The following is a 115,343-nucleotide window of genomic DNA, read 5'->3' on the forward strand; positions in this document are numbered from 1 at the left end:
ATGTGGTGCGCGAAGTGCCTCTAAGCGAGTTTCCAAGTTATGTCGCGCGTGAAGAGCGCGCCGTATGGGTCGAGCGAATCGACCTCTACTTCGATTCGCCGCTTGCTCGCGTAGGCGTGACACTCGTGGACACCCCTGGCTCAAACTCGATTCACGCGCGCCATACCGACCTCGCGTTTCAATTTATGCGGGACGCAGATGCGACCGTGTTTGTCACGTATTACAACCACGCATTTGCAAAACCTGACCGCACCTTTTTGCGACAACTCGGGATGGTGAAAGACGCGCTTGACACGGATGCGATGATTTTTGTCATCAACGCGGCTGACCTTGCGGCGACATCTGATGAAACGGAGCACGTCGCGTCCTATGTGCGCCAAGAACTGAAGAAACTCGGCGTGCGCGAGCCTCACATCTACCCACTTTCAAGCCAACTCGCCATGTTTGCGTCCATGATCCGCAGCAACACGTTTCCAGAAGAAGCGGTCGTGGCGCTTCGTCAGCGGCTTCATTTGGCGGAGGATGAAGCCCTCCCGGCGGTTGAACAGATAGAGGCGCGCTCTGGCATGGGGCCGTTTTACGAGGCGCTCGAAGCGCTGGCGGTGCTGCGTTTGCGCGATGAGTCACGGGCGCGCGCACGGTCTGAACTCACGCGCGCTATGCAGCGTCTCACAGCGGGGGTTGCGGCACTGGAAGAGCAAATTCAGAAGGGTGACGCGTATCAGCGCATGCGCATGGACGAGAGTCGGGAATTTGTCGCGCAGATGGATGACGATCTGGCGATTGAGGCGCAACGCCTAAAGGCAGAAGGTGACGAGCTTTTTCATCACGCTTTGCAGCGCATCCGTTTTGCGCTGCCGGAACTGGGGGCAGTGGCGTTTCACGCCTCAACGCGGTGAAACGGTTCGCGCGATGAGGCTGATCGGGCGTACCGCGAATGGCGCAGTGACGTGGCGGAGCGCGCGACTCAAGAGGCGCGCGCGACTTCCATTCGGCTTTTGCGCATGGTAGAGCAGGGGAGGTTGCGGCGGATTCAGGCAAACCTTGATTTCTGCGCGCGCGTAGGTCTTGTGGAGCAGAGTCCGCGCAGCGAAGCGCTTGCCTACCCTACGCCGGCGGCGCTTACGCTCTTTCGCTCTCCTGACATCGAGCGGGCAGTGCAGCGCGCGGTACGCGATGTGCAGGCATTTGTTGAAGGGCAAGGGAGAGACCAACTAGCGCCAATTCTTGAGGCGCACGCGACAGAATCTGTCGATAGGTACTTTCAGTCGATCTTACGCGCCTTCATCGATACGTACAACGAGCATGCGTTGGCGCAACTTGACACCTATCGCCAAGTTGTGAAACAAGCCGAAGCGCCCGTTCGCCATGACGAGTTGAGACAGCGGCTCGCGCTTTTGCTCGCGGCGCGCGCGGCGTGGCCGGATGAATAAGAATTTTTGGAGGAGTTAGTATGAATGAATCGCGCATCACGCTCGTTGTTCGCTCGACGGAGATTGATATCAATGGCCACGTCAACAATGCGAAGTATCTGGAATACCTCGAATGGGGGCGGGAAGACTTTTACGAGCGCGCCAAGCTTGATTACGACACGCTTATAAAGCTTGGCGTGTTTACCGTTTCGGCCAACATCTCAATTAATTATCGACGCGAGGCAAAACAAAATGATGTACTCACCGTGATTACCAGACCCGGACAACCGGGGAACAAAAGTTTCGTTTTTCATCAGACCATCTTGCGCGAAGCGGATGACACGCTGATTGCGGATGCGTCTGTGACGCTTGTGACGGTGGATGCAAAGACGCGTAAAAGCACACCGCTTCCGGCGAAACTGCGCAGTGTGCTCCAGAGTGAATAAAAACGAAAAGAGCAGAGGGAAGGCGTTTTTGATGATTGATTCACCCTATGAGAAGATCGGCGGGGAAGAGACGATCGGGCGATTGGTGGACGCTTTTTATGCGCGCGTCATGAAGCACGAGGACTTGATTCCCATTTTCCCGAGTGACATTTTGCCAGTACGCGACAAACAGTTCCTCTTTTTAACGCAATTCTTGGGCGGACCGCCTCTCTATTCAAACGCGTACGGTCACCCGATGCTGCGTGCGCGCCACATGCCGCATGAGATCACGCCAAAACGCGCCGCCGCGTGGCTGTCATGTATGAGAGAGGCAATGGATGAGATTGGTCTGGCGGGCGAGATGCGCAGCTTCATTGAGGAGCGCTTGACCATGACGGCGCAGCACATGGTCAACCGATCGGATGATGAGGCCAAAAGGACAGTCTAGCGTACGGCGTTTGGCGTTTACAACCGTGAGGAGTGAGTGACGATTCTTGAACAAGTAACGTTTGATTTGGACGGAACGCTTGCCGATGCGCCGTTTGAGCGGTTGGTTCTTCCACATGTCTATCGGGAGATGGAGCGACTGGGTATCGCGACGCCGCAAGAGCGGCTCTTTCAGGAGCAATTGCGGCGTTTTGATGAAGAGCGGCGGGTCGACGCGTTTCACTGGGACGATCTCGTGCTACAGGTTTTGCGCGCAGAGGGGGTACAAGCGTCGATTGTGATGGCCGATCTTATAGAGCGTGAAGATGTCGCCAAAGCGCTGCGCGAAGAAAAATTGTTTCCAGACGTGATCGCGGGACTGCGCGCGATTCGCGCACTCGGGTTTGGCATCTCTGTATTGACGAATGGGCATGCACGCTACCAGCGTGCGGTTTTTGCCAAAATGGGCGTTGACACACTGTTTGATGTCATTGTCGGCCCAGATGTTTTAGGCATCTCGAAGCCAAACCCTGCGGTTTTTACGCACGAGAGCCTGAAACTGCCCGTGCGCATGCACGTCGGGGATTTGTTGACGCAAGATGTGGCGGTAGCGAAGGGTGCAGGAATACGCGGTGTCATGGTGGCGCGACCGCGGCAAACGGTGGATGGGTTTGAGCGTTTGCGCGCGTACTCGCCTGCAGAGCGCCCACGCGCGGCGCTTGCGTCAGGTTTGCTTTTGCAGCAATACGAAAAGGAGCATCGCTATCTTGCCCGCCCGCTGCCGCCTGCTCCGCTCACGTCAGAGAGCGATGCGTTTCCAGACGCGATCGTATTTTCAATCGAAGAATTGCCCGACCTTTTGCGCACACCATGAGCAAAGAGATGAAAGCGCGCCAGGCGTACCCGGTCGTACTGTTCATTTTTTTTACGACATCCCTTGTCGAGTCGTTGGTGGTTTCTCATTTAAACGCATTTCTTCCGGTCTATCTCCATCAGGATCTTTCCGTTTCGCAAAAAAACGTCCCGATTTTTCTGGCGCTCTCGACTGCCATCGAGTTTGTACTCGGGCTTCCGCTCGTTCCCTTCTGGGGTGTGTGGGCAGACAAATTCAGCCGCAAGTGGGTGATTGCGCGCAGTGCCTACGTCGAGGCGCTCGTGTTTTTTATGATCGGTGCCTCACACTCGGTTGTGATGTTTGTCATCTCACTGCTTTTTGTCGGGTTCCAACTGGGGAACACAGGCGTCATGCTCTCATCGATTCGCGATGTGGCGCCCGCCAAGCGCACAGGATTCGCCATCGCGATTTTCGGCTTGGCAAGTCCGCTCGGCTTCGCGCTCGGACCACTCATGGGGAGCTTTCTCGTAGAGCATACGGGACTTGGGTTGCACGGCTTATTCCTGCTTGACGGCGTCTTGTCTGCTGGCAGTGGCGTTCTCGTCTCTGTGTTGTTTCGCGAAGTGCGACCCGCAGCGCCGCCCGAAGGGCGCACACTTGATCTCGCGCTGCGCGCTGTTCGCCGCGTCTTTACGTCGCCGCGGATAGGGAAATTGTTCCTCATTTTTGGCTTGGTCATCCTGGGGCGGCAGATGGTCTCACCGTTCATTCCACTATTAGTCATTCACCTGCACCCGCTCAGTTACGGACAACTCAGCGCCATCGGACTCGTGACCGGAACCTCCGCGCTCGCGGGCGCCGCGATCTCGCCTCTGGCTGGCATCCTCGGTGATCGCATCGGGTTTCGCCGCGTCTTGTTTGTCTCCGTAATCGTCATGGCTGCGAGTTTTTTTGCGATGGCGATCGCCCCAAGTGTTCTCGCGCTAGCCGGTTTAAGTCTGCTCTTTTCTGCCGCCAACAGCATCAACTTTGCGATGATCTTTTCCATGTTGGCAACGACACTGCGCGATGACGAGCGAACGCCTGCGCTCAATCTGGTGTACGTCCCGCTCTACATCTCCGGGATCATCGGTCCCATCATCGCGGGCGGCTTCGCGCGCGTCGATTTCCCGCTGGTGTTCATCGCAGCCGGTGTCATGGCGCTGATCGGGGCATGGGTGGTCTACCAAACGCGCGCTCGCACAGCGGTTACGACTCTCTAGTCTCGCGCGACAGCGCGTCGCCGAGTTCTGCCGAGCGCTCTGTCGCGCGTTTGATCGCGCTGCGCACGGCGTCTGTAAAGGAGTACGCGTCGAGCACTGCGAGACCGGCCATCGTCGTGCCGTTGGGCGATGTCACTTGTTTTCGCAGCGTCGCCGGCGGCGCCACGCGTTCACGCAGCATCTGGGCTGCGCCAAACAGTGTCTCGACGACGAGTTCTGTCGCCGTGTGCGGGTCGAGTCCGACGTCAATGCCGCCTTGTGTCATCGCCTCGGCAAGATAGTATACATACGCAGGGCCGCTGCCAGACAGGCCAGTCACCGCGTTAAGAAGCGACTCTTCGAGCGGATACGCGCGCCCCAAAGCGCCGAGCAGTGTGCGCACCACCGCCTCATCTTCTGGCGTGCACGCGTGGTTCAGCGCGTAGCCGGTCGCTGAACACAAGACGATGCTCGACGTGTTTGGCATCGCGCGCACGATGCGCTTGCGGGGCTCCTCATAACCGCTTTTCGATTGCGAAAGCGCCCCCTCGATCGTTGCGATATCGATGCCCGCAGCGATGGAGACGTACAGCGCGTCGCGCGGCGCAAACGGTGCGATGTAAGCGAGTGCGGTTGGCACATCGCGCGGTTTGGTGCAGATCAAAATGACGTCGACATGCGCAAACGCATCTGTTGCGAGCGCGTACGTATTTACGCCATAGCGTGTCTGAAGCTCCGCAAGGCGAACGTGATTTCCGCGGTTTGTCACGTGGATTTGCTCAGGTTTGGCGACGCCTGTGGAGGTGAGCCCGCGGATCAGCGCCTCTGCGATGGCTCCTGCGCCGAGAAACCCGAGGTGCAGCGTCCCTAGCGCTTTCATATGGTTCACCCCTCATAGAAAATTTTGAATCAGCGCGCCCCGTGCGGTGTACGCTGCGCCTTCATATGCACATGCGCACCCATCGTCGTCGGTGGAAGAATGCGCGCAACGGCGGTACTGCCTGTCTGTTCAAACGCATTCACCATCGCCTGCGCAACGGCTTGGGCAGGGGCGCCTGCCTCGACGACTGCGAGCAGCGTGGGACCGGCACCACTCAACACCGTGCCGATCGCGCCTGCGCGCTGTGACGCAGCGTACACCGCGTCAAACCCGGGAATCAGGTGTTTGCGCGCGTCCTGGTGCAGGCGATCGGCGAGTGATCGCCGCAAGAGTGGCAGATTACCTGTGGTGAGTGCCGCTGTCAGGAAACTCGCGTGTGCTACGTTAAAGATGGCGTCGGCGCGCGCGACGTGATCGCCAAGTACGCCCCGCGCGGTCTCGGTGAGCAGTGGGAATTTCGGCGTTACGGCGACAAACGTGAGATTGTCGCGAATCGGCAGGTTGACGTGTGTCACGACATGATCTTCGAGATACGCAAGCACCGCACCACCTAAAAAGGCGGGAGCGACGTTGTCTGGGTGGCCCTCATCCTCGACGGCGATGCGCAGAATTTGCGCGCTTGTAAAAGGGGAATCAAGAAAGTGATTCGCGGCGAGCAAGCCACCGACGAGTGCCGCTGCGCTTGAACCAAGCCCTGCTGCGACGGGAATGTGATTGACCATGCGCAGGTGAACGCCGTGAAACGGCTCCCCCGCGCGTTCGTACATCATCTTCATGCAGCGAATGACCAGATTCGTGTCATCGCGCGGCAGCGTGTCGGCGCCAACGCCGTCAATCTCAATCTGCAGATCGTCGGCGGGTGTCGCGTGAATCTCATTCCACAGATCGAGTGCGATGCCCATACAGTCAAATCCGGGACCGAGGTTTGCGCTCGTCGCAGGCACATAGATGCTGACGTTCACGATTTTCCCTCCGCAATGGCACGCCATACGGCAGCGCGTGACGCTTCCACCGCGCGCGCACTCACACTGTGAGAGGAGACGGCCGTGTCGGGGTCTTTTAGGCCATTGCCAGTGAGGACACAGACGATCTTGTCATCAGGTGAAAATGGGTGTTGTGCGGCATGCTTGAGAATCCCTGCGATCGGCGCTGCAGAGGCGGGTTCTGCAAACACACCCTCGCGCTGTGCAAGCAGTTTGTACGCTTCAAGAATTTCTTCATCTGTTACGGCCGCAATCGCGCCGCGACTTTCGGAAAGTGCATTTTTAGCGAGTTGCCAACTGGCCGGATTGCCGATGCGAATCGCAGTCGCAATCGTATCGGGCTTTGCGACGATCTGTCCATTTACAATCGGTGCCGCGCCCGCCGCCTGAAAGCCGAGCATGCGCGGCACCCCAGACTGCCGCGTTTGATTCCACTCTGCGAAGCCCATGTGATACGCCGAGATGTTGCCCGCGTTGCCGACTGGAATCGCCAGGTATTCAGGCGCCTGCCCGAGCGCTTCGACAATCTCGAAAGCGGCTGTTTTTTGCCCTTGCAAGCGGTATGGATTGACAGAGTTGACGAGGGTAATCGGCTCGTGCGCCGCGACGTCGCGCACAATGGTGAGCGCCTCGTCAAAGTTTCCCTCGATGCTGATCACCTCGGCGCCATAGGCGAGCGCTTGTGCGAGTTTGCCGAGCGCCACATAGCCGGCGGGGATGATCACGACACAGCGCAGGCCTGCGCGCGCCGCGTATGCCGCCGCCGCCGCCGACGTGTTGCCAGTGGATGCGCAGATGATCGCGTGACTGCCTTCTTCGACCGCCTTGGCAACCGCCATGACCATGCCGCGGTCTTTAAACGAGCCTGTTGGATTTGCACCTTCATATTTGAGATAGACATGCGCCTGTACGCGCTGTGAAAGATAAGGCGCCGGGATGAGCGGCGTGTCGCCTTCGCAAAGACTTAGCGGGGGTGTCTTTTCAGTCACAGGAAGATCCTTTTTAAAGCGGGCGAGAATGCCAGTGCGATGGTGAGTCTTTGCGATCAGATTCACGCTTCGGCACTCCTTTCAACAGGCATGATGCAGTGCAGGGTTGAAACTGCGGGGTGCGCTTCGAGCTGTCTTAATGCAGCGTGTAGATGCTTTGCGTGGACATCATGTGTGACAATGACGATCTCCGCGTTGTGTGCTGCGACACGTTTTTGAAGAACGGTCTCCATGCTGACGCCGTGATCGCCAAAAATGCCCGCAATTTTTGCAAATACGCCAGGTTGGTCGTTTGCTGAGAGGCGAATGTAGTGGCTCGCCGCCTCTGCACGTTGTTGGTCGACCGGTTTGTGTGGTCGAGGATGCGGCACGTAGCCGCCGTTTTGCGGCTGGCGCATCGCTTTGAGTACTTCGATGGCATCGCCGACGACGGCGCTCGCTGTGGGCAGCGCGCCAGCTCCCCTCCCGAAAAACATCAGGTCACCTGCCGCGTCGCCACGCACAAACAGCGCATTGTACGAACCGGAGACGTGCGCCAATGGGTGACTTTTCGGGATCAGTGTCGGTCGCACATGCAGGGTTAGCGCTCCGTCGCGCTCTGTGCCAACGGCGAGCAGTTTGATCACGGCACCCAATTCATGCGCGTAAGCGATGTCGCGCGCGGTGATCTTGCGAATCCCCGTGACTTCGACATCGCTCAAGCTGACCCGGGTATAAAACGCAATCGATGCGAGAATGGTCAGTTTGCGCGCTGCGTCCAGCCCATCGACATCGCTGCTCGGATCGCTTTCTGCATAGCCGAGGTCTTGCGCCTCTTGCAGCACATCCGAAAAATCGGCACCCGTCTCTGTCATTTGAGAGAGAATGTAGTTAGTCGTCCCATTGACGATCCCTTTGAGATCGGAGATCGCGTTTGCCGTCAAGCTTTCCTGGAGCGGTCGAATCAGCGGAATTGCACCGCCAACGGCTGCCTCATAGAGCACCGTGACGCCTGCCGCGTCGGCCGCCGCCAGAATTTCCTCACCACAGAGTGCGATCAAATCTTTATTGGCTGTGATGACGTGTTTTCCGCGCGCAATCGCCGCCAGAATAAACGTACGCGCAGGTTCGATGCCGCCGATGGTTTCGATGATGATGCGAATCGATTCATCGCCGAGCACGGTGTCGGGATCGTCCGTCAGCACATCCTCTGCAAAGGAGACGGTGCGCTCTTTGAGCACATCGCGCACAAGCACGCGCGCAATCACAGGTTCCCAACCGGTCAGACTCTGAAGGCGTTGTTTTCTCCTGCGCATCAGTTCGATAACGCCGCCGCCGACGGTTCCACACCCTAACAAGCCGATTCGCTGTTCCATGACTCGTCTTCCTTTCACGCGCTCAATGTTGGTAGTCGTTGTGTAGTGTTATTTCTGTTACGAGCCCTGCCCGACCATGACGACCTGGTTTACGCCTTCGACTTCGCGAAGGATCTGCAGGAGGTCGTCGAGCGTTGCATCGAGCGTGTGTGTATCCACGGAGAGAATGACTGTTGCAATGCCCTGGAGTGGCAGGGACTGATTGATCGTCAAAATGTTGCCGTGACTCGATGCGACCGTGTTGAGGACCGTCGAGAGTACGCCTGGCTTGTGTTCAAGCGTCAGGGCAATTGTGACAATCTGTCCACTCATCGCTTCGGAAAACGGTCGCACCGCATCTTTGTATTTGTAGTATGCGCTGCGCGAGAGCCCGATCGCGCGCACCGCTTCGAGGACGCTCATGTCGCGCCGCCGCGTCAAGAGTTCGGTCACCAGCGTCGTTTTTTGAATAACTTCTGGCAAGTTTGAGCGGCGAATTAAAAAATAGGGATCTTCTGACATGGTGACCCTCCTGCGTCCACAATTCATGAACAAATGTCCTATATGTACGGACAATATACGATAAATCGTGAGTGTTCCGCAAGTCTGTTCACATTGTGCACACAAAGATCCGCGAAATTGAGCAGAAAAAGGTGTTTTGCCAGGCGTTCTTACCTTGACCGTTGCCGCCTCTGTACCGTACAATAAGTTAAATTTTTAACATTGTGCGTCAGGAGGATGTCTAGGGTTCCGCCTTTGGGGTCAGGACCGAGCGACATCGCACTCATTTTAATTAGGGTGTACACCTTGGGGATAAAAACCCCGCGGCAGGTTCTGACTCGCGATCGTCTCTTTGACGTTCGCGGGTTCCTGTCGCGGGGTTTTTCGTTCTTAATTAGGGACGCAACATTCATAAGTAAGGGATGGGACCGGATGGATGCCGATCGAAAAATCTACCTAAACGGCCAACTCGTGCCAAAAGAACAGGCGGTCGTTTCCGTCTATGATCACGGTTTTCTTTATGGAGACGGGATCTTTGAGGGGATTCGCATTTATGACGGTGTCATTTTTCGACTGGATGAACACCTGGAAAGACTCTATGATTCGGCGAAGTCGATCCTCCTTGACGTCCCCTTAACGTTTGAAGAAATGGCGAGCGCAGTGCTAGACACGGTGCGCGCAAATGGCCTGCAAAACGGCTACATTCGATTGGTCATCTCGCGCGGACCAGGAGACCTCGGGCTTGACCCGCGGAGCTGCCCGCGCGCAAACATCGTCATCATTGCGGATACGATTCAACTCTTCCCGCAAAAATATTATGAAGAAGGTCTGAAAATTGTTACGGTGCCGACGCGCCGGAACCCGGTTGGAGCGCTCAACCCACAGATTAAGTCGCTGAACTATCTCAACAGCGTTCTCGTCAAGATTGAGGCGGCAAACGCTGGATGTCTCGAGGCGCTCACGGTCAATGCGGAAGGGTATGTTTGTGAAGGGTCGGGCGACAACGTGTTTATCGTAAAGAAAGGGCGCGTCTACACGCCCCCAATCTATCTGGGCGCGCTCGACGGCATCACGCGTCGCTCGATCATCGATCTGTGCGCAAAGCTGTCTATTCCATTGCAAGAGACGCCGTTTACGCGTCACGATGTGTTTGTGGCGGATGAGGTGTTCTTGACAGGGACGGCTGCGGAATTGATTCCGGTCGTCGAAGTGGATCGCCGGACGATTGGAAGCGGCGTGCCGGGTGAAGTCACAAAGCGACTGCACCGCGCGTTTCACGAGTTAGTCCGCATAGACGGTCGACGACTTTAAGTGTGCGATCTTTCATATGCATCAGGCGTAGAGAAAAAGAGATTGTGTCAAGAGAGAGTGTAACGTGAGAGGAAAGGGAGGAAACCCAGTGAGCGCGAGCCAGACGTTTGAGACGATTCAAGCGCATCCGGAAAAACGGAAAATGCCTAAAGTCTCACTCGGCGCTGAACTGTTGTGCGACCTGCTGATTCAAGCGGGTGTCGACACAATCTTTGGCTATCCGGGTGGTGCAGTGTTACCGATCTACGACGCACTTTTTGACGCACCGCTCCGACATATTCTGACGCGCCACGAACAGGGCGCCATCCACGCGGCGCAAGGGTTTTCTCGCGCGACCGGGCGACCGGGCGTAGTGCTTGCGACGTCGGGGCCGGGCGCCACTAACCTTGTCACCGGGATCACCGACGCGTTTATGGATTCGACGCCGGTGATCATTTTGACAGGCCAAGTGGCCTCGGAGAAAATTGGCAGCGACGCGTTTCAAGAGGCAGATATCATCGGAATCACCTTGCCGATTACGAAACACAATTATCAGGTGAGAAACATCGCAGACCTCCCGCAGGTCATCGCTGACGCGTTTCACATCGCGACTACCGGGCGACCGGGTCCGGTCTTGATCGATCTCCCAAAGGACATGATGTCAGGTCCCGCGCAGCGATGCCAAATGCCAGAGCCAGCGCCGCGCGGCTATCGTGTCCCAAAGGCGCCAGATCCTGTGGTGCTCGAGCAAGTTGCGGCAGAGATCAAGCGGGCAAAACGTCCGCTGCTTTATATCGGCGGCGGGATTATCAGTTCGAAGTCCTCGGAAGATCTGCGCGAATTCGCACGGAGGAATCAAATCCCGGTAACGTCGACGCTCCTCGGGCTTGGCGCTTATCCGGCAGGGGATGACCTGTTCGTTGGAATGCTTGGCATGCACGGCATCTATGCCGCGAATCGGGCGATCACAGAGTGCGATGTTTTGATCGCGCTCGGGGTGCGCTTTGACGATCGCGTGACGGGTAAGCTTGAACGCTTTTCTCCCCACTCAAAGAAGATTCACGTTGACATCGACCCAGCAGAAATCAATAAGAATGTACCTGTCATGTGGCCAGTGGTGGCGGATGTCGGCATGACGCTGCGCGGGCTCTTGGCGCTTGACTGCGTCCCGGATGCTGAGGCGTGGCGGCGGCAGATTGCCGGATGGCATGAGGAGTGGCCGCTGTCCTATCGCCCGGCGCAGGATGGACTAAAACCTCAGCGTGTCGTTGAGTTATTGGCAGAAGCGACAAAAGGGCAAGCCATCGTGACGACAGAAGTTGGGCAGCACCAAATGTGGGCGGCGCTTTTTTACCCATTCACGCGACCGCGCCAATGGATCACGTCAGGCGGTCTCGGCACGATGGGCTTTGGATTTCCCGCGGCGATGGGTGCGCAAGTTGCAATGCCGGAGCAAACGGTCGTATGTATCGCCGGCGATGCGAGTTTCCAAATGAACGTGCAAGAATTGCAAACGATCGTTGAGAACAAGTTGCCGGTTAAAGTGGCAATTCTAAACAACGGATTTCTCGGCATGGTGCGCCAGTGGCAGCAGTTTTTTCACGAGCGTCGCTATGCAGAGAGTCGCATTGGGTCTCCTGATTATGTGAAACTCGCTGATGCGTATGGCGCACTCGGATTGCGCGCGGCAAACGCGCACGAGGCTGAGGCAATCATTGAACAGGCGTTACGCCACGATGGGCCGGTGATCATGGAGTTTCTCGTTCACGAAGAGGAGAACGTGTTCCCGATGGTTCCTCCTGGTGCAGGGACGGATCAGATGACACTGGAATGGGAGGAGGCGTGATGATGGAGCGAATCCTCAGTGTGATTGTCAATGATCGCCCCGGTGTCCTCGCGCGCGTTGCCGGCCTTTTTTCCAGACGCGGTTTTAACATTGAAAGCATCACCGTCGGGTCGGCTGAAGAGCCGACCTATAGTCGCATGACGATTGTAAGCCACGGCGATGACGCGATGGCTCAGCAGATGGTCGTTCAATTGATGAAACTGGTGGATGTGATCGATGTGCACGACATCTCGCGCGAGAAGGTAGTTTCACGCGAACTCGCGCTCATCAAGGTGCGAATCGCCAAGGAGACGCGCATGGAAATTTCTCATATCCTCGAACCGTTTCGCGTTTCGATTGTCGATGTGGGTCACACGTCCATGAGCGTTGAAGTGACAGGAGACACGGAGAAGGTAGATGCGCTTATTGGTCTCCTTTCACCCTATGGCGTGCTTGCAATCGCGCGCACAGGTGTGACGGCGCTCGTGCGTTCAGGGATCTCCGAGGCGGACTCTTATGACGAACGGCAAACGGCATGGCCGATGTAGTGATGCAGAGAAAAATGAAATTATGGGAGAGATCATTTATGCAAATGTTTTATGAAAATGACGCAAACCTTCACATCCTCGCGGAAAAAACGGTCGCCGTGGTCGGCTATGGAAGTCAGGGCCACGCGCAAGCGCAAAATTTGCGCGATAGCGGTGTGCGCGTGATCATTGCGCAGCGCAACGGCAAGTCGGCGGATAAAGCGCGTGAAGACGGCTTCACGGTTGTCAGCGTGGCAGAAGCTGCACAGACTGCCGATATTTTGCAAATCCTTCTGCCAGACGAATCGCAGGCGCGCGTATATAAGGAAGAAATTGAGCCGTATCTGCGCAGCGGGCAGACACTTATGTTTTCACACGGTTTTAATATCCACTTTCAACAAATTAAACCACCCACCTTTGTCGATGTCGTGCTAGCGGCGCCTAAAGGGCCGGGACATCTCGTTCGCCGCGTCTATGAGGGCGGCGCGGGCGTTCCAGCATTGATCGCAGTGGCTCAGGATGCATCGGGACACGCGCGGGAAACGGCGCTCGCCTATGCGAAAGGGATCGGCGCGACGCGCGCGGGCGTTCTTGAAACTACCTTTAAAGAAGAGACGGAGACCGATCTGTTCGGCGAGCAGGCCGTGCTTTGCGGCGGTGTGAGCGCGCTTGTCAAAGCAGGCTTTGAGACGCTTGTCGATGCGGGGTATCAACCGGAAATTGCATTTTTTGAATGCTGCCACGAACTCAAGCTCATTGTCGATCTCATCTATGAAGGTGGGCTTGAGCGCATGCACGACTCGATTAGCGACACGGCAGAGTATGGCGATTATACCGCAGGACCAAAAATTGTCACAGATGAGACAAGGCGCGCGATGAAAGCGATTCTAAAAGACATACAGACGGGTGTCTTCGCACGCAACTGGATTCTTGAAAACCAAGCTGGACGACCCTCCTTCTCAGCGATGCGCCGCATCGACGCGGAACATCCCTTGGAGCAGGTTGGAAAAGAACTCCGCGGCATGATGAGTTTTATTGCGAAATAAACAAATAAAATGTGTAGCTGTGTAGAATCGACAAGCGCGTGTCACCCGCACGGTGTGGGTACGCGCGCTTGCGAACCATATGAAAGGAGTGAGTCACGATGAGGCGGATCCGCATTTTTGACACCACATTGCGCGATGGAGAGCAATCCCCGGGTGTGACGCTGACCCCGGCAGAAAAGTTGGAGATTGCGAGGCAACTGGTTCGACTTCGAGTCGACGTGATCGAAGCGGGCTATCCGGCCGCATCACCTGGTGACTTTTCCTCCGTTGAAGCGATTTCTCGCGTCGCCAAAGGGGTTACTGTCTGTGGACTTGCGCGCGCGGTGCAAAGCGATATTCAAACAGCCTATGACGCGATTAAAGAGGCAGATGACCCGCGCATTCACTTGTTTTTAGCTACATCGAATATACACATGGAAAAAAAATTGCGCTTGACGCGCGCACAAGTTGAAGAGCAAGTGGATCGTATGGTTCGCTTCGCGGCAACGCTTACGCCAAACGTACAGTTTTCACCGGAAGACGGCGGCCGTACAGATCTTGATTTTCTTGTGCGCATCGTCGAGATTGCCATTCGCGCCGGCGCCAAGGTGATCAACATCCCCGACACGGTTGGCTTCTTGTTGCCATCGGAGTATGCCATGCGCATGAAGCATGTGCGCGATCACGTGGAGTTTGGTGATGTGCAGCTCTCCGCGCACTGTCACGACGATCTTGGACTCGCAGTCGCCAATTCTCTCGCTGCCATCTCAGCGGGTGTCGATCAAGTGGAGGGAACGATCAACGGAATCGGGGAGCGCGCTGGCAATGCATCTTTGGAAGAGATTGCAGTCGCTCTGTCGCTTCGCGCAGAGCAGTTTGGCGCGTCGACAAATATCGATCTCTCGCAAATCGTTCGCACATCGCGTCTTGTCAGTCGCTTGACTGGGATGGTTGTCCCGCCTAACAAAGCCGTGGTGGGCGCAAACGCGTTTGCACACGAATCGGGTATTCATCAAGACGGGGTCATCAAAGAGCGTACGACGTATGAAATTATTGATCCATCCTCCGTGGGTCTCACGGAGAATCGTTCGCTCGTTCTCGGGAAGCATTCTGGGCGTCACGCATTTCGCAAGAACCTCGAAGAAATGGGATATGTGCTCGCCGATGGAGACCTCGCAGAAGTCTTTAAGCGTTTCAAGGCGTTGTGTGACCGCAAAAAAATTGTGACAGAAGAGGACATTCTTGCGCTCGTTGATGAGCGTTACCACGAGGATGTCGTAGGGCCGTACGCGCTTGACTATCTTCACGTTTCTACGGGCAATTTTGCGCTCGCGACAGCGACGGTTCGCGTGACGGGACCAGACGGCGTGAAGGAGGAGGCAGCGGTCGGGAACGGTGGCGTCGAGGCGATTTACAATGCGCTTGATCGCGTGACCGGTGAGCAACTGGAACTCAAGTCGTATCAGATTCTATCGGTGACACCAGGACAGGATGCGCTCGGTGAGGTGCGCGTGCAGATTGCGGCGGGCGTCCATCGCGTCGCTGGTCGCTATGTGGCGAGCGACGTGTTAGAGGCATCCGCGCGCGCGTATCTGGATGCGATCAATCGTTTGATTTATGTGCGCGGCGCTAAAATGACTGTGCAGAACTGATTCTTTATCGTTTTACAGGTTGAAATGGAGGGTTTTCCTTGGCAAAACGTGTGGCACTCTTGCCGGGCGATGGGATCGGACCGGACGTTGTCGCATCGGCAGTCCGGGTGCTTCGGCAGGTCTTTTCTGACCGCCCAGAGGCACTCTCGTTTCAGTACCATCTCCTTGGCGGTTCGGCGATCGATGAGACGGGCCAGCCTTTTCCAGAAGAGACGCGCGCGGCGGTGCTCGCCTCTGACGCGGTTTTGTTGGGAGCTGTCGGCGGACCAAAGTGGGACAAAGGGCCAGGTCACTTGCGCCCTGAAGCGGGACTTCTCGCGCTGCGCAAGACGCTTGGCGTCTACGCGAATATGCGCCCTGTGCGCGCGTACGAAAGACTGCTCGACGCGTCACCTCTACGCCTTGATGTGGCAAAAGGGGTTGATCTCCTCATCATCAGAGAGTTGACTGGCGGAATCTATTTTGGCGAACGGGAGCGCGGGGATACGGCGCTCGAGGGGCGTTTTGCCAAAGACACGATGTATTACACAGAGATGGAGATTCGGCGTGTTGTAAAAAAGGGGTTTGAGGCGGCGCGCGATCGCAAAGGCCATCTCACCTCGGTAGACAAGGCGAATGTGCTCGACAGCTCGCGCCTCTGGCGCGAGGTGGTCGATGACATGAAAAAGGATTTCCCAGATGTTACGGTGGAGCACGTGCTCGTTGATTCCTGCGCGATGCACCTTGTCACAAGGCCGGAGCGTTTTGATGTCATTGTCACAGAGAACCTGTTTGGGGATATCCTGAGTGACGAAGCGGCCGTTTTGACTGGATCGATTGGTGTGCTTCCGTCTGCAAGCCTCGGCGATGGGCCAGGGCTGTACGAGCCAATTCACGGTTCAGCGCCTGACATCGCGGGAAAGGGGATCGCGAACCCACTCGGCACGATTCTTTCGGCTGCAATGATGCTGCGTCATTCGCTCGCAGAGCCTGAGCGCGCGGAGCGCATGGAGGCGGCGGTTTCGCGTGTCATCGATGCGGGACTGCGCACGGCCGATCTGGCGCGCGGGCAAGCATCCGTTTCAACGAATGCAATGACCGATGCGGTGATTGCGGCGCTGCTTTAGGAATGATGAGTTAAAACGAGTAAAGTGGATGAATTCTGTCAAGCCTATGAATCAGGCGTGGTATACTGATTCGTAGGCTTACGTTCTGTTTTTATGCGCGTGCGACGTGGCTCGAGGAGGAAGATTTACGATGGACAAGCCAGTCATCGTTCAGATGGATGGATCAATCTTATTGGATGTGCATCATTCTGACGCAGATGCGGCGAGGCAATGTCTCGTTCCTTTTGCAGAGCTAGAAAAGAGCCCAGATCATTTTCACACGTATCGCGTTACTGCGCTATCTCTCTGGAATGCGGCGTCGGCGGGCCACCGCTCAGCAGAAATTGTGGAGAATCTGCGCTCGATCAGCCGCTACGATGTACCGCCGCCGATTATTCGTTTCATCACAGAGACAATGGATCGCTACGGCATCCTCGAACTTCATCGCGGTGAAAACGGATTGACCCTCTTCAGCCATGACCCGCTTGCGCTTCTCGAAGTGACTCAACATCGCTCCATCGCGCCGTTTGTGCGCCGAAATGTCTCCGCTTCTGCGGTTGAGATTCCACTGCTCGCGCGTGGAACAATTAAGGTGGCGCTGACGAAACTCGGCTATCCTGTTCGGGATCTGGCTGGCTATGCCGAAGGGCAACCTCTGCAATTCTCGCTGCGCGAGTTTTTGGGTGAGGGAGTTCCGTTTACGCTGCGCGACTATCAGGAACAGGCGGCAGAGTCGTTTCACGAAGGCGGCAATCTGTCAGGCGGATCGGGCGTTCTGACGCTGCCGTGCGGCGCTGGAAAAACGATTATTGGCCTGCGCGCAATGGAACTTCTGCAAACTTCGACGCTCATTCTTGCGGCGAACGTGACGGCAGCCAGGCAGTGGATTCACGAGTGTATCGACAAGACGACGCTCACGCCAGACCAAGTCGCCGAGTACAGTGGAGAGAGTAAAATGACGGCGCCTGTCACCGTGGCAACCTATCAGATTCTCAGCTACCGTCCTCGTGGGAAGGATGATTTTCCCCATTTATCACTTTTATCCTCACATAACTGGGGTCTCATTATTTACGATGAGGTCCATCTTCTTCCGGCGCCCGTATTTCGCATTACAGCAGAGATTCAGGCGCGCCGCCGACTGGGACTCACCGCGACACTTGTGCGCGAAGATGGGAAGGAAGAAGAGGTCTTCTCGCTTATCGGCCCCAAAAAGTTTGACGCACCGTGGAAAGAGCTCGAGGCGCAGGGGTATATCGCGACGGCGATGTGCACGGAGGTGCGTGTCGGGTTGAACGATGAGGAGCGCCGTCACTACGCGGTCTCTGAACTCCGCGAGAAGGCGCGAATTGCGGCTGAGGCGAAGGAGAAGGAAGACGCGGTGCTGCGGCTTGTCGCGCGACATCCACAAGACATGATTCTCATCATCGGACAGTACATTGATCAACTCAAGCGGATCGCGGAGAAACTAAGCGCTCCTTTGATTACAGGAAGTACAAAATCGCGTGAGCGGGATGAACTCTACCAGGCGTTTCGCATTGGCGAATTGCGCGTTCTTGTCGTCTCGAAGGTTGCCAATTTCTCAATTGACCTCCCCGACGCTTCTGTCGCGATTCAGATTTCCGGCGCGTTTGGGTCACGCCAGGAAGAGGCGCAACGCCTTGGACGGATTATGCGCCCAAAGGCGGACGGAATGACCGCCCACTTTTATTCGGTGGTGACACGGGAAACGAAGGATCAGGAGTTTGCGCTCGGTCGTCAGCGTTTCTTAACAGAGCAAGGCTATCAGTATGACATTGTCGATCTCGCGGATCTTGAAGAGGTGTACGCATAAGTGAGACTTGATTACTATCTGGCGAATTTGACCAAGCAAAAGCTCCTCGTCATTGCTGAATATCTCGGGCAAGTGGTTGACGGGCCCAAAGAGAAAGTGGCTCAAAGTGTCATTCAGTCGCTCGTTCATGGATCGGGGTATACGCAACTTTTCCATATGCTTACAGATCACGACAAACGAATCTTGCGGATCGCATTTGTCGAAATGATCGGGGACGGATTTGTCGTGTCCATCTCGAAATCGAGGCTACTTCACTTAATTGAAGAGTCGTACGATGGAATGCCGGATGTAATCCCATCGATCAATCACCTCGCAGATCTAACCATGCTGATTCCTACACAGATTTGGTATCTCGGTGATGGATTTGAAATGCCGAGGGAGTGCTTCGATCTTTTAAAAATGATCTATAAAGATGAAGTGGCGCGGCTGATTCCGTGTGTGCCAAAAGAGCATGTTACGGTGGAGCGCTCGCTCGGCTCGATGTTTGCAAACGACATGATCAGACTGATGACATACATAAGCACACACAGCGTATCCGCAACCAAAAATGATGTGGTTTATAAGCGTGAATTGCAGCGAATCAAACTGCTCTTTCGCACACTACACTATCAAAAAGAAGAAGTTGAGGAGGGCCCTTGGGCGGGCTTCCCTGAAGTCGTATACCTTGCGTTTCAGATCCTGAAGGATCTGTCTGTGATCACCATTGGAAACGGTTCGGTGCATCCTCAAGGAAAATTGATGCGCGAGGTATTGACGCAGCCGTTTGATGAATTGCAACAGCAAATCGGAGAGACACTTTTTTCCAACCTATTATCTCCCCGTATGCAATCCCATTTTCACGTCCTGTTATTTGAGATGATCATGTCAGCGAATGAAGAATCATGGTATGCCATCTATCACGGTATCTCGTCATGGCTCGAATTGCCTGACGGAAAGCGTTGCGCTGCGCACAATACAGCCGCGCGCCTGATCAGTGTGCTGGCGCTGATTGGACAGGTGGATTTTGGTTTCGATCGGAAGTATGGCCTGGTGTATAAGCGATGCCGCCCAATCACCGCGCGCCAAGGCAGAATCTCTGTGCAACCGAATCTCGACATCCTCGTTCCTGATGATGTTCATCCGATGCTGCACTTTTTTGTTGGTCAGTTTGCAACGCTTAAACGCGCGGATGAGATGTCTCTTTATACGATGGATCGTGAGTCGGTTTTGCAACTCTGCGATCACGGCTGGCGTGAGGCGGATTTGAATGATGCGCTTGATAAGTACTCTTCTGTTGCCATCGGGTCGTCGATTAAAAGATCGATTCGCGATTGGATGATTGCGTATAGTCGCGCGGTGATCTGGGATGCGATGTTTGTGCGCTTCGAGCAGGAAGAGGTGTATCAGGCGTTTCTCGCAGACCCGCGAAGCAAAAAGTGTACGGTTGAGGCATTCGACCAGGTGGTTGTCACGATGCGCAGTGCAGAAAAAGTGGTGCGCGAGATCTTGAGTGACCTTGGAGCGCCTGCTCCGCTTGAGGTGCGTAGTGTAACAGAGGATGTTCCGACGACGAAGGCGAAGCGGGGGGCGCCGAATAAAGCGAATACGCAGGCGCTGCGCATTCTGCAAAGTCGGGAGCTTATTCACTTGATCGACGATGCCCTTAGCATACACTCCACATTGTGACACTTTGACGGATTGACGAGAGGGACGAAGAAAAACCGTACCATTCGCCCTATTTCCTTTTCCGTGTAAAAACGACCGTTCTCTCACATAGTAAGGATGTCCCTTCTGGTTCAACCACGTCCAGGGAACATGAGTGGAGAGAAGATGTGATAGAGTGCAGATGAAAAAGAGAATTCTTCCAATGGTTATAAGGCTTGGTATTGTGGGAATGTTGATTGCACTATGTGACGCGCCACTCGGTCAAACGGCAGAGGCGTTTCAGTGGTTTCCGAAGAAACAGGTAGCCAAACCCAATCTGCTGCCAACTCGACTTCATAAAACGGTTGTGGTTGATCCTGGTCACGGTGGCATTGATGGAGGTACGTCGCGAGGGGGATTGCTTGAGAAGACCATTACGTTGGAAATTGCCAAAAACCTCGCGCTTGAGCTTGATCGCGCCGGGTTTGACGTGACAATGACGCGCAGGACGGATATCGATTGTTCCGGTCTGTTTCCATCCCCGCTGTCAGGCAGGCACCGCAGAGATCTGCAAAACCGTCTGGATTTGCTGCGCAAGGCGCGCGCAGTGGGCTTTTTAAGCATCCATGTGAACAGCTCAGCCAACCCGAGTGATCGCGGACCGCTTGTTTTCTACACGGTCCACTCAGAGGCGAGTCAACAGCTTGCGAGTCTTGTTCAGGCGAAACTAAACGCGTTGGCAGATACGACACAGCGACCGATTGGGCGCAAAAACCTGTTCGTGATTCGGCATGCGCCGTGTCCTGCCATTCTCGCAGAGGTGGGTTATGTGACGAACGACCGCGATGCGATCAAATTGCGGCAACCCATGTATCTAAAACAAGTGGCGCATGCGATTGCCGTTGGCGCAATTCCATTTTTACGTCAACAGTCGACACCAAACGCAGTTGTTGGCAATCCGAATGATGATTGGGTACCGCCTGCACTGTCTCCCGCTGTGGTACAATCAGGAAGTTCAAACATGGCACAATCACGGTGAGATGCAGGGGGCTGGCATGAGAGAGACTGAATGGAATGAGACACAATTAGAGGAAGCGCTTGAGTCGGCCGTAAATCACATCGTACGACTCGTATCGATTCCGAGCCCGACGGGATTCACGGACCAGGCCATTCACTACTGCGCAGAGCGCTTCGGGATGCTCGGTGTGTCCTATAAGCGCACCTATAAAGGCGGCTTGCAGATTTTAATTCCGGGAAAATCACAAAAAACGCGCGTGTTGGCGGCTCACGTGGATACGCTAGGAGGCATGGTCAGAGAAATTACTGACCAGGGATATTTGCGTCTCTCCGCGCTTGGTGGATATGCGTTTCAAACGGTGGAGGGCGTCTATTGCAAAATTCACACCTTGGACGGTGCCGTTTACACAGGTACGCTCGTGGCGCGACACGCGTCAACGCATGTGTATAAAGAGGTGGAAGAGCGCACACCAGACACGGTCGTGCTTCGCCTAGATGAAAAGGTTCAATCAAAAGTGGATGTGGAAGCGCTCGGCATTGCGGTGGGTGATTTTGTTTCGTACGATCCGCGTGTCGTTGTCACGACGTCCGGCTATCTCAAATCACGTCACCTCGACGACAAGGCTTCGGTCGGCATCCTCCTTTCCCTTGTAGAACGTACTCTGGCAAATTCGATAGAATTGCCTTATTCGTTGTGTCTCCTGATCAGCACGGACGAAGAGATCGGTTACGGCGGAAATTCAAACATCCCTGAAGAGGCGTTTGAGTACGTGGCGGTTGACATGGGCGCCATTGGAGAAGGATTAACGACCACGGAACACGTCGTTTCGATCTGTGCAAAGGATTCGAGCGGTCCATACGATTACCAACTGCGTAAAAAATTGACACACCTCGCAAAAACGCATCAGATTCCTCACGCAGTGGATCTTTATCCGTACTATAGTTCGGATGCGAGTGCGGCACGCCGCGCTGGGTATGATCTCGCAACGGGTCTCATTGGTCCTGGAATTGACAGTTCGCACGCCTATGAACGAACACATCGCGACGCGATCTCCGCAACACTTCGACTTTTATGGCAATACATACAGAGCGTATAAGATCATCGCAATGTGCAGGAGAGTTCTGGTTAGAATGTACGGTTAAATAAAATAAGCGAGACGCTGTCGCAAGCGACAGCGTCAGGGTTATATGAGCACCAATAGAACAGGAAAAGATAAGAGCGAAAATCATGAGTGCACTCATAAGAACGAGATCAATGTAACAAAATCTACATCGTTAGTCAAGGTTCGACACAGCTTGTCCAAAAAAAACTGCGGAGCTGAGTCCTCTCCGCAAAGCGACAATCAAGGGCGCGGAATGGAGTACTCATCGTGATCAAGCGACGCATTCTCATCGCGCTCGGGCGTTTCAATGCTCAATACGATATTTTTATGGGTGCCATACTCGTTTGTACGCAGTTCTTCACGGATGAAGTTTCCGCGGTGAAGGAGATCGATCACTTGGCTCGCCGTATTGCTTGGAATGCTTAAATAGTCAGCGAGTCCATCGCGCAACCATTTCGGTCCGAGATTTTTGGTGCGGTTTGCCGGTTGTGCATGCCACTCTGAAATATATTGAATCGCATCTTGAATAAAATCAGACGGATTTTTGGGACTGACATCCACGTGAAGAAATTCCAACAGATCGTAACTCTGATGCGCAAATTTGCGAATGTCCGTATGCTTTGCAATCGCGTCTTCCACGTAAAACAATTCAACGTGCTTACCGCGATATAGCATTCTGCTCATAATCGGGATCATGTCACTATCCGCTGTTACAAAGACATAACAGGAAATATTTGAATCCGAATACGAAGTTTCCATTGCATCAATCGACAATTCGATATCGGACGCATTCTTTGCTTTGTCTTCATTTTTCCCGTTCGCGTAAACGTGTCGTATCTGCACACGCTTCTTTTGCAGACTCGTCAGGTTGGCCGCGACCTGTTCAAAGTCTGCGTACGCTTTGAACATGCGAATGTTGTTTTTGTCGTATTTTTCCCAGAGTCGGTCAAACAAGTTGCGCTGGGGGTCCTCGTGATCAGGGTCGTGACGATAGCGATTCATCAGTGTCCAATAAACGTTATCGTAATCGACGAATACGGCGACATTCTGCATCGCATGGTCATCTGAACGGGTTTGTATGGCGCGCTCTACCGCACCCGCAATTGCAATTCCCAATTTGTTCATTACGGTGTCTTCCGAAAAAGAGATTGGGTCAGTCTCCAATTTCTTTCGGTGTGGCACCTGTGCCGCACGTGACTCACTCATGTGTTGCCTCCTATCGATAACACGCACGATCTCCATCGCACTGTATCTACATGTTCTCCTCGAGAGCCGAATTTCCTTCCGAGGGCCAGTGAAAATTACCTATTTTCGTGGATCCATCTACTCTTATGATATGCGCAAGATGCTGGCGAAAGGTTACAGCTGTTATACTGGTTTTTTCAAAAATCGCTGCAAAAAGACGAGTGAGAGAGCACCGACGGGAATCGGTAAATAAAAAGAGATGAAGCGATACATCAGAGTGCCTGCAATCGCCATCGATAAAGGGACGCCGTAGCTGTGAACGACAGTTGCGAGCACAGCCTCCACGACGCCAATTGTCGTCGGCGCCAGTGACACGAGTACCAAAAGGGACGTGATCGAGTACGAGAGCACAGCGAGCCAAAGTGAAATTGGGACGTGAATCGCCTGAAATGCGGTGTACACCATGACCATCCGAACGACATAAACGAGAAAAAGGTATACACAGGCGAACAAAAATGGGATGGGATGGTGCTGCATCCGTTTCCATTCTTCTCGAAGAATCGTTAAAGTATGCGAAGCCCGCTTGCTTTTCTGCCCAAAACGCGAAATCAGAAAGTAAAGAAGCAAAACGCCAAGACTCACAGCTACCGCGATAAGCAGTCCCACTCTAATGAGGTTTGCTTCCTGCCCGTTCGTTGCAAACGCGGCAAACAGACAAAGAAGCAGCAATGGGACGAGTGAAACGTAGCTGAGCGCGAGTGACCACAGATTGGTCGCCGTCGTTTCTTTTAAGCCATACCCTAAACGATTTCCCCAGAAAATGAAAGCGGCAGTCCCTGATGCGCCAGACAAAGGCAAGACAGCGTTATACATGGTTTGCAATGTATAGAGCACAGTGAGCAAAAGGAGCGGAACCTTTCGCTGCATGGTTGCAAAAAGCACGCGGCCGGATGCCCCTTGTAGCAGAAAGAACAGCAGTTGAAGGGCGAGTAGCGCTGCGACCCCCCAGGCGTTTGCGTGAAGCAGATAGGGCCAAGAACGCGCCAACTCTCCGCGCTCTTTGTCGATCAGGTAGACGATCAGACCAGCCGTCGCGAAAAGCAAAAAAATCGACCATGCGCGTGAGAAACGCTTTCTCAATCCTCATGCAACCTTTCTCACGTTCCGTGCGCTGCGTCTTTCATCGTTTCTGCCAGATATTGTACCACATACCTTGGCATTACAGTGTGATACTACAGCAAATAGAGACGTGTTTGTCCATCATAAATCGGAAGAGGGCATTTGCACTTGTCTGAAACAGCAACCGTCATCCACGAATTGCCAGGACGCATTCGGGTGCGCGTCAAATGGATTCACGTTCGGCAAAATGAGCAGGCGACCGTATTGCGTGCGCTGCGCGAATTGCCAGGCATGGTGCGCTTGGAATTAAACACGTTGACAGGAAACCTGTTGATCTTGTTTCAGCAAGGGGAAAATCGTCAAGATCACGTTGTGAAGTCGATACTGTCAACCATCGAAGACACCTTGCGCACAACAGAAAATTCGCACGCCGACACTTCGAAAGAAATGTCTGGCGGGACGGTGACCTTACCCTTTAAATATGCGCAAACGGCTGCTGCACATCTGAGCGTGGACAGGGGTTGCGCAGAGCGAGGATGTGGACTGTCTACTCAAGAGGCGAAAGAGCGTTTGCGCCAGTATGGGGAAAATCGCTTGCCACTTTTGCGTGATACACCGTGGTGGAAGCATGTCCTAAAGCAAGGTCAGGATGGCATGACGCTTTTGCTGCTCGGGTTGGCGGGTCTATCCTTTGTCTCAAAGCGTACCGCAGAGGGTAGCGCCCTTCTCATTGTCATCATGGTCAACAGCGTCGTCACAGTCCTTCAGCAACATCGTTCAGGGCGCGACAAGCGAACGCTTGCCGCAATGACAGACGGAGATGCAATCGTGTTTCGCGATGGACGACGCGAGCATCTTGCTAAAGAACTGCTCGTACCAGGGGATCTCGTTTGGCTGGAAGAAGGGATACAGGTGCCTGCGGATGGCGAACTGATCGAATCGCATCACCTCGCGTGTGATGAATCCCTTTTAACAGGGGAGCCCCTTGCGATCGAAAAAAATGCTGCCGCGCTCAGTGCTAAAACGACGGTGCGTGAACAAAATCCTGACGGCGTGACGTCTGCGTCAGGCGTTGTGATGGGCAGCTTTGTCGTGCGCGGAAACGGTGTCATGCTCGTCACACAGACTGGTTCTGAGACGGTCATGGGAAAGATTGCAAAAGGACTTGTAGAGCCAACGCTGGTTGAAACGCCGCTTCAGCGCAGTGTGTCCCGGTTTTCGCGCGCGGTGGTCACTACGATAGGGCTTTCCACTGCGCTTTTGATTCTCGTTGGGATCTTGCGCAAAGAGCGTGTGGGACCACTGCTCCTCTCAGCGCTAAGCATCGGGGCGTCCGCGATTCCGGAGGGTCTTCCTGTGTTGATTGGCATCGCCTTGACGGCGGGCGTTCGCCGCATGCAGGCGCGCAAGGCGCTTGTACAAAAGCCGTCGGCGCTCGAAACACTCGGGCGCAGCACGGTGATCTGCTCTGACAAAACGGGAACACTAACCAAAAATGAGATGACCGTGCGCGTGCTGTTTGACGGCACGCATGTCAGGGTGCTTCCTGATTTGGATGTTCTGTCGACAAGCGATATGGATCAACCGCTTCGCGCGTCAGGCCACGTGGTCAATCTGCTCACAAAGGCGGTTTTATGCAGTAACGCAGAGTGGGTGGAGGCCGAGCGCGATGGAAAGACAGAGTGGACACTGCGCGGCGATGCCACCGAAGGGGCGCTTCTTGCGGCCGCCTGCAGAGCGGGAATCGCTCTGCGGGAAATTCGCGCAAAGTATGCGCGCCTAGATGAGCGCCCCTTTGAGTCGGAGCGCCAGCGTATGAGTGTCATCTGCCAAGGCTTCTCAGGTAGTGAACTGATCGTAAAGGGAGCGATCGAACCCATATTTGCGCGTTGTGCGTTCTATCAGTCAGAAGACGGGCTCTGTGAATTGGATGACGCGAATCGCGCGCGCATTCTTGCCATCGCGAACGATTTTTCTCGGGAGGCATACCGAGTGATCTGCCTTGCGTATCGCCCGCTCCCGCACGACGTTCCGGCGCGCGCGGTGGATGAGAACGAAGAGAATCTCATCTTTCTCGGGCTCGTAGGCATGGAAGATCCGCCGCGTGAACATGTAGAACAAGGCATCCGCGCATGTCGCGATGCAGGGATTCGCGTCTTAATGATGACCGGGGATCACCCGGAAACGGCGCGCGCGACCGCGCGCAAAATCGGACTTTCGACGTCACAAGCGGAGCGTGTGCTTGTGGGGAGTGAACTCACGGAATACTCGGATGAGGCGTTGCAGCGCGTGTGCCTTGATGTATCGATTTTTGCGCGCGTCACACCACAAGATAAACTGCGCATCGTCGCGGCGCTCAAAGCGACCGGCCATGTCGTCGTGATGACCGGGGATGGGGTCAATGACGCGCTGGCGATTCGTCACGCAGACGTCGGTATTGCCATGGGACAGAGTGGGACGGCGCTTGCGCGCGAGGCGAGTTCGATCACCTTGGTCGACGACGATTTTAACGCGATCATTCGCGCGGTCGATGAGGGACGGGGGATTCTCGGTAATATCCGCCGGGCGCTTGGATACCTGCTCTCTGGAAATCTGGGAGAAATCTTGTTCAGTCTACTCTCCGTTCTCTTCGGGTTACCGCTTCCCTTTGTTCCGATTCAGATTTTGCTGATCAATCTGCTGACCGACGCGGCGCCGACACTCACGCTGCTTGTGCGCCCCAAACGACACGCGGGCATGTTGCGCGTTCGCGAGGCGGATTTGAATGACCGCAACTTTCTCACGCAACTCGTTGTACGCGCACTCTCAATCGGTTTCTCAACGTTTTTGCTCTATCGCTCGCTGCTACTGCGTGTCGCACCGCGCATTGCGCAATCGGCTTCGCTCACTACGCTGGTGCTTGTCCAGTGGTTTCAAGTCGAAAGTTGGCACCACGACGGCGCCGCACCGCAGCGCATCCTTCCACGTCAACGATCCATGCAAGGTGTTCTTGCTGTCAGCTTTGCCGCGCTCATCGGAGCGCTTTATATTCCGCCGCTTGCAGCGCTTACCGGGCTTCAGCCGCTTTCGCTCGGCATCTTCTTTGCGGCTGTTACAACAGCGTACGCCGCCCAACTACTTCATGGAGGGATCATGCAATGCCTGAGACACTTGAAAATAAGCTCCACGCCATCTCTGCAGCACTAAAGGATGCGATTGAAACGAGCGTTGATGCGTTTCAAAGCGGTGTCGATAAAAAGGAAATAGGTCAGTTGTGGAGTGGCATGCTCAGTCAGTTCATGGAGGATATGCGCAATAAAAGTCGGAGTACCGGGGAAAACTTGCTGGCATGGGTTCGCATGCCGCGCATCTAGCGGATTGCCTCTGAAAGGTTGAGAGAAATGAACAGACTGCTGTGGGTGGGGCTTTTAAGTTTGGTGATCGCCTCGCGAGCAAAGGACGAGCGCAATTTTCGTTCGCAGGTGGTGCGCACCGTCGTGAATGGCATGCGCGCTGCAGATCTCGCCAAAGTGTCTGTCGCACGCTTTAAAGAGGTGGGCGAAGACCTATTAGCGGACGTTCGCTATCAGTATGAACAGCGCACGCGAAAAGCGGCTGATTCTTTACAAGAGTTGCCAAGCCCATCTGACTTTCGTATGATGGACGCGACAATCGAGAGACAGGAGAGCCGCCGACATGCGAATACGAATGTGGATGCCAGCGACTGGAATTCTGTTGCTCTCCCTCGCGTCTTGGTACGCGAGTGTAAAGGCGTGGAGTCCGCCACTGACGTTTCTACTTTGCGCGCTTACGATCATCGCACTCGCGCGACGCATCGGGTCATCCACTGAGCATCTCGCGCGGCACCTTGGCTCGACGCTTGGAGCGTTGCTGTCCGCCACATTTGGAAACAGCGTTGAACTGATTCTGTCTATCGCGGCGCTGCGTGCAGGACTCTATCGCGTCGTTCAGGCGAGCATCGTGGGCAGTGTCCTCGCTAATCTTCTGCTGACACTCGGTGTCTGCATGATGATCGGCGGCGTCACACAGAAGGTGCAGGTGTTCAGCCGCGCTCGCGCAGGGTTGAACAGTGTGATGCTTTTTATTGCCGTATTCGGTCTCTCCATGACGAGTCTATACCAATATTCAGGTACGCACGCAGGCCACGCCAAAGCGCTTGGCGTCAGCATTTCCATCGTGTTTTTACTGATCTATGCGCTCGGATTTGTGTTTTCCTTCTTCACACATCGGAGTTTCCTGGTGCCCGCCGAGTCACTCGGTGGGCAAGAGCGTCAACCGGGGTCACTCTTTCCACACATGGTTGAATTGATTGTCGCTACGATCCTAGTTTCGATTGTCAGTGAGGGGATTGTCGGTTCAATCGTACCGCTCTCCGCGCGGTTTGGGATCTCGGAGCCGTTTGTTGGCATGATCCTCTTACCACTGATCGGAATCGCACCTGAATTTTTCTCCGCAATATTACTTGCACGGCGTGGGAATTTGGATGGAAGCATGGAGATTGGACTCGGATCAAGTTTGCAAATCGCGCTCTTTGTGGCACCCGCACTCGTGCTTACGGATACGGCGATGCGCGGGAAATTTACACTTGTTTTTACGCCTGTGGAGGTACTCGTACTCTTTTTGTCGACCCTTTTGGTGAGTCTTGTCTCACTTGACGGGGAGACCCACTGGTACGAGGGAATGATGGTGACGGCCGCTTACGTCATGCTGGGATTGCTCTTTTTCTTTCAGTGAAATGGACAGCGTGGATCAACAGGGGGTGTGGGTGTGTACAAAAAAATCACTCGCCACACGGTGTGGATGCTACTATTTGCCCCGCTCGCGCTTCTTCTCATGATTCTTTTTTATCGCTCTGGAAGCTGGACAATCCTTCCTACATACCTGGAAAAATTGGGACATGCCGGAATCGTTTTAAGCTACCTGTTGGTGGTGCTTCAGACGGTGGTCCCGTTTGTCCCCTTTGCCATTCTAGCGGGTATGAATGCGACTGCGCACGGATTCTTCACAGGCTATCTGGCGACACTTTTCGGGAGTTTCACAGGCGCACTCCTTCTTTATGGCTTGAGCAAAAGTGTGCTGAGACCGCTTTTCAGCCGCTATTTAAGACGTTTTTTTGCGCGCCACCAAAAATTGCAAACTGCCGTATCCCGGATCGAACAGGCAACGCCGTGGTCCACCTTTTTTACCGTTTTGGGTTTGCGCTTACAGTTCTGGCTTCCGGCATCGCTCATCGATGTTTCTGCAGGGATTTCTTCCGTGTCCTTTGTACCCTTTCTTTTTGGTACACTCATCGGACAGGCGATCATGGTTCTACTCGAGAGTTATGTGGGGCATCGCGTGCTACATTTCCAAGCTCACATGGCTGAACTCGCAGGAATCTGCGTGATAGGGGGGGCCATTTTGGCGACAAATTTCATTTTGGCAAAACGGAGAAGGCGAAAGCTGAACTCATGATGCACGCGCTGTATTCCTTTTTTGCCATCCTTCTCACCGATTTGGTTCTTTCGGGAGACAATGCGTTTGTGATCGCGATGGCGACACTCCATCTCGCCCCAAGCGCGCGAAAGCGCGCGATGCTTTACGGTGCGGCAGTCACGATTTTGCTCAGGGTGTTACTCACGCTCGTCCTCGGACGCGCGCTCACGTGGCCGTACTTACAGACGATTGGTGGCTTGCTTTTGCTCTACGTCGCCTATTCCGTCTTGTTTCATAAGGATTTAAAAGTAGCGTCTGACGAGCAAACAAAGCGCGGCGTTCTGTCAACGGTCGCAACCATTCTAATCGCCGATCTCACAATGAGTGCAGATAATGTGGTGGCGGTGGCGGGAATTGCGCAGGGCAATGCAGTGATGACGGCGCTCGGTCTTTTAGTGAGTATTTCTCTTTTGATGTTTGCCAGTTCTTTGATTGCCAGGCTGATGGCGCGTTTGGCGATTCTGCGATGGATTGGGGCAGGCGTTCTCGCGTGCACGGCGGGCGTGATGTTTCACAGTGATCCAGGGATCGCTCACTTTTTTGGGGCGCGGTCGATCTACGCGCCGATTTTCGGATTTGTACTTGGATCTGTACTCTATGTCGCGTCGCGCAAATGCAACGTCAGCTTTTGAGCAAACGCGATCTGCCAAAAATCCGCTTTCTTTTTTAACAGATGATCTACATCGTCAGGTGAGAGTCCGCTCACAACGAGTGTGACCTCGCGGGAGGTGCGCTTGATCTCGTGAAGGACGGCCGTCCCGAGATGTGATCTGTCGAGACCGTCGGCGACGCGCAGGCATGCGCAACAGGCGAGCAGGTCGCGCGCTCTGCCAATTTTGTCGATCCAAGAAGGTTTAACGCTGCGCCTGTGATAGAAACACAATGTTGCGACATCCTCTTTGAGTGTCGCATCCCACGTGGCCGTCTCGCGCGCGTGTCGGACGATGTAGCGGGAGTGCTTGTGATGGTTTCGCGAATTTATGGAATGCCCCACATCATGGAGATAGCCAGCCAATTCGAGTGTTAATTGGGCGGCTTGCTGCGCCGCTTCGCCACGCATGCCGAGATAGAGCGTTTGCGCGAACGAGGCGACGCGCATGCAGTGCGCGCGATCGGTTTGAAAATGGTTCATCGCGCGCAGCGCGTCATGTTTGTATTTTGCGAGTGACAGAGCGACCGAAGTGGGATCTTTCATTTGCGAATCAGGCGTGAGACGTGCGTGCGCAGGGTCTCCTGCACCTCTTCAATCGCGCGTGTGCCGTCAAGTGTAACAAAATGATAGTCTTCTGCCAGTTCTTCAAACTGCTGTGCGCAAAGAGACTGATAGCGATGAAAGCTTTCAAACATGTCCGTCGACAAAGAGAGGTCCATGCCAGATTCCCAGTAATCGAGAACGCCGCGTTTTTGAAAATGGCGATGCAGCAACACTTCGGGTGTCATATGCAAATAAAACGTGAGATCCGGAATGCGCGCAAAGCCAAACAGCTCTTCTAGCCAGTCAGGATCGGCGCCACGCACGGCGTCGCGAACCATCAGCGTAAATATGTAACGATCCGCAAGCACGATAAATCCTGCCCGAAGCGCCGGAATGATCTTGTTTTCCAATTGATCTGCAAAATCGGTCGCGTAAAGCAGGCTGAGTGTCGTCTTGCCAAGGACATTGCCCTCTTTTGCTTGATCGATAACACCGCTGACGAGGGTGGAACGCTTGATCCCTGTGTCCATGACCGCGTGTCCTTCATACTCGAGCCACTGTTTTAATAAAAATGCCTGGGTCGATCGCCCTGAACAGTCGGCGCCTTCGATCACAATCAGCTTTCCGGCGTACGTCTCATCCTTCAGATAGGGGAGACCTGCGCCGTAGTAGGTTTTCTTCGACTCATCCATCACCGTAGCGCTCCTCTCGTCTTTGCTTATCGCGTGGTTAAATGATAGGGAAGTTCATAATCCGTCAGATGCTTCTCGACGATCTCGCGCACGATGCGCTGTTGTTCTTCAATCGGTTTTGTCGCGTCGACGACCGTAAAATGCTCCTCATCGATCATCGCGTCATAGTGATCCTTGATTTTTCCCTGAAACAACTTGAAGCTCTCGATGGGGTCGGTCGAGAGACCGAGATCGAGACCCGCCTCATGGTATTTTAACTGTGGACGCCCACTCAAGATGCGATCGAGCGAAACGGCGAGCGGTGTCTGGAAATAAAAGCTGACCGTTGGTTTGACCGCGAATCCATACATGTTCTTTACCCAGTCCGGGTCACACCCGCGCGCCATGTCACGCGCATACGCGGTGTATACATAGCGGTCAGCAAGGACGATGTAACCTGCGCGCAAATAGGGTAGCATCATCTTTTCATAACGGTCGGCAAAATCGCACGCGTGAATCAGACTGAACGTCGTTGGCGTCAACAAATTCTTTTTCTTCGCCTTTTTATTCGCCGATTTGATGAGTTCACTGGAATTCCACTCTGTAAAAAAGACAGGGTATCCGCGGTCTTCGAGCCAACGTTTCAACAAGTAAATTTGCGTGCTTTTTCCTGAGCCGTCGTTTCCTTCTACAATAAAAAGTCTCCCCGGATAATGCATGCTGCGGCCGAGTCCACGTGCTTTTTTTAGTCGCATATCGTTACGGTGCTCCTTTTTCTGATGAGATGGAAAGCGGGAATCCAAACGCTTTGCGAAAGAGTGGAAGCAAATCATTTGCCGCCTGATACTCAAGATCGCCTTCGTCCGCGTGCACGTAAAGGACAGCCTGTTTCTTTTCGGTCTTCAGTCGAACCGCCGAAACGCGCTTTTCGTGGCGGCGATCAAGCGCTTCGGCAAGGCGGACAATCACGCCGATTTTTGTGATTTCTGTAAGATCGTCTTCACTGAGCAAAGTGCGAAACGGCGCACACTGCTTCCGTGTCCTGTTGCGTCCCTTGTAGGAGGCGGCTGCCGCGACCATCAACAGTTCGCGATGCGTAAGTCCATAAAGGGTGCCGTTTAAGATCAAATAAAAGGTGTGGCGGTCAAAATCATAATAGTGAATGTGAATCCCGACACGATGGAGCATAGCGGCCGCATAGAGCAGGTGGAGCCGCGCAGGATCAAGATCACCTCGCTCGCAAAGCGGCGTTGCAATGGCGAGTGCCAAGTGTGTCACGGTTTTTGCGTGATCGATTGGAACGCGACAGCGTTCGAGCAGATTGTGGACGCTTGTCTCAAGAACGCCTTCGGTAAGCAGACCGTTGTCAGTGCCTAAGACGCGTGTAAAAAATGTCCCGTCGCGCAGCCCGCGGCCGCTGATGCGCAGCACGGAGGACGCGGTATAGCGCATGAGGCTGAGGAGAATCATACCGCCGGGAACGATCAGATCGGCGCGGTCTTTAGAGAGTCCCTCCACCTTTTTGCGCCGGGCGAGCGGTATGTCACCCAGGTAGGCAACCGTTTCCTCGACATCTGTTTGCTGCATGAAATAATTATGCGTAAGCGCGAGGGGGTAGCCGCTGAGTCCTTGGTGGACGCGCGCAATCGTGCGGATGGTGCCGCCGATCCCGATCAGTTCCATGTTCTTCGCCTGCGTGAGTAGTTCCACCTGCGGGAAAAGGGTTTGGATGCGCTGCATCATTTGCTCGCGAGACAGTTGACCTAGATCGCGATTCGCGGTGACTGCGCCAATGGGAAAGGAGTGTGACGCGATAGCCGCTCCGCTCCTGACAAGGGTGACTTCGGTGCTGCCGCCGCCAATGTCGACGAGCAGCGCATCACAAAGCTTCATGGTGTTGGCCACCGCGCTAAAACCGAGCGCGGCTTCTTCGACGCCAGGGATGACTTCGACGTGAATCCCGGTCTCGCGCTCAATGCGCTCGACGATCTCTGCGCGGTTCTTGGCTGCACGTAAAGCGGCGGTTCCCACGGCTTCGATGCGTGTGGCGTGGTGGGCGCGGCAAAGTCCGATGAAACCTTGTAGTTTCTCGATCAGGTCGCGAATGGCATCCTCTGCGATCGCTCCATCACGCTTGATCTGTTGGCTGAGTCGCGGAGATGCCTTCTGTTCATCAAGCACGTAATAGGCGCCACTTTGCAAGGAAGCAATGATCGAGAGACGCATGGAGTTTGAACCGATATCAATGATCCCGGTAACGTTCACAGATGCACTCCTTGCATAGAGAGATTTCAAAGGGATTTCACGGATCAACCCGTGCGTGCGCGCGAGGCGCACATGGCGGTTCGTGTAACGCAGAGCGTTCGTGTAACGCAGAGCGTTCGTGTAACGCAGAGCGTTCGTGTAACGCAGAGCGTTCGTGTAACGCAGAGCGTTCGTGACACGCGGCACACGTTTTCTGTAGTATAGAGTTTGTCCTCGTGAAGAGCAAAACGGGTGACGATTGGGAAAGAAAAAAAGCAGGTGAGATTGTGACGAAACGGTTTACCATCGATGATGTTGCGGGGATGTTTCAGGTGCGCAAAGAAGACGTGCGGGTGGCACTCGTTCGTCTCCAAGAAATGCGTTCGCTGTCCGCTGAAACCTTTTTTTATGCGGGAGAGGCTGCGCGGATTGCGCCGTCTGATCTTGATCGCATTCGGCGAGAACTCGGTGCATTAAAAGAGGCGCCCATAAAAGACGAAACCGCGTCCCAGCGGGGGACGCGGCGTATCATTCGAAAAACCGTGCGGCTTGCCGCAGAGGAAGATTCACCCCCCGACGCCTGAGAGAATTGCGGAGACGTCGCTCGCATTGCCGAGCCCCAATTGCCAGATTGCGACACCGCCGTATCCGGCAGCGGTTGTCATGGCGGCGCGTTCGCGCAGAGAGCTTGTCGTCTCAAGCCACATCCACTGGGTTTGCGCGCCGACGTGAAACGTGTCGACGGTAAGCCCTGATGTCGGGTCATTTCGCAGCGATGCGGGGTGACTGTTTTTTATGCTCGCTTCCTGCGACAGGGAGAGCGCTGTGGAAGAAAAATTGCCAGGACTGCCAGACCACAGCCTCGTATAAAACGGGATGCCCGCGAGAATCTTTGCCTTTGGCACACCCCCTTGTGCGGTTTTTTGAAGTTCTTGCATCATCCAGGGGATGCCTGCCACTGGTCCTGAAAATGGGTCACCCGCGTAGTATTGATCGTAGGTCATCACGACCAAGTTGTCGGCGATGGCGGCGAGGGCTGGACGGTTGTAGACGAGGCCCCAGTTCGGGTCGCTTGAAGGAACGGACACGTCAACACTGATCGTTTTTCCCATGGCGTGAAGGAGTGTCGCCAGATTTTTTGTCAATTGGGTGAGGCGTGGCGAATCAGATGGAATCATATCCTCAAAGTCGAGGTTGATGCCATCCACGTGGTCTCGGGCGACGTCAGCGAGGATGGTCGAGAGGAAATTCGCCTGTGCGGTCGGACTCTCAAGAAGTGCTGTGGTACGCGCCGGATTGAAACCTGAATCGACAATTGGCCATACCTGTTCTCCGTGCGCGTGCGCAATCTGCACCGCTTGGGCCGAGAGTTGGTCAGAGACTGTGCCGTTTTGTGAAGTTACATTATAAACCATCGGCGCATAGACGGAGATCGGATAACCGGCGCTTCCGGTGTCTGTCAGTGCATACGGATCGTCGAAACCGAGCACAATTTCTCCATTGATTTTATTCACAGGCTGTATGATTCCGGTTTTGACGGTAAATAAACGGGCGTCAGAAAGCGGAGCCGTGACCGTCTGACCCGCGTTTTGAAACGAAAAGGTTTGCGCGGTCGTCGCTGTGACACTCACGAGCGTATTGGTTTGTATGGCCGGCGCGTTTTGTAAACGACTCGTGATGAGCGCGTATGTAACGTTTGGCGGCGCATCTGGCGCGACGGTTGCTTTTTGCATCTGGCGGGCTGTCGTGTCAATCGTGCGCGTGGGAAGCGCACGGGCGCTTTCAATGAATGAATACGCGCGTGTAGAGGTAGAGACGGCGAGCAGCAGAGTAAGGGTGATCACACCCGATAGGCGATAGATGAGCTTATCGTTCATAGTGTCTCCCTTTTTCGTCTATGAAGGAATGCGCATAATCTCGCAGAAATCCTTTCGTTGCTAGTGTACGAGCCAATGGAAGACGTGCCAACACGCAAGATCTGGAAACGGTGCGCTAGACATGGCGGATCGCGAGCGTGTACGATAGACGCATGGCGATAAAGGGGTGATGATCGATGGTGACCGAAGAAGCGATCTATGAGCAATTAAAAGATGTGCTCGACCCGGAGATCCAGATCGATGTGGTCAATCTGGGCATGATCTATGGCGTAAAGATTGAAGAAGAGAAGGTCACAGTAAGAATGACCCTGACGACGATGGGGTGTCCTGCAATGGAAGAACTGCAGGGGGATGTCGTGCGTAAAGTAAAGGAGCTCGGTGTTCCTGAAGTTGAGATCGATTTGACGTTTGATCCACCGTGGAACAAGGACATGATGTCGGATGAAGCGAAAACGGTGATGCGGTACCTTTTCTAGACGCACCGCTCAAAAGCCCTGCCACACGGATTGCGTGGCAGGGCTTTTTGACAATTTCTAGACATTCGATGCAGGTGTGCGTTTGCCAGCTTTCAGAGGAGACTGTGATCTTGCAATTTTGTGTGGGTGTGATAGCATAAACATGACTAAATTAGTCGACTTTAAACAAGATATCGCGTCGCAATGGTTGCGTGTACAGGGGGATGGTTACATGGCTTCAGTGCCTGAGTTGAAAATTAATGAATTGCGCGCCTCAGTAGAGGGCAAAGAGATTTTGAAAGGGGTCAATCTCACGGTGCGCGGTGGCGAAGTCCACGCGATCATGGGCCCAAACGGTACGGGAAAAAGTACGCTTGCTTCTTCTTTGATGGGGCATCCAAAATACGAAGTGACGAGCGGCACGGTCTCATTAGATGGCGAAGATCTGCTTGAGATGAGCGTTGATGAGCGCGCGCGAAATGGCCTGTTTCTCGCGATGCAGTATCCCAGCGAGATTGCGGGTGTGAGCAACGCAAACTTTATGCGCATGGCGCTAAATGCCAAACGTGGAGAGGGTAACGAGATACCCGTTCTCAAGTTTCATCGCGAACTGCAAAATAAAATGAAATCGCTCAGCATCGATACAGCATTTGCCGAACGCTATCTCAATGAAGGTTTCTCAGGCGGCGAGAAAAAGCGCAATGAGATTCTTCAGATGTCCGTTCTTGAACCGCGGATCGCGATTCTTGACGAGATCGACTCAGGGCTTGACATCGATGCACTGCGCATCGTCGCAGACGGTGTAAACGCCTTGCGCGGACCTGCATTTGGCCTTTTGATCATCACGCACTACCAACGTCTTTTACAGTACATCGTGCCGGATCACGTGCATGTCATGATGCAGGGGCGCATTGTTCGCTCCGGAACGCGCGAACTTGCGGAAGAACTCGAGGCGCGCGGCTACGACTGGCTTAAAGATGAACTGGGCATCGAAGATGAGACCGAATCGGTGAATGTGTAAGGGGTGAGCGAGATGAAGGATACGTTATCGCAGAGCGCACGCGCAGAGGCGATTTTTCAGACGGCGCGGGATGCGTCTGAGTCGGAAGGAATCGCTCGCTTTCGCGCAAACGCTTTTGCGCAGTACGAGACGCTCCCGGTACCAACGTTTGAGCGAAGCAATTTGGTACACCGTTCACTTAGCGCATTTCGCGTCGAGTCAGCGCCTGCGCCAGGTGCGTGGGAAGCGCTCGTCGCAGAGATGATCGGCGCGGGTGACGAACACCCACTGATCGTGTTGGTGGATGGGCATGTCGCAAAAACGCGCGGCCTCACGTCCTCTGGTGTGATTGTGACCGATTTGAAGACGGCGCTTATGGAGCATACGGCGCTTGTCGAGCGGTATCTCGGAACGGTCGTTTCCATGGATGAGAATCAGTTGATCGCATTGAACACAGCGCTTTTTCGAAACGGCGCGTTCGTTTATCTCCCGAGAAACGCAGTGCTAGCTCAACCGATTCAGTTGATCGCGGTGACGACGCAAGGGGGATACGGCACCTTTCCTCGAAACTTGATCATTGCGGAAGAGCAGAGTCAGGTGACGTTTCTAGACGCATATCTGACGGAGGCGGACATTTCAGAAGACCTTCACGTCGGTGTCACTGAAGTGGTGGCAAAACAAGGCGCCTCGGTGCGCGTGGGTACGATTCACGAGTTTTCAAAGGATACAACAGGGATCGTGTTGCGGCGCGCGAGTGTTGCGCGAAGCGCAAATGTCCAGTGGGTGCTCGGCGAGATTGGCGACGGGTACTCAGTCGTCGAATTTGGTTCGCGCCTGGTTGGTGAAGGAAGTTCGAGCACGAGCCACGCGATTGCGCTTGGCAGCGGTCGCTCACACATGGACATCACATCGAAAATGGTGCATATCGGGAAGTTTAGTGAGAGCGATACGACAGCGCGCGGTGTGATGCAAGATCAGGCGAATGCGGTATATCGGGGCGTTACACAAATTCTCAAAGGGGCGAGCGGAGCAAACGGACAGCAGGCAGAAAAACTGTTGATGCTTTCGCCAGAGAGCCGAGCGGACGCGATTCCTATGCTCCTGATTGACGAGAACGATGTGAAGTGTGGGCATGCCGCGTCCGTCGGGCAAATCAATGAAGATCAACTGTTCTACTTGATGTCGCGCGGACTGAGTGAAGCGACCGCCAAGCGCATGATTGTGTGGGGGTTTATTGATCCGGTTCTTGCCGAACTTCCGCTGGACGGTGTGCGGCGCGCGGTCGAATCTGTCCTGGAGAGGAAGCTTGTCTGAGATGGATCTTTCGATGATTCGCAAGGATTTTCCAATCTTGAAGGAGTCCATCAACGGGAAACCGCTGGTGTATCTGGACAGCGCGGCGACTTCACAAAAACCGCGTCAGGTGATCGACGCGATGAAAACGTATTACGAGACAAGCAACGCGAATGTGCACCGCGGCGTGCATACGCTTGGCTCGCGCGCAACGGATGCGTATGAGGCCGCGCGCAGCAATGTGGCAAAGTTTATAAATGCGAAGCGCGACGAGCAGATCGTGTTTACGCGCGGCACGACGGAGAGCCTGAACATGGTGGCGCACGGTTACGCTAGACCGCGCCTGAAGCCGGGTGACGAGATTATCATCACGCCGATGGAACATCACAGCAACTTGATCCCTTGGCAACAGGTGGCCAAGGCGACCGGGGCGACGCTCACGTATCTTCCGCTTCAGACGGATGGCACGATTGAACTTGGCGATGTGGAAAAGGCGATCACGGCGCGCACAAAGATCGTCGCGATGGTGCACGTGTCAAACGTGCTTGGCACGATCAATCCGATCGGAGAGATCGCAAAAATTGCCCATCGCCACGGCGCGATTCTCGTCGTGGACGGCGCACAAAGCGTACCGCACATGCCGGTCGACGTACAGGCGCTCGACTGTGATTTTCTCGCGTTTTCAGGTCACAAGATGATGGGGCCGACAGGAATTGGCGTGCTCTATGGAAAACGCGAAGTGTTAGAGCAGATGGAGCCGATTCACTTTGGCGGTGAAATGATTGAGGTCGTCGAATTGTACGAGTCGACCTTTAAGGAAGTGCCCTATCGCTTTGAAGGGGGGACGCCGATCATCGCGGGTGCGGTGGGGCTCTCTGCGGCGATTGATTATTTGAAGGAGATCGGGCTTTCGGCCATCCATGAGCGGGATGTCGCGCTCACGTCGTATGCATACGATCGGTTACGGGAGATGGAAGAGATCGAGGTGTATGGCCCGGCGGGTGAGCGGGGGGCGCTCGTCACGTTCAATCTGCGGGGTGTGCATCCGCACGATCTTTCGACGGCGCTTGACGCGGAGGGCGTCGCGATCCGCGCTGGTCACCACTGTGCGCAACCACTCATGCGCTGGCTCAAACAGTCGGCGACAGCGAGGGTAAGCTTTTACGTGTATAACACAGAGCAGGATATCGACGTATTGATGAGCGCCCTAACGATGGCAAAGGAGTTTTTCAGTCATGCAATTGGATGAACTGTATCGGCAGGTCATCATGGACCACTACATGCATCCGCGCAATAAGGGTTCGATGGAAGGTGACGTCATCTCGATCGATCTAAAAAATCCAACCTGTGGCGACGAGATTACGCTTCAGCTTCAAGTGAAGGATGGCGTCGTTGAAGACGTGCGTTTCTCGGGTACGGGGTGCTCGATCAGCATGGCGTCCGCATCGATGATGACAGAGGCTGTCAAAGGTAAATCGCTTCCTGAGGCACTCGCCCTTTCAACTGAGTTTCGCAAGTTAATGAAGGGCCAGGAAGTTGACGAGGATTTGCTCGGCGATTTGGAATCCCTCGGCGGCGTCTCTAAGTTTCCGGCGCGCATCAAATGTGCCACGCTTTCCTGGAATGCGCTTGAGCGCAGTGCGTCCTCTCTCGCAGAATAAGCGAAAATCCGAATACGTGACGAACTAACTGATGAAGTGCAAGTAAGGAGTTTCACACTAGGAGGGGTTACGATGAGTCAGAAGGTGCCGGAGCTCTCTGAGTACCAATACGGTTTTATCGATAAGGATGTTTCGGTCGTCCGTTTTAACAAGGGGCTTAGCAAGAAAGTGGTCGAAGAAATTTCGTCGATGAAGAACGAACCGGGGTGGATGACCGATTTTCGGTTGCGTTCTCTTGAGATTTTTAACAATAAGCCGATGCCCAACTGGGGTGGAGATCTCGGGTCGCTTGATTTTGACGAGATCACGTACTATGTGAAGCCGTCCGAACGTCAAGGAAAAACGTGGGAGGAAGTCCCTGAAGAGATCAAGAACACGTTTGATCGCTTGGGAATTCCTGAGGCGGAGCGCAAGTTTTTAGCGGGCGTCTCAGCGCAGTACGAGTCAGAAGTTGTGTATCACTCGATGCAAAAGGAACTCTCTGATCTGGGAGTCATTTTCACGGATACCGACTCGGCGCTGCGCGATCATCCGGAAATTTTCAAATCCTACTTCGGCACGATCATCCCACCGGAGGATAACAAGTTTGCGGCGCTCAACTCGGCGGTCTGGAGTGGTGGTAGTTTCATCTATATTCCAAAAGGTGTGCGCTGTGAGGTTCCACTTCAAGCGTATTTCCGCATCAACTCCGAGAATATGGGACAGTTTGAGCGGACGTTGATCATTGCGGATGACGACAGTTTTGTGCACTACGTCGAGGGGTGCACCGCGCCGATTTACAGCACGAACTCGTTGCATAGCGCAGTCGTTGAAATTATTGTGAAAGATCGCGCGCGGGCGCGCTACACGACGATTCAAAACTGGGCGCCGAACATCTACAATCTCGTCACGAAGCGGGCGGTCGCGTATGAAGACGCGACGATGGAGTGGATTGACGGAAATATCGGATCGAAACTGACGATGAAGTACCCGGCAATCTACATGCTCGGGCCGCGCGCCAAAGGGACGGTGCTCTCGATTGCGGTGGCAGGCGCCGGGCAGCATCAGGATGCAGGGGCGAAGGTTGTTCACGCCGCGCCTGACTGCACGTCGACAATCATCTCAAAATCGATCAGCAAGCACGGTGGAAAGACAACGTACCGCGGTTTGGCACACTTTTCTCCGGATGCTGACCGATCCAAATCAAATATTAAGTGTGATACGCTGATTCTTGACAAGGAGTCGACGTCTGACACGATTCCATACAACGAGATTTTGAATGAGTCAGTAACGCTTGAACATGAAGCAACCGTCTCCCGTGTCAGTGAGGAACAACTCTTTTATTTGAGAAGTCGGGGAATTCCAGAAGAAGAGGCAACGCGGATGATCGTCATGGGCTTTATTGAACCGTTTACGAAGGAACTGCCGATGGAGTACGCGGTGGAGATGAATCGTCTCATTAAATTTGAGATGGAAGGTTCGATCGGTTAATGCGTACAGTGACAGTCAAACCGCTTGAAGAGCTTGAGGTAGGAACGTTCTGCAAAGTGACGGTGGATCAAAAGGATATCCTTTTGGTGCGTCTTGAGGATGGCGTATTCGCAACGAGTGACGTGTGCACACATGCGCTTGTCAATTTGAGTGGCGGATGGCTTGAGGGAAACGTCATCTGTTGCCCAAAACACGGAGGGAAGTTCGATGCAAGGACGGGAAAGGCGCTCGCTTTCCCTGCAATTACGGGACTCAAGACGTATCGGACATCCGTCGTGGACGGACAGATTGTGCTTGAGGTTTAATGGGTTGTCCGTTTTTTGATTGACGACATCTCTGGTCATGCAGAAACACACCCATGGAGCGAGGAGTGAACGGTGTGAAAGTGTCCATGAGAACAGAATACGGATTGCGCGCGATCGTGACACTTTGCGATATGTCGGACCGTTCGGGGCGCGCTGTGCCGCTTCGCGAGATTGCATCGTTTGAAGAGATTCCCGAGGCGTTTCTTGATCAGATATTCGGAACGCTTCGTAAGGAAGGCATCGTTCAAAGCGTGCGTGGTGCGTCAGGCGGTTATCGATTGGCAAAGCCGGCAGAGGAGATCTCGATGGGGCAGCTCATCCAAATTCTTGAAGGCAACCTTGCCCCTATGGCGTGTGTGGGAGATGTCGATGCAGTCGCAGAAGAGTTCTGCGTGAAAGCGTCGCGCTGCCATACGCGAAGCGTGTGGCTTCGTCTCTACGAGTCGATTTCTATGGCGTTAAACAAGATCTCACTTGCTGAAATCGTGCGGCTTGAGTCGGTTCCGGCCGAGTATTCAAATCGGATGAGTGTCGAAAGCCCCGCCGCCACAGACGCGTTATCGGCGTCGCATTGATTCACGTATCCCAAACTCGCCAATGTTCCCTCGTAGTACAGTTCACACGCGCGCGCTGATACACACTGGGACACCTGTGCAGATCTGTATAAACCGCCCTAAAGGGCGGTTTATTATACGATTGTGTGTGCGTGTATTACGGACACATGGATAACCCTCGTATACAGTTACAATCTTTTTACATATATTTTTCATTCGCTTTAAGTCAAGGGTGTGTTAGCGTAATATTCAAGAAGCGACATGATATTCACGGTCATTCGTACATTTAGCGCTGTTTTTCACGAAGGCATTGACTTTTTGAGGCAAGTCTCCTATATGTATCTTGTAGTGTTTGTTAAGTCTTTGTGTCTTTGGTGTGGAGAATTTGTAAGGATATTGGCCGAATTTTCCAAGTGTTCCTTGCTCGCCTCTCTGCCAGTATGTATGCACCATAAATGTCAAATTGCAGGGGGTGCCCCGTGTCGACGCCATTGCTTGAAGTTCGCAATCTGAAAACACATTTTATCAGTCGAACGAGTCGCGTCCGAGCGGTCGACGGTGTCGACTTTTCGGTCGAGCGAGGCAAGGTCTTGGGAATTGTTGGAGAGTCAGGCAGCGGTAAAAGCATGACTTCCTTATCGATCATGCGCCTCGTGCCTGGACCTCAAGGGCAAATTGTCGACGGAGAAATTCTCTTAGACGGGAAAAACCTTTTAAAACTCACTGAACGGGAAATGACGAATATTCGCGGCAATCAAATCGGAATGATCTTCCAAGAACCGATGACAGCACTCAACCCCGTGTTAAAAATCGGCGAACAAATTGGAGAGGTCTTGACGCGGCATCGCGGGATGAATAAAGCCGAAGCGAAAAAGCATGCGGTGGAGCTTTTGAAAAATGTCGGATTCCCGCGCGCCGAACAGATTGTCAATGAGTATCCTCACCAGTTATCGGGCGGAATGAGACAACGCGCGATGATCGCGATGGCGATGGCGTGCCAGCCGACGCTGTTGATCGCCGACGAACCGACGACAGCGCTTGATGTGACGATTCAGGCGCAGGTGCTCGACCTGATGCGCGAACTTAAAAATCGCACAGGCACGGCAATTATCTTGATTACGCACGATCTCGGCGTCATCGCTGAGATGGCGGACGATATGGTTGTGATGTATGGCGGTCAGGTTGTGGAGTCGGGATCTGCGGATTCTGTGTTTGAAGAGCCACTGCACCCCTATACGCGCGCGCTGCTTGAGTCAATCCCTGTAATTGACGAAGAGCGGGAGCGGTTGACGGCGATTCCGGGAACCGTGCCGAGTGCGGCGAACTTCCCCGAGGGCTGTCGCTTCGCAGATCGCTGTTCGCTCGTAGAGTCGTCGTGTCGCGAGAAGATGCCAGAGCTGCGCGAGTTGCGCAAAGGGCACAGCGTGCGTTGCACGCTCGCGGTATAGCGCGGCCTGTGGTGGTGCGCGAGTGAGACGATTGTGTGGAAAGCCATGTCGCCTTGCGATACGCGCATAGCGGCAGGAAATTAGGGGAGAGGGGGAATCCGTGTGAGTGTTGCAGAACGGCAGATGGACGCGAACCACACACCTCAGAGCGACATTCTTTTAGAACTCACAGGTGTGAAAAAGTATTTTCCGATTACGGGTGGCGTGCTGCGCCGAACGATTGGCGCGGTCAAAGCGGTTGACGATATTTCATTTACGCTGCGCAAGGGTGAAACGTTGGGTCTTGTCGGTGAGTCTGGTTGCGGCAAATCAACGACAGGCCGTGTGATCATGAAGATCTTGGATCCTACGGCGGGTACCATTCGTTTTGACGGCCGCGATATCACGAAATTGTCTGGGCGCGCTTTGCGCGAAATGCGCCAGGATTTCCAGATGGTGTTTCAGGATCCTTATTCATCACTCAATCCGCGGATGAGCGTCGGCGCGCTGGTTGCTGAACCGCTGATTGTCAACAAGAAGGGGACGCGCGAACAGATTCGCGATGAAGTGGAGCGATTGCTTCAAGTTGTCGGACTTTCTCCGGAGGCGCGATTGCGTTTTCCTCACGAATTTTCTGGTGGTCAACGGCAACGGATTGCGATCGCGAGAGCGCTCGCCCTGAAGCCCAAGTTGATTGTCGCTGATGAAGCTGTTTCTGCACTTGACGTTTCGATTCAAGCGCAGATCTTAAACCTGTTGGCTGACCTCCGCAAGGAGTTTGGACTCTCTTATGTGTTTATCTCTCACAACCTCGCTGTCGTGAAACACGTCAGCGATCGCGTGGGGGTGATGTACCTCGGACGGATGGTGGAACTCGCTGACAAGGCGAAACTCTACAGTCAACCGCTCCACCCGTACACGCAGGCGCTGCTCTCTGCGGCGCCCGAACCGAAGCGAAACGTAACCCGTGATCGCATCGTGCTCGCAGGAGATGTTCCGAGTCCTGCCAATCCACCCTCGGGTTGCGCGTTTCACACGCGCTGTCCCAAGGTGATGGATGTGTGCAAGAGTCAGCGACCTGAGCTTACCGCATACGGAGATGGCCAGCTTGTGGCGTGCCACCTCTACGCGTAAGACGCAGGGCAAAATGCTTCACGCCGCAGAGGCGCATATGAAAAGGGGGTAACACAAATGAATAAACGCACAGCCATGTTTTCGGCTGCAGCAGTTGTAACACTTTCCGGACTCTTGGCAGGGCTCGCAGGTACCGGCGCATTCGCCGCGACAAAACCTGTCGCAAAACACGCAGCGAAGCATGCAGCAATCCCGAACGGCGGAACGCTCGTGCAGACCGTGCCTTCTTCGTTTGGCGTAAACTTTATCCCACTTTTGGACTCTTCCGCGTATAACCAGAATGTGACAGGACTCATGTTCGATCCGATCTTGACGATCAATGCGAACAACCAATTGATCGGCGATATTGTGCAAAAATGGTGGTTCTCGAAGAACTTAAAGACCACGTACTTTAAGATTAATCCTAACGCCAAATGGTCAAACGGAATCCACGTCACATCAAAAGACGTCGAACTTGGCGTTGACTGGCTCGCCTCGCAGTCTTACAACAATAAAGACAACGGCGCTTATAACTACATCGTGAGCAGCATCGTTGGCGCACAAAAACCGCTGCCTGACGGCACGACGCCTAGTGGATTCAAGATCATCAGTCCGACGGAGTTTTCAATCACACAAACGACGGTCGATCCGACAAACTTGGGCTCCAATCTCCAATTCATCACACCACTCCCGACATTTATTCTCGGCAAGATACCGATGTCGAAATGGTCGACGTCTGCATTCAACAAGCAGCCGACGATTGGCGATGGACCGTTTACGATCACGCAGATCGTGCCAAACCAATCGGTGACGATGAAGGCCAACCCTTACTACGTGTTTGGCAAACCGCATATCGCCTTCAACATTTGGAAAGTCGTTTCTCCTGACGTTGTGAGCGGCGACCTCGTATCTGGTCAAGTATCGATTGCAGCAGTCCATGCAACAGACTTTAATAAATTGAAGAATGCACCTGGGCTCGCGACGAACGTGACGCCGCAAAACAGCTATGACTTCCTTGGCTGGCGCTTGAACAACGCGGTGTATGGAAAAGAGTTCAGCAATGTGAAATTCCGTCAGGCTGTCGAGTATGCGCTGAACCGTCCGGCACTCGTTCAGGCGCTCGACAAGGGTTACGCTACCGTTGTCAACGGTCCTTTCCCATCCGCGAACAGCTATGCGGATAAAGCACTCGCAAACTCCTATAAGTACAACCCAACGCTTGCAAACAAACTCCTGAATGAGGCAGGCTTCAAGATCGGCAAGAACGGTTGGAGAACGACCCCGGGCGGCCGCCCATTTACGCCGACGCTGACGTACGCGTCTGGAGATTCGTTGCTTCAAACGCAGGCAGAGTTCATGAAGCAATTCATGAATGCGGTGCACATCAACCTGAAGCTGAATGCGCCGATCTCCTTTGAGCAACAGCTTAACGAATTGAATAACGATACAAATGGCAAGCAGCCGATTCAAGGCTTCCTTGAAGCCTGGAACTTGGGAAGCGGTCCCCAAGATCCGCGTGGTTTGTGGCTCTCAAACGCCACGTTTAACACGACGACCCAAGACTGGACACAGCCGGTGAGCGTGCTAAAACAAAACGACAAGCTTCTCGCAGAGCAGGCGAGTGCCGCCGCGTACAATCCGGCGTATCGCCAACGCGTGCTCAACCAATGGCAACAGCTTTGGAACACGCAGTTGCCGACAAATAACACGATCTCTGACGACCTGCTGACAGTGTATAGCAACAAATTGCACGGCGTTGTCTTCTCGCCATACGGCACACTCTTCATCTACAAGTGGTATCTGACGAAGTAAACACCTAGAGAATCCACGATGAAAGGGGTAGCCCAGGCTGCCCCTTTCGCTAAATGAGGAGGTTGAAAAGCCGTCATGGCGTCTTACATTGTACGGCGGTTGTTAGGTCTTATTCCGACACTCTTCGTCATCACGGTGATTGTCTTTTTGCTTATGCACGCGATGCCTGGCAACGCGTTTATGGCGCTCGTCTACAATCCAAAGGTGAAAGACCCGGCTGCGCTAATCGCTAGATTGGAAGCGCAAAACGGATTGAATCAACCGCTCTATATTCAGTACTTTGACTGGTTGCGTAACGTTTTTCAAGGAAACCTTGGCATGTCACAGAGTCTGAATGAACCGGTATCGCAAGCGATTGGTCAAGCACTTCCGAATACATTGCTACTCGCTGTCACTGCGGAGGTTATTATCCTTCTTGTTTCGATTCCAATTGGTGTTCTTCAGGCTAACCGCGCAAACAAAGGGTTTGATATCACAACCTCGTTTATTGCAGTGCTGTTTTATTCAATTCCTGGATTTGTTTTCGCATTAATCCTCTTGCTCTTTTTTTCTTTTAAATGGAATATACTCCCTTCGACAGGTACGGTGACGCCAGGGGTGTCGTATTCGGGCTCTCTAGGTGATCACATTATTCACTTGGTACTTCCGGCGATGGCGCTCGCCCTTCCTTCGCTCGCCTATTACACACGATTGACGCGCGGGAACACGCTCCAGGTGATCGTCGCAGATTTTGTTCGAACGGCCAAAGCAAAAGGTTTGCGCACGCCGCGCATTCTTTTCCGTCACGTGTTGCGAAACGCAATTATACCTCTTGTCACGCAGTTTGGGTTTGACATTGGGGGGCTGTTTGGCGGGGCGATTATTCTCGAAGAAATTTTTACGTGGCCAGGAATGGGTGAATTATCGATCAATGCGACACTTAGCCATGATTACCCGTTGATTCTTGGTTCCACGCTTGTTTTTGCGGTAACCGTTCTTATTGGGAATCTGATCGCTGATATTCTACTCGCTGTTTCTGACCCGAGAATTCGCTACGATTGAGGAGGTGAGCCAGTGGCTACACAAATTGTGCAACATGCCGTGAAGAAACCAGAGCGAAAGGTAACGGTTGGTAAATCTCCGACAAGGCTTGCGTTTGAGCGATTTTTTCGAAACCCACTCGCAGTCGCGGGAGTAATTGTTCTTTCACTCATCATCTTGGTCACCATCTTTGCGCCGTTTTTGACAAAGTTCTCACCGAGTACGGCGGACATCATGAACACTGACTCGCCTCCTACCGCGCTCCACCCGCTGGGCACGGACGCATCAGGCTTTGACAATTTGGCGAGGGTGCTCTATGGCGGAAGGGTTGATCTCACTGTCGCATTCGCGGCGGCGTTCATGTCCATGTTTTTGGGTACGCTTTATGGAGGAATCTCTGGTTTTTTTGGTGGGTGGGTTGACAACATCATGATGCGTTTCGTCGACATCATGCTTAATTTTCCGTTTTTGATACTCGTTCTTGCGCTCGAATCGATCTTCAGCGTGCAAGGTGTATGGATTCTTGTCTTTGTTGTCGGAGTGACGGCGTGGCCGGGGCCAGCCCGTTTGATGCGTGGTATGTTTCTTCAATTGCGCGAACAGGACTATGTGATCGGTGCGCGGACGATTGGTTGCAGTTCTTGGCGGATCATTTTTCGGCACATGCTGCCAAACACACTCAGCTTTTTGATCGTCCTCGTCAGTTTTTCCGTCGCGAGCTACGTCGGTCTTGAAGCTGCTCTCTCCTTTCTTGGGTTAGGCGTTCCTTTATCTGTTCCTTCTTGGGGAGGTATGCTTAACGCCTCGACTGGATACATTCAGTTGACAACGGAGCCGTATGCTTGGGGTCCTCCAATGGCAATGATTGTACTGACGATCTTGTCGGTTAACTTTATCGGAGACGGTTTGCGTGACGCGTTTGATCCACAGTCAAAAGCGTGATTGATTCACCGTCGTTACGTAATGATCTTTGAACATGACCCTGTGATCTTTGTTGATCGCCGGGTTTTTACTATGGATGCGGTGAGATCCTCTAAACCCGCCATGAACCCGTTGACAAGAGGGGAACGCCTATCTACAATAATGAATGAATACTCATTCGAAATGAGCTGGCTGAATGCGGGGTGGAAGGGATCGCGCAACGGAAAGATGGAGCGAAGTATCAGACCATCCTTGCGGCTGCTGTGGAAGTGATGTCGGAATCCGGTTATCACGGTGCACAAGTGGCGCGCATCGCGCGCGTGGCGGGGGTTGCGGATGGAACGGTCTATCTCTATTTTAAGAACAAAGAGGACATTCTCGTCTCCATCTTGCGTGAGACGATTGGGGAGATTGTCACGCTCTCCACACTTCTTGAAGGTGACCATCCGGAGCCGCTTAAGGCGCTGCATAAGCTGATCGAGGCGCACTTTCAAACGCTCGGGCAAAACCCGGCGCTCGCGTCTGTGCTGCAGGTCCACATCCGCCAGGCAGACCCGGCAATTCGTGCCCAGGTCGCGGAGATCATGAGACCGTATCAGCAAACAGTCGCGCGCATTGTTGAGATGGGTGTTGTACGCGGTGAAATGCGCAGTAAGCTCGATCTGCGAATTGCGCGGCGCATGATCTTTGGAACGATTGACGAGACCGTCAATGCATGGATTTTTACTGGTGCAAAGTATGATTTGACAGCGTTGATTGATCCTGTTTTTGATGTTCTCATGACTGGACTTACGGGTAGGAATGATTACGATCGAGAAGGTAAGGAGTGATCGCTTGTGAATGTGATCGTATGCATGAAACAGACGTTTGACACAGAGGCAAAAATTACCCTCACGGATGGAAAGATTAACGAAGAGGGCGTGCAGTGGATTATCAATCCATATGACGAGTACGCGATCGAGGAAGCGTTAAAAATCAAAGAGGCAACGGAGGGAACGGTAACGGTCGTCACGATCGGTCCCGCGCGCGTTGAAGAGGCGGTGCGGACTGCGCTGGCGATGGGTGCGGATGACGCTGTGATTGTTGATGACCCAGCCGCGTTTGGCGATGAATTTACGGCGGCTGAGGTGTTGGCGGCAGTGATTCGCACGCGCACCTATGATGTCATTCTCGCGGGCAATCAGGCGGTGGACGACGGTTCGTCGCAAGTGGCAGTAAGGCTTGCGCAGCTTCTCGATGTGCCCCATGTCTCGACGATTACCAAACTCACGTTTGATGGCGCAGTCGCCGTCGCAGAGCGCGACGCAGAGGGTGACACAGAAGTTGTAGAGGTCAAACTCCCTGCACTCTTTACGGCACAGCAGGGGCTCAACGAGCCGCGCTATCCGTCGCTCCTGGGAATTCGAAAAGCGAGCAAGAAACCTGTAGAGCACGTGACGGTTGCAGGGATCGGTCTCGCTGAGAATGCGATTGCGAAGCGTGTGGCTGTGACAGAGACGTTTATCCCAGCGCAAAAAGGGGCTGGCCGCATTTTGACGGGTGATACTCCGGAGCGCGTCCGCGAATTGGTGCGAGAGCTTAGACAAACAAGCAAAGTGATTTGATGCGTTGCGCGCTTTGATTTCGCGTGTTTTTTGTAGCGGGACGAAGGACGAAGGACGGAGAGAGGATGACCGTGAATGCAAGACGTATTAGTCGTCGCTGATTTGCGTGGCAGTACATTGCGAAATGTTTCACTAGAGGCGCTCTATGGCGCAGGAGTCATTGCACAAGGCGGGCGCGTCACCGCGCTGCTTGCCGGGCATGGTGTTGTCGATCTTGCTGAAGTGCTCTTATCGCATGGCGCGAATGATGTGCTTGTCGTCGATGATGAACGCCTGCGCACTTATCAACCAGAGTTTTATCGCAAGGCTGTGCAAGCGGCCATCGAAGCGATAAAACCATCAACGGTTCTGTTTGCCCACTCTGCCATCGGTCGCGATCTCGCACCAGCGATCGCTGCGCACTACAAGGCGGGACAGGTGTCTGACGTGATTGGCATTGAGCTTCAGGGCAATCAGGTGATTTACACAAGACCAGTGTATGCGGGAAAAGCGTTTACGAAAAACGGAATTTCCGGCGATTTGGCGATCGTAACCATCCGGCCTAATAACCTACCGGTTTCTGAGGCGACGCAAGCGAGTGGTACCGCGAAAAATCTTGACGTATCCTTTGTCGACGATTTGCGGTCGACGATCAAGGACGTAGTGAAAAAAGTGAGCGGCGGGGTTGATCTGACAGAAGCCAAAATCATCGTTTCGGGAGGACGAGGCGTCAAAAGTGCAGAAGGGTTTGAACCCTTGCGCGAACTGGCGAGTGTTCTCGGCGCGGCGGTTGGCGCATCGCGGGGAGCGTGTGACGCGGGATACTGTGACTATTCCATGCAGATTGGGCAGACCGGAAAAGTGGTGACACCGGATCTCTATATCGCGTGTGGGATCTCTGGCGCGATCCAACATCTCGCTGGCATGTCAAACGCAAAGGTCATCGTCGCAATCAACAAAGATCCGGAGGCGCCGATCTTCAAAGTGGCAGACTACGGAATTGTCGGCGATCTCTTTGATGTGGTGCCGGCACTTACACAGGAGCTTCGAGCATTCCTAGGGTGATTGTTCGCAACCAACTGCAAGACATTCTTCTTCGTACCCTGCATGCATCGCGCGTGCAGGGCTTTTAGATGTGGTGAGAAGGACTTACTGCAGAAAGAAAGACATCGCTTTTTGGGTGGAAATGCGCACAAAAGAGGGGGCGTGCGCCCGTACGCAAGAGATTTGTCCTGCATCTATTAGGAGTGTAGTAAACACCAAACTCCAGGAGGGAATTTACCGTGGGTGTTTTCGGCGGATACACGCGCTGGGCTGTCGTATTTCTCATCATCTTTGTGCTGTTCTTCTTGCTTGTGCCGGGTTATACGACACAGTGCACGACCGTTCCGGTGTATTGATCAAGAGGCAGAGGGTGTCTGCGTTGCACCCTCTGCCATTTTTGTAAGAATCGTCGCATGGCTGTGAAGACTATGATTTTATAGCTTAAAACGATACAATGAGAGGTGAAGATACATTGAGGTGTGGGGGAATTGTGTGTGGGATTTTCATCGTATCTTTATCAACGGCCTGATATGGAGGAAACGAAACACCTTTTTGAGGAGCGCCTGGAGACTTTCAGGGCGTGTAACAGTGTCGTAGAGGCGCGCACTGCAATCGCTGCGATAAACGCAATACGCGATGCATTTGATTCGATGGGAAATCTTGTTTACATACGGCACAGCACAGATACGAACAGCGAGTTCTACCGTGATGAACAACGTTTTTTTGATGAATTCGGCCCTGTCATGCAGTCGCTTACGACCGCCTTTTACGATGCGCTTCTCACATCGCCGCATCGCGCAGAGCTTGAAAAAGAGATTGGTGAACGCGTCTTTAGGCTCGCGGAGCTTCAGCGCAAAACGTTTTCGCCAGAGGTTCTCGAAGATCTGCAAAAAGAGAATGAGCTAACGACAAAATACCAAGAGATCGTGGCTTCTGCCAAAATTGCGTTCGACGGCAAGGAACTAAACCTCGCGCAGTTTGGTCCTTACACCGAATCTCCGGATCGGGATTTGCGCAAAGCGGCGAGTGAGGCGCGGTTTGCGTTCATGGCTTTGCACGAAGAAGAATTCGACAGCATCTATGACCAACTCGTAAAATTGCGACACGGCATTGCAGTAAAACTCGGATTTCCAAGTTTTACGGAGCTGTCCTATGCGCGATTGAATCGCACAGACTATTCACAGGAGGATGTCAAAAGGTTTCGCGATCAAGTTCACCGTGAGATTGTTCCGATTGTTGAGGGGCTCACAGAGCGAAAAAAGGCTCGTTTACATCTCGATAAGCTCTACTATTACGATGGCGCATTTTCGTTTGCGACGGGAAACCCAACGCCAAAGGGATCGCCTGAGGAGTTGGTGGCTTACGCGAAACGGATGTATGCGGAACAATCGGATGTAACTAAATCCTTTTTTGACTTCATGATCGAGAATGACTTGATGGATCTTGTGACAGGCCCTGGTAAAGCGGCTGGCGGATACTGTACATACATTCCGCAGTATGGCTCGCCGTTTATTTTCGCGAATTTCAACGGAACCTCTGGAGATGTAGACGTTTTGACTCATGAAGCGGGGCACGCGCTTCAGGTGTTCCTGAGCCGAGAACAAGTGATGCCTGAGTATTATTGGCCAACGTTTGAAGCGGCCGAGATCTTTTCGATGAGTATGGAATTCTTTGCGTGGCCGTGGATGGATCTTTTCTTTAAGGAGGATACTGACAAGTACAAGTTTGACCATCTGAGTGGGGCACTCTCCTTCTTGCCTTACGGGGTTGCAGTCGATGAGTTTCAACACTTTATCTACGCCAATGTTGACGCCACACCCGCAGAACGCAAGTCGGCGTGGCGGGCGGTTGAACGAAAATACTTGCCATCGCGGGATTATGCGGGAAACGAATACCTGGAGCGAGGCGGATTCTGGCATATCCAGTCACATATTTTTGGAACACCGTTTTACTACATTGACTATACGCTTGCGCAAGTTTGCGCGTTTCAGTATTGGCAACGCTCCCTCGACGAACGGGATGCGGCGTTTGCGGATTATCTCGCGATCGCGCGTAAAGGTGGCAGCGCGTCCTTCACTGAACTTGTGCACGCTGGAAACTTGACGTCGCCGTTTGCGACTGGCTGTCTCGAAGAGGTGTCAGGTGCTGTGCGCGTGTGGCTCGATCGGATTGATGATTCGGCGTTCTAAGCATGGTAAGAGGGCAGGAGGTAGTGTTTTACGTGATGGATCTGAACAAGGTTGTTGCACATCTTGACCCGATGTGCGGTAACCTCGTCTTTTTACATATGGAAGTGAATCCCGGAGCATACATCCGAAATGCGGCTGTAAAACTGGAACGCTATCACGTGCGGGGGGATGGCGTTTATCGTGTGTATTTGGAGTTTGCCGACCGTCAGGGCATACTGCACATGGATGACGTGACGGAGGCGCGCGTGGAGGAAGGTCGCGTTCTTTTTGTGGGGTATGACGAGAGGGAGCGGCTCGCGCGCACACTTGTCATCAGCTTGCAACCGCTCTCTATGGGACAAAACGGCGAGAGGGAGGGCGCGTGACGTGAACCGTGAAAAGGTCATCGCAGTATTTGCTCACCCGGATGATGAGACATTTATCTGTGGCGGGATTCTCGCGCGCTATGCAGCCCTTGGCGCGGATGTCACGCTCGTTTGTGCGACGCTTGGCGAGATGGGGCGGCGCATGGGCGTACCGCCCATCGGTGATCGCGAGTCGATCGGGGCAATTCGTCAGCGTGAACTGGAAGAAGCGGCGCGTGCACTTAACCTGTCGCGTGTAAAACTACTTGGTTATCGCGACAAGACGCTTGAGATCATCCCGCGCACGGAACTCGTCTCAAGGCTTGATGCGATTTTTGAAGAGATAGAGCCGACGGTCGTCCTCACGTTTCACCCGGAACGCGGCGGGCATAATGATCACTGTGCGATTGGGGAAGCGGCGACAGAAGCGGCAGAGCGCTGGTTTCAAAAGAACGCTTCACTTGCACTCTATTACATCACATTTGCAAATGGCGAGAAGCGCCAGGAAACGTTTCGCGCCATGCAGTTAAATCATGAAGCGCACGACGTCAGTGCTTACCTGCAGCAAAAACTGGAAGCGTTTCGCGCACATCGGACACAATCTGGTCTTCATCGCGCACTGTGGGGTTCAGCAAAACAGGCGAAACAATCCCTGTCTGCAACGGAATTTGTGTGGCGGGTGTCGTTTTCGCCACACTCGAAAGTGTGAACGGAGTTTCATTCGCGCGCTGATCGGATTTGCTTTTTGCAGTGCCCTTCTTTGCAAAAACGACCGTGCGCAACAGGAAGAAGGTGACGCTTGACGCGACGAGCATGGCGAATCCTTTGCCAATGTTCGTGGCGAAAAGCGGTTTAAAGCCCATCTGAAGCGCAATCGAAGTCATTTGGTTTAAAACCAGATCGTTTAACGCGATATTGATAAGCGCCTGCAAAATGAACAGTACGCGTTGGCGCACGTGACCAGTGGCTTCGCGGCGAAAGGTGATACGCGTGTTAAAGAGGTAACTGTTTGCGATCGCCGCGATCACGCTAAGCGTGTTGTCAAGCGTGAGCGTCCATCCGCTCGCGTGTGGAGATAACAGCAAGAGCCCGTTGAGAACTGCGATATCGACAAAGACGCTAGAAACGCCTACCAGGAGAAAATTTGCGTACTGGTTTGTCACTCGACGCATACAGGCTCACCCCCCATGCGACGCTCTGGTCGCGCCCGTTTCCATTTGGCGAGCCGGATGGCCGCGTCATACGTACGAATCAATTCATCCGTTGCATGATCCCAGTTCCAGCGTTGTGCCCGCAAAACGCCAAACGCTGTCATCTCGGTGAGACGATCTACGTCCTGTGAAAGCGCGCGCACCTGCGCGATAAAAGTGGATGGATCGGCACCGTCAAACCACGTCCCGTTTCGCTCTCCTTTGAGCAGTTCAAGTGTTGGTTCGCTCTTTACCGCAAGCACCGGTAGACCGCTTGCCATCGCCTCCATCACGACGAGCCCAAGCGTCTCTGTGACCGACGGAAAGACGAACAGATCCGCGCTGGCATACGCTTCTGCAAGATCGCGGCCGTAAAGCGGACCCGCGAACGTCACATTCGCTGACGCGTAATCGACGGTGAGTTCGGCGCGCGCCGGTCCGTCTCCAACGAGAATCAAATGCGCCTCCGGCAAGAGTTTCATCGGCTCAAGGATTGTGCGCAAATCTTTTTCGTGAGCAATTCGTCCGACATAAAGCAGCGTAAATCGGTCATCTCGCAAAGACCATGCACGCTTTTTTTCCGGTGTGTCCTGTGGCTGAAACGCCGCGTGGTCAAGACCGCGCGGCCAGTACCGCATCCGGCGAAAGCCATGTTCACGGAGTTCGCGCACCATCGCATGCGACGTCGCGAGTGAGACGTCCGCGAGGTTGTGCAGATTGCGCAAATAAAACCAACTGACCGGCCCGAGAAACGGCACATTGTAGCGTTTGGCATAGACAGCAAGGTGTGTGTGATAGGACGCGACGAGCGGGATGTGACAGCGCTTGGCGATCAGCACCGCACCCATGCCGAGCACGATCGGACCTGCCGCGTGAATCACGTCAGGCTTTGCGTCGAGCAACGGTTTGACGAGCGCCGGAAGTGGCCAGGCAAAGCGTTTTTCAGGGTAAAAGGGGTAGGGGAAACCGGGCAAACTCGTGACTTCTACTCCGGAGAACGAGGACACACTTCCGGCCGGAGCAAACACGCGCACTTCATGCCCTTTTTGGGTGAGGTTGCGAATGGTGTGCGTGAGACGCGTTACGATTCCGTCTGTAGCCGGAAGAAACGTTTCTGTCACGAGTGCGATTCTCATCGGGATGCCCTCCTCAAAACGTTGCGACACCCGCCCGTTTGCGATTCAATCTCGCGTTAACGCCACGTGATGGTCGGCAATAATGCACTAGCGCGAATTCGGTCTTGATAGCGATATGCCTCTTGTAACATTTCTGTAATCATTGTATCCGATAACAGATGCGGTTCCAAGCCCAAATCGATCAATTTTGTATGTTTTGCATGATAGTAGTGCGACTGTTTTTCAACGCGCGGGTTTTCAAGGTGCGCGATTTTTGTATTAAAACCTAGGGATTGTGCGACTGCTTCCACACGCTTTGCCAATTCGAGCACAGAAAACTGTTCCGTAAATTGGTTAAAAACGCGAAACTCACCCTGATCTGCCGGGTGCAACGCGGCAAGCTCAATACAGCGGACCGTGTCACGGATCTCGAGAAAGCCGCGCGTTTGACCGCCTTCACCGTACACTGTCAGATCGTGGCCAATGACCGCTTGGGCACAAAAACGGTTCAACACGGTGCCAAACACGTGGTCGTAATCAAGCCGATTGACAAAAAGTGGATTTTGCCTTGTCTCATCCGTCTGGTAGCCATAAACGACGCCTTGATTGAGATCCGTTGCGCGCAGCCCCCACGCTTTGCATGCGAACATGATGTTGTGGCTGTCGTGCACCTTGCTCAAGTGGTACATCGAAAACGGCTGCTTTGGATAAGGCAGCACATCCGTGCGACCGTTGTGTTCGACACGCAGATACCCTTCTTCAATGTCGATATTCGGCGTTCCGTATTCCCCCATGGTGCCCAATTTAATCAAATGTGCATCTGGACAGATCGCTTTGATGCCGTAGAGCAGATTCAGTGTGCCAACAACATTGTTGACCTGTGTGTAGACGGCGTGTTCGCGATCCATCATCGAGTAAGGTGCCGAGCGTTGTTCGGCATAGTGAACGATCGCATCAGGTTGAAACGAGCGCAGCGCACCCTCTACGACATCGTAGTCCTGAAGATCCCCGATCAGCGTGTTGATTGACCAAGAGGTTGTTTCGCGAACGCTGCGAACGCGTTCTTCAAGGCTTGCAATCGGTGTGAGCGATTGCGTATTCAACTCGTCGTCATAGGTGCGACGAACGAGATTGTCCACAATTAAAATTTCGTGCCCGCGCGCGGCGAGATGCAGACTCGTGGGCCAGCCGCAAAAGCCATCGCCGCCTGCGATCATGATTTTCACAGTTCCACCTCGTTTTTAAAATAACGGATTAGGATTAAAAAACGCTTAAGATTTCGTGCATCCAGTGTACTATTGTACTTCAAACTTGGGATCGGATGCGAACCTTGTTTTGTGAATGAAGACGAATTCATGCTGGTCGCATAGAATCTGGTTTGCATTAAGGCTATAATGACGTAGTGCCTTTTCAATTATGGACATGACGTAGGTCTCTCAGCAGGACAAGTGGCATGTCGTTTGGAGGAAGATATGGGCGTTACGATGGATCAATTGGTTTCTCTTGCAAAGCGTCGAGGATTTATTTTCCCGGGTTCTGATATTTATGGCGGACTTGCCAACACATGGGACTATGGGCCACTCGGCTCTCTCTTAAAAGGAAATATAAAGCGCGCATGGCAATACTACTTTATTCAGCAAAATTCGTATAACGTCTTGATTGACGCGGCCATTCTGATGAATCGCCAAGTGTGGGTTGCGTCGGGGCATGTGGGGAATTTTAACGATCCGATGATCGACTGCCGCGCGTGCAAAGCGAGGCATCGCGCAGACAAGCTGATTGAAGACGAACTGGCAAAGCGCGGCGAGGATCGCTTGGTTGACGGGCTGCCCTTTGCGGAGATGGAGCGGTTGCTTCAGGCGTATGATATTCGCTGCAAGGATTGCGGCGCAAAAGATTTCACGCCGATTCGCCAGTTCAACATGATGTTCAAAACGCATCAAGGCGTTACGGACGACTCGAGCAGTGAGATTTATTTGCGGCCGGAGACTGCACAAGGCATCTTTGTGAACATGAAGCATGTACAGCGCACCATGCGCAAAAAACTGCCATTTGGCATCGGTCAGATCGGAAAGAGCTTTCGCAATGAGATCACGCCCGGAAACTTTACGTTTCGGACGCGCGAGTTTGAACAGATGGAACTGGAATTTTTTTGTGAACCGGGAACGGATGAACCGTGGTTTGCGCACTGGCGTACCTTCTGCTACCAATTTGTGGAGGCTCTAGGTGTTTCTAAAGAGAATATCCGCTTTCGCGACCATCAAAAAGAGCAACTGTCCCACTACAGCAAAGCGACGACTGACGTTGAGTATCAGTACCCGTTTGGTTGGGGTGAACTCCTAGGCGTGGCGAATCGCACCGACTACGACCTCCGCCAGCATGAGACGTATTCGCACGAAGACTTCACGGTGCGCGAAGAGGGAAAAGAGCCTTTCATACCGTACTGCATTGAGCCATCGATCGGTGCAGACCGTTTAACGCTTGCTGTCTTGCTTGACGCATATGAAGAGCAAACGCTTGAAGACGGGGATGTGCGCACCGTTCTTCATTTTCACCCAGCGCTTGCGCCGTTTCAGGCGGCCGTCTTTCCACTCTCAAAGAAACTTTGCGATCAGGGGCAAGCGGTTTTTGACAAACTTTCTGCCGAATTTATGGTGGATTATGACGATTCAGGCTCTATTGGGAAACGCTATCGCCGTCACGATGAGATCGGGACACCGTATTGTGTCACCGTTGACTTTCAGACGGAAGAAGATGGGTGTGTCACCATTCGCGATCGCGACACCATGACGCAGGAACGGGTTTCGATTGCCGAACTCTCGTCGTGGCTGCGTGCAAAAATCGCCTTCACTCCTTTGCGCTGAAATGGGGCTCACAGGCAGGCTTGGAACTGGCTTGTATGAGGACACACATTGTGGGTGGGGCGTTTGGCAACCTCCGCTTCACCCGAGTAGGAGGGAAATACCGTGCTTCTTGATGCGTATATTGCGCTGCTTATCGCGTCAGCGATTGGCGCCATACTCTTTGTGGGCTATACGTTTCGCGTAAAGATTGTCTACCCGATTCGCATCGTGCAACTGCATGTCCTGACTACGATCATCGCGATGGTTCTCTTCACCATGGCAACGTGGGATAAGGTGACACTCAGTGGATATTTTGCGCACGCAACGTTTGGACTCTGGTTTCTTATCATTTCTTATCTTATTGGGTTGCTTACACTCGTTCTCGGGTTTGCGTTTTATTGGCAGTTTGACGCAAAGCTGCGCGTACTACGCTTGCGATTTATTGCGATTCATCTCACACTTGCCGGGATCAGTTTTATATTTTTTACGTCGGCCGTCATCCTCTATCAATTTCCAGTTCACTACGAATCGAATCAAGTCATCGGCTCGCGCAGCGGTGCGTGGTACATCCTTCACCGCAATGAAATCTTGCGGCAGAAGTACGATCTAACGCATCAAAAGACGTAGTGGGCGACAGGGATGAGGTGCACTCATCCCTGCCAATGCTCGCGTGTCAATCGTTGCTCTGATCAAGCGCGTTCCACTCGATCAAAGTTCGTCATAAAGCGCCTCTTTAAAATCGTTCAGACTTTGCTCGCGATGCGCATTGCGCGTCTCAAGATCCGCGCGAACGTTGCTTGAGAGTGGTTGCGTAGCCAGTACTTCTTCCGTGCGCTTGTGATTTTCTTCCGTATTGTGAATGTGATCGCGTATTTCTTCAACGGCTTGATTGCGTTCTCGATTGGTAGGCATAAAAAGACCCCTCTCATCCGTACCATGATGGTTGCACCGTTAACATGCGTCATGGCATTCGGAGTTATCCACGCGAAAGAACGGAGGGGTGAAGATGTGGTATGTTCGTGAGTCCTTCACAAAACTCGTCTATCCGTTTCTTTTGACATCGTCCGAAGAGAGCGGGTTTCTGGAAATTTGTGACGCGATCAATCGCACGGCGGCGGAGACAGAGTCTCCGTTTTGGCGTGAGGTCGCGATTCGCGATGATGAGCTTGACAACGTCATCCCTTACGTGAAGCGATACGTAAAGAGGCCAGAGAATCAGCGGCGCTTTTCGGTTCGTGAAGCGTGGATGACATCACTTCAGGCGATGCGCACGTCGCGCATGAAAGAGGATGATCCAGCGTTTCGCTTTCGCGCGATTGATCTGCATGTCTTTTTTAATGGTGTCGGTTTTCTCGTCTTTGAGATTGAACCGGTCTACGATGACGCTTTACTGACCATCGAGTGGGTGCAAAACGTCAACGCAGATCTCGCCTCGCTCACGCGCGGACGGCCGCTTTTGCGCGTGAGCACGCCGCACAGTGAGCGTGAAAGTTCCCACGACGATCCGTACGCTGGATCAATCTATGTTCCGCGCACGTTTACGATGCGCACCCTCGTAAGCCGACTGCTCGATCCTCTGATGAGCGCGTGCAGGAGTGTAAAAATTGATCCGATGGTTGACACGTTCCTATTAGCGTATGGTGCGGTGCAACTGACGCTTGAGGATGATGTGCCAGATCCTGACGCGGCGTTTCAGAGTTTTGCCGCACAGCATCTGACCGTTTTGCGAAAAACGCTGTCCGCTCAAAACAGCAACCACTTTTCTCAGCAGATTTTTGGCGACCCTGAGCATAATTACATGCCTTACCACAACGTGATTCACACGCAGTCCCTCGAAGGTGGATTTGTCATTGCATACGACAACGGCGCGAGCCATTTTCAGGGGCGACCGTCGGCGGCGATGGCATCCTTTCGCAAGCATTATTTCTTAATGATGCTCCTTGCGCTCCATCAGCGGATGAGTATTTTACGCTATGCGACAGGTGCCGCAGACGCGGCGCTTTTATCGGAGCGCGCGCAAAAGTTGCGCGCCTTGCGCGAACAGATCTACGATTTTACATCACGCTGCTACTTTTCTCAGGCATCCATCAGTGAAGAGCGCGACCAACTCTATCGACGCTGGCAACGGGCGTTTAACATCTCTCAGATGTACGACGAGTTAATTGAGGAAATTCACGATATTGACGACTACCTCGCGGGGGTTGAACGGGAGCGGGAACTCGCCACAAAAGCACAAGAACTGCGCCAAGATGCACAGCGAACCAAGCTCGTCACGTATGTCAGTTTTATTCTTCTTCCTGTTTCTATCCTCGTCAATCTCATTCAGGCAATTCCCGTGATTCAGACATGGTGGATGCACGGATTTCTGTCTTTTCGCATGGGTGCGTTCTTTGCGCTCACGTTCGTTGTGTTTATTTTTATTATCATTCTGATCATCTCTCGTTTTGCGCGAAATCATCAAGAAAGAAGGTGACGGCGTGGCAGTTCATGAACAACCGCCTCCCTCGATGAAACGTACCGTCTTTGCGGTAGCGATAACACTGCTCTTCTGGTCATCCGCATTCGCCGGAATTCGCATCGGCCTTGAAGGTGGATACGGCGCAGGCGGGCTTGTGCTTCTGAGATTTCTGTCTGCCTCCCTCGTCTTTTTGGTTTACGCGATCGTGCGACGTGTGGCCATTCCTTCAAAAAGGGACATGGTAAGGCTCGCGCTGCTCGGAATCTCGGGCATTACGATCTATCACATTGCGCTCACCTTTGGTGAAGAGTGGGTCAGTGCCGGGACGGCCAGTCTGATTATCGCGGCTGCACCCATTTTTACGGCGCTCGTCTCGCTCGTGGCGCTGCGCGAACGTCTGAATGCGCTCGGGTGGGGAGGGCTCGCGCTTGGGTTTCTCGGAGTCGCGATCATCACGCTAGGTCCCCAGTCGTCTTCTCACTACCTGCGCGGCACGCTGCTTATCCTTGTCTCTGCAGTGTCTACCGCGTTCTACTTTGTCTATCAACAACCGCTTCTCATGCGATATGGCGCGATCGACGTGACCGCGTATGTTACGTGGTTTGGCACTGTGCCGATGCTCTGGTTTACAAAAAGTTTATTTTTGCAAATGCCACACGCCAGTCTCACGGCGACGATCGCGGTGATTTATATTGGTGTATTCCCGGCCGCGATCGCGTATGTCGCGTGGGCGGTGGCGCTCTCTTTAGGGCGTGCGTCTGGCGTGTCTTCGGCGCTCTACTTAAACCCCATTCTCGCCATGATCGTCGCGTGGTTTCTGTTGCGTGAGGTTCCAAAGTGGCAGGCTGTGCTCGGTGGCGCAGTGGCAATTCTCGGCGTGATTGTCGTCAATCGCTCGAATACGCTTTCGCGCAAACGAAAGACGGCAATCGCGACGGAAGAAGGGAGAAATTCGACTACTTAATTTGTCTTGAGTGGGATTGTCACCGCGCGGCGTGTAGGGTATACTTGCCATAATTCATGAGAGTGTTGGCGATGATGGGAACGAGTAGTCTGGAAGAGCGAACAGAGAGCGGGACGCAAGGGTGCGAGTCCTGAACGAACTCACCAGATGAAGATCCTCCTTGAGCTGTTGCGTGAACCTTTTTGCAGTAGCGCGACCGGAACCCTACCGTTAAAAAGGGGGGATGTGATCAAAGAAACGGATCACCCGGTGGTAGAGCGAAGAAGTCTTTCGTCCGGTATGGATGAAGGGCTATTTGTGTTTTTAAAAGAGATAAGAACTTCGGTTCAAAAGAGAGAAATAAGGGAGAAGGAGTGGGGACGACATGAACCGTGTGTACGTCTATGACACAACGCTGCGCGACGGCGCTCAGACAGAAGGCGTGAGTTTTTCCGTTGCCGACAAGCTTGATGTGGTTACGCGCCTCGATCAGTTAGGCGTCGATTACATCGAGGGTGGATGGCCTGGATCAAACGCCAAGGATCTCGAATTCTTTTATCGCTTAAAATCACTTCCGCTTCGACACAGCCGAGTCGTCGCGTTTACGAGCACGCGCCGCAAGGGGCAAAAGATTGAGCAGGATGAACCGATGAAGATGGTGTTGGGGACGGATCTAGCGCACTGCGCAGTCGTAGGGAAAACGTGGGATTTCCACGTTGAGAAGGCGCTGCAAACGGATCTTTTAGAGAATCTGGCGATGATTCGTGATACGGTGAGATTTCTGAAGGATCGAGATATTGAAGTTTTATTTGACGCGGAACACTTTTTTGACGGTTACAGTAACAACTCGGTCTACGCATTGGAGGCGCTTTATACGGCAAAAAACGCCGGGGCGGACTGGCTGATCTTATGCGATACAAATGGCGGAGCGCTGCCGAGCGCAATTGCGCGCGCGGTGGCTGATGTTCGGGCAAATGGGTTGGGACCTGTGGGAATTCACGCGCACAATGACGGGGGGCTGGCGATTGCAAACACCCTCTTTGCCGTCGATGCTGGCGCTACGCAGGTTCAGGTGACGGTGAATGGACTCGGTGAACGCTGTGGGAATGCCGATATGTGCTCCGTGGTGCCGAATCTTGTTCACAAAATGAAGCACGTCTGCACCATGGGAGAGCAGGGATTGCGTGATCTGAAATCCATCTCAGAACATCTTTACACGTTGACGGGAATCAAGCCGCAAGCGCATCAACCGTATGTTGGCCGAAGCGCGTTCGCGCATAAAGCGGGCATCCACGTGAGTGCGGTGATGCGCGATCCAAAACTCTACGAACATCTCGCGCCTGATGCAGTTGGGAATGAGCGACGCGTTCTCGTGTCTGAGCTGTCTGGCGCGAGCAATATCGCCTTTTACCTGGAGAGCAGAGGGGTTCAGGCAACGCCTGCACAAATTCAGGAGATTCTGGGCCAGGTGAAATTGGCAGAGCAGAAAGGCTATGTATTGGAACACGCGCCAGAGACGCTTGAGTGGATTGTTTCACGCGCTCTTTTTGACAACAAGGGAAGAGCTGCCCTTCACGCGAGCGCGGAATGCCACAGTGTTGAACACGGAATGGAGTGTCACTGGCAGTGGCTGGATAAGGAAGAGGGTCGTCACGAGACGCCTGGTGTCGGCGTTGGGCGAACAGAGACAGAGGCACTTTTTTCTGCGGCGGGGTTTGCGGCGCAGGGCGTCGTGTTAATCAATGCGATCACGACGGAGATCATCCACAGCGATCAAAGCGCGCGCTGTCGCGTCCGTGTGGAGTTTGAAGCACTTGGCCGCTACGGCTGCTTCATGGGCGTCGGGTATGATTCGCTCTCAGCGAGTGTGGATGCGCTAACCCAAATGGCGGAACTCTTCCATTTTCGACAAGCTGACAAAACGGCTGAAACAGCGGTTTAGTGACATTCGCGCAAAAGAGGGTTCGCTCACGTGAAAGCCCCTTGCGCGATGAGGCAAGGGGCTTTTGTGGGAGCGCCCGTGATGAGACGCGTAAATAGGATGTGCCGCAAAGTTTCTTATGCTTTTTCAAAACCGATGTCTGCATAGGGGTGAGCGACCCAGCCTGCGGGATCGATGAAAAGGCGAACGGCGACGACCGCCCGCTCATCGGTCAGTGTAAAAAAGTGCGGGTTGTGCTCGGGGACTGAAATCACGTCACCCGCGCGTAGGTTAACGTCAAAATAGCCGACTTCCGCGGAACCTTTAATAATGAAAATTCCACTGCCCGCAGCGATGGCGCGCACTTCATCTTCGGTGTGTGTGTGAACTTGTTCAAACTTTTTCAAAAGATCTTCAAGCCCCGGCGTTTGATTGGAGAGGGCAATGACATCCCATTTTACATACCCACGCTCCTTGGCGAGTTTTTCGATTTGCGGCGCGAGCGCTGTCAGAATCTCCTCTTTTTCTGTGTCGCCAAGTGAAAATGAGTTTGACTGCTCAGGTGTCAGAGCAAAGAGATCCCATTGTTCGTAATAGACGCCCTGGTTTGCTAAAAACGCGCGCACAGCCTCATCATCGGTGATCCACTCATCTGTGTTTCGCACACGGATTGTTGCCATCTTGCCACTCCTTCGGGTGAACGTATTTACGCTACGCACAGGATAACGGCGCGCTGATTGTCCTATTTTAGGAGAGTTGAAACGCTTTGTCTATGGATGGTGGTTTGACACGCCGCTTTACCGGTCGGTATAGTGTTCAGAGGTTTAAAAAAGGACGGATCGCGTGATGGAACAGCAGAATGATGTAATCGCACGCTATGCGCTGATTGATCGTGAAAAAAACCTGTCTGCACGCGCGGAGGGGATCGCAGTCGGGCTAACGGTAGGCTCCTGGACGGATTTGCCGCGAGCGACGCAAGAGCGTGTGGAGCCATTTCGAGGGCGCATTGAAGAGATTAGGACACTTGATGTCATCGATGAAAATCGTGTGCGAGCAGAGATTGCGATCCGCTATCCAATGATCAATCTGACGGATCAGATCGCGGCGCTCTTGACCACAGTCTTTGGTAAACTGTCAATGGACGGTGAGATTCGCCTTGTCGATCTCACACTGCCAAGCGCCTATCAGGCGAAGTTTCAAGGCGCGAAATTCGGTGTGCGCGGATTGCGTGAACGACTCTCGGTCTATGATCGCCCGCTTGTGATGAGTATCTTCAAAACGTGTGTTGGACAGACGCTCGATGAGTTGGCGTTTCACTTTCGCGAACAGGCGCAAGGCGGCGTCGATCTGATCAAGGATGACGAGATTTTCTTTCACGAGGCTGTGCCACCACAGGTTCGCGTCAAACGTTATCGTGAAGAGGGATTGCGACTGGAACAAGAGACAGGTCGGCGACCGCGCTATGCGGTGAATTTGACGGGTCCTGTCTTTCAACTCAAGGAACGGGCAAAACGACTGCAAGAGGTGGGCGCAGATCTCTTTTTATTTAACGTGTTTGCGTACGGGCTTGATGTTTTGCGTGAACTCACATCAGACAGTGACATTCAGGTTCCGTTTATGGCGCATCCAGCGCTCGCAGGCGCCTTCTATGCAAGCGCACATCACGGGATCGCCGCGCATGTGCTGCTCGGCGACCTGTTGCGGTTGGCAGGCGCTGACATCGCCATTTTCCCGTCGCCGTTCGGATCAGTTCGGCTCGCGCGCGAGGAGAGCGCTTTGCTTACCGAGCGGTTGCGTGCGCCTGGTCCCTTCGCGCCGTTGATGCCTGCACCTTCTGCCGGAATTCACCCAGGAATGGTACCGCTATTGGTTGCGGAGTACGGTGAGGATGTGATTGTCAATGCGGGGGGCGGAATTCACGGTCATCCGCGGGGGGCGGCAGCTGGTGGCAAAGCGATTTATCAGGCGCTCGACGCGGTTCGCAGTGGAGTGCCGCTAAACGTTGCGGCAGAGACTCACATGGAACTCTACGAGGCGCTTGTGAAGTGGGGGGCGGCGCGTGTCTAACCCGGTCGGACTCTCCATTTTCTGTGACTTTGACGGCACGATTGCGACTGAAGACATGATCTCGGCGATTGTTACCTACGCGCTAAAGGATGCGGCGCAGCCCCTTTTTGAACGCATTCTAACGCGCGAGTGCTCGATTCGCGAAGGCGTCAGCGCACTGTTCGCGATGATTCCTTCTTCGCGGTACGGTGAGCTCGTTTCGTTTGCGCGCGAGCGCGTCACGATTCGACCGGGATTTGGCGAGTTTGTCGCGTACTGCCAGGAGAATCAAATACCTCTGCGCATCGTGAGTGGGGGCTTTGACTTTTTTGTGAAGCCAGCGCTTGCTTCTTTTGCCGGAATTGACGCAATCTATGCCAACACGCTTGACACGTCAGGGCCGTACTTGCGCGCGGTTTGGCCGTACCCATGTGACGAACACTGTGCAGGGGATTGTGGACTCTGTAAACCTTCCATCAAACGATTGCACGAGGCAAAGCGCGTGGTAGTCATTGGCGATGGAATCACGGATGTGCGCATCGCTTTGCAGGCGGATCTCGTCATTGCGCGCGATGCGCTGCTTTCGTATGGGGTGGAGCACGGGCTGCCTGTCGCTAGATTTGAGGACTTTATGGATGTTATCGCGATTTTAAGGCGTGAGGAAAAGGAGTTGAGCGCGTGTCTGAAGCTGTAAAAGATTTGGTTGAGGTTGCGCAGCGGTTAGGTGGATACGGCTATTTCCCGGCTACCAGCGGAAATTTGTCGATCCGCGAATCGGGCGAAACCTTACGCATGCGCGTCAGCGTCTCTGGTATCGACAAGACGCGCCTCACAGAGGGTGATCTGCTTTTGGTGGATGAGCATCTGCAGTCCACAGAACAGGCTGCGCGCAAGCCGTCTGCCGAGGCCATCGTCCACGTAAAGCTGTATCAAAAGTCGGACGCGATGTGCATCCTTCACGTGCATACGATCTCAAACAATCTCATCACACTGCGCTATGATGCGCGCGGTAGCATTCCGCTTTCTGGAAATGAACTCTTAAAAGCGCTTGGCCACTGGGAAGAAGATGCGCGCGTCAATGTTCCTCTCGTTGAGAATTACAGTGACTTGACGAAACTCGCCACTGCGGTTGCTGCGGCGTATGATCCGGCGGTGCCTGGAGTGCTCGTGAAACAGCATGGCATCTACGTACTCGGTCGAAGCGTCGCTGAGGCGCTCCGCCATTTAGAGGCGTTTGAATTTCTTTTCTCACTCACCTTGCAGCGCGCAGCGCTCACTCCGCTTGCAACAGCGGAGTGAGCGGATCTTTTTGCAGGATATAAAGGCGATGGAGCGCGCGTGTACAGGCGACATAAAGCAGTTTTGCGTGAAGGGAAGAGCGCGCGTCATACGAGTGTTCACTCGGATTGAGGACGATCACCGCGTCAAACTCCAGCCCTTTGCTCATATAAATCGGCATGAGGTGGAGTCCGCCTTCGTAGTGCTCAGTTTTCTCTGACAAAAGGGGAAGCGTATATGCCGCATCCTTTTGCAAACGATCCTGCAGCGCGCTGCACGCCGCGATTGTCTTTTCGACCACGGCAATTTGTTTATACCCCTCGCTTTGTATGCGCGAAATGAGTTCGATCAGCGCCCCCACCTCATGCGTTTCATCCGTCTGAAGAATCTCCGGTTCGACGCCGTGGCGAAGCACCGGTTTTGCGAGTGGAATTCCCGGCGTTTGGTAACGCTGCAGCGCTCGATTGGCAAACGTGACGATCTCCACCGTGGAGCGATAGCTCTGTTCGAGCGTCTTATACGCTGCACGCTCCGCAAACACATCGCGGGTCACTTCGTCCCATGACGTCAATCCTTTATAGGGTGAGATCGATTGGGAGACGTCACCAAAAATGCTGAGTGTTGCATTTGGACTAAGCTTTGTCAAGACGAAAATTTGAAAGGCGCTAAGATCTTGCGCCTCGTCAACGATCATGTGAGCATAGCGGGTATCCGCCGCAAAGCCGTGAAAATGTCTCGTGAGAAAGAGCAGCGCCGCTGAGTCTTCCCACTCAAGTGTGCGATCAGCTTCCGCATAGCGTGCCAGCACATAACGTTTTGTCTGTTCGTTTAGCTCAAGGTCATCCGACAGCTCAGCGAGTACCCGACTCACATTGTTTTCGCTACTAAGCACCTTGCGATAGAGCGCATAGATGTCGATATTCTTAACTGTGCGCACATACCGCGCGTAGCGCTCTTCAATCGCTGCTTTGATTTTGGCGCTCTGCTCTAGAGAGTCGGCGTATCTCCCTTTTGTCAATCGTTTGTCAAAGCGCGCGATCTCTTCTTTAATCGCGTCTTGCGCGAAGCGCGCCAAACTGTCGAGTAGGCGCTTTCTACGCTTCAGGTAAGGCTCATAGCGGTAGTCATCAAAAAAACGTCTCGCGATTTCCTCTTTTGGCATCTGGTGACGAGGCGACAGCACAAGGTCCGCATCTGGCACGATCTGCTTTGCAACCTTTTCAACAACCCGCAAAAGCAGCCTGGCAAACGCCATGCTTCCGCGCAGGCGCGCTGCGTGTATGATGATCTGCTGTTCAGCGCGCTTTGCGTCGTCGCTTTCTTCGAAAAAAAGCATACGCTTCTGCGCTTCACTCGCAAACTTTGTTTTTTTAGGGAGAAGATGGTGCGTCAAATCCTCCCACGTGTATTGCGCGACACCTTCGACGCCAAGATCAGGCAAGACGTTTGCGATGTAGTCCAAAAATACACGGTTGGGGGCAATAACGAGAAACTGGGTGTGTGCCGCGTTGTTTCGCTTTTGGTATGCAAGATAGGAGAGGCGGTGAAGCGCGATGGTTGTTTTGCCACTCCCGGCAACTCCTTGCACAACCATGTTCTCGCGGGCATCCGCGCGGATGATACGATTTTGTTCCGCCTGAATCGTCTCCACAATATCCTGAAGCTTGTCGCCGCTGCGCGCGCTCAACCGCTCAAGCAGGAGGCGATCGATAAGCGCACCGTTTTCACTGTCGTAAAACGCCTCGAGTGAGCCGTCGCGAAACTCGAACTGGCGCTTTCTTTCAAGATCAAAGGTGAGTGGGTGTTTTGGATCCACGTCGACGGATACATTCTCAAATGCGTCGTTATAGTAGAGATTGGCAATCGGGCTGCGCCAGTCGAGAACAATCGGTTGCAGTGTTTCCCGCTCAAAGATGCCAAAGCGGCCGATGTAGGCGTCCTCATTCACAGTGCGGCCGTGTTCTTTAAAGAAGATGCGAGCAAAATGTGGCTGCCTGTGGGACTTGATCAGTTCGCGGGATTGGTTTTGCAAGATGGCGGTCAGAACGGTTTCGGTGTAATCGTTCGACGGTTTACCACTTCCGCGCAGCGCCTCGGCATCGCGCACGATATGCGCTCGGATGGCTTCGACGTGCTCTTTTTCCTTCATCAATTCATCTTCAAGTTTCGTGCGCCGACACCTCCAATTCCATCATGATTCACCGCATCCATCAACCGCTGCGTCAGCCAACTCGCGTTGTTCCCGTGCGAATTGCGCGACGACACGTTTGAATAGCGCGTCCGGATCAGGGTCTTCCAGAAGTTTACCGTCGATCAAAAGGTAGGGTGTTTGCACACATAAATCACAGTGATCAAGGCATGGATACTCGATGGCGTCATACGCATAAGAAAGGTGTCCCAACGCCTCTAACTCAGACGCTTTTTCAGAGATCGCATTGGCGACACACCATTCGACAATCACGGGAGACACCTTCCTTTGGCAAGGATGACGCGGCGCAAGGTTCGTCGTACAGCGCAAGGTCATGTTTTTTGAGTATAGCGCACTTCCGCGCTGTCTGCTTTGCAGGATTTCTGCCGCTTGATTCCGAATTCTATGACGACCGAGTTTCGTCACCCAAGGGGAGGGTTTTAGAGATGAGTCTACAGGATAACAAAAAAACACCGTTTCATGAAGAAGATTTTTATCGCTTTACTTGGCTCTCTCTTCCTCGCTTTTCGCCAGACGGCGGTTTACTTGGCGTCGGCCTTCGCCGAGTTAACGCTGCGCGCGATGGGTATCGGGAGATTGTGGGTGTCCTCGATGTAGTAAGCCGCAAACTGACAGAGTATACGAGCGGCGAGTTCAGTGATACATTTTGCGATCTCTCCACGTCTCACCTGCTCTTTTGCTCGGCGGATCGCGCAGCGCTTGGCAATCAGCTTTATGTCATGCCGCTGCACGGAGGCGAAGCCAAACGCTTGACGTCACTCGCAGGAGATGTGAAAACAGGCCGGTTCTCGCCTGCTGGAACGCGGATTGCGGCGCTGGTCGCGTGTGTAGATGGAGAACCGCTGACGCGCGAGAAGGATGATGAGGATAAGAAAAAAAAGGCGCTTGCGCCTTATGTGGTTGAGAAGCTTCCGTATAAGCGTGACGGAAAAGGACTTGTCGATCAAAAGAAAACACAGGTGTTCATCCTCGATGCGCAAAGCGGCGACGTGCTGGCGCAGACACACTTGCCACATGGCGTGACATCGTACTCCTTCACACAGGATGAAGCGGAGCTGTTGCTCGTCACGCCGGTGACGGATGAACCGTACCGTCACGAGACGCGCGTCGTTTTGTGGAATCGTGAGACGGGGGAGGAGCGCGCCGTTTCTACGGGGACGGAGTCGATCGAGCAGGCGACGGTCGCGCCAGACGGTGCGCACTGGGTGGGAATAGGAAGCGATTTCGCTTTCTACGGCGCAACGCAGCCGCTGCTTTATCGCGGTGCGCTGACTGGAGAACCGGGTTCCCCTGAGCGCTACATCGAGGAGAACTTCGATTACGGAATTCACGCGGCAGGGATGAGCGACATGCGCGGTCACGAAGAGCTCCCAGGGCCGCTTTTTATGGCGGATGGCCAGAGCGTGCTCGCACCCGTCAGTCACGAGGGGCGCGTTTCACTCGCGGTGTTTTCTCCCAGCGGGAAACTTTCGTGGCGCGTCAATGAGCCGTGCGAAGTGTACGCGTATGCGTACAACAAAGCGACCGATACCGTGGCGTATCTGGCAACGGATGTGACACAACCGGGTGAACTGTTTTTTTCGACGGGAGACGGTATCGAACAGATCACCGACGTGAACCCGTGGCTCCGCGAACGGATCATCGCGCCGGTGGTCGATACGTATCACGCGGCGGATGACGGTGTACGACTGCACACCTTTTTTATGGATGCGACAGAAACGGCCGCACGCGTTGAAAACCAGAATAGGACCGAAAAGACACCGCTCGTGCTACAGATTCACGGTGGGCCGCACGCGATGTATTCGTACTCTTTCGTGTTTGAGTTTCAGCTCATCGCTGCCAAAGGCTATGCGGTCGTGTATGGAAATCCGCGCGGCAGCTTTGGCTACGGACAAGCGTTTGTCAAACGCTGCATGGGGGATTATGGCGGGCGCGACTTCGCTGATCTTATGAATATCCTTGATGCCACGCTCGCCGCTCAAAAAGATTTGGATCGGGACGCGCTCGGCGTGACGGGCGGTTCGTATGGCGGCTTCATGACCAATTGGATCGTCGGTCATACATCTCGCTTCCGCGCGGCGGTCACACAGCGTTCGATCTCAAACTGGGTCAGCTTTTATGGCGTGAGTGATATCGGCTATGAGTTCACAGAGCGTGAACACCACTGGCATCTGCGCGATACGCCGTTTACGAACATTGATGACTTATGGAAGGTGTCGCCGCTTCGCTATGTCGCGTCGGTGGAAACGCCGCTTCTCATCCTGCATGGTGAAAACGATCTGCGCTGCCCGATTGAACAAGGGGAGCAAATGTATACGGCGCTTGCGGCACTGGGGAAAGAGGTCGCTTTCGTTCGTTTTCCAGGGGCGAATCACGACCTTTCGCGGACAGGTCACCCAGGTCTTCGCGTCGCGCGATACCAGCACATGGTGGGGTGGTTTCAAACGCATCTCTCCTGAGCGTGCTGTGCGTTTGCTCAGGTCTGTCGCGCGTGAGGCGCGTGGCAGACCTTTTTAGGTTGCGCGTGTTCGCAAACTGGCATCGCGGCGTGAAGTTTGTTATCTTAAGTAAGTGAGTCATACGTATACAAAGCAACAGTGAATGAAATTTGAAGGGTTGGCAGGGGGACGCATATGGGACCGATGGATCTACAATCTGTGCAGATAGCGCTTGACGCGCGTGTTGGCAGGATGCAATACGTTCACCTGGAGACGACCAACGGCGCGTATGCTGCGCATCGCGAAGAGGGAGCAATGACCGTATGCGCCTACATTCGCAATGGTAGAATTGAATTTGAGCGAGGAACGATCGTTGGTGATGGCCCGTACCGTGTCGGCCTAAAGATGCAGATCGGCTGGATTTACGCAGAAGGACTAACCGATTTTGAAGTGGATGCAAAAGGGCGTTTGTTGATGGCAGGCTACGATAGCGAAGGGCGATTAGCCATTGCGCTCGAACTTTCGGACGAACCGTTTGCGATGTAGGGAACGTGTGGTCGATGAAACTTGCCGTGTGATACGTTTGGTTATGAGAGGGGATCCGTTTTCATGGAACGCCATGTATTGGTCGTTTTTCCGCATCCTGATGATGAGACATTTGGGACAGGCGGTACGATTGCGTCGTTTACGAAAGCCGGGGTTCCTGTCACCTATGCGTGTGGAACGCTCGGACAGATGGGTAGAAATATGGGCAAGCCCTTTTTTGCAACGCGCGAGACGCTGAGTGAAGTGCGTGAGAAAGAACTGCGCGCCGCGTGTGACGCGCTTGGCATTAAAGATTTGCGACTCCTCGGACTGCGCGACAAGACAATCGAGTTTGAAGATCGCGAAGTGATCGCAGATCAACTTCTCTCAATCATAGAGGAGTTGAATCCGTCCTTAATTATCACGCACTATCCGGGATTTGCGGTGCATCCAGACCACAATGCGCTAGGGGCTGCTTGCGTGCGCGCTGTGGAAAAGCTGCCTGTCGCGAAACGCCCTGTGGTGTATGGTCACGCATTCGCGAGGAATCGCGAGGAATTCATTGGGAGTCCTGATGTGACGATCGACATTCACGATGTGGCAGAAACAAAACTCGAAGCGGTTCGCGCGCATCGCTCCCAGTCAGAGAATGTGATCGCGCGTTTTGAGGAAGCGCTTAAAAATAAAGAAGCGGCGGCGCAGTTTGGACCAAGCATGTTTACGGAGAGTTTTTATACGATGAAATTTGCCTGACGGATTGGGAATGGGCTAGAAGAGGGCTGTGCGCTTTGTGCGCAAAGCCCTCCTTTCTGCATCCACGCACGAAGGGGAGTAACGCGATGCCACAGAAGCGCCTTGATACATTAAAACATTCTCCGCTCTATCGCGATCGACAAGATGCGCTGTTAACCGATTTATATCAACTCACGATGATGTATGGTCACTATAAAGCTGGCCGCCTCGATCAGGAGGTTGTCTTTGATCTTTTTTACCGTGTCAATCCGTGCGGCAATGGATTTGTTGTCTTTGCCGGATTAGAACAGGCTGTTCTCTACCTCATGACGCTGCGCTTTACAGAAGAAGAGATTGCGTATCTGCGCCATACAAAGCTATTTGACGATGGGTTTTTAGACGAGCTCGTCGCGTTTCGCTTTACTGGAACTGTGCACGCGGTGACGGAGGGGACAATCGTATTCCCGTATGAGCCACTCTTGCGAATCGAGGGGCGTTTGTTTGAACTTCAACTGATCGAATCCGCATTGCTCTGTTTCATCAATCACCAATCCCTCATCGCGACGAAAGCGACGCGTATGAAACTGGCGACACAAACCGTTCTCTTTGACGAGGGTGGGGCGATCAGCGATTTTGGGTTGCGTCGGGCCCAAAATCGTGATGCGTCCGTTTTTGGCGCGCGCGCAGCGTATATCGGCGGTTGTTCAAGCACGAGCAATGTCGCCGCCGGGTTTCACTTTGGCATTCCCGTTTCCGGGACGCAGGCGCACAGCTGGATTCAGAGTTTCCCGTCAGAACTCGCCGCGTTTCGTGCCTACAAAGATGCGTACCCTGACCAGACGGTGTTGTTGGTCGACACGTACAGCGTGCTGCGCTCGGGGGTTCCTAACGCCATCACCGTTGGGTTGGAACTGCGCAGGGAGGGGCGTGATCTGTTGGGCATACGGATTGATTCGGGCGATCTCGCCTACCTCTCGAAGGAAGCACGCAAGCGATTGGATGAGGCAGGATTTACCAAGACGAAGATCATCGCATCGGATGACCTCGATGAGGATACGATTCGCGATTTGCTCTTGCAAGGAGCGGCGATTGACGCTTGGGGAGTGGGCACGGCGCTGATTACTTCGAAGGACTGTCCAGCGCTCGGTGGTGTTTACAAGCTCTCTGCGGAAAAAGTCGATGATCTCTATGTTCCGAAGATTAAAGTGTCGGAGAACCCGCAAAAGGTGACCCATCCAGGAAAAAAGAAGTGGGTGCGCTTTTACGTCAACGGACTCGCCAACGCGGATTTGATCATGCTGGAAGACGAACGGTTACCGAAAGGTGAAGCTGTGACGCTGTTTGATCCGATTCACACGTATAAACAAAAAACGATCACCCAGTACCGAGTGCGCGAGATGCTTGTGCCGATCATTGTAAACGGGCAGATCGTCTATGAGTTACCCGAACTCGCCGACGTTCGGGCGTATGCGGAAAATGAGCTGCGTTCGATTCCTAGTGAGACCCTTCGTTTAAAGAATCCGCATGTGCATCACGTCGATCTGAGTCGCGAACTCTGGCAACTCAAACAAAAACTCGTGCAAAGCACACGCGTGTGATTGTCTAAGCAAATTTGTGAAGCGTCATTTGCTGATTTACAAATCTCCCCACCATCGCGGAGAGGTTCTTTTCAACGATGGCAGCGGTCGCCTCATTCAAACCTTCTGTGCAGACGGATAGCGCGAGCGGGCGATTCGCGATCACAAAAAGCGCAGAGTCGTGAAATTGATTGGGCCAATTTCCGAGAACATGATAGAAGGGGGCGACGGAGTTTCCTCTGAGACCCGCTTGTAGTCGATCGGCAGTGGGTACTTGCGCGAGATCTTTTAACAGGGGTGCGAGTGTAGACGGATGTGCCTGTGCCATTGCGTAGAGTGTCACCATGTACTTTGTTAGATCGACGGGCGTCACTGTATAGGGTGGCGTCATGGGGGCGGCACTGCCAAGTCCTTGCGAAAAACGGCTGACCTGATCGGGTCCGAGCGCGCGCATCAGCATGTTGATCGCTACAACATCACCGCGCACAATGGCTGCTCTTGCGAGCTGGGCGTATGTGAACGACGTTCCCAGAGGCATTCCGCCAATGTATCCGGGACCCGCTTGAAGATCGGCCGCCGTCAGGGTGACGGTGTCCGTTGGTTTTAGAAGCCCTTGTGCGATGTCGCTGTACAGAGTCATGGCTACGGGTAGCGCGAGCGTTTCTGCCGCGCTAAATGTCGCTGTGCCTCGTATAGAAAGCGTAGCTCCGCTATTGACATCGAGTAGAGAGACGCCGACGGTGCCAGGAACCGTATTTAAATAGGTTTGCATTTCCTTCGCAAGACCGTTGTATTCTTGCTGAGAAAATGGGACACTCGCCGTTGAAGCGAGCATCAGATTCCAGTCTGCGCGAATTGATTTTGAGACGGTGGGCACTACATATTTAGAGAGTGCGAATGCGCCCGCGCCAAAGACGGCTGCAGCCGCCACAACGGTAAAGAAGCGCATGATGCGCAGCCGCCTTTTTTTCAGGCGATTTTTATTGTGTTTTGAGACGGTTGCGGCGGTTTGCGCACGGTTTCGCGGCGACTGTGTAGCGGTTGCCCTTTTTCGCGAAGAATTTGCTTTTTTCCCTGAAGGTTGAGCGACTTTCGTCGGCTGATCTGTGGCGCGCGCCGAGGCGGCCGACCGTCTCATTTGACTGTTTTTTTCGAGCGCTGATGTTGACTTGCGCGTTTTTTTTCTTTGGGTGTTCATGAACTACCCATCCTATCGGTTATTAACCTATCAATAAAAAGCGGTGGATCAAAGAGCAATCCTGGTCACATAAAAGGGTGTAAAGGCTATCCATATCGCATTCGTGTGAGGTGTGGTAGGATACGAAGTATAGTACACAACGATTATAGCATGCTAGGGTTTCGGGAGGGAAGATTTAGCATGAATGACACGAGGATGATTGTTCCGATTCGCGACGTTAAGGTGCGTCGCGAAGTGGTGCTTCCAACAAGCCAGGAAACGTCGCGCCCGGGGCGCATTCTGATTGTCGATGATGAGCGGGGAATTCAGGATTTTCTCCTGTTTGGCTTGCGCGATGAAGGGTTTGACGTGGCGACTGCGTCTGACGGTGAAGAGGCGCTGCAAGTGCTCGAAATCTTTCGTCCTCACATCGTTCTCCTAGATATCATGCTACCAGGGATGGACGGATTTGAGGTCTGTCGGCTCATGAAAGAGCGGTCGCGCGTCTCGATCATCATGCTGACCGCCAAAGAAGAGGTAGACGACCGTGTGCGGGGCCTTAGTTCAGGTGCGGATGACTATGTGGTCAAACCGTTTGCGTTCGTCGAACTCAAGGCGCGGATTGAGGCGCGCTTGCGCGGTCAATTTCCAGAGCTGACGTCGGTTCATCGCATTGGAAAATTTGAAATCGATAAGGTGCAGCGCCTGATACGCTATGAGGGTCGCGCGCTCGGGCTCTCGCGAACAGAGTTTAGCCTGCTTGAACTCCTGCTTGAAAAACCGGGTGTCGCACGGTCGCGCGAAGAAATCATGCAGTGCGTGTGGGGACAGGATTTTCACGGGGAAGACAACATTCTTGAGGTTTACATTCGCTATTTGAGACACAAATTGAACGATACGAAACGACAGCTCATTCGGACCGTTCGAGGTGTCGGCTATCGTGTGGAAGTTCAGTAAGAGGACGCTTCGGTCACAATCGGCGCACACGATCAGGCGTTCACTCTACTCGCGCTACGTGTGGGTCGTTGTCAGCATCCTTCTGATTATCGGGATTATTCAGGTGCAGACATTGCGCAGTACGCTGATTATTGCGGGTGAGACAACGCTCGTATTCAATCTGCGTGATGCGCTCTATCACCAGAAAATCACACCTGAGAATCTTCACAGCATCGCTCCGCAACTGCTTCATATGCTCAGTTCGCGCGCGGTGAATGTGGCAGTCTATGACGCCCATTTGAGATTGATTGGTAAACAGATGGCGGCGTATGATCCGATGCCTCTGCAACCGATGACTACGCAGATTGCGAATGGCGTCTGGGGTTCAGAAGACACGCCATATGGGCGCTTTAAAAATTTGCGTATCCTGCTTTCGCATGGGTCCATTCAGGTCTACGCACCGCTTGGGACGCGAGCGCAGCCGGCAGGTTATCTGCAAATCGCCTATCGAGACCAAATTCTGTATCCATTTATCTGGCGTGGGATGGCACTCTACTTTACGGCGAGTGTTCTGCTCCTCATCTTTGCGGCGATCTCGCTTTTGCCAGTCGTCGAGTCGGCACTCGCACCGCTCCATCGCCTTTTGGCGACGGCGTCCCGCATTCGCTCGGGCGCAGTCGCGGAGCGCCTACCCGTGATGGGCACGCGCGAGACGGAACAACTGGCAGTCATGATTAATGAAGGGCTCGATCAACTCCAAGAGTCTGTTCGCCAGGAGAAGGAAATTACACAGCGCATGAAGCGATTTGTCTCGTCTGCGTCACACGAATTGCGCACGCCGCTCACCTCGCTTAAAGGTTTCAGCGAGGTGCTTTTGCGGCGGCTTGACACCTATCGCGAGAATACGAGTGTGGCGCGTGAAATCGCGCTAAACGCGGCGCCGAGGAGGTTGCGACCGCTGCTTGAAGAGGCGTTTAGCCGCGATGAACAGCTCGCAGAGATTCGGCACGCAGTTGCGTCCATGCAAAATGAAACGACGCGCTTGGAAGAACTGGTGAGCGACCTTTTGCAATTGGCGCGTCTTGATGAACATTTCAAGCTCAATCGCTGTGTGATTGATTTAGCCGAATTTGTAGCTGAGCATCAAATTCAGTATGAGATTCTCTCGAAAGGGCAGAAAATGTTTTTTCATTTAACGCCTTGTCGTGTTGCGTGTGATCCGTCACTTCTTCAGCAAGTGATCTATAATTTGATTATGAACGCATTGCACTATACGCACGTTCAGACTGGTGAAATTCACGTCACTGTCTCGCCGCGCGGCGCGGAGGGCGCGATCTTAGAGGTGTCAGACAATGGCCCGGGAATTGACCCGGCGCATCTTGAGCGCATCTTTGATCGCTTTTTTCGGGCGTCTGAAGCGCGTGAGCGAAACCCTGGCGGAGCAGGACTTGGGCTCTCGATCTGTGCGGCGATCATCGCGGCGCACGAGGGGAAAATTTATGCACAGAGCACGCTTGGCGTGGGTACGACCATGACGGTTGAACTGTGAGGGATTTTTATGAAAGTCATTAAAATTACTCCGCGCGGCTATTGTTACGGCGTCGTCGATGCGATGACCATCGCTGCGCGCGCGGCGGCACAGCCGGAATTGCCGCGTCCTATCTATATTCTGGGTATGATTGTTCACAATCAGCATGTGGTGGAGGCATATGAAAAGCTCGGCGTCATCACGCTTGATGGAATAAATCGCCTGGAGATTCTTGAAAAGGTTGATCACGGCACGGTGATTTTAACCGCGCACGGCGTCTCCAATGCTGTACGCGAGCGGGCTAAAGAAAAAGGACTCTATGTGATCGATGCGACGTGCCCAGACGTGACCAGAACGCATCGCTTGATAGAAGCGCGTATAAAGGATGGGTACCGGGTTGTCTATATCGGCAAGCATGGCCATCCAGAACCAGAAGGCGCAGTCGGCGTTGCGCCTGATCATGTGCGCGTTGTCGAGACGATCGCTGAGGTGGATGCGCTTCCAGAAGAATATGGTATGCAAGACGGTGGACGGAAGCTGCTCGTAACCAACCAGACGACGATGTCCCAGTGGGACACAGCAGAACTTGTCGAAGCTCTCCTTGCTCGCTTTCCCGAGGCAGAAGTTTGCAATGAGATCTGCGATGCGACGAGCTTGCGCCAAAACGCGGTGGCTGAACAAGCGCCTCAGGCGGATCTTTGCATTGTTGTCGGCGATCCAAGGAGTAACAACAGCGCGCGTTTGGCACAGGTAGCGCGGGAGATTGCCGGTGTTCCAGCGCATCGCATTGCGAGTGTCCAGGAATTGGATCGCGCATGGCTGCATGGCATTAAAACGGTTGCGATCACCTCGGGCGCGTCTACGCCGACTTCGATTACGCGTCAAGTTGTCGAGTATCTTGAAGCGTACGAAGAGCAGGATGTGTCTACGCACGCACTCCCGGATCCTTTGTCGCCTGATCGCGTTTTACCGCAACTAACCACACCTTCTGCCTAATTGATGATTGTTAAGAAAGGATCGGTCCTTATGGAAGAATTGATGCGCCAGGTTCTCCTCTCCCTCTCAAAAAATAAAAATGCCAATCAACTGGCTAAGCAATTTGGATTGCGCTTTGGGGCGCAGCGTTTTGTCGCAGGCGAAACGATCGCCACAGCCATCGCGCGGGTGCAGCAATTGAACGCGTCTGGAATGCGTGTTACGCTCGATCACCTGGGCGAGTTTGTGCTGGATAAAGCAGAGGCGGAGGCGTCTTGTGACCACTGTGTTGAAACACTGTACGCGATGGATCGGGCGCAGGTGGACGCCAACTTATCGATCAAATTGACCCAGTTGGGTCTCGATATTGATAAAGAGTTATGCTTCGAAAACGTACAGCGAATTCTGACTGCAGCTAAAGAAGTAAACCGATTTGTGCGCATTGATATGGAAGATCACACGCGCTGTGACGTTACGCTCGAACTCCTTCACAGAGTGCGTGAACGATTCGACAATGTGGGAACCGTCATGCAGTCGTATCTCTATCGGGCGGCTGATGATGTGGCGCACCTCGCGGGACTGGGGATACCGCTTCGCATTGTAAAAGGGGCGTATAAAGAGCCAAAAGAGGTCGCCTATCCTGAAAAACGGGATGTAGATGAAAACTATAAACGACTCGTGTCGCAGTCGCTGAGGCTTGGGAATCGCACAGCCATTGCGACGCACGATGACACATTGATTGAGTGGGCAAAACGGTTTGTCGAACAGGAGGGTATTTCCCGGGATTTGTTCGAGTTTCAGATGCTTTATGGCATCCGTACAGGACTCGCGCAATCCCTTGTCACACAAGGATACGGTATGCGCATCTACGTTCCATTTGGGACAGACTGGTACGGCTATTTCATGCGTCGTCTCGCTGAGCGTCCCGCCAATGTCGGTTTTGTGCTGCGCGGCTTGGTTCGCTCATAACACATTGTCGCGCAGCGCATGCACAATCGGGGAGAAATGACAAATTGTGCTATACTTTTCGTAATCGCTACGGAAAGTCTCTTCGCTTATGGCGTGCGTGGAAACGTGATTGGGACGAGTTTGCCCATTGGATATCCCACTTCTTCTGAAGATCCAAGCGCAAAACCGTAGACAAATACGCCGTTGAATCGTTTTGGCACAAAGAGCACCGCTTCATTCTCAATCCCGTATGTGCTGCCGAGTTCAATGTCCTTCGGATCGGTCGCATAGGAACGCGTGAGGAAGTAGCGCGACTCTAAAACACCATACTCGCTCAGATTTCCTTCTCGATAGGCGAGTTCTCCGGCGCGCTTCAAGCGCTCCATTTCTTCGAGCAGTTCAGCGCGGTTCATTTCGCGAAGGGGTTTCGTCATGGTCAATCACCTCGTGCCGAATTTTGACTATCGTACCACAATGTCAGGCGAAGGAAGGGTGGGACCGTGCTCAAGCAGACACCTACACTCTCGGATTGTCAAGCGTTCCACAGATGGCTAGACCGTGAAAAAGGATTTTCAGAGGATTTGCCGACGAATGTCATGCTGCTTGTCGAAGAAGTCGGGGAAGTCGCTAAAGAGGTTCGCAGACTTTTGCACGCGACGGATGACGCTGTTCGTCAAGGTGCACATGACCACTTGCGAGAAGAGTTGGCGGATTGTTTGGCGTTTATTGCGAAGCTTGCGAACTATACAGACATTGATCTTCAGCAGGCGTATGTTGAAAAAATGACGAAAAATATTGGACGCAATTGGCTCGAATAGGAGTGATATTTAAATGAAATGTGTTCGCAAAGCGGTGATTCCCGCCGCTGGACTCGGAACGCGCTTTTTGCCTGCCACCAAGGCGCAACCGAAAGAGATGCTTCCGTTGGTCGATAAACCGGCGATTCAATACATTGTCGAAGAGGCTGTAGCAGCTGGCATTGAGGATATTCTCATCGTAACTGGCAAATCAAAACGCGCGATCGAGGATCATTTTGATCGCTCGTTGGAGCTTGAGGCTCACTTGGCTGAGCATGAGAAACGCGTTGTTTTAGAAGAGGTCAAACGGATCTCTGACCTCGCAAACATCCACTACATTCGTCAACCGGAGCCAAGAGGGCTCGGACACGCGGTCTCAATGGCGCGCTCGTTTGTCGGCGAAGAACCGTTTGCAATCATGCTTGGGGATGACATCATTCACTCGACGACGCCGGGACTCGCCCAGTTGCTCTCTGTGTTTGAGCGTACGGGCACATCTGTGGTAGGTGTGCAAGAGGTGCCACACGAACGCGTATCAAGCTACGGAATCATCGCAGGTCTTTCGACAGATGGCGTACAGTACACGCTGTCGGATGTGATTGAAAAACCGTCACCCGATGAATCTCCATCGAATCTCGCCATCGTTGGACGATACGTTGTCAACGCGAGTATTTTTTCGATTTTACAGACGCTGCCGCCGGGAAAACAGGGCGAGATACAGCTTACCGATGCGTTGAAGCAGCAGATGTTGCGTGAAGGCATGCACGCCTGTGTGATTGATGGAATGCGCTTTGACATTGGCGACAAACTGGGTTTCCTACAAGCGACCATTGGGCTAGCCCTGACGCGCATCGATATGCGCGATGAGTTGATTCGCTATATGTCGGGAGTCATTGAACAGGAGCGCATGCGTTCACGCTGACGCTACGCGCGGCATACTGTAACCTCATGACGAGTTGTGAGGAGGTTCGGAATGGCCGCTTTTGTGAGTGTGGGTGCCTTTCAAGTCGCCTCCGTTGCGAACGATGTCGGGTTTTTTTATGGACAAAACGTTCAAAATGCCTGGGATTCACACGCGCCGCTACAGATGGGCGCTGGATTTACGATGGGCAATTATGATTTGATGAACAACGCGGGGATTGTATCGAATACGCCAGCCGCGGTGTTGCAGCCAATCAATGATCAAGATGTAAAAGATAACTTTTCACCGAGTTGGCAGGGACCCTGATGGCAGCATTTATTTCAGTCGGTTCGATTCAAACTGCCGCCATGACCAATGCGACGGGTCAGTTTTTTGGCCAAAATGTGCAAAATGATTGGGATGCGCACGCTGTGACCGCCATGGCTGCGGCGCTGTGCATGGGCGATTTTGCGTATGTTCGCACATCAGGCGCATGGCTTTCCATGCGCGCAAACGTGATTCAACCTATTTATGATCAAGATGTAAAGGGCAACGGAGCGTATGTCATTCAGCGCTGATTGCTGATGTAATCTGTGGAAACTGCCGATTTTTCAGATGGTTGGCCCGAGGATTTCCTCGGGTTTTTTGTTTTGGGGAATTGTGAGCAGTATTACACAAAGAATGCTGTTGATACGCCTATGCGAAAAAGGATCTGGCGCACACGTCGATAACAGATATGGAGTGAATGAATCTAATCTGTGCAATTGAACCTCTTCGCTGTTCGCGGGCGAGTAGGTTACGGGAAGGGGTTTTAGGAATGATACGATCTACGCCACAGTGGCGCGCGCCGCGGTGCAAAGCACTGCAAAGAAGGGTCGGCGCGTCAGTCTTTGCCGCAGTCATTTTGGTGACAGGGTGTGATCCGATAGGGCTCACCAGCGATCCGGCCGTGCCCGCTGCGACGGTGGAGCAAGGTATGACCCTTCTTTGGGGACCGGAAATCAAGTCAGAAGCATTGCAGATGATTCAAGCGAGTACCGTGTTTTGTCATCTCACGATGTATGAACTTGGCGATCAAGATATTCTCGCCAGCCTGCGGAAGGCGAAGCAAAGAGGTGTCGACGTCAGGGTAATTCTTGATGCGACAGAACCTCACTCGCAGACGATAGCGCTACCATTTCTTCGCAAGTATCACATTCCGGTGAGCCTTCTCGCCATTTCGGGTGGAATATCCCACATCAAATCGCTCGTCACTGAAAATTCAACAGGCCTGCACGCGTTGATGGGGGGGATGAATTTTGGACCATGGAGTTGGGAAAACCACGACGCTTCTGTTTATATTTCACACGCTGAGAATGGGTTTGAAGGGCTCTTTCAGCAAGATGACGCGCGCGCCAATGGCTGGCCAGAAGCAAGTGTCGCGTACCCTCTGCCGCTGCTTTATGACAGCCAGATTGAACCAGCAGTGCTTGAAGCAATCTCTGGCGCAAAACGCACGGTCGATGTAGAGGCGTTTGCGTTGACAAGCAGGTCGTTTATCACGGCGCTGGAAACGGCTGCGGCGCGCGGTGTCACTGTTCGTGTTCTACTAGACGCGAAACAGGGGTACAATCACCGCAGTGCGGCGCGTCTCGCTCGCGCAGGTATTTCTGTCAAGTATTACGCTCCTTATCAAGGGGAGTATCTTCACGCCAAAATTGTGAATGTCGATCATGGGAGTGTACTCTTTGTTGGTTCGTCAAATTTCTCCTACCACGGCTTTTCTGTCAATCACGAAGGAGATCTAGAACTGATACAGGTACCGCGTATGGGGGCCACCGTCGCGAGCGACTTTAACACACAGTGGGGCCGCGGAGGAGATGTCTCGACATCCGCGTATCGTTCGAGCAGTTATGGAAACGGTTAAACAGCTTTAGAAGAGAACGTTTTCGGGTGGGAGTAGTTCATAGACGGTGAATACGCTATGATGAGATCCATGGGAAAATTTCATGTGTACAAACAAAAAACATGGGTAGATTCGTGGATTAAGATAGACCATTTTATCGTGGATTGGGTGATTGGCATCCACGCGCAGCAGCGTGCTTTGTTTTTATGGATGCGTCTACTTGCCCGCACTGGCGCATGGTTCATGGTTTCCGTGATGATCCTTTTTATAGTGTGGAGAATCTTTGTCTTTTCGGATCTCTCTGTGATTCCTGAAGTTTTTGGAGCCATGTTTTCAGCGGTTTGCACGAAGTTTTTAATCGATGCGCTCGCCGTGAGAGTTGGCAGAGTGAGACCCTTTGTCAAGCGCGGAATGATTCCTTTTGTGAAAAAGGATGAACAGGATCCGTCGTTTCCTTCGAATCACGCAGGAGGGGCATTCGCACTAGCTGGGTATCTTGCCTTTCATCTCTCGCCCCTCGCTCCATTTCTCTATGTGATCGCAGTTGGGCTGGCTACCTCTCGCGTCTTTACGCTTTTGCACTATCCGAGTGATCTATTGGCTGGGGCAAGCGTAGGTACACTCGTTGCATTGGGGGTTTCTTTGATGTTGTAATAGGCAACCGGGTAAAGGGAACTCTTAGAGAGGAAGCCCAAAAAGGGGTCAGAACTCTCCTGCGCATTATTGCGTCAGCGTCAAACAAAAAGGGAATTAGAAATTTGCGAACGCTTTCTGAAAGGGTGATGCTACATTCGTGCGGCGCTATTCCAACTGCTGGCGGTATGTACAATTTGCGGGAGTACATGTTTTGCGACGGTAACGCACGCAGAAGAGTTTCATGTGGCGATTACGGCAAAAGGATTTGTCCCCAATGAACTACGAGCTACGGGTAATGGTCCGATTCGCATCGATATTGTGAATCAAACCGACCACGTCCATAATTTCGTACTGCCAAAATACTTTTTGTTTACTCAAAACCTGCAGCCGAAGGAAAAGACGTACGTTTCATTTGTGCCCGACAAGGCTGGGCGTTTCGAGTTCTATTCAGATACGGGCGGAAAAAAGGAACAGGGGTATTCGGGATATTTGCAAATTGATCACAAGTGAGGTACGACCACGCCGAATCGCTCTAAATTTTGAGATTATGCGTGGTCGAAACGCGTAACGCCTTCCTGTCTAACCTAGCGAAACTTCGAGCTTTCTGCCACCCAGAATGTGATAATGCAAGTGGAATACAGTCTGACCCGCCTCTTCTAAAACATTCGTAATCACGCGAAACCCGGTTTCATACACGCCCGTTTTCTTTGCCACAGCGATGACTGCCTCCTGAAGCGCAGAAAGCAGATTTCCGTCCGTTGGATCTAGCTCTAGAACGGATTGCAGATGCTTTTTTGGTATAATCAAGACATGTGTCGGCGCCATTTTTGAGATGTCTTCAAAAGCCATGACGTACTCATTCTCATAGAGGATGGTTGATGGAAGTTCTCGGCGGGCAATTTTACAGAAAATGCATGACTCCAACCTTCGTTCACCTCGTCTTGGCGCAATTCATCTACGCCTCTAATATGGATTCAGACTGATCATAGCAAACGGGAGAGAATAACTCTATGGCAGATGATTATCGTGACGGTATTGCGTTTGACGGCGAAAGGTTTTTGCCGATTGAGAAAGCTATGGTTCCGCTCGAAGATCGCGCACATCAATTTGGCGATGGAATTTATGAGGTTATTCGCATCTATCAAGGCACATTTTTTAAATTGGAAGAGCATATGAAACGGTTAGAGAGGAGTGCTCAGGCAGTCGCGCTTACACTTCCGTATGAGATGTCAAAGATCATGGAGTTGATAGAAAAAGCGCGTTTGGCGAGTGAATGTAAAGAGGCGGCACTCTACATCCAAGTATCGCGGGGCGCGGCGCGCCGTGACCATCCTTTTCCTGATGCACCTGCACGTCTCACCATGACAATAAGACCCGTGTTTACTGAAAAGACGACCGCTTTGCGCCGCCTCGGACAGCGTGTCATGACGACAGAAGATATTCGCTGGTCATGGTGCTACATAAAATCGCTCAATCTGTTACCAAACGTATTGATGAAACAGCGCGCGCTCGATGCTGGTTTTAACGACGCAATCTTTGTTCGCGATGGGCTGGTTACGGAAGGAACGAGCAGCAACATTGCGATCCTGCGCGACAGAACCCTTTATACACACCCGGCGAATCAGGCGATACTTCACGGTGTAACGCGACATGTCGTGTTGGAACTGGCGCGCGAAATCGGCATTTCAGTCGTTGAGAAAGCTTTCACGGTAAAGGAGCTAAAGGAGGCTGACGAAGCGTTTACAATGAGCACGATTGCAGAAATTGTGCCGATTCGGCAGGTGGATGAAGCGCTGATCAAAAACGGAAACGTTGACGAGTTTGAGCTGACACACCTATTGCAGGAGCGATTCGCAGCTCAGCATTCACGCGATTTGGTGAAGTGATAAATTTCCGGTTTATCTTATTTATGTGAAATGCACGGAAATCGCTAGTTAAGATGACAGGCACTCGAAAACATTGACCGATCAGTCAAAAAATCATATTCAAAATGATGATCCTCTGCTATGATAGACGCAAGAGCAAGGAGGTTGATTGGAATGATATCGATTAAACGCGCCGCAGTGCTTGGCTCTGGAGTCATGGGAGCGGCCATCGCGGGTCATCTTGCAAACGTTGGAATACCGAGTCTTCTTCTCGATATTGTGCCTGCAGCGTTGCTTCCTGAAGAGGAAAAGAAAGGGCTTTCACTCTCGGATAAACGTGTAAGGAATCGCTATGCCGATCGAGCCCTCGCCAATCTACTCAAAGCAAAACCGGCGCCTCTCTATACGAAGGAGCAGGTGAAGCACATAGAAACAGGAAATTTTGAAGATGACTTTAAGCGTATTGAAGAGTGTGACTGGATCATTGAAGTTGTTGTTGAAAATCTGGCAATAAAAAAACAGGTTTTAGAGCGCGTTGACGCATTTCGAAGGCAGGGTTCGGTCGTCAGTTCAAATACGTCTGGCGTGTCCATAGAAGCAATGGCGGCTGAACTTTCTGCGGATTTCCAGAAGAACTTCCTCGGCACGCATTTTTTCAATCCCCCCCGCTATATGAAACTTATTGAGTTGATCCCAACTGCGAACACCGACCCAGCTGTCGTAGCGGCGATGGAGACATTCTGCTCGCGTGTTTTGGGAAAGGGCGTGGTCATTGCGAAAGACACGCCGAATTTTATCGCGAACCGCATCGGAACGTTCGGTTTGCTTGTGACACTAAGAGAGATGGCAAAGACAGGGTTTGGCGTCGATGAAGTTGACACGTTGACAGGACCAGTGATGGGGCGCCCTAAAAGCGCCACATTTCGCACGCTCGATCTTGTTGGCTTGGATACGTTTGTTCACGTTGCGAAAAACGTATTGGAAAACTCTACAGATGAACGCGAGCGTGACGTATTTACCGTTCCTACTGCACTCTTAGAAATGGTCGCAAAAGGATATCTCGGCGACAAAAGCGGTCAAGGTTTTTTTAAAAAACAAAGAGGAGCGAATGGAACAGAGATTCTCGCCATTGAGCTTTCCGATCTATCCTATCGCGCGCGACGGAAACTTCGCTCCGCTTCGTTTGACGCTGCGAAAACTGCAGCAACCTTGTCAGAAAAGCTCTGCGCGCTTGCTTATGGAAAGGATAAGGCAGCGTCCTTTATCTGGAGTGTGCTGAAACAAGTACTGATTTATAGCGCCTCTCTCGTAGGTGTTATTGCAGACGATATCGCAGCGATTGACAACGCCATGAAGTGGGGCTTTAACTGGGAGTTTGGACCTTTTGAAACATGGGACGCGCTCGGACTTGCGCATTCGGTAAAACGAATGACAGATGAAGGAGAAAATGTCCCGTCGTTTGTTCTCGAAATGGCCGAAAAGGGGCAGTCCTTTTATCTGAGAGACAACGGTGTCACATCCTTTCATACTCGCACAGGATATCAAAAGCTAGAACAGGGGGTACACGTTAATCTTGCTGCACTAAAAGCGCAAGGGCGGGAAATTTTCAGCAATCAGGGCGCGACGCTGCTTGATCTTGGGGATGACGTGGCTTGCCTGCACTTTCACTCTTTAAAACAGGCGATTGGCGGAGATATGGTTTCTATGATGATGCGCTCCGCTGACGAAGTAGAAAAAAATTATCGCGCACTGGTCATCGGGGCTAATGCGACTAATTTTTGTGTGGGTGCCAATATCATGATGATGTTGGCGGAGGCGCAGGACGAAAACTGGGATGAGATCGATCTGGCAATCCGGCAGTTTCAGAATGCGACATCGCGCATGAAGTTTATGAAACGCCCCGTCGTCGTCGCGCCATACGGGCTGACACTTGGAGGCGGCGCAGAAATAGCGCTTTCAGGTTCTGCGATTCAAGCGGCGGGTGAAACGTACCTCGGGCTTGTTGAGACAGGGATCGGTTTGATCCCGGGCGGTGGCGGAAACAAGGAATTGTTGATGCGCGTGATGGAAAACGTGCCCGATCTTCCGGATGTCCCACTGCTTCCGTTTGTACAGAAAGCGTTTGAGACGATTGCGCTTGCCAAAGTTTCGTCATCCGCGCTCGACGCAAAGTCGCTCGGTTTTCTAACGGAGCGTGATCGTGTCACGGTTGGACAGGATTTTCTCTTGTCTGATGCAAAGCAGCGCGCGCTTGAATTAGCCATTGAATTTGTCCCTAAAAAACCTGCTCACGTTCGCGTGGCGGGTGAGAATGGGGCGGCAGCACTTACCGTAGGCGTATATGGAATGAAGCGAAGTGGCTACATTTCAGATCATGATGAGAAAGTGGCCAAACAGTTGATCCGTGTTTTAACAGGGGGGCAGGTTCAGTCTGGCACGCTTATGTCTGAACAGTCGCTGCTCGATTTAGAGCGGGAAGCATTCTTGTCACTGCTGGGAGAGGCCAAAACTCAAGCGCGGATGCAGCATATGCTGCAGACCGGTAAACCGCTTCGCAATTAGAGATTTTTGGAAGAGGAGGAATTCGCGTGAATGAGGCAGTTATTGTTGCGGGAGCGCGCAGTGCGATTGGCCGCTCGGGCAGGGGATCCCTGCGGCATACGCGACCGGATGAGTTTGGGTCGGCAGTATTGAAGGAAATGCTCTCTCGAGTCGCATTCGACCCGGCAGAGATTGAAGATATAATTTTGGGGTGCGCCACACCGGAAGCTGAGCAAGGAATGAATATGGCGCGTATCGTTGGACTTCGCGCGGGGCTTCCGACTAATGTGGCGGGGATGACGATCAATCGTTTTTGCAGTTCTGGTCTTCAATCGATTGCACTTGCGGCGCAAGGTATTTTGGCAGGAACGTATGATGCGGTCGTGGCAGGTGGCGTAGAGAGCATGAGTCGTTTGCCGATGGGCGGGTATAATCTATCGCCCAATCCATATCTGGCAGAAAACTTCCCTGACGCTTACATCTCTATGGGTCATACGGCAGAAGAAGTAGCCCGGCGTTTTGGCGTCTCTCGGGAAGATCAGGATGCATTTGCGCTGCGGAGTCATCGTTTGGCGGCGGCCGCCAATGATGAAGGGAAACTTGACGCACAGATTGTCCCGTTACAGGTCTCGGTACAAGAGACGGACGAGGATGGGCGAACGGCAACCCGCTCCTTCACGTTCTCACGTGATGAGGGAATCCGCAGAGAGACGACGCTTGATGCGCTTGCCAAGTTGAAGCCGGCCTTTTCGTTAAATGGATCGGTAACTGCGGGAAACTCGTCGCAGACGAGTGACGGAGCGGCGGCTGTGCTTATGATGTCAGCGAAGCGCGCGGCGCGGGAAGGGTTAAATCCGATTGGTGTATTCCGCTCCTTCGCGGTAGCTGGCGTCGACCCGGATATCATGGGGGTTGGACCCGTCGCGGCTGTTCCTAAAGCGCTTGAGAAGGCGGGATTATCGCTTGCAGAGATTGATTTGATTGAATTGAATGAAGCATTTGCCGCACAGGCTGTACAGGTGATTCGCGCACTCGGGATGAATGAAGAGATTGTGAATGTGAATGGCGGCGCGATTGCGATCGGACATCCGCTCGGCTGTACAGGTACGCGACAAACCGTCGATTTACTTGAGGAGCTAAAGCGTCAGAAAAAGCGTTATGGACTTGTCACGATGTGTATCGGCGGTGGCATGGGGGCGGCTGGCGTCATTGAGAGAGTGTAATTGGATGCGCTTGAAACTGTGGAGAATGTGGGAGGAGAATTGAACATGGAAGAGACAAATAAAAGAGAAATTGGCGCAGCGTTCTTTGTGGAAGAAAGTGACTATAACCTGTTGTTCACGCCTGAAGATTTTAGCGATGAGCATCGCATGATCGCAAAAACGACAGCTGATTTTGTGAACGGGGAGGTCGTACCAGTCAGTGAACAACTTGAGCACCAAGATTGGGAACTTACGAAAAGGCTCTTGCAAAAGGCAGGGGAACTTGGTTTGCTGGCGGCGGATGTTCCGGAGAGCTTCGATGGGTTGGGATTAGACAAGGTGAGCTCTTCGCTGATCGGCGAGTATATGACGCGCGGCGGTTCATTTGCACTTTCACACGGTGCGCATGTAGGGATTGGGACACTTCCCATTGTATATTTTGGCACGGATGAACAGAAGAAAAAATATCTTCCTGACTTGGCTGCGGGCAAAAAATTTGCTGCGTATGCGTTAACGGAGCCGGGGTCTGGCTCGGATGCACTCGGCGCGCGAACCACTGCAAGGCTGTCTGATGACGGCAAGCATTACATTTTAAACGGCCAAAAGCAGTATATTACGAACTCAGCGTTCGCTGATTTGTTTGTCGTCTACGCAAAAATCGATGGTGACAAGTTTTCAGCTTTTATCGTGGAGCGCAATTATCCTGGTGTTAGCACTGGCCTTGAAGAGAAGAAGATGGGAATCAAAGCGTCGTCGACGCGCCCCCTAATTCTTGAAGATGTTCACGTTCCAGTTGAAAATTTACTGGGTGAAGTGGGTAAAGGGCATGTGATCGCTTTTAACATTCTAAACATCGGACGCTATAAATTGGCGGTTGGCTGCGTCGGCGGAAGTAAGGAGGCGCTTCAAACGGCTGTCGCATACGCCAAGACACGGGAGCAGTTTAAACGGCCAATCGCATCATTCCCATTGATTGGTGGGAAAATTTCGGATATGGCAGCGCGAACGTTTGTTGCGGAATCGATCGCCTATCGCACGACGGGCGCAATTGACGCGGCACTCTCGGCGTCTGACCTGACGGGCGCGGACGCTGGACGCGTCGCTGCAAAAGCGATTGAGGAGTTTGCGATTGAGTGTTCGATCAACAAAGTGTTTGGCTCAGAGGTTCTCGATTTCGTCGTTGATGAAGGGGTCCAGATTCACGGAGGTGCCGGTTTTATCCAGGATTATCCGATCGAGCGGATGTATCGCGATTCTCGTATCAATCGAATTTTTGAGGGAACAAATGAGATTAATCGCTTGCTCGTTCCGGGGACGCTTATGCGAAAAGCTCTGAAAGGTGAAGTTGCGCTCTTACAGGCTGCGACGAAAGTACAAGGCGAGATGATGTCGACGCTGGAACTGCCTGATGAGGATGTTGAACTTGGCGCAGAAACGTATGCAACAAAGATGACCAGGAAGATTTTTTTGATGGTTGGCGGAATGGCCGTGCAGAAATACGGGCAAGCGCTTGATCGCGAACAAGAGGTACTGGCGAATCTTGCAGATCTCGGCATTGCACTCTATTCGATGGAGAGCGCATTGCTTCGCGCGAAAAAAACGGCGGTAAATGGCGGAGCCCGCGCAGCGTTACAGGCAAATTATGTGAAACTTTTTGTGGCAGAGACGTTCCCACGTGTTGAGGCTATTGCACGCGACACACTGGCTGCCATGGAAGAGGGGGATGCTCTAAAGACGGCGCTCACCCTCCTGAAAAAATTGACTCGATACACACCTAAAAATACAGTGGCGCTTAAACGCGCGATAGCAAAAGAAACGATCGAGGCGGGACGCTATCTCGCATAAACGATGTAAGTGAATAGGATAGACGGAGGACAAAAGCCCGCAGCGTTTCTGACGCCGCGGGCTTTTACGAGTGAGAATGGGTTAGATGACATGCTCTGCAGAAAGGAAAGCGGGACGCCAGACAGATTGAATGAGAATGATATCCGCCGCGTCAAGAATGTTTGGCGCGTGGAAGAGGCGCGGCGAATGCGCGGGGAGAACCATGTGGTGATTGTGTAACGGGTGAGTGTGTGAAGTAAAAAAAGTGACTGCACGTTTATGTCGCGCATAGGTACGTTGTATAATACGTCTGTCATACGCGTGACCATGCATGTATGGGTGTGCATTGGCGCGAAGAATTCCTTTCATCATCGAACGCATGGAGTAAGGAAGGACATAAACAATCTGGTTTCTTTTTCGTCCAAATTGAAGCGCGGTGTTTTCGCTGCGAAAAAATACATCAATGTGAGTGCCTGTAATGGCGCCTCCCGTATCGTCAGCGATGCGAAACCCTACACCTGGGATGTAGAGAACGGAGCCGTATGGGATCACATTTGGGTCGACAGCGACCGTAATTCCTTGAATGGTCGTGTCACCTGTGGCAGTCACTCCGTATGACGGGGTTCCTGGGTGCTTTCCGGTGGATGCAAAGCCATCTGTGTATGCTGTTAATGTGCTCACAATGGCTCGCGTGCCAGACGGCGCGAAGGGAAGCGTTTGCGGAATCTGTAACTGTTGTCCTGTTTGAATGAGATTAGGATGATTGATCCGATTCAGCTTCACAAGTGTCTCGACAGACGTTTTAAAGCGCTTTGCGATCGTTTGGAGTGTATTGCCTGGTTGAATGCGGTATACAATCACGGCAGTTGGTTGCGTGTGCGTGTGAATCTGCGAAGTTTGAAGTGAGGTATTCGCCTGTGTCATCATTGCGACAGACGCGATCCACCCGATGATCCGTCTCATACATCTCTCTCCTAGTTTATGACGTTAGCTATAGACTTGCCAAGAATGGCGAGAGTTAAACAGCCAAATCTGAAAATGAAATTTAGGAGTGTATGGTGTTGATCAAGCTGATCGGATTTCTCATTGTCATAGCGGTCGTCATCTATCTCTTTTCGCTGCGCAGGCGTAAAGGTGATTTTTCGTTTCGCATAAGAAAAGTAAAGCGTCACGTGTCAGATCTGCTGTCACTCTCGATCAAATTGCGGACGGAGGCTGAGTTTGCCGCACTTGAGCGTCCTGATGAGATAAAGCAAGTGGTTCACTGGCTTGACGAGTGCAGTGGTCCTCTCGTCGAAATAAAAGAGGCGCTCGATCGCTTAGAGCAGCGCGCCAAATCGTGGACGGATGCATCTGATCTGTATGTGGATATCGGGATCCAGGAAGAGGCGTTGGAAAAAATTCAACCGCTGCTTATGAAAGCGAAACAAACACTCGGCGCATAAACACGCGTTTTGGCTATGAAACTTCGTCATCTGTACTCAGCCTTCTCCTTGTGTGCTAGAATAGATTTGACTGAGCGCTCGCTCAAGAACCTTATTCTCGGGAGTTGGTACAGTGTCCATTCATAAAATTGCCACGCCCGTAAAGGATCTCGAGTTAGTTCGAGTGCGGCGGGAACAGATTGTCAATGCGGCGACTACGCTTTTCTTAAAAAAGGGATATCACCGCACAACGACGCGCGAAATTGCCAGGGAAAGTGGGTTGGGTACGGGTACGCTTTATGAGTACATCGGATCCAAAGAAGACATCCTCCTTTTGGTGTGTGACATGATTCACTCACAAGTGGAGGTAAAACTTCATGCAACAACGCCGAACGGAATGACCATGGCCGAAGCGTTTCCGGGTCTTCTGAAAAATTTCTTTCATGCGATTGATGACGTGCAAGATCTCGTTGTTTTGATTTATCAAGAGACGCGCTCGTTGCCAAAAGACTACATGCGTGCGGTGCTGGCTCGTGAACAAGGCATTAGCGACTATTTTGCAAAACTTTTGCAGCGCGGCATTGAGGATGGTTCATTTACACTCGCGCGTGAGCTTGTGATGCTGATGGCACACAACATCACAGTGCTCGGACAGATGTGGGCGTTTCGCAGATGGTCGATTCATCGCTCGTATACGTTGGATACTTTCACTGAAACACAAACTTCACTCATCATGCGGGAACTGTGTTCGGCGACATAGGTGTCGTCACAGTTGGGGTCGTATCGACCTACTGTTAGGTCGCGTGAGTTGACTCGACGAGAAGCGAGGAGAGATTCGCTGTGGAGATGCAGACCATGAATGAAAAGCCGTATTTTCCGAAACACCATGTGCGCTTCGTGACAGCCTCAAGCCTGTTTGACGGACATGATGCTTCCATTAATATCATGCGCAGGATTCTACAGGCAAGCGGAGTTGAAGTGATCCATCTCGGACACAATCGGTCGGTGGCGGATGTCGTGAAAGCGGCGATTGAAGAGGATGCTCAAGCGATTGCCATCAGCTCCTATCAAGGAGGACACGTTGAATACTTTCGCTACATGATCGATCTTTTAAACTCGCTTGGCGCCTCCCATATCCATGTTTTTGGCGGCGGCGGCGGCGTGATCGTTAAGCGTGAGATCGATGCATTGCACGACTATGGCGTCGCGCGCATTTATTCCCCTGAAGACGGAAGGATGCTTGGGCTTCAGGGGATGATCAATGAGATGATTCGTATCAGCGACCACGATACTCCGCGTCATCGCGCGCTAAAATGGGTGGAAGAAGGCGCTTCTGGAAATCTGGTCTGGAATCATCAAGATGTAGCAGAATGGATCACACAAGTCGAAGATCGCGTGTCAGGCGCAGTGTTTAAATCCCTCCTGTCAAAAATCAGAAAGGAAGATGCGCAGGATGATTCGGCGCGTATTCCGGTGGTTGGCCTAACCGGCACAGGGGGTTCCGGTAAAAGTTCCTTGACCGATGAACTGACACGACGCTTTCTTACCTATTTTCCGTCAAAGAGGATCGCCATTCTGTCGGTGGACCCTACGCGCCAAAAAACAGGTGGAGCACTTCTTGGGGACCGCATTCGTATGAACGCGATCGATCATCCGAACGTGTATATGCGATCCTTTGCTACACGCACCTCAAACTCTGAGATCTCGCTCGCGCTCAGTGACGCCATTGACGTGTGCCGCGCTGCCCAATTTGACATCATTCTCGTTGAAACGAGCGGCATTGGACAAGGGGACGCCGCCATCGTCTCGCTTTGTGACATAAGCATCTATGTGATGACATCAGAATTTGGAGCGCCCTCACAGCTCGAAAAAATTGACATGCTCGATTATGCCGATTTTATCGCGATCAACAAATTTGACCGTCGCGGATCGATGGACGCTTTGCGTGATGTGCGAAAGCAGTTGCAGCGCAATCGCGGGTGGTTTGAGCGTGACCTAGAGTCGCTACCTGTGTATGGGACCATGGCGAGCTCATACCGTGATGAAGGCGTCCAGAAGCTGTTCTATGACTTGACGGATGAAATTGCCGTCCGCTTTGACGCATCGTTTACCGTCAAGGACCGAGTGACGGTGAACACGATGTCTCGGCACGCCATCCTTTCGACGGATCGTCAGGCTTATTTGTTTGACGTGGTCAAAACGATCAAACAGTACAAGGCGAACACCGAGAAGTTTGCAGATGCGGCAACCGCATGGTTTCAGATTGAAGGTGCGCGAAAGCGCCTTGGCCATCTGCTCGATGATGCGGCGATTCGCGTTCTAGAGGGACAAAGCGAAGCACTGCGCGACACGCTTCCTCGCCAGCTTGTGACGCAAATTGAAGAGATCCCCTCGCTTTTGGAGCGATATACTCAAGATGAGTACGTGACGATCATTCGCGAACGCGAGATTCGCACACCGCTGTTTGTGCGCTCGCTCTCTAACACGCGCATCCCTAAAGTGGCGCTTCCGTCTTTTCGCGACTACGGGGATTGGGTGCGCTTTTTGCGTGCGGAGAATGTGCCAGGGGCATTTCCATTTACGGCAGGCGTTTTTCCGCTGAAGCGAACAGAGGAAGAACCGCGCCGCCAATTTGCGGGTGAAGGGACGCCTGAGCGAACGAATCGTCGGTTCCACTACCTCTCTCAGAATGACACTGCCAAGCGGCTGTCGACCGCGTTTGACAGCGTGACGCTCTATGGTGAGGATCCCGCTGAGCGTCCTGATATCTATGGAAAAATTGGTGAGAGTGGCGTGAGCGTCTGTACGCTCGATGATATGGACCAGCTCTTTGACGGTTTTGACTTGACGCATCCGTCCACCTCCGTTTCGATGACGATCAACGGACCTGCCCCGATTCTGCTCGCTATGTTTTTTAACACGGCGATTCGACAGCAGGAGGCAGTGTTTGAGCAACGCGAAGGTCGTCAGCCTACGGAACTTGAAAAAGAAGAGCTGAAATGGGCGACACTGCGTCACGTACGGGGCACGGTTCAAGCGGACATTTTGAAAGAGGATCAAGGTCAGAATACGTGCATTTTTTCCACCGATTTTGCGCTTCGGATGATGGGGGATATACAACAGTATTTTGTGGATCATGCTATTACTAACTACTATTCTGTATCAATCAGCGGTTATCACATCGCAGAGGCAGGAGCCAATCCGATTTCCCAACTCGCGTTTACGCTGTCCAACGCCTTCACGTATGTGGAGTATTATCTGAGTCGCGGTATGAAGATTGATGACTTTGCGGCAAATCTCTCCTTTTTCTTCAGCAATGGGATGGATCCTGAATACACCGTCATGGGGCGTGTCGCGCGTCGTATCTGGGCAATTGCCATGCGCGATCTCTACGGTGGATCGGAACGCAGTCAAAAGCTTAAATATCACATTCAGACGTCCGGGAGGTCGCTGCACGCGCAGGAAATCGATTTTAACGATATCCGAACGACGCTTCAGGCGCTTCTTGCCATTTATGACAATTGCAATTCGCTGCACACAAACGCTTACGATGAAGCGATCACCACCCCCACAGAAGAGAGTGTGCGGCGAGCGATGGCGATTCAGATGATCATCAACCGCGAGTTCGGGCTCACGATGAATGAGAACCCGCTGCAAGGCTCGTATCTCGTCGAACAACTGACCGATCTCGTGGAAGAGGCGGTGCTCGCTGAATTTCTGAGAATAAATGACCGCGGCGGCGTTCTTGGCGCCATGGAGACACAGTACCAACGAGGAAAAATACAGGAAGAGTCGCTGGAGTACGAAATGCAAAAGCACTCAGGAGCCTTGCCGATTGTTGGGGTTAATACATTTTTGCGTCCAAGTGGCGAATCGATGGTGAAAGACATCCCGCTTGCGAGGGCGACGCCTGAAGAGAAACAATTGCAGATCGATCATCTTCGCGCGTTTCAAGAGCGACACCGCGGTGCGGTCTTGGATGCGCTTGATCGCCTCAAACAAACTGCGCTTGAGGGTGGAAACTTGTTTGCAGAGCTGATGGAGACGGTGAAAGTGGCTAGTCTCGGTCAAATTACGGAAGCGCTCTACGTGGTCGGTGGCCAGTACCGACGAAATATGTAAAGAATTGTTAAAGGTTGTGTGGATCGTCGACATTGAGAGACAGGTTTCGTACCGTATGCGGACGAAACCTGTCTTCTTGTGGTACAATCTTCGCGTTAGAATGATCCGACTGGGAGGTTCCTATTCAATGCATGTATCGCAGACCCTGATTTTTGCTCTTATTCAGGGGATCACAGAACTCTTCCCGATCAGTAGTGTCGGCCACGGAGTTCTTCTTCCGTATCTCCTTCATTGGCCAAACGTTCAGGCGAATCCAGCGTTTTTACCCTACCTCGTCTTGCTTCATGTAGGTACGGCTGTGGCGCTGCTCATCTACTTTTTTCGCGACTGGCTCACGTTTCTTATCGCTCTCTTTGCGAAAGACAGTAAGTCTTCTGTTGTTGCCAAGCGACAACGCATCGCGCGCAAAGAGTTTATCTTGCTTGTTGTTGGTACCATTCCTGCAGTGATTATTGGCGGGCTCGGTGCGAAAAAGTTTGCGAGTTTGTTTGCCACACCGCGCGTCGCAATGATTTTTCTCATCGTAAACGGCATCATTCTCATCCTGGGCGATCGACTGTTAAAGCGAAAAGGCAACCGCAACATGGATGATCTTAATTTCAAAGAAATTCTGGTCATCGGTGTACTGGAGTCTCTTGCATTGATTCCGGGATTTTCTCGCTCTGCCATGACGATGATTGGCGGATTGATGTACGGTCTTCGCTACGAAGCGGCGGCACGTCTTAGTTTCCTCCTCGCAACACCCGTCATCCTTGGTGCAGCTGTCAAAGAACTGCCGAAGCTCCACAATAACCACACCATGCTCACAATGGGGCTGCTCGGCGGCTTGGTTGCCGGGATTGCTGCATACGCGAGTGTTTGGTTCTTAATGCGCTACTTTAAAACACACGAAATTAAGGCGCTCCGTCCATTTGGATACTATTGCGTTGGATTGGGTGGACTCGTGTTAATCTATAGTTTCTTTGTCGTAGGGTAAAAAACGTATTGGCGCAGGATATCCCTTTTTCTAGCGCGTATGACTTGTCGTGCATTAGGCAAGCTACGTGATACGAAAGAAAGGAGGGGATATCCTGCGCTTCTTTTTTTTAAAACGACTCTCGACAGATGCGCGGCGACTGGTTGGATCAAATACGCTCTTTATTGCAGGGTTAGGCCTCTCCGCGACATTTATCAATGTTTACTTATGGCGGGTCGATCGTTCACTTTTACCACTGCTCTTGTTCAATGGGTTCCTTGATGTGGGAATCCCCCTCGCTTTTATCTTTTGTGGATTTTTGGCGCATCAGATCAAGGAACCGACACTTTTACGCATTGGAATTATCGCTGTATCCATCTTTTTTGCAGTTCTACTCCTTGCGGGCAAAGTGGCTGCGCATCACGCTGCATGGCTTGGTTTGTTGTTTGGTCTTGGTCAGGGATTCTACTGGTATGCGTTTCATGTCGCTTCATTTGATTGTACGCGCTCAGACTCGCGAACCGATTTTCACGCGGTATCCGGTTTTTTCACATCGCTCGTCGGTATGCTTACACCGTTTGCAGCGGGTCTTATCATTGCGAATTCTGCCAAACTGACTGGATATTCACTGGTTTTCGGCTGTACGTTTACGCTTTTTGTCATTCTTTTTGTGCAGTCTTTTCGCTTGAAGCATGGCCCGCGTCGCCGCACGGAGTTTGCGGAAGGATTTTGCTTTGCGCGCGATCCGGACTGGCGAAGGGTTTGGTTTGCAACGGTGAGCTTTGGATTGCGAGAAGGCGTCTATGCATTCGTCATCCCAATACTCGTTTTTTTCTCGTCAAAAACAGAGGCGGGCGTTGGCGACTACGGGTTGTGGACGGGAATTGTCGCGCTGCTATCGTATGGATGGATTGGGCGGATGAAACGGCACGATTTTCTCAAGCGTTTTATGATTGTGCCGAGTATCGCGCTCGGAGGATTTGCCTGCGTACTTCTTCTCGGGGTTAAGCCAATCATTTTAACGATCTTTGGGGCGAGTACAGCGCTCTTGTTTCCATTTGTCATGATTCCATTGACGGCGGTCACTCAGGATGAGATCGATGAGTCAGAACGCTCGAGCGTGCGCCGGGCAGAGTACTTCATCAGTCGCGAAGTCGCCCTCGGAATCGGGCGTGTGAGCGGGGTACTGCTCCTCTGGGTCACACTCTCAATCGTTCCAGGCGTTCGTGGCGTATTGTTCATTTCGTCTATTCTTGGATTCGCCTATGTGGTATCGAGCGTATTCATCGCAAAGGTGACGTATACGGACAGGCGCGGAATACGCAGTGGGAGTTCACAGAATGCACACACTCCTCACACGGCAGACGCTGGTGCATTTGTCTCTATGAATCGCAAGGACAAGCGACTGCGTCCTATGCGCTAAAAAACCCGTCAATCATTGACGGGTTTTTTATGCATTCGTTATTATTTAAAGAAGTCAGCATTCTTTTGAATGAACGACTTTTCTTCATCGGGTACGAAATCTTCTTGAAAAATAGCTGCCACTGGGCATACCGCTTCGCACGCGCCGCAGTCAATGCACGTATCTGGATCGATGTAGTATTGATCTTCGCCTTCATGAATCGCATCGACTGGGCAAGTTTCAACACAGTCGGCTGCTTTTTCACCGATACACGGCGACGTAATGATAAACGCCATGATATACACTCCCTCGTTTGCAAGATCCTTGCATGTCTATCATATAATACGCCTCATGCTGATTTCAATATCTAAACAGCGATTGAACTGATTTAAAGCAGGATTGGCAAATGGCTCAATTCGTGAATTCTTTCACGATCTTCGCGTTTCAGAATACTAGAACAGATGGTTATTTAAGACTCATACAGTTGCGTGTGACATGTTTGTTTTCTTGTTCACTGGATTGACATCATACGCATTCCTGTTATGATAATTGTGTGTCAAATGCTTATATGAATTTATTTGTGAAATCATAAACAAAGTGAAGGATGGTTAGGAAACCGATGAAACACATCGTCATTCTAGGCGGCGGTTATGCAGGTCTTCTCTGCGCGCTGGAACTGCGAAAGCACGTTTCTTCTTCCGACGCTGAGATTACGCTTATCAATAAACACTCCTATCATCAATTGATCACTCAGCTCCATGAAACGGCAGTTGGGGCGCGCTCGGATCGTTCTCTGCGCCTGTCGCTCTCAAAGCTGCTTGACGGAAAACACGTAGAGATCGTCAAAGGCACGGTTAGCGCAATCACCCCTGATGGACACGCGGTTGAACTTCAAGATGGAAGAACGATCACGTATGACAAACTGGTCGTCGCACTCGGTAGCGAGACAGAATATTTTGGCATTGCAGGGATGAAGGAACACGCATTCACGTTAAAGTCAGTCAATCAGGCGCGCTTGATTCGCGCACACATAGAATCATGTTTTGCGCGCTATCTCTACGAGCGCGACCCGGCGCTCTTGCGGTTCGTCGTTGGGGGGGCCGGGTTTAGTGGAATTGAACTGGTAGGAGAACTCGCTGACGCTTTGCCGCAGTTTGCGCGTGAGGCGGGCGTTACAATGGATCAAGTTGAACTCTACAATATCGAAGCGGCGCCAGGGATTCTCCCAGGGTTTGATCAAGATCTTGTGGATGCCGCACAGCACAGCCTGACGTCGCGCGGTGTGCGATTTATGACGGGCGCCGCCATCGTCCAGGTCGAACCGGGGCGCGTTACGGTCAAAACGGGGCAGGTGGTTGAGACGCACACGGTGATCTGGACAGGTGGCGTGCGCGGGAATCAACTGGTCGTGGATGCAGGGTTTGAAACTGAACCACGCGGTCGCGCGAAAGTTAACGCGTATTTGCAATCGGTCAGCCATCCTGATGTGTATATTATTGGAGATGCCTGCTTTGTCATGGGTGAAGAGGGTAGACCACTTCCTCCGACTGCGCAATTAGCGTGGCAAATGGGGATTGCGAGTGGAAAAAACATCACAAACGAACTGCGCGGTGTGGCGCTTGAACCGTTTAAACCAAACATTTTGGGATCCCTCGCGTCACTCGGTCGCAAAGATGCTGTAGGCAAGGTTCTTAAATCATATAAAATGTATGGGAAAATGGCGTATATGGCAAAAGAGGCAAGCCAAATGCGCTATCTCGCGAAAATTGGCGCGATGTTTCACTCCAACTGAGGTTCGATGAATCACTGCATACGTTTGCGCCAACGTCGTGCAGTGATTCGTCTACTTGCGAAATGATTCGGAAAACGGTACACTGAGTTCGTCAGATTTGTCAGGCAACAAGACCGATAGTGCACAGCATGCGACATGTCTCTCGAAGGGATGGGTGTCGGTGTTTCAATGTCCGGTTTGTGGTGAACTGATGGAAGCTTTGACGAATTTTCATTGTGTCAGTCGACACCGCATGACACGTCGCGACGTCGTTGATGGCCATGGAATGCCAAAGTACGTCTCCCCCGCGATGAAACGTGAGATCCAACAGTGGATACGATCGTCTCAATTGATTTCAAAAATTGACTTTGATGTAGCGCAAGCGGCTGCGCGGAGCCAGGTTCGAAAATGAACCCTAGGCGGTTTGGCAATTCGCGAGTCACTTACGCATGAAAAAATGGGAATGCAGCATGGAACTTCGACATGCGGCTGGTGAGCTCGAGTATTTTCGCGCGCTCACCAGCCGCATGCCGCGCTTTGGCTTACGCATACTACATAATCATGTGAAGCATTTTGTGATTTGGGATGATGGATAGGAGGATTTTCTTTGAATGCGACGTTTCAATCAAGCTCGCACGGACGACTGCATGTACACACCTTGCAGACAAAAAAATATAAAACAGCCACTCTCTGGCTTGTTCTTGAGCGGCCACTCTCGGCTGACGATGTGACTGAAGTCGCGCTTTTACCGCGTATTTTACTGCGTGGAACGGAGCGATACAAAACACCAGAGGCACTGATGCAAGCGTTTGACGCGCTGTATGGCGCAGGTATCTCCGGGGTTGCCGGGAAGCATGGGGATCTGCAGACGGTTGAGTTTCACGTACAATTTGCGGACGAAACGTATCTCCCCGGTCATCCGCGTGTTCTCGATGAGGTCGTTCAGTTGCTTGCGGACGTGTTCCTTCGACCAGCGGCAGAAAGCGAGCGCTTCAATGAAACAGGGGTTGAAGTAGAAAAAGATTTGCACAGGCAACGAATTGAAAATTTAGTCAACGATAAAGCGGCTTATGCGGGTGATCGCACACTCGCACTGATGTGTAAAGAGGAACCCTTTGGTGTGCCGCGCATGGGCTATGCAGATCGTGTAGGGAGTATTACGCCAGCGGGGCTCTATAAGAAGTATAGAGAAATTCTGCGCGATGCAACGGTTCACCTTTACGCGGTAGGAAATTTTACAAAAGAGCATTTTGATTCGGTCGCGCTTCGCGCATTCGCGTCGCTAACAGAAATGCGTTCTGCAGCTGTTGAAACGGATGTGTTCATGTCATCCTCCAATCCCGCACCCAAAGCAGCAGTGACGATTGTGGAGCAAATGGATGTGCAGCAAGGTGTGCTGTGTGTTGGACTTCGCTCTTCTGTCTTTTATAAAGACGACATGTACCCGGCGCTGCTTGTTTATAACGGCATTCTCGGCGGATTTCCGCACTCCAAGCTATTCGTCAATGTTCGCGAAAAGGCAAGTTTGGCCTATTACGCGTCAAGCCGCATGTTTGGGCTTAAGGGTGTCCTCCTAATTCAATCAGGGATTCAGATTGATCACTACGAGCAGGCCAAAGCGATCATTCTGGAACAAATTCGCGCGATGGAAACGGAGATTACAGAAGAAGAGCGATCCTTTACGATTCAAGGCTTAATCAATCAATATCTGCTCTCTGATGACCAACCATTGACGGATGCCATGATGGACGTCTACGCTCGCATGGGCGGTAAGAAACGATCCGTGGATGCGTTGATCGAAGCTGTGCAAGCGGTGACGATTCAAGATGTGCAAGCGGTTGCGCGTACGATCTGGGTTGATACAATCTACTTTTTGCGCGATGAGGAGGGAAAACGTCATGCATAAAACAGAGTATAAAACGTTGCAAGAAGCGGTCTACCATCAGACGCTTGATAACGGCCTGACCGTTTACATCGTGCACAAGCCAGATTTCCGACAGACGTATGCGTCATTTACGACGCAATACGGAAGCGTCGATCGCGAGTTCGTGGTCGCGTCTCGCGGCGAACGTGTCGTTGTTCCGGACGGCATCGCACATTTTCTTGAACACAAAATGTTTGAGGAAGAGCACGGTGACGTATTCCAGGATTTTGCGCGCTATGGCGCGCAGGCGAACGCATTTACAACCTATGATACGACGACCTACCTTTTTTCGTCGACCGCGAACGTGCGTGAAAATCTCATGACGCTGCTCGACTTTGTTCAGCGACCGTATTTTACGGATGAGAACGTTGAAAAGGAAAAGGGGATCATTGGTCAGGAGATCGCCATGTATGATGAAATGCCAAACTGGCGATGTCACTCCAATTTTCTTCGCGGACTCTACGGCGACCATCCCATGGGCATCGATATTGCGGGCACCCTTTCGTCGATCCAAAAAATTCGTAAAGAAGATTTATACGACTGTTATGAAACGTTTTATCACCCGAGCAACATGGTGCTGTTTGTCGTTGGACCAGAAATTCCTGAACGCGTGATATCGTGGGTGGCTGAAAACCAGGCGAAAAAAAACTACACGTTGCAAAAACCCGTTCAGCGATTTCTTCCGTCCGTTCCCGCGCAGCCGCGTGAACAGCGCGTTGAATCAGAGTTGACCATGGCGCAGCCGCGCGTTTTGTTCGGATTTAAAGAGACGTGGCAATCGCCTGACGCAAAGGAGAGACAGCTTCGGGAAACCGCGATGGAAGTGTGGATGGAATCGCTTTTGGGCCGCGGATCGCCGCTCTATCACGCGCTTATGGATGAAGGGCTGACAGATGCGGGATTCGGTTCGGACTATGAGTTGACACCTTGGTATGGTCACTCGCAAATGGGGGGGAACTCCAATCGCCCTGATGAACTGGTTGAGCGGGTTCTCTCAGCGCTGAATCAATACGGGAAAGAGGGACTGGCACAAGAAGATTTTGAACGTGTCCGCAAAAAGGCGATGGGACGCTTCTTTTCACTGCTTGATTCTCCGCAAGGCATCGCGTATGTATACACAGCCCAAAAACTGCGCGGAATCGATGTTTTTACGGCGCTCGATGTACTTGAGCGCATGACGATCGACCATGTGATGAACGCATTGCGCTCGCACGTGAACGAAGAGCAACTGACGGTTTCTCTTGTGCGACCTAAACAGCCGCGCGAACTTGTTGCAGGAAAGGGCGGTACCCTTCAGTGATTACGTGCAAGATCTTGCCTCAGGACAGCGGTAAAAAGTTGCATCGGTATTTGCGTCAAACGCTGCCTGGCATGCCACTGAGTGGTGTGTATAAAATGATTCGCGTTGGTCGGGTCAAAGTAAACGGAGTCAAGGGAAAAATGGAGACCGTTTTACAACCGGGCGACGTGTTGACTTTGTATATCCGTGAGGAAGAGTACGAATCCCTCACACGGCCGGTTCGCAAGTTCGGCGGTGTCAGTACGGACATTGCAGTTGTACACGAGGATGAGCACATCTTGATCCTCAATAAACCTGTGGGGCTGTTGACACACCCTGACGCGCAAGAGCACAAAGATACGCTAATCAATCGGGCGCTTGCATACTTGCACGGGCACGGTGAAATCGAGCATGGTCGCTCGTTTTTGCCAGCGACTGTCAATCGACTCGACCGCAATACGTCTGGGCTTGTCCTGATCGGCAAAGATGCGCAAACATTGCGCGACCTTGCAGAGCAGATCAGACGACACAAGATAAAAAAGCACTACTTGGCCGTGGTGTGGGGAAAATTAGAGGGAGGGGGTGAGATCGATTTGTCCCTCGTGCGCGATACGGCGAATCAAGTGACCCGGCCGCTCACCAGATCACTGGATCAGGCGCTTGGGAAAGTCGCACTTACCCGGTATCGTCCCTTGGCGAGTGCGGCTGGATTCACGTTGATCGAGGTGGAACTGATCAGCGGCAGAACGCATCAAATCCGGGCTCATTTGCAAAGCATTCGCCACCCGCTGCTCGGCGACATCAAATATGGCGGAAAACCTGCATTTGATGTCAATCACCACCTGCTTCACGCGTATGGATTGGTGCTTCCCGATGGTCAAACGTATGTAGCGCCGCCGTCCCCTATTTTTTCAGATATTCTCCAAAAAACAGGGTTAACGCGGGGACTCGCAGAGACGAGTCTCCCGCTCGCAGGTACCTCTCGCGGAGCTACGCAAGCTGAGCCAACGCGCGAATCGCGACACTCGCGAGGATAAGCCCTGCGATGGGCGGTACATAGGCGATGCTCGCAGGTGGATTTGACGCTTTGCGCGTAGCGTCTGCGGGCAGTGCATCAGGTACGATGGCGCGCCGTACGTCTTCACGCGGTAGTCGCGGCGGCTCGGTTGAGCAGACGACTGGAACGTTGCGGCTGATCCCTCGCTTGCGCAATTCTCGGCGCATGACGCGAGCGATCGGATCGGTCTGTGTCTCGAACAAATCCATCACCGTAAAGCGCGTCGGATCAATCTTATTGGCGGCGCCCATGCTCGTGACGAGAGGGATGTCACGCTCTTTGCAGCGACACACCAAATCGATCTTTGCACTTACCGTATCCATGGCGTCGATGACGTAATCGTACCCTGTTGAAAAGAAGCGCTCGGCAGTTTCTGGCAAGAAAAACATGTGCATGGTGTGAACCTGGCACGCAGGGTTGATGTCGAGGATGCGTTCGCGCATCACCTCGACTTTTTCTCGTCCAATCGTAGATGTGAGCGCCGGAATCTGCCGATTGATGTTGGTGATGTCAACTGTGTCGCGATCGACCAATGTGATCGTGCCGACACCGCTTCGCGCTAAAGCCTCTACGGCGTAGGAGCCGACGCCGCCGACGCCGAGCACAGCGACGTGAGCATTCTTTAGACGCTCAAGTCCTTCTGGACCAACCACGAGCTCAGTTCGAGAAAAACGATGAATCATTTGGGTCGACCTCCGAGCGAGTGAGGGTGGGATGCATCTTGCGCGTATCCTTCCCATTTTGTTAAGCTACGAACTAGTGTAAAGCACGAAGGGGAGGAATTCCAATGGATCTGTTTTCGGTGCGCAATCGTCGTGTGCTCGTGACAGGCGCGACGCGCGGGATCGGTTTTGCATTGGCTGACGGATTCGCGGCGGCGGGCGCTGAAGTGATGCTGACCGCGCGCGGGGAGGCAGGTTTGGAGGATGCGCTGCAAACGCTTCGCGAGCGCTACCCGGAAGCGATTCTTCACCGGATGACGATGGATGTTTCGGACACAAATGAGGTTCGTCGCGCTATGCTTGAAGCGGTAGCGATCATGGGCGGAATTGATACGCTGATTAACAACGCGGGACAAAACATTCGCAAGAAGGCGATGGATGTCTTGGAGCAAGACTGGGATGCGGTTGTTGACACCAATTTGCGCGGAGCATTTTTCGTTGCTCAAGCGGCGGGGCGTGTCATGATAGAGCAAGGTGGCGGCAGTATTGTAAACATCGCTTCTGTCGGCGGGCAGGTGGCACTGCGCACGGGTGTCGCTTATGCGGCTGCAAAGGCTGGGCTGCTTCACATGACGCGCGTCTTGGCAGTGGAGTGGGCGACGCGCAATGTACGTGTTAACGCGATTGGCCCCTGGTACTTTCGCACGCCCCTGACTGAAAAGTTGCTTGATGATCGAGATTATCTCGCGGAGATTCTCGCGTGCACGCCAATGAAGCGCGTGGGAGATGTGCGTGAATTGGTTGGCCCGGCACTCTTTTTGGCATCCGATGCCGCAAGTTATGTGACAGGTCAGACACTCATGGTGGACGGCGGTATGAGCGTTTATGGGTTCTAGTCGATGAAACAAGTTATGCTGCGCGTGGTCATTCTCTATGTTGCTGTTCTCGTTTTGCTTCTCATCATTACGTGGCTCACGGCGCCACATACGTTTCAGTCTTTTGTCAATCGCGGGGCGTTGGTCGGCATCGGCGGTATTTTTGTTCTCCTTTTCATGAATCGATCGGGGTTATCGGTCGATGATGCGATGTCGACCTCAAGCTATGATGATCTTACGCGCGCGTCGCGCCGAAAGTGGCTCTACGCATCCGTGATTGTCGCAATCCTCTTGTTGCTGACATCGGTGGTTTCACAGTACATGATCTGGCGATCATAAGAGAGGTCTCATTAACGTTGGATGTTCGATCATGGATAGCCTTTGTGGTTGCAAGTGTGACAGCTTTTGTGCTGCGCGTCACCAAGAGGGCTGGGACGAGCTTGCCTGGATATCTCGCGACGCGTATCTCGCCCAATCTGCTTTTTTACGTACTCGCAAAGCTCGACCGCTGTGTCATCGTTACCGGAACAAACGGCAAGACCACGACAAACGCACTCTTAAAATCACTCGTAGCACAAGATGAGGCGTGGATTTCTAACGCGATGGGCGCCAATCTCTTGCAAGGTATCCTGTCTGCACTCTTGCCAGAATTGACTTGGCGCGGTCAACTGCGGGTAAAGCGCGCCATCCTTGAAGTGGATGAGGCGACACTCCCACGTCTCACGCAGCGCTTTCAACCCGATATGATCATCGTGACCAATGTGATGCGTGATCAGCTCGATCGCTACGGCGAAGTGGATGCGACCCTTGGCTATCTCTATGAGAGCACGCGGGATGAGACGGTTTTGCTTGTGTTAAACGCGGATGATCCGCTTGCTGCAAGCCTTGGAAAGGGTCGTTTGAACACGTTTTATTTTGGATTATCGGATTGGCCTGAGGATGATCTTTTGCGCCAGGAAGTGCGGGATGGGGCGTTTTGTCTTCAGTGCGGTGGGGAACTTTTGTATACGCGAACGGTATTTGGCCAAATGGGTCACTATCACTGCCCAATCTGCTTAGCGCAACGCCCTTTTCCGCAGTTTTCCATGCGCGTCAGGGAGAGACAAGAGGAAGTGGAGATTCATGAGGAGATTCGTTTGCAAAGCCCGATCGCGTATCGCGTGACATCGCCACTCCTTGGCATTTATAACGCCTACAATTTGCTCGCGGCTTGCAGTGCTGCCCGGCTGCTCGGAGTCAATCCAGCGCGTTTTGAAGCGGGACTGGCGCAATTCACAGCTCCGATCGGGCGGATGCAGACATTTCCCGGAAATCCACCGCGCATTCTCGCACTGATCAAAAATCCAACGGGCGCAACGATGGTGTTGCGCTCACTTGAAGGTACGTTAAACGGCGATCCGCTCTGTTTTGTCATCAACGACGCGGATGCGGATGGTCGTGATGTCTCGTGGTTGTGGGATATCGATATGGAGTCTTTTGTGTTGCGCTCGCCTCACGTCAGCGGATGGTATTGTGCAGGCACACGCGGCGCGGATATGGCGCTCCGGCTTAAATATGCAGGAATTAACCCTGCACAGATCCAACTCCTTGAGAACGCGGCAGACACTTTGAAGGTAAACGCCGAGGAAGGTGGTTCCGTGTACATTTTGTGCACGTACACAGCACTCCATCCGCTTGCGAATCGACTGGAGGCAATGCATACGTGAGGACGCAAACGATTCGCATTGCGCATTTGTTTCCAGAGTTGCTAAACCTCTATGCAGATCAAGGAAATCTCGCTGTACTCACTGCGCGCGCACGCGCGCGTGGCATCGAGGTTAAGGTGGTGCCAATCAAGCTGCGTGAGCCCATTGACTATCGCCAGGTCGATCTCATCATGCTTGGCGGTGGGTCTGATCGTGAACAGCGTGTGGTCAGCGAGGCGCTCGCGAGCTATGCGCCAGATCTGCGTCACGCAATCGAGGATGGATTCCCGTTTCTCGCGGTATGCGGTGGCTATCAGTTGCTCGGTCACTCGTATGAACTCACGAGTGGTGAGCTCCTGCCTGGGCTCCAGGCGCTTGACCTTGTCACGAAGGCGGGAACTTCGCGTTTGATTGGAAATATCGCGATTGAATTACCCGCAACGCTTAAGCTTGCGCGCTCGACGGTAGTCGGTTTCGAGAATCACATTGGGCGCACCGAACATGCACATCAGGCGCTCGGGAGGGTGCTCGCAGGCCACGGAAACAATGGCGTCGATCATGCGGAGGGGATTTTTTTGAAGCGCGTCATCGGGACGTACATTCACGGACCCCTGTTGCCCAAAAATCCTCATCTCGCAGACCTTTTGCTAAGCTATGCGCTCGCTTACCGCGGTGATGAAAGGACACTGGAACCGCTCGATGATACAATGGAGTGGCTGGCGCACGATCAGATGCTCGCGCGTTTAAACGTCGCGCGCAAAGAACGTCTGGAAGAAGGAGAATGAACATGCATCACGCCGTAGAAGCTCCATCTATAGCGCGCGAATTCTATCCATTTCTCGCAGAACAATTGTCCTATCTCATCGGCGATGAAACCGACCGAATTGCGGCGCTCGCAAACGCGTCCGCGCTGTTTCGTGAATATCTTAAAGCGATAAACTGGGTAGGTTTTTATCTCGTGCGTGGCGAAGAACTCGTTTTAGGCCCTTTTCAGGGTAAACCTGCGTGCGTTCGAATCGGGTGGGGAAAAGGGGTCTGCGGTACGGCTGCCAAAGAAGATCGCGCACTGGTTGTGCCAGATGTTCAAACATTTCCCGGGCATATCGCGTGCGACAGCGACTCGCGGTCGGAATTGGTGATTCCGCTTCACGTCGATCGTCAGGTCATCGCCGTCCTTGACATAGACAGCCCGACGGTCGCGCGTTTTACGGAAGAGGATGCCGGAGGTCTCTTGCTTTCCGTAAAGGTTTTGGAGCGCGTATTGAGTCGCGCTCTGTAGGGATTGTGTGCAATGTCTCGTAACGGACTGCGAATGAAAATACGTTGCGTCTCTTGTCACTGCGCGTGTTGTTGTGACGCCCAGTGCAAGAGACCTTTTGCGTTTAGCTCAAGATCGATACCAATTTTTTCAATGTCAAGCGATGTGTGACCCTCCCCGCTCAGCATGCCAGCGTACAAACCTGTAAGCGCAAGCATATACTCCTCCCAGGATACGCCCTCGTAGTAGAGTGCTCTTGCCATATGCGCTAAGCGTTCCACGCCACGCTCTGTTCCTGAGAATGCTTCCTCCGCGGGGGACGGACCAAAATGAGTGTGAAAAACCGTTTTTGGGTGCAATGCACGGAGCTTGTGAACGGTCTTTTCAACGGCGTTTGGGTCGAAGTCTGACGGACTTGTCGATGGCATGACAAATTCGAAGTCGTATCCTGTAAAGGCGGGTACATAGCGAATTCCCAGTGCATCTCCTGAGAAAATGGCTTTCCTACGTTCATCGTGAATGCTAAAGTGATGTTTGGCATGTCCAGGCGTGTCATAAAATGTCCAGACGCGATCACCAAGGTCAATTTGGTCACCTTCGCCTTGAATCAACAATTGCTCGGGAGGAATGGCGACCATCTCTCCGAACAGTTCATCAAGCGCATCTCCATAAACGGCTTTCGCGCCAGCCATAAGGCGTGTTGGATCCATCAGGTGACGCTCTGCGCGCGGGTGCGCAACCACGCTCGCGTGAGGGGCGAGGCGGGCAAGGTGCCCGGCGCCACCAGCGTGGTCGAGGTGGATATGTGTGACGATAATATAATCGAGCTCATTCGGGGAGATGTCAGCCTCGCGCAACGCGTCGAGGATCGTTTGATGTGACAGCGATGAGCCCGTTTCGATCAAAGCTTTCTTTTGACCGAGATAGAGATAGGCGCTCGATCGACCGGGTTGATGTTGTTCCATTAAATCAAAAAGATACAATTGATCACCGAGTGAAGTGAGTTTTTGCATGTGACACCTCGTTTAAAAGATTAGGATCGTTTTGCGCTCTGCTGATTATTCTGCCTGCGCGCACGCATGCGTTTTTGTTTCATCTTCATAGACTCAAAATCAATGGGTGACGCCTCGCGTTCGACGCCGTGGAGTGATAAGGGTCTTGTGTAGCGAGAGAGTGAGAGCAGTATGCCGACAGACCACAATTTTACGATCAACGCAGTTCCGCCATAGCTGATAAAGGGGAGAGGAATGCCTGTCACGGGAAGAAGTCCCGATACGGCTCCAACGTTAATAATAACCCCCCATGTGATCATGCTTACGATTCCGATGGCGAGAAGAGAAGAGAAGCGGTCTTCAAGTGATGTTGCAATTTTCATCCCGCGCCAAATAAAGAAGCTGAATGCGAGAAGGACGGCGAATGCCCCGACGAGACCGAGTTCTTCGACGATCACGGCGAAAATGAAATCGGCGTGAGGAACAGGTAGGTAGCCAAAGGGTTGGATCCCGCGTCCCAGTCCTTTGCCAAACCATCCTCCGTGATAGATGGCAATAAAGGATTGGATAAGTTGATAGCCGCCTTGATTGGCGTATTTTGGACTGAAGGGATGTAAAAATACGAGCAGCCTCTGTGCTCGATAACGCTGCATGTAGATAAACAAAAACAACACAGGGACGAGGAATGCCGCCAAAACAGCCATGTGGCGAAAGCGAATTCCTGCCGCAAACATGACGGCTAGCCCTGAGAGCAAGAGCAGCATGGACGTCCCCATATCCGGTTCTTTTAGGATGAGAAACGTTTGCAAGCCAATCATCAAAAAGGGAGGTATCACGCCTTTTTTGAAGGAGTGAATCTGATCGCGCCGTTTTGCGAAGATGTACGAAGCGTAAATGAGAATCGTCAAAAGTGAAAACTCGCTCGGTTGAAACAAGAGCGAAGGAGGCCCCAACCAACGCCTGACATTTTGACTTTGGTGACCGACATGTGGAATCAAAACAAGGATCAGGCAGAGCAAAATCACGAGTGTAATTTTGCGTGCGTGTTTATTGAAGAAGGCGGGAGGTACATTCATTAAAATGAACATTCCCGTCAGACCGATCCCCGCACTTAAAAGTTGATGTCGAAAAAAATAGGAAGACGAACTTCCGACGACTTGCAATGCATAAACCATGCTTGAACTGTAAACCATAACAAGTCCGAAGGCGACGAGGCAGAGCGTAATAAAAAAGAGTTGAAAATCCGGCTTGTGTTTTACGATGATCCCTACCTCCAGATGCGCTTAAAGGTAATAGTTCGCTGTAGGAAAGGAATCCTCCTGCCTAAAATCATATGGAATCGCATACTTTTATCGAAGACAAAAAGACCAAGCCGCGTCTGCTTAGCTTGGTCGAAACATTGCTTCAAGAATGGATGTTCAATGTGCGGTTTTTTACCAGGCGCCCATGGCTCCAAGCCCTAGCGCTGTGACACCGGCGATTGCAAAGAGTGGAACAGCGAGTGCCGCTCCTGGGAAATAGACATGTGTCGGTGTCTCTTTCTCGTGCTTTGTAATTGTGGGATCTGTCAAAATTGAAACGTTTGGTGACTCTGATGCGTCATAACTTGCAAGGCGATGGCCATGCATGAGCAAATGGGTTGCAGTGACACCCTGCACGTGTCCGTGAAAGGAACCGTGAAGATGCGTATGCACGATCACATGACGTCCTACGAAACGATGCAAGTGTGAGTGGGGAACCATATGGAATTCACCTCCATGTAAAAACGTATGCTTGATGGCGATTGTCCTGTAGGGGGCTTTCGCGGAGCAGCGCGTGTGGAGATGTGACGTGAGGAGACAGCTATGGGCATCGGCGACGTGATTCAGCACTACGGACTGATTGGCATCGTGATTCTGCTGGCGCTCGGCATTGTTGGTCTTCCGCTTCCAGATGAGACCATCTTGACCGCCGTTGGCTACATGGTCTATCGCCGAGAGCTACCCTATCTGCCGTCTGTTCTCGCGGGGATGGTCGGTGCGATCCTAGGGATTACGCTCAGCTATGCAGCAGGTGCTTGGCTTGGCAAGCCACTGTTGCAGCGCGTTATGCATATCGTACACAAGAGTGAGCGCAGCATCTCGCGCACATCTGACCAGATGGAGAGGTATGGTTCTTATCTCTTGTTTTTTGGTTACTTTATTCCAGGCGTCCGCCATGTCACCGCCATACTTGCGGGAATGACACGCATGTCTTTCGGGCGGTTTGCACTGTTTGCGTACACTGGCGCGTGCGTATGGGTCATTTGTTTTATAACGCTTGGTCATCTCGCGGGACCGCGCATTGAACAACTTCGCACACATCTTTCGTCCCCACTTCTTTACACGCTCACAGCGTGCGTTGCGCTGGCGTTTGTCACTGGCGCGTTGTATCGACGCGCGCGCGCAAAATAATTTGATAGGTCAAAAAAACGTCATTATTTTCTACGCGGGCGGGTGTAGATCTTTCATTGCGCGAAGCGGTCAATCCATGAGAAAATAGGTCGGACGTGCATAGCTGTCGCTCGCCTGTGGGAGCGAAGTTGTCGCCAATAGGAGGAACTATTTCATTGGAATCTATCGTAAAACGAAACATTCGCGACCTAGACTACGTGCTTATCGCAGTGATGATCTTGATCTCGGTGATTAGTTGCATCGCCGTCTACACATCGACGCTTGGCAAGGCGAATCCGAATACGGGGAGCGCCTCTCTCGGTATTCCCGCCCATATCCTGTACAGGCAAATTGCTTTTGAAGTTCTCAGCTACATCGTGATGTTTGTGGTCATGCTCTTTGACTATCGCAATCTCGCAAAGCTTCGCTGGTATTTTTATGGTGGAACACTGCTGTTGCTCGTTGCGGTTTTTGGGTTTCATCGCGTGAACGGGGCGCACAGTTGGATTCCATTTCCGTTGCTGTCGTTCCAACCGTCGGAGCTTGCCAAACTCGTCTCGATCATCTGGGTTGCCGACTATATGTCGCGCATGAATGAGAGGGAAGTCCCAGATTATAGTTTCCGCGGACTTTTACCTATCTTTCTCGCGTTTATCGTGCCATTTGTCTTGATTCTGAAGGAACCTGCACTCGGTCAGGCGCTCGTGCTGTTGGCGATTATGTATTCGATGCTCCTCGTTTATGTAAAGAAAAAACAAATGCGCTGGATGCTCGCCGCGAGCGCCATTTTCATCTCACTCATTGTCGTCGCAGTCGCCGTGGTGCCAAATCAGACCGTGAATTTCCTCGACCATCAACACATCTTGAAACCGTACCAAACCGGGCGGCTCATCTCTTTCATTGAGCCGGGCTATGATCCGGCGTCAAGCGGATGGCAGGTCCATCAGGCGGAGATCGCAGTAGGCGCGGGAGGGGTGTTCGGTCAGGGGATCGGAAAAGGATCTCAAACAAACGGGAGTTGGGTCCCTTTTCAATGGACAGATTTTATCTTCTCGGCGATTGCGGAACAGCTCGG

General features: G+C 52.8%; 112 protein-coding genes and 1 pseudogene (1 of these 113 running past the window's edge). 85 read left to right on the forward strand and 28 right to left on the reverse strand.

Annotation, left to right across the window (positions count from 1 at the left end; genetic code table 11):
- The 6 genes from AYW79_RS00005 to AYW79_RS00030 all read left to right on the forward strand — a co-directional run.
- Positions 1–899, forward strand: an 899-nt coding sequence (locus AYW79_RS00005) for a dynamin family protein (RefSeq protein WP_197467702.1), incomplete at its 5' end; no start/stop codon positions are given.
- Between the two features lie 51 nt (positions 900–950).
- Complete coding sequence (locus AYW79_RS00010) at positions 951–1,433, forward strand: hypothetical protein (RefSeq protein WP_067560387.1); 483 nt, start codon at positions 951–953, stop codon at positions 1,431–1,433.
- Positions 1,434–1,453: 20 nt separating this feature from the next.
- On the forward strand, positions 1,454–1,858 hold the full coding sequence (locus AYW79_RS00015; protein WP_067560388.1) for an acyl-CoA thioesterase: 405 nt from the start codon (positions 1,454–1,456) through the stop codon (positions 1,856–1,858).
- Positions 1,859–1,889: 31 nt separating this feature from the next.
- Entirely contained in the window at positions 1,890–2,285 is a 396-nt protein-coding gene (locus tag AYW79_RS00020) for a globin domain-containing protein (RefSeq protein ID WP_067560503.1), read from the forward strand.
- Between the two features lie 36 nt (positions 2,286–2,321).
- A complete protein-coding gene (locus AYW79_RS00025) occupies positions 2,322–3,137 on the forward strand; it encodes an HAD family hydrolase (RefSeq protein ID WP_067560389.1) in 816 nt (271 codons plus the stop codon).
- Positions 3,138–3,145: 8 nt separating this feature from the next.
- On the forward strand, positions 3,146–4,360 hold the full coding sequence (locus AYW79_RS00030; RefSeq protein ID WP_067560390.1) for an MFS transporter: 1,215 nt from the start codon (positions 3,146–3,148) through the stop codon (positions 4,358–4,360).
- Here AYW79_RS00030 and proC read toward each other — a convergent pair.
- Genes proC through AYW79_RS00055 form a run of 5 tightly spaced genes read right to left on the reverse strand, consistent with a single transcriptional unit; the run spans position 4,347 to position 9,047 of the window.
- The gene (proC, locus tag AYW79_RS00035) at positions 4,347–5,219 is read right to left on the reverse strand and encodes a pyrroline-5-carboxylate reductase (protein WP_067560391.1); all 873 of its coding nucleotides are present in this window, start codon (positions 5,217–5,219) and stop codon (positions 4,347–4,349) included. The two genes, AYW79_RS00030 and proC, sit on opposite strands and share 14 nt — an antisense overlap.
- Positions 5,220–5,248: 29 nt before the next feature.
- The gene (gene thrB / locus AYW79_RS00040; protein ID WP_067952981.1) at positions 5,249–6,181 is read right to left on the reverse strand and encodes a homoserine kinase; all 933 of its coding nucleotides are present in this window, start codon (positions 6,179–6,181) and stop codon (positions 5,249–5,251) included.
- Entirely contained in the window at positions 6,178–7,248 is a 1,071-nt protein-coding gene (thrC, locus tag AYW79_RS00045; protein WP_067560504.1) for a threonine synthase, read from the reverse strand. Before thrC ends, thrB begins: the two co-directional genes overlap by 4 nt.
- A 5-nt stretch (positions 7,249–7,253) precedes the next feature.
- Positions 7,254–8,546 (reverse strand): homoserine dehydrogenase, encoded by a 1,293-nt coding sequence (locus AYW79_RS00050; protein ID WP_067560393.1) that lies wholly within the window; start codon positions 8,544–8,546, stop codon positions 7,254–7,256.
- Positions 8,547–8,603: 57 nt separating this feature from the next.
- Positions 8,604–9,047 carry an ACT domain-containing protein gene (locus AYW79_RS00055; RefSeq protein WP_067560394.1) on the reverse strand — a complete coding sequence of 148 codons (444 nt, stop codon included), beginning with the start codon at positions 9,045–9,047 and terminating at the stop codon, positions 8,604–8,606.
- A 411-nt stretch (positions 9,048–9,458) separates the two neighbouring features.
- Between AYW79_RS00055 and ilvE the strand changes: the two genes are divergently transcribed.
- The 10 genes from ilvE (at position 9,459) to AYW79_RS00105 (ending at position 21,998) form a co-directional block, all read left to right on the forward strand.
- Entirely contained in the window at positions 9,459–10,337 is an 879-nt protein-coding gene (gene ilvE / locus AYW79_RS00060) for a branched-chain-amino-acid transaminase (RefSeq protein WP_067560395.1), read from the forward strand.
- A gap of 142 nt (positions 10,338–10,479) precedes the next feature.
- Positions 10,480–12,162 (forward strand): biosynthetic-type acetolactate synthase large subunit, encoded by a 1,683-nt coding sequence (gene ilvB, locus AYW79_RS00065; protein ID WP_067560505.1) that lies wholly within the window; start codon positions 10,480–10,482, stop codon positions 12,160–12,162.
- Positions 12,162–12,689, forward strand: a complete 528-nt coding sequence (ilvN, locus tag AYW79_RS00070; protein WP_067560396.1) for an acetolactate synthase small subunit — start codon at positions 12,162–12,164, stop codon at positions 12,687–12,689. Before ilvB ends, ilvN begins: the two co-directional genes overlap by 1 nt.
- Positions 12,690–12,703: 14 nt before the next feature.
- A complete protein-coding gene (gene ilvC, locus AYW79_RS00075; RefSeq protein ID WP_079290977.1) occupies positions 12,704–13,714 on the forward strand; it encodes a ketol-acid reductoisomerase in 1,011 nt (336 codons plus the stop codon).
- Positions 13,715–13,812: 98 nt separating this feature from the next.
- Complete coding sequence (locus AYW79_RS00080; protein WP_067560398.1) at positions 13,813–15,345, forward strand: 2-isopropylmalate synthase; 1,533 nt, start codon at positions 13,813–13,815, stop codon at positions 15,343–15,345.
- A 38-nt stretch (positions 15,346–15,383) separates the two neighbouring features.
- Positions 15,384–16,451: a 3-isopropylmalate dehydrogenase gene (leuB, locus tag AYW79_RS00085; protein ID WP_067560399.1), complete on the forward strand. Its 1,068-nt coding sequence runs from the start codon at positions 15,384–15,386 to the stop codon at positions 16,449–16,451.
- Positions 16,452–16,581: 130 nt separating this feature from the next.
- Entirely contained in the window at positions 16,582–18,261 is a 1,680-nt protein-coding gene (locus AYW79_RS00090; protein ID WP_067560400.1) for a DNA repair helicase XPB, read from the forward strand.
- Positions 18,262–19,926: a helicase-associated domain-containing protein gene (locus AYW79_RS00095; protein ID WP_067560401.1), complete on the forward strand. Its 1,665-nt coding sequence runs from the start codon at positions 18,262–18,264 to the stop codon at positions 19,924–19,926.
- Positions 19,927–20,086: 160 nt separating this feature from the next.
- A complete protein-coding gene (locus tag AYW79_RS00100) occupies positions 20,087–20,923 on the forward strand; it encodes an N-acetylmuramoyl-L-alanine amidase family protein (RefSeq protein ID WP_231877815.1) in 837 nt (278 codons plus the stop codon).
- Positions 20,924–20,939: 16 nt separating this feature from the next.
- Positions 20,940–21,998: a M42 family metallopeptidase gene (locus tag AYW79_RS00105; protein ID WP_067560403.1), complete on the forward strand. Its 1,059-nt coding sequence runs from the start codon at positions 20,940–20,942 to the stop codon at positions 21,996–21,998.
- A gap of 246 nt (positions 21,999–22,244) precedes the next feature.
- Here the strand turns inward: AYW79_RS00105 and AYW79_RS00110 are convergent, their stop codons facing one another.
- Entirely contained in the window at positions 22,245–23,210 is a 966-nt protein-coding gene (locus AYW79_RS00110; RefSeq protein ID WP_067560404.1) for an NYN domain-containing protein, read from the reverse strand.
- Between the two features lie 162 nt (positions 23,211–23,372).
- On the reverse strand, positions 23,373–24,329 hold the full coding sequence (locus tag AYW79_RS00115) for a lysylphosphatidylglycerol synthase transmembrane domain-containing protein (protein WP_067560405.1): 957 nt from the start codon (positions 24,327–24,329) through the stop codon (positions 23,373–23,375).
- A 147-nt stretch (positions 24,330–24,476) separates the two neighbouring features.
- Between AYW79_RS00115 and AYW79_RS00120 the strand changes: the two genes are divergently transcribed.
- Genes AYW79_RS00120 through AYW79_RS00135 form a run of 6 tightly spaced genes read left to right on the forward strand, consistent with a single transcriptional unit; the run spans position 24,477 to position 30,415 of the window.
- Complete coding sequence (locus tag AYW79_RS00120) at positions 24,477–27,494, forward strand: cation-translocating P-type ATPase (protein WP_067560406.1); 3,018 nt, start codon at positions 24,477–24,479, stop codon at positions 27,492–27,494.
- Positions 27,446–27,661 carry a hypothetical protein gene (locus tag AYW79_RS15420; RefSeq protein ID WP_079290854.1) on the forward strand — a complete coding sequence of 72 codons (216 nt, stop codon included), beginning with the start codon at positions 27,446–27,448 and terminating at the stop codon, positions 27,659–27,661. Before AYW79_RS00120 ends, AYW79_RS15420 begins: the two co-directional genes overlap by 49 nt.
- A gap of 27 nt (positions 27,662–27,688) precedes the next feature.
- The gene (locus tag AYW79_RS15970) at positions 27,689–28,138 is read left to right on the forward strand and encodes a hypothetical protein (RefSeq protein WP_231877806.1); all 450 of its coding nucleotides are present in this window, start codon (positions 27,689–27,691) and stop codon (positions 28,136–28,138) included.
- Positions 28,023–29,042: a calcium/proton exchanger gene (cax, locus tag AYW79_RS00125; RefSeq protein ID WP_231877811.1), complete on the forward strand. Its 1,020-nt coding sequence runs from the start codon at positions 28,023–28,025 to the stop codon at positions 29,040–29,042. The genes AYW79_RS15970 and cax overlap by 116 nt, the downstream gene beginning before the upstream one ends.
- A gap of 33 nt (positions 29,043–29,075) precedes the next feature.
- Positions 29,076–29,762 (forward strand): TVP38/TMEM64 family protein, encoded by a 687-nt coding sequence (locus AYW79_RS00130; RefSeq protein WP_067560407.1) that lies wholly within the window; start codon positions 29,076–29,078, stop codon positions 29,760–29,762.
- On the forward strand, positions 29,759–30,415 hold the full coding sequence (locus AYW79_RS00135; RefSeq protein WP_067560408.1) for a YjbE family putative metal transport protein: 657 nt from the start codon (positions 29,759–29,761) through the stop codon (positions 30,413–30,415). The genes AYW79_RS00130 and AYW79_RS00135 overlap by 4 nt, the downstream gene beginning before the upstream one ends.
- Here AYW79_RS00135 and AYW79_RS00140 read toward each other — a convergent pair.
- The 4 genes from AYW79_RS00140 to AYW79_RS00155 are packed head-to-tail and all read right to left on the reverse strand — an operon-like array spanning position 30,379 to position 33,914.
- Entirely contained in the window at positions 30,379–30,978 is a 600-nt protein-coding gene (locus AYW79_RS00140; protein ID WP_067560409.1) for an HD domain-containing protein, read from the reverse strand. The two genes, AYW79_RS00135 and AYW79_RS00140, sit on opposite strands and share 37 nt — an antisense overlap.
- Entirely contained in the window at positions 30,975–31,670 is a 696-nt protein-coding gene (tmk, locus tag AYW79_RS00145; RefSeq protein WP_067560410.1) for a dTMP kinase, read from the reverse strand. Before tmk ends, AYW79_RS00140 begins: the two co-directional genes overlap by 4 nt.
- A 26-nt stretch (positions 31,671–31,696) precedes the next feature.
- Positions 31,697–32,404 carry a dTMP kinase gene (locus tag AYW79_RS00150; protein ID WP_067560411.1) on the reverse strand — a complete coding sequence of 236 codons (708 nt, stop codon included), beginning with the start codon at positions 32,402–32,404 and terminating at the stop codon, positions 31,697–31,699.
- A gap of 4 nt (positions 32,405–32,408) precedes the next feature.
- Positions 32,409–33,914, reverse strand: a complete 1,506-nt coding sequence (locus AYW79_RS00155; RefSeq protein WP_067560412.1) for a Ppx/GppA phosphatase family protein — start codon at positions 33,912–33,914, stop codon at positions 32,409–32,411.
- 215 nt (positions 33,915–34,129) lie between these two features.
- On the opposite strand from AYW79_RS00155, the gene AYW79_RS00160 reads away from it, so the two are divergent.
- Entirely contained in the window at positions 34,130–34,477 is a 348-nt protein-coding gene (locus AYW79_RS00160; RefSeq protein ID WP_067560413.1) for a hypothetical protein, read from the forward strand.
- Here AYW79_RS00160 and AYW79_RS00165 read toward each other — a convergent pair.
- Entirely contained in the window at positions 34,460–35,770 is a 1,311-nt protein-coding gene (locus AYW79_RS00165; RefSeq protein WP_067560414.1) for a glycosyl hydrolase family 18 protein, read from the reverse strand. The two genes, AYW79_RS00160 and AYW79_RS00165, sit on opposite strands and share 18 nt — an antisense overlap.
- A 176-nt stretch (positions 35,771–35,946) precedes the next feature.
- Between AYW79_RS00165 and AYW79_RS00170 the strand changes: the two genes are divergently transcribed.
- From AYW79_RS00170 to AYW79_RS16310, 19 genes are all read left to right on the forward strand, one after another.
- On the forward strand, positions 35,947–36,246 hold the full coding sequence (locus AYW79_RS00170; RefSeq protein ID WP_067560415.1) for a metal-sulfur cluster assembly factor: 300 nt from the start codon (positions 35,947–35,949) through the stop codon (positions 36,244–36,246).
- A gap of 211 nt (positions 36,247–36,457) precedes the next feature.
- The gene (gene sufC, locus AYW79_RS00175) at positions 36,458–37,246 is read left to right on the forward strand and encodes a Fe-S cluster assembly ATPase SufC (protein ID WP_067560416.1); all 789 of its coding nucleotides are present in this window, start codon (positions 36,458–36,460) and stop codon (positions 37,244–37,246) included.
- A gap of 12 nt (positions 37,247–37,258) precedes the next feature.
- A complete protein-coding gene (gene sufD / locus AYW79_RS00180; protein ID WP_067560417.1) occupies positions 37,259–38,539 on the forward strand; it encodes a Fe-S cluster assembly protein SufD in 1,281 nt (426 codons plus the stop codon).
- Position 38,540: 1 nt separating this feature from the next.
- A complete protein-coding gene (locus tag AYW79_RS00185; protein ID WP_067560418.1) occupies positions 38,541–39,767 on the forward strand; it encodes a cysteine desulfurase in 1,227 nt (408 codons plus the stop codon).
- Entirely contained in the window at positions 39,754–40,179 is a 426-nt protein-coding gene (gene sufU, locus AYW79_RS00190; RefSeq protein WP_067560419.1) for a Fe-S cluster assembly sulfur transfer protein SufU, read from the forward strand. Before AYW79_RS00185 ends, sufU begins: the two co-directional genes overlap by 14 nt.
- A gap of 72 nt (positions 40,180–40,251) precedes the next feature.
- On the forward strand, positions 40,252–41,649 hold the full coding sequence (gene sufB, locus AYW79_RS00195; RefSeq protein WP_067560420.1) for a Fe-S cluster assembly protein SufB: 1,398 nt from the start codon (positions 40,252–40,254) through the stop codon (positions 41,647–41,649).
- On the forward strand, positions 41,649–41,954 hold the full coding sequence (locus AYW79_RS00200; RefSeq protein ID WP_067560421.1) for a Rieske (2Fe-2S) protein: 306 nt from the start codon (positions 41,649–41,651) through the stop codon (positions 41,952–41,954). The genes sufB and AYW79_RS00200 overlap by 1 nt, the downstream gene beginning before the upstream one ends.
- Before the next feature lie 74 nt (positions 41,955–42,028).
- On the forward strand, positions 42,029–42,529 hold the full coding sequence (locus AYW79_RS00205) for an RrF2 family transcriptional regulator (RefSeq protein WP_067560422.1): 501 nt from the start codon (positions 42,029–42,031) through the stop codon (positions 42,527–42,529).
- 458 nt (positions 42,530–42,987) lie between these two features.
- Positions 42,988–43,956, forward strand: coding sequence for an ABC transporter ATP-binding protein (locus AYW79_RS00210; protein WP_067560423.1), 969 nt, complete (start codon positions 42,988–42,990; stop codon positions 43,954–43,956).
- Between the two features lie 123 nt (positions 43,957–44,079).
- Positions 44,080–45,069 carry an ABC transporter ATP-binding protein gene (locus AYW79_RS00215; RefSeq protein WP_067560507.1) on the forward strand — a complete coding sequence of 330 codons (990 nt, stop codon included), beginning with the start codon at positions 44,080–44,082 and terminating at the stop codon, positions 45,067–45,069.
- Positions 45,070–45,126: 57 nt separating this feature from the next.
- Positions 45,127–46,860, forward strand: a complete 1,734-nt coding sequence (locus tag AYW79_RS00220; RefSeq protein WP_067560424.1) for an ABC transporter substrate-binding protein — start codon at positions 45,127–45,129, stop codon at positions 46,858–46,860.
- A 75-nt stretch (positions 46,861–46,935) separates the two neighbouring features.
- A complete protein-coding gene (locus AYW79_RS00225) occupies positions 46,936–47,901 on the forward strand; it encodes an ABC transporter permease (RefSeq protein WP_067560425.1) in 966 nt (321 codons plus the stop codon).
- A 12-nt stretch (positions 47,902–47,913) separates the two neighbouring features.
- Entirely contained in the window at positions 47,914–48,822 is a 909-nt protein-coding gene (opp4C, locus tag AYW79_RS00230; protein WP_067560426.1) for an oligopeptide ABC transporter permease, read from the forward strand.
- Between the two features lie 182 nt (positions 48,823–49,004).
- Positions 49,005–49,631 (forward strand): TetR/AcrR family transcriptional regulator, encoded by a 627-nt coding sequence (locus tag AYW79_RS00235; protein ID WP_231877810.1) that lies wholly within the window; start codon positions 49,005–49,007, stop codon positions 49,629–49,631.
- A gap of 6 nt (positions 49,632–49,637) precedes the next feature.
- A complete protein-coding gene (locus AYW79_RS00240; protein WP_067560427.1) occupies positions 49,638–50,405 on the forward strand; it encodes an electron transfer flavoprotein subunit beta/FixA family protein in 768 nt (255 codons plus the stop codon).
- Positions 50,406–50,480: 75 nt separating this feature from the next.
- Positions 50,481–51,449, forward strand: coding sequence for an electron transfer flavoprotein subunit alpha/FixB family protein (locus AYW79_RS00245; protein WP_067560428.1), 969 nt, complete (start codon positions 50,481–50,483; stop codon positions 51,447–51,449).
- Positions 51,450–51,922: 473 nt separating this feature from the next.
- Complete coding sequence (locus AYW79_RS00250) at positions 51,923–53,617, forward strand: M3 family oligoendopeptidase (RefSeq protein WP_067560509.1); 1,695 nt, start codon at positions 51,923–51,925, stop codon at positions 53,615–53,617.
- A 35-nt stretch (positions 53,618–53,652) separates the two neighbouring features.
- Positions 53,653–53,982, forward strand: coding sequence for a DUF1806 family protein (locus AYW79_RS00255; protein ID WP_067560510.1), 330 nt, complete (start codon positions 53,653–53,655; stop codon positions 53,980–53,982).
- Position 53,983: 1 nt separating this feature from the next.
- Entirely contained in the window at positions 53,984–54,670 is a 687-nt protein-coding gene (locus tag AYW79_RS16310) for a PIG-L family deacetylase (RefSeq protein WP_067560429.1), read from the forward strand.
- 67 nt (positions 54,671–54,737) lie between these two features.
- On the opposite strand, the pseudogene AYW79_RS16315 reads toward AYW79_RS16310, so the two are convergent.
- The 3 genes and pseudogenes from AYW79_RS16315 to AYW79_RS00270 form a co-directional block, all read right to left on the reverse strand.
- Positions 54,738–55,133 (reverse strand): annotated as a pseudogene (locus AYW79_RS16315) (GtrA family protein); the annotation flags it as partial.
- Complete coding sequence (locus AYW79_RS00265) at positions 55,121–56,287, reverse strand: glycosyltransferase family 4 protein (RefSeq protein ID WP_067560430.1); 1,167 nt, start codon at positions 56,285–56,287, stop codon at positions 55,121–55,123. The gene AYW79_RS00265 and the pseudogene AYW79_RS16315, both read right to left, overlap by 13 nt.
- Before the next feature lie 56 nt (positions 56,288–56,343).
- On the reverse strand, positions 56,344–57,492 hold the full coding sequence (locus AYW79_RS00270; protein WP_067560431.1) for an NAD-dependent epimerase/dehydratase family protein: 1,149 nt from the start codon (positions 57,490–57,492) through the stop codon (positions 56,344–56,346).
- Positions 57,493–57,738: 246 nt separating this feature from the next.
- Here AYW79_RS00270 and AYW79_RS00275 point away from each other — a divergent pair, with 246 nt between their 5' ends.
- Positions 57,739–59,130 carry a glycine--tRNA ligase gene (locus AYW79_RS00275; protein WP_067560432.1) on the forward strand — a complete coding sequence of 464 codons (1,392 nt, stop codon included), beginning with the start codon at positions 57,739–57,741 and terminating at the stop codon, positions 59,128–59,130.
- A gap of 102 nt (positions 59,131–59,232) precedes the next feature.
- The gene (locus AYW79_RS00280) at positions 59,233–59,736 is read left to right on the forward strand and encodes a hypothetical protein (protein WP_067560433.1); all 504 of its coding nucleotides are present in this window, start codon (positions 59,233–59,235) and stop codon (positions 59,734–59,736) included.
- 81 nt (positions 59,737–59,817) lie between these two features.
- Here the strand turns inward: AYW79_RS00280 and AYW79_RS00285 are convergent, their stop codons facing one another.
- Positions 59,818–60,021 (reverse strand): hypothetical protein, encoded by a 204-nt coding sequence (locus tag AYW79_RS00285; protein ID WP_067560434.1) that lies wholly within the window; start codon positions 60,019–60,021, stop codon positions 59,818–59,820.
- A gap of 94 nt (positions 60,022–60,115) precedes the next feature.
- Here AYW79_RS00285 and AYW79_RS00290 point away from each other — a divergent pair, with 94 nt between their 5' ends.
- The 3 genes from AYW79_RS00290 (at position 60,116) to cimA (ending at position 64,452) form a co-directional block, all read left to right on the forward strand.
- Positions 60,116–61,582, forward strand: a complete 1,467-nt coding sequence (locus AYW79_RS00290; protein WP_067560435.1) for a hypothetical protein — start codon at positions 60,116–60,118, stop codon at positions 61,580–61,582.
- Positions 61,583–61,586: 4 nt separating this feature from the next.
- On the forward strand, positions 61,587–62,531 hold the full coding sequence (locus AYW79_RS00295; protein WP_231877807.1) for a DMT family transporter: 945 nt from the start codon (positions 61,587–61,589) through the stop codon (positions 62,529–62,531).
- A gap of 364 nt (positions 62,532–62,895) precedes the next feature.
- Positions 62,896–64,452 (forward strand): citramalate synthase, encoded by a 1,557-nt coding sequence (gene cimA / locus AYW79_RS00300; protein WP_067560436.1) that lies wholly within the window; start codon positions 62,896–62,898, stop codon positions 64,450–64,452.
- 116 nt (positions 64,453–64,568) lie between these two features.
- Here cimA and AYW79_RS00305 read toward each other — a convergent pair whose 3' ends face one another.
- The gene (locus tag AYW79_RS00305; protein WP_067560437.1) at positions 64,569–65,111 is read right to left on the reverse strand and encodes an acireductone dioxygenase; all 543 of its coding nucleotides are present in this window, start codon (positions 65,109–65,111) and stop codon (positions 64,569–64,571) included.
- Between the two features lie 166 nt (positions 65,112–65,277).
- Between AYW79_RS00305 and AYW79_RS00310 the strand changes: the two genes are divergently transcribed.
- The 3 genes from AYW79_RS00310 to mtnB are packed head-to-tail and all read left to right on the forward strand — an operon-like array spanning position 65,278 to position 67,776.
- Positions 65,278–66,498 (forward strand): 2,3-diketo-5-methylthiopentyl-1-phosphate enolase, encoded by a 1,221-nt coding sequence (locus AYW79_RS00310; protein WP_067560438.1) that lies wholly within the window; start codon positions 65,278–65,280, stop codon positions 66,496–66,498.
- A complete protein-coding gene (locus tag AYW79_RS00315) occupies positions 66,491–67,171 on the forward strand; it encodes an MtnX-like HAD-IB family phosphatase (protein WP_067952958.1) in 681 nt (226 codons plus the stop codon). The genes AYW79_RS00310 and AYW79_RS00315 overlap by 8 nt, the downstream gene beginning before the upstream one ends.
- Entirely contained in the window at positions 67,156–67,776 is a 621-nt protein-coding gene (gene mtnB / locus AYW79_RS00320) for a methylthioribulose 1-phosphate dehydratase (protein WP_067560439.1), read from the forward strand. Before AYW79_RS00315 ends, mtnB begins: the two co-directional genes overlap by 16 nt.
- Here the strand turns inward: mtnB and AYW79_RS00325 are convergent.
- Complete coding sequence (locus AYW79_RS00325) at positions 67,751–69,904, reverse strand: HelD family protein (protein WP_067560440.1); 2,154 nt, start codon at positions 69,902–69,904, stop codon at positions 67,751–67,753. The genes mtnB and AYW79_RS00325 overlap by 26 nt on opposite strands.
- 42 nt (positions 69,905–69,946) lie before the next feature.
- Positions 69,947–70,216 carry a DUF1450 domain-containing protein gene (locus AYW79_RS00330; RefSeq protein WP_067560441.1) on the reverse strand — a complete coding sequence of 90 codons (270 nt, stop codon included), beginning with the start codon at positions 70,214–70,216 and terminating at the stop codon, positions 69,947–69,949.
- 173 nt (positions 70,217–70,389) lie between these two features.
- Between AYW79_RS00330 and AYW79_RS00335 the strand changes: the two genes are divergently transcribed.
- The 4 genes from AYW79_RS00335 (at position 70,390) to AYW79_RS00350 (ending at position 75,257) form a co-directional block, all read left to right on the forward strand.
- Positions 70,390–72,423, forward strand: coding sequence for a S9 family peptidase (locus AYW79_RS00335; protein ID WP_067560442.1), 2,034 nt, complete (start codon positions 70,390–70,392; stop codon positions 72,421–72,423).
- 174 nt (positions 72,424–72,597) lie between these two features.
- Positions 72,598–72,948 carry a YojF family protein gene (locus AYW79_RS00340; protein ID WP_067560443.1) on the forward strand — a complete coding sequence of 117 codons (351 nt, stop codon included), beginning with the start codon at positions 72,598–72,600 and terminating at the stop codon, positions 72,946–72,948.
- A 63-nt stretch (positions 72,949–73,011) separates the two neighbouring features.
- A complete protein-coding gene (bshB2, locus tag AYW79_RS00345; protein WP_067560444.1) occupies positions 73,012–73,680 on the forward strand; it encodes a bacillithiol biosynthesis deacetylase BshB2 in 669 nt (222 codons plus the stop codon).
- 86 nt (positions 73,681–73,766) lie between these two features.
- A complete protein-coding gene (locus tag AYW79_RS00350; RefSeq protein ID WP_079290801.1) occupies positions 73,767–75,257 on the forward strand; it encodes a nicotinate phosphoribosyltransferase in 1,491 nt (496 codons plus the stop codon).
- 4 nt (positions 75,258–75,261) lie between these two features.
- Here the strand turns inward: AYW79_RS00350 and AYW79_RS00355 are convergent, their stop codons facing one another.
- Positions 75,262–76,434, reverse strand: coding sequence for a serine hydrolase (locus AYW79_RS00355; RefSeq protein WP_067560445.1), 1,173 nt, complete (start codon positions 76,432–76,434; stop codon positions 75,262–75,264).
- Positions 76,435–76,614: 180 nt separating this feature from the next.
- On the opposite strand from AYW79_RS00355, the gene AYW79_RS00360 reads away from it, so the two are divergent.
- Genes AYW79_RS00360 through AYW79_RS00375 form a run of 4 tightly spaced genes read left to right on the forward strand, consistent with a single transcriptional unit; the run spans position 76,615 to position 80,821 of the window.
- Positions 76,615–77,370: a response regulator transcription factor gene (locus AYW79_RS00360; protein WP_231877808.1), complete on the forward strand. Its 756-nt coding sequence runs from the start codon at positions 76,615–76,617 to the stop codon at positions 77,368–77,370.
- Positions 77,354–78,898, forward strand: coding sequence for a sensor histidine kinase (locus AYW79_RS00365; RefSeq protein ID WP_067560446.1), 1,545 nt, complete (start codon positions 77,354–77,356; stop codon positions 78,896–78,898). Before AYW79_RS00360 ends, AYW79_RS00365 begins: the two co-directional genes overlap by 17 nt.
- A 9-nt stretch (positions 78,899–78,907) precedes the next feature.
- Complete coding sequence (locus tag AYW79_RS00370) at positions 78,908–79,873, forward strand: 4-hydroxy-3-methylbut-2-enyl diphosphate reductase (protein WP_067560447.1); 966 nt, start codon at positions 78,908–78,910, stop codon at positions 79,871–79,873.
- Positions 79,874–79,903: 30 nt separating this feature from the next.
- Positions 79,904–80,821, forward strand: a complete 918-nt coding sequence (locus AYW79_RS00375; RefSeq protein WP_067560448.1) for a proline dehydrogenase family protein — start codon at positions 79,904–79,906, stop codon at positions 80,819–80,821.
- A gap of 86 nt (positions 80,822–80,907) precedes the next feature.
- Here AYW79_RS00375 and AYW79_RS00380 read toward each other — a convergent pair whose 3' ends face one another.
- Entirely contained in the window at positions 80,908–81,234 is a 327-nt protein-coding gene (locus AYW79_RS00380) for a DUF1811 family protein (protein ID WP_067560449.1), read from the reverse strand.
- Positions 81,235–81,300: 66 nt separating this feature from the next.
- Here AYW79_RS00380 and AYW79_RS00385 point away from each other — a divergent pair, with 66 nt between their 5' ends.
- The 7 genes from AYW79_RS00385 (at position 81,301) to AYW79_RS00415 (ending at position 85,529) form a co-directional block, all read left to right on the forward strand.
- Positions 81,301–81,618 carry a MazG nucleotide pyrophosphohydrolase domain-containing protein gene (locus AYW79_RS00385; protein ID WP_067560450.1) on the forward strand — a complete coding sequence of 106 codons (318 nt, stop codon included), beginning with the start codon at positions 81,301–81,303 and terminating at the stop codon, positions 81,616–81,618.
- Positions 81,619–81,631: 13 nt separating this feature from the next.
- A complete protein-coding gene (galU, locus tag AYW79_RS00390; RefSeq protein WP_067560451.1) occupies positions 81,632–82,519 on the forward strand; it encodes a UTP--glucose-1-phosphate uridylyltransferase GalU in 888 nt (295 codons plus the stop codon).
- Between the two features lie 51 nt (positions 82,520–82,570).
- Entirely contained in the window at positions 82,571–82,825 is a 255-nt protein-coding gene (locus AYW79_RS00395; RefSeq protein ID WP_067560452.1) for a hypothetical protein, read from the forward strand.
- Positions 82,825–83,076, forward strand: a complete 252-nt coding sequence (locus AYW79_RS00400) for a hypothetical protein (RefSeq protein ID WP_067560453.1) — start codon at positions 82,825–82,827, stop codon at positions 83,074–83,076. Before AYW79_RS00395 ends, AYW79_RS00400 begins: the two co-directional genes overlap by 1 nt.
- Positions 83,077–83,315: 239 nt before the next feature.
- A complete protein-coding gene (locus AYW79_RS00405) occupies positions 83,316–84,404 on the forward strand; it encodes a phospholipase D-like domain-containing protein (RefSeq protein WP_067560454.1) in 1,089 nt (362 codons plus the stop codon).
- A 69-nt stretch (positions 84,405–84,473) separates the two neighbouring features.
- Positions 84,474–85,037, forward strand: coding sequence for a phosphatase PAP2 family protein (locus tag AYW79_RS00410; protein WP_197467704.1), 564 nt, complete (start codon positions 84,474–84,476; stop codon positions 85,035–85,037).
- A gap of 159 nt (positions 85,038–85,196) precedes the next feature.
- A complete protein-coding gene (locus AYW79_RS00415) occupies positions 85,197–85,529 on the forward strand; it encodes a cupredoxin domain-containing protein (protein WP_269449052.1) in 333 nt (110 codons plus the stop codon).
- A 69-nt stretch (positions 85,530–85,598) separates the two neighbouring features.
- Here the strand turns inward: AYW79_RS00415 and AYW79_RS00420 are convergent, their stop codons facing one another.
- On the reverse strand, positions 85,599–85,943 hold the full coding sequence (locus tag AYW79_RS00420) for a histidine triad nucleotide-binding protein (protein WP_067560457.1): 345 nt from the start codon (positions 85,941–85,943) through the stop codon (positions 85,599–85,601).
- A gap of 86 nt (positions 85,944–86,029) precedes the next feature.
- Here AYW79_RS00420 and AYW79_RS00425 point away from each other — a divergent pair, with 86 nt between their 5' ends.
- From AYW79_RS00425 to AYW79_RS00440, 4 genes are all read left to right on the forward strand, one after another.
- Positions 86,030–86,905 carry an aminotransferase class IV gene (locus tag AYW79_RS00425; protein ID WP_067560458.1) on the forward strand — a complete coding sequence of 292 codons (876 nt, stop codon included), beginning with the start codon at positions 86,030–86,032 and terminating at the stop codon, positions 86,903–86,905.
- A 153-nt stretch (positions 86,906–87,058) separates the two neighbouring features.
- Positions 87,059–89,446 (forward strand): 3-hydroxyacyl-CoA dehydrogenase/enoyl-CoA hydratase family protein, encoded by a 2,388-nt coding sequence (locus AYW79_RS00430; protein ID WP_067560459.1) that lies wholly within the window; start codon positions 87,059–87,061, stop codon positions 89,444–89,446.
- Positions 89,447–89,472: 26 nt separating this feature from the next.
- Entirely contained in the window at positions 89,473–90,648 is a 1,176-nt protein-coding gene (locus AYW79_RS00435) for an acetyl-CoA C-acyltransferase (protein ID WP_067560460.1), read from the forward strand.
- Positions 90,649–90,693: 45 nt separating this feature from the next.
- Entirely contained in the window at positions 90,694–92,472 is a 1,779-nt protein-coding gene (locus AYW79_RS00440) for an acyl-CoA dehydrogenase family protein (protein WP_067560515.1), read from the forward strand.
- 81 nt (positions 92,473–92,553) lie between these two features.
- Here the strand turns inward: AYW79_RS00440 and AYW79_RS16230 are convergent, their stop codons facing one another.
- Positions 92,554–93,414 carry a 3D domain-containing protein gene (locus tag AYW79_RS16230; RefSeq protein WP_067560461.1) on the reverse strand — a complete coding sequence of 287 codons (861 nt, stop codon included), beginning with the start codon at positions 93,412–93,414 and terminating at the stop codon, positions 92,554–92,556.
- 98 nt (positions 93,415–93,512) lie between these two features.
- Between AYW79_RS16230 and AYW79_RS00450 the strand changes: the two genes are divergently transcribed.
- The 5 genes from AYW79_RS00450 to AYW79_RS00470 all read left to right on the forward strand — a co-directional run bounded on the left by AYW79_RS00450 (position 93,513) and on the right by AYW79_RS00470 (position 100,375).
- Positions 93,513–93,896 (forward strand): hypothetical protein, encoded by a 384-nt coding sequence (locus tag AYW79_RS00450; protein ID WP_156481818.1) that lies wholly within the window; start codon positions 93,513–93,515, stop codon positions 93,894–93,896.
- A 112-nt stretch (positions 93,897–94,008) separates the two neighbouring features.
- The gene (locus tag AYW79_RS00455; protein ID WP_067560463.1) at positions 94,009–94,635 is read left to right on the forward strand and encodes a TetR/AcrR family transcriptional regulator; all 627 of its coding nucleotides are present in this window, start codon (positions 94,009–94,011) and stop codon (positions 94,633–94,635) included.
- A 95-nt stretch (positions 94,636–94,730) separates the two neighbouring features.
- Positions 94,731–97,997 (forward strand): fused isobutyryl-CoA mutase/GTPase IcmF, encoded by a 3,267-nt coding sequence (icmF, locus tag AYW79_RS00460; protein WP_067560516.1) that lies wholly within the window; start codon positions 94,731–94,733, stop codon positions 97,995–97,997.
- Positions 97,998–98,124: 127 nt separating this feature from the next.
- Entirely contained in the window at positions 98,125–98,973 is an 849-nt protein-coding gene (locus AYW79_RS00465; protein WP_067560464.1) for an undecaprenyl-diphosphate phosphatase, read from the forward strand.
- 67 nt (positions 98,974–99,040) lie between these two features.
- The gene (locus AYW79_RS00470; RefSeq protein WP_067560465.1) at positions 99,041–100,375 is read left to right on the forward strand and encodes an MFS transporter; all 1,335 of its coding nucleotides are present in this window, start codon (positions 99,041–99,043) and stop codon (positions 100,373–100,375) included.
- Between the two features lie 41 nt (positions 100,376–100,416).
- Here AYW79_RS00470 and AYW79_RS00475 read toward each other — a convergent pair whose 3' ends face one another.
- Positions 100,417–100,650: an indolepyruvate ferredoxin oxidoreductase subunit alpha gene (locus AYW79_RS00475; protein WP_067560466.1), complete on the reverse strand. Its 234-nt coding sequence runs from the start codon at positions 100,648–100,650 to the stop codon at positions 100,417–100,419.
- A 323-nt stretch (positions 100,651–100,973) separates the two neighbouring features.
- Between AYW79_RS00475 and AYW79_RS00480 the strand changes: the two genes are divergently transcribed.
- From AYW79_RS00480 to AYW79_RS00500, 4 genes are all read left to right on the forward strand, one after another.
- Complete coding sequence (locus AYW79_RS00480) at positions 100,974–102,146, forward strand: NAD(P)/FAD-dependent oxidoreductase (RefSeq protein ID WP_067560467.1); 1,173 nt, start codon at positions 100,974–100,976, stop codon at positions 102,144–102,146.
- A 586-nt stretch (positions 102,147–102,732) separates the two neighbouring features.
- Positions 102,733–104,031 (forward strand): EF-P 5-aminopentanol modification-associated protein YfmF, encoded by a 1,299-nt coding sequence (gene yfmF / locus AYW79_RS00490; protein WP_067560469.1) that lies wholly within the window; start codon positions 102,733–102,735, stop codon positions 104,029–104,031.
- A complete protein-coding gene (gene yfmH, locus AYW79_RS00495; RefSeq protein WP_067560470.1) occupies positions 104,024–105,349 on the forward strand; it encodes an EF-P 5-aminopentanol modification-associated protein YfmH in 1,326 nt (441 codons plus the stop codon). Before yfmF ends, yfmH begins: the two co-directional genes overlap by 8 nt.
- Complete coding sequence (locus AYW79_RS00500; protein WP_067560471.1) at positions 105,346–106,365, forward strand: RluA family pseudouridine synthase; 1,020 nt, start codon at positions 105,346–105,348, stop codon at positions 106,363–106,365. The genes yfmH and AYW79_RS00500 overlap by 4 nt, the downstream gene beginning before the upstream one ends.
- On the opposite strand, the gene AYW79_RS00505 is transcribed toward AYW79_RS00500, so the two are convergent.
- A complete protein-coding gene (locus tag AYW79_RS00505; protein WP_067560472.1) occupies positions 106,319–107,068 on the reverse strand; it encodes a tRNA threonylcarbamoyladenosine dehydratase in 750 nt (249 codons plus the stop codon). The two genes, AYW79_RS00500 and AYW79_RS00505, sit on opposite strands and share 47 nt — an antisense overlap.
- Before the next feature lie 104 nt (positions 107,069–107,172).
- On the opposite strand from AYW79_RS00505, the gene AYW79_RS00510 reads away from it, so the two are divergent.
- From AYW79_RS00510 to AYW79_RS00530, 5 genes are read left to right on the forward strand one after another with little or no spacing between them, the layout of a single operon-like run.
- Entirely contained in the window at positions 107,173–107,943 is a 771-nt protein-coding gene (locus AYW79_RS00510; protein WP_067560473.1) for an SDR family NAD(P)-dependent oxidoreductase, read from the forward strand.
- A 3-nt stretch (positions 107,944–107,946) separates the two neighbouring features.
- Positions 107,947–108,261 (forward strand): hypothetical protein, encoded by a 315-nt coding sequence (locus tag AYW79_RS00515; protein WP_067560474.1) that lies wholly within the window; start codon positions 107,947–107,949, stop codon positions 108,259–108,261.
- Positions 108,262–108,278: 17 nt separating this feature from the next.
- Positions 108,279–109,628 carry a Mur ligase family protein gene (locus AYW79_RS00520; protein ID WP_067560475.1) on the forward strand — a complete coding sequence of 450 codons (1,350 nt, stop codon included), beginning with the start codon at positions 108,279–108,281 and terminating at the stop codon, positions 109,626–109,628.
- Positions 109,625–110,392, forward strand: coding sequence for a type 1 glutamine amidotransferase (locus tag AYW79_RS00525; RefSeq protein ID WP_067952966.1), 768 nt, complete (start codon positions 109,625–109,627; stop codon positions 110,390–110,392). The genes AYW79_RS00520 and AYW79_RS00525 overlap by 4 nt, the downstream gene beginning before the upstream one ends.
- A gap of 2 nt (positions 110,393–110,394) precedes the next feature.
- Positions 110,395–110,886 (forward strand): GAF domain-containing protein, encoded by a 492-nt coding sequence (locus AYW79_RS00530; RefSeq protein ID WP_067560476.1) that lies wholly within the window; start codon positions 110,395–110,397, stop codon positions 110,884–110,886.
- A gap of 56 nt (positions 110,887–110,942) precedes the next feature.
- On the opposite strand, the gene AYW79_RS00535 is transcribed toward AYW79_RS00530, so the two are convergent.
- The 3 genes from AYW79_RS00535 to AYW79_RS00545 form a co-directional block, all read right to left on the reverse strand.
- The gene (locus AYW79_RS00535) at positions 110,943–111,878 is read right to left on the reverse strand and encodes an MBL fold metallo-hydrolase (protein ID WP_067560477.1); all 936 of its coding nucleotides are present in this window, start codon (positions 111,876–111,878) and stop codon (positions 110,943–110,945) included.
- Positions 111,879–111,898: 20 nt separating this feature from the next.
- Positions 111,899–113,134 (reverse strand): putative lipid II flippase FtsW, encoded by a 1,236-nt coding sequence (gene ftsW, locus AYW79_RS00540; RefSeq protein ID WP_079289696.1) that lies wholly within the window; start codon positions 113,132–113,134, stop codon positions 111,899–111,901.
- 156 nt (positions 113,135–113,290) lie between these two features.
- Complete coding sequence (locus AYW79_RS00545) at positions 113,291–113,551, reverse strand: hypothetical protein (protein ID WP_143216070.1); 261 nt, start codon at positions 113,549–113,551, stop codon at positions 113,291–113,293.
- Between the two features lie 150 nt (positions 113,552–113,701).
- Between AYW79_RS00545 and AYW79_RS00550 the strand changes: the two genes are divergently transcribed.
- Both AYW79_RS00550 and AYW79_RS00555 read left to right on the forward strand, forming a co-directional pair.
- A complete protein-coding gene (locus AYW79_RS00550; RefSeq protein ID WP_067560480.1) occupies positions 113,702–114,289 on the forward strand; it encodes a DedA family protein in 588 nt (195 codons plus the stop codon).
- A 155-nt stretch (positions 114,290–114,444) separates the two neighbouring features.
- Positions 114,445–115,343, forward strand: the 5' portion of a protein-coding gene (locus AYW79_RS00555) for an FtsW/RodA/SpoVE family cell cycle protein (RefSeq protein ID WP_067560481.1). The gene runs 292 nt beyond the window's last position; 899 of the gene's 1,191 nt are visible here — the first part of the coding sequence; the start codon lies at positions 114,445–114,447; its stop codon lies beyond the right edge, outside the window.

The sequence above is a fragment of the Ferroacidibacillus organovorans genome (genome assembly GCF_001642725.1).
In the GTDB taxonomy this organism is placed as follows: Bacteria; Bacillota; Bacilli; order Alicyclobacillales; family SLC66; genus Ferroacidibacillus; species Ferroacidibacillus organovorans.

Coding starts and splice junctions, on each gene's coding strand:
- AYW79_RS00015 (WP_067560388.1), top strand. CDS start 1,454: ATGAATGAATCGCGCATCACGCTCGTTGTTCGCTCGACGGAGATTGAT.
- AYW79_RS00020 (WP_067560503.1), top strand. CDS start 1,890: ATGATTGATTCACCCTATGAGAAGATCGGCGGGGAAGAGACGATCGGG.
- AYW79_RS00030 (WP_067560390.1), top strand. CDS start 3,146: ATGAAAGCGCGCCAGGCGTACCCGGTCGTACTGTTCATTTTTTTTACG.
- proC (WP_067560391.1), bottom strand. CDS start 5,219: ATGAAAGCGCTAGGGACGCTGCACCTCGGGTTTCTCGGCGCAGGAGCC.
- AYW79_RS00050 (WP_067560393.1), bottom strand. CDS start 8,546: ATGGAACAGCGAATCGGCTTGTTAGGGTGTGGAACCGTCGGCGGCGGC.
- AYW79_RS00055 (WP_067560394.1), bottom strand. CDS start 9,047: ATGTCAGAAGATCCCTATTTTTTAATTCGCCGCTCAAACTTGCCAGAA.
- ilvE (WP_067560395.1), top strand. CDS start 9,459: ATGGATGCCGATCGAAAAATCTACCTAAACGGCCAACTCGTGCCAAAA.
- ilvB (WP_067560505.1), top strand. CDS start 10,480: ATGCCTAAAGTCTCACTCGGCGCTGAACTGTTGTGCGACCTGCTGATT.
- ilvN (WP_067560396.1), top strand. CDS start 12,162: ATGATGGAGCGAATCCTCAGTGTGATTGTCAATGATCGCCCCGGTGTC.
- ilvC (WP_079290977.1), top strand. CDS start 12,704: ATGAAATTATGGGAGAGATCATTTATGCAAATGTTTTATGAAAATGAC.
- AYW79_RS00080 (WP_067560398.1), top strand. CDS start 13,813: ATGAGGCGGATCCGCATTTTTGACACCACATTGCGCGATGGAGAGCAA.
- AYW79_RS00090 (WP_067560400.1), top strand. CDS start 16,582: ATGGACAAGCCAGTCATCGTTCAGATGGATGGATCAATCTTATTGGAT.
- AYW79_RS00100 (WP_231877815.1), top strand. CDS start 20,087: ATGAAAAAGAGAATTCTTCCAATGGTTATAAGGCTTGGTATTGTGGGA.
- AYW79_RS00105 (WP_067560403.1), top strand. CDS start 20,940: ATGAGAGAGACTGAATGGAATGAGACACAATTAGAGGAAGCGCTTGAG.
- AYW79_RS00110 (WP_067560404.1), bottom strand. CDS start 23,210: ATGAGTGAGTCACGTGCGGCACAGGTGCCACACCGAAAGAAATTGGAG.
- AYW79_RS15420 (WP_079290854.1), top strand. CDS start 27,446: ATGCCTGAGACACTTGAAAATAAGCTCCACGCCATCTCTGCAGCACTA.
- AYW79_RS15970 (WP_231877806.1), top strand. CDS start 27,689: ATGAACAGACTGCTGTGGGTGGGGCTTTTAAGTTTGGTGATCGCCTCG.
- AYW79_RS00135 (WP_067560408.1), top strand. CDS start 29,759: ATGATGCACGCGCTGTATTCCTTTTTTGCCATCCTTCTCACCGATTTG.
- AYW79_RS00140 (WP_067560409.1), bottom strand. CDS start 30,978: ATGAAAGATCCCACTTCGGTCGCTCTGTCACTCGCAAAATACAAACAT.
- tmk (WP_067560410.1), bottom strand. CDS start 31,670: ATGGATGAGTCGAAGAAAACCTACTACGGCGCAGGTCTCCCCTATCTG.
- AYW79_RS00150 (WP_067560411.1), bottom strand. CDS start 32,404: ATGCGACTAAAAAAAGCACGTGGACTCGGCCGCAGCATGCATTATCCG.
- AYW79_RS00165 (WP_067560414.1), bottom strand. CDS start 35,770: ATGAACGATAAGCTCATCTATCGCCTATCGGGTGTGATCACCCTTACT.
- AYW79_RS00170 (WP_067560415.1), top strand. CDS start 35,947: ATGGTGACCGAAGAAGCGATCTATGAGCAATTAAAAGATGTGCTCGAC.
- sufC (WP_067560416.1), top strand. CDS start 36,458: ATGGCTTCAGTGCCTGAGTTGAAAATTAATGAATTGCGCGCCTCAGTA.
- sufD (WP_067560417.1), top strand. CDS start 37,259: ATGAAGGATACGTTATCGCAGAGCGCACGCGCAGAGGCGATTTTTCAG.
- AYW79_RS00185 (WP_067560418.1), top strand. CDS start 38,541: ATGGATCTTTCGATGATTCGCAAGGATTTTCCAATCTTGAAGGAGTCC.
- sufU (WP_067560419.1), top strand. CDS start 39,754: ATGCAATTGGATGAACTGTATCGGCAGGTCATCATGGACCACTACATG.
- sufB (WP_067560420.1), top strand. CDS start 40,252: ATGAGTCAGAAGGTGCCGGAGCTCTCTGAGTACCAATACGGTTTTATC.
- AYW79_RS00200 (WP_067560421.1), top strand. CDS start 41,649: ATGCGTACAGTGACAGTCAAACCGCTTGAAGAGCTTGAGGTAGGAACG.
- AYW79_RS00215 (WP_067560507.1), top strand. CDS start 44,080: ATGGACGCGAACCACACACCTCAGAGCGACATTCTTTTAGAACTCACA.
- AYW79_RS00220 (WP_067560424.1), top strand. CDS start 45,127: ATGAATAAACGCACAGCCATGTTTTCGGCTGCAGCAGTTGTAACACTT.
- AYW79_RS00225 (WP_067560425.1), top strand. CDS start 46,936: ATGGCGTCTTACATTGTACGGCGGTTGTTAGGTCTTATTCCGACACTC.
- AYW79_RS00245 (WP_067560428.1), top strand. CDS start 50,481: ATGCAAGACGTATTAGTCGTCGCTGATTTGCGTGGCAGTACATTGCGA.
- AYW79_RS00255 (WP_067560510.1), top strand. CDS start 53,653: ATGGATCTGAACAAGGTTGTTGCACATCTTGACCCGATGTGCGGTAAC.
- AYW79_RS00265 (WP_067560430.1), bottom strand. CDS start 56,287: ATGAGAATCGCACTCGTGACAGAAACGTTTCTTCCGGCTACAGACGGA.
- AYW79_RS00275 (WP_067560432.1), top strand. CDS start 57,739: ATGGGCGTTACGATGGATCAATTGGTTTCTCTTGCAAAGCGTCGAGGA.
- AYW79_RS00285 (WP_067560434.1), bottom strand. CDS start 60,021: ATGCCTACCAATCGAGAACGCAATCAAGCCGTTGAAGAAATACGCGAT.
- AYW79_RS00290 (WP_067560435.1), top strand. CDS start 60,116: ATGTGGTATGTTCGTGAGTCCTTCACAAAACTCGTCTATCCGTTTCTT.
- cimA (WP_067560436.1), top strand. CDS start 62,896: ATGAACCGTGTGTACGTCTATGACACAACGCTGCGCGACGGCGCTCAG.
- AYW79_RS00305 (WP_067560437.1), bottom strand. CDS start 65,111: ATGGCAACAATCCGTGTGCGAAACACAGATGAGTGGATCACCGATGAT.
- AYW79_RS00310 (WP_067560438.1), top strand. CDS start 65,278: ATGGAACAGCAGAATGATGTAATCGCACGCTATGCGCTGATTGATCGT.
- AYW79_RS00325 (WP_067560440.1), bottom strand. CDS start 69,904: ATGAAGGAAAAAGAGCACGTCGAAGCCATCCGAGCGCATATCGTGCGC.
- AYW79_RS00335 (WP_067560442.1), top strand. CDS start 70,390: ATGAGTCTACAGGATAACAAAAAAACACCGTTTCATGAAGAAGATTTT.
- AYW79_RS00340 (WP_067560443.1), top strand. CDS start 72,598: ATGGGACCGATGGATCTACAATCTGTGCAGATAGCGCTTGACGCGCGT.
- bshB2 (WP_067560444.1), top strand. CDS start 73,012: ATGGAACGCCATGTATTGGTCGTTTTTCCGCATCCTGATGATGAGACA.
- AYW79_RS00350 (WP_079290801.1), top strand. CDS start 73,767: ATGCCACAGAAGCGCCTTGATACATTAAAACATTCTCCGCTCTATCGC.
- AYW79_RS00355 (WP_067560445.1), bottom strand. CDS start 76,434: ATGAACACCCAAAGAAAAAAAACGCGCAAGTCAACATCAGCGCTCGAA.
- AYW79_RS00360 (WP_231877808.1), top strand. CDS start 76,615: ATGAATGACACGAGGATGATTGTTCCGATTCGCGACGTTAAGGTGCGT.
- AYW79_RS00370 (WP_067560447.1), top strand. CDS start 78,908: ATGAAAGTCATTAAAATTACTCCGCGCGGCTATTGTTACGGCGTCGTC.
- AYW79_RS00375 (WP_067560448.1), top strand. CDS start 79,904: ATGGAAGAATTGATGCGCCAGGTTCTCCTCTCCCTCTCAAAAAATAAA.
- AYW79_RS00380 (WP_067560449.1), bottom strand. CDS start 81,234: ATGACGAAACCCCTTCGCGAAATGAACCGCGCTGAACTGCTCGAAGAA.
- galU (WP_067560451.1), top strand. CDS start 81,632: ATGAAATGTGTTCGCAAAGCGGTGATTCCCGCCGCTGGACTCGGAACG.
- AYW79_RS00395 (WP_067560452.1), top strand. CDS start 82,571: ATGGCCGCTTTTGTGAGTGTGGGTGCCTTTCAAGTCGCCTCCGTTGCG.
- AYW79_RS00400 (WP_067560453.1), top strand. CDS start 82,825: ATGGCAGCATTTATTTCAGTCGGTTCGATTCAAACTGCCGCCATGACC.
- AYW79_RS00405 (WP_067560454.1), top strand. CDS start 83,316: ATGATACGATCTACGCCACAGTGGCGCGCGCCGCGGTGCAAAGCACTG.
- AYW79_RS00410 (WP_197467704.1), top strand. CDS start 84,474: ATGGGAAAATTTCATGTGTACAAACAAAAAACATGGGTAGATTCGTGG.
- AYW79_RS00425 (WP_067560458.1), top strand. CDS start 86,030: ATGGCAGATGATTATCGTGACGGTATTGCGTTTGACGGCGAAAGGTTT.
- AYW79_RS00430 (WP_067560459.1), top strand. CDS start 87,059: ATGATATCGATTAAACGCGCCGCAGTGCTTGGCTCTGGAGTCATGGGA.
- AYW79_RS00440 (WP_067560515.1), top strand. CDS start 90,694: ATGGAAGAGACAAATAAAAGAGAAATTGGCGCAGCGTTCTTTGTGGAA.
- AYW79_RS16230 (WP_067560461.1), bottom strand. CDS start 93,414: ATGAGACGGATCATCGGGTGGATCGCGTCTGTCGCAATGATGACACAG.
- icmF (WP_067560516.1), top strand. CDS start 94,731: ATGAATGAAAAGCCGTATTTTCCGAAACACCATGTGCGCTTCGTGACA.
- AYW79_RS00465 (WP_067560464.1), top strand. CDS start 98,125: ATGCATGTATCGCAGACCCTGATTTTTGCTCTTATTCAGGGGATCACA.
- AYW79_RS00475 (WP_067560466.1), bottom strand. CDS start 100,650: ATGGCGTTTATCATTACGTCGCCGTGTATCGGTGAAAAAGCAGCCGAC.
- AYW79_RS00480 (WP_067560467.1), top strand. CDS start 100,974: ATGAAACACATCGTCATTCTAGGCGGCGGTTATGCAGGTCTTCTCTGC.
- yfmH (WP_067560470.1), top strand. CDS start 104,024: ATGCATAAAACAGAGTATAAAACGTTGCAAGAAGCGGTCTACCATCAG.
- AYW79_RS00505 (WP_067560472.1), bottom strand. CDS start 107,068: ATGATTCATCGTTTTTCTCGAACTGAGCTCGTGGTTGGTCCAGAAGGA.
- AYW79_RS00510 (WP_067560473.1), top strand. CDS start 107,173: ATGGATCTGTTTTCGGTGCGCAATCGTCGTGTGCTCGTGACAGGCGCG.
- AYW79_RS00515 (WP_067560474.1), top strand. CDS start 107,947: ATGAAACAAGTTATGCTGCGCGTGGTCATTCTCTATGTTGCTGTTCTC.
- AYW79_RS00530 (WP_067560476.1), top strand. CDS start 110,395: ATGCATCACGCCGTAGAAGCTCCATCTATAGCGCGCGAATTCTATCCA.
- AYW79_RS00535 (WP_067560477.1), bottom strand. CDS start 111,878: ATGCAAAAACTCACTTCACTCGGTGATCAATTGTATCTTTTTGATTTA.
- AYW79_RS00550 (WP_067560480.1), top strand. CDS start 113,702: ATGGGCATCGGCGACGTGATTCAGCACTACGGACTGATTGGCATCGTG.